The following is a 115,343-nucleotide window of genomic DNA, read 5'->3' on the forward strand; positions in this document are numbered from 1 at the left end:
CTGCCCTTGAAACAGCATTGAAGCAACACGCTATCCGGCACTCTTACAGTAAACGTGGCTATCCGTATGACAATTCTGTGGTGGAATCATTTCATGCCAGTTTCAAGAAAGAGAAGGTTTACCAACGGACTTACAAAGACTACCACGAAGCCGATTTAGCTCAGTTTAGTTATATTGAGGGATTCTATAATTCTCGGCGGATCATTAGTGCCGATGGCTATTTAACTCCAGATGAAAAGGAACAATTAGTCAGTTAGAAATCCTACATAATCGTGTCTAAAATCTTGACTCAGATCCACTTATAACATAGTGTAATCAGAGAAATAATTTTCCCCCTACTTTTTGCCTGTACCACAGCAAATACAGGAGTGAATTAAAGATTGAAAATTGGGGTGGCAAAAAGCGAATCTTGCTTCCATACTACGACTACTAATTTCTAAAAAAGATTTGTATTGTAGATAATACCGTTAATCCAATCACTTCTATTTAATTTTTTTAATAAAATTCGTCCATCGTCTGACAAATGATTTTCTAAAGATAAGTTTTTAAGAGCATTAGTTAATTTGACTATTTCCCGCTCTTGCACAACTTTTGGATTGTTGATATTTTCTGAGGCTTCAACAATGAGCCGCTGCTCAAGCTTATTCAAATTTGGATGTTTTTCTAGAAAGTCTAGTAAATATTTCCCCTTATCTGATTTAAACAATTATTTTGCCTCCTTTCCTAGTCACTACCCACCAGCATATTTACCTTCAATGTCTGTCCGTATCTTTTAACAATAACCCTAATTAATACTTATTGATTGAGATAAGCTGTACATTTTTACTTTTCAACACCCCCAAAAATCTACCTAAATGTGGGTTTTTTAGCAATAATCCTTGTTTCACCTTATTGTCACAAGCTTTTCTTAGTTACATAAGAGATCGTTAGGTATCCTGCTATCGTCAGTAGCAGTCCAGCAATTGCTGTGATTGTCCAAGCAAGACCAATTGAATATGCATCAGATAACCAACCATTGATGCCGAGAGCAATTAGTGTCGCTGCAGCATTTAATGTATTATTTATAGAAATTAAAGTTGTCCTTTTAGCCCCGTTGACTTGTTTATGTAATATAGTATATCTAACAACTTCATCAGATGATGTAAATAATACATGAACCCAGAATAGCATAATCGCTAATATCCTAACTCCAACACTGGAAGCAAATATAATTGTTCCAGCGTTAATAAAGCTAAGCAATGTGAGAAGCATGATCTGTCTTTTCATTTTTAAAAGATAACCAGCAATATATGCTCCCAATACTCCCAGAAAATTTACTCCAATTAAGATCCATCCAGTTTGGACAGTTTTAAGTCCCTGCTGAAAAAATAATTGCCATTGGTTATATGGACCAGTAACGATTAATGTTATTGGTAAAAAAGATAGACTATACAAAAAGAAACTTTTATTATTTCTAATAATGGCTTTTATCGACTTTAAATTAATTATCTCCGCGCTAAGAGACTGTTTAAAATCCTCAATCCTTAATTGAGATCGTTGTTCCAATCCTTTTTCCGACCAAGCAAACGGGATTGGACATAGAAGTAAAATTGCTCCAGCTAATATTGGATATCCTAAATTAATATTTGCGAGAAACTGAGCTCCAATAAATCCACTAATTAACGACACTGCTGTGGAAATAGATGTTGTTAATGAAAATACATTATTAATTTGGTAATTTTTATCAATAAATTTTGCTTTATCAATGAACCATGAATCAAGCGTTCCGGAATACAAAGAGTCTCCCAATGCCGTCAAAATTGCGCTAATAATAAGTGACCATCCATCCCCAGTGTCGAAGAAAAGAAATAATAATCCAATACTTCTCGTTAAACAACTTAAAATAAAAACATTGATTCTTCCAAATTTATCTGCCAAGATTCCTGATGGCAATTCAGAAAAAAAAGTTACAATCCAAAAAACGGACAGAAATACATTTATATCTGCGTATGTATATTGGATATGTCGCATAAATAGATATATCGTGCCACTCCAGATTCCCAATGCTGCATTGTATAAAGATGTAAGTAAAGTAAATTTTATTAATAGTCTCTTTAACTTTTTACTCATCTTTCATCTCCTAACATCGATAGTCCCTGTAATGCCAATTCTGCGACAATCCTTGTTGATCCTAAAATTTTGGCCCATAGTCTGAAGCCGAAATAAACTTGAGACAACTTTTGCAAGAGTGTAAAATTACTTTTTAATAAGAAAGAGTCGTCTCATAATGTCAAAACACTATCTCAACGAATTAAACGATTGGAAGAAGAAAAGCTGATTCTAAAAAAGCGTTTAGGCTGTTGGTAAAAGATTGATCTATTCCACTTTTGAGATAACAAAAACTAGTTTATTTGACTATGCCTTTTGTTTTTAAAATCGCCAGCGGTTTCACTCTGCTATTAATTATTTAACACCCTTTGAATTGGAGATAAAGTTTCTGTTTAATTAGCAACATGTTTTAAATATATTTTTTAAAAAAAGGGGTGAATATAACACGAATTCACGAGTTTATAATACACAAAATATACCTATTTTATTGAATCGGATGATTTCATTAACTGCTCAATACGGATATACAGTTGCTTTAAATATTATATTAGCACAAATTTCAATCAATTCTGTTATGCTTTTGTGGTGTACCAAAATTATTGGAAGCTTTTTGTCAGTTCCTGCGAATACTTGGCTTAATACCATTCAGAATAAGAAGCCCTTATTAATTATTTTAGAATTAGTCAAGTCAGGAATGTTTTTATTATTGCCATTCTTCTTTCATCATTGGATTCTTTTTGCTGGGGTTCTTTTAATTGAAATCATTGGTGATGTTTTTAGTGGAAATTTAGTTGCTCTGATACCTAAGCTGGTTAATAAAAAAGGGTTGAGCCGGTTTAATGCTGCCATTACAAGTGTTGGCTCTATTTCCTATTTTTTAGGGCCAATGTTGGTAGGGTTACTTCAAGGGCAACAACAGGCAATGTTATTCTATTTGTATGGCATAATTACTTTTTTAGGTGGTTTAACATTGTTTGCGTTACCGTCAATTAAACTTAATAATCAACGGCTATCAAAAGAGTTCAAAAGAAATGTGAAATCAGATGTAGTTCACTCTCTAAAAGCTCTTAATGCTGTTAAGGGGTTAGCAGGATTTTATTTGATCTATATACTTTTTGATAATATGGGAACAGGACTTGATTCGTTCGAGGTTATATTTGTCACCAAGATTATCGGCATTAGTTCAGCCCAATATGCTTACTCATTATCTTTTTTAGCAATTGTTTTCTTAATTGTTTCATCAATCTTAGCTTTTGTTAATCTGCAATTTCCTTATCGATTTGTTTTTCAAATTGGGGCTTTAGTTTTTGTGAGTTATGCAATTGTATTAGTTGTAAGTAGAAACTTGGCAACGGTGTTATTTTCATATGTGCTTTTAGCAATTGGGTCAACGATCAGTGGGAATATGTTAGACAATATGATTCAGACCCAAATTGCCGATGAAAGTAGAACTCAAATTTTTGTTGTTGAAGATGTGTTTACTAATATTTTAGCAGCAGCAACGGTTTTTGTGATGGGTTTTGTTCAAAACATTGGCTTGAGTATTACTAGTACTTATGTAAGCCTTATTGGACTCACAATGAGTGCTTATTTAATTATCGAATTTTTTATGGTACGCAAGAGTTAATCATTTGTCCGGTGAAGTTAGTATAAAACTTAAGATAACTTTTGTGAGAGTATAAAATTATTTTCCAATTAAGAAAAAACTGTCTCATAGTGGCAAAACGTTATCCAACCGAATTAAACGATTGGAAAAAGAAAATCTGATTCTAAAAAAACGCTACGACGCTGGTAAGATTCTTAGAAAATTCCTGCAGAAACTAGTTCCATTGAATCAAAATAGTCGATTTAGACAAGATTAATTCTTCTCTCTTAACTAACTAGCTCGAAAATCAAAATATTTAGGGAGTATAAATAAAATAGTTTCTCAAAAATATTGATATAACAACCCCTGCCCTAACATTCACATTATAGATATTAGGACAGGGGGTATTTATTTTTCATTAGTATTAGCAGCCTTTTAAAAATAGGGATAAATTGAATTGTTAATCTTTGATTAGTTGCCTGATAATACCTTAGTCAAAGCATTCGATTGATTCCTTTTCAATTCTAGTAATGGTTGATTGTGGTTTGCCAATTAGACTAGCAAAATTCACGTTAGCTCTACTCTATGGCCTCGACCTCACTATAATATCTTGTTGGAAAATAGTGCTGGTATTAAAAGGAAGTCTGAATCAGTATATGAAACAGCAATTATGCGATCGACCTTAATGCTGAAATGGCATTACTTCACTACTTTAAGTTTGTTCGTTAACAACAAGGTCGGCAAAATAATTACCAGCGCTGCAACTGCAATTACGAGAAAGCCCTGTTGGAAAGCCGCTAACCGGATGGCTTGCAAATGACTTACTGTAAACGACTGCAGATGAGCCGGATTAACGTGATATACACCTGCCTTCAAATGTTGCTTGAACACATTGACTTGGTGCGTAGAATATGCTGTTACAATGGTCGTAATCAATGCGGACCCAAATGCACTCCCAATATTTTGGATGATTCGGGTACCAACCGTTGCTGCGGGAGTCTGCTCTGGGCGCATGCCGGTATATGCATCGGCCATTAATGGCATTAAAATACCACCGGCGCCAATTCCTCGAATAAATAAAATTAATACGATGAGCCAGTATGCTGTATGCTGGCCTAACCAATAAAATGGTAAGGTTCCAATAAAGGTAATCACAACACTTCCTAACACTACATATTTAGCGCCAATTTGATCGGTTAATTTTCCTGTTAATGTTCGTGAAAATAGCATGCCTAACCCTTGAGGCAACAATGCCAAAGCCGCGCTAATCACGCTCATGCCCCGGACATTTTGGAAATAAAGTGGAAACAGTAGCATCGCACCGTTCAAAACCGTACCAGCGATAAACAACCCTAGGCCAGCACCATCAAATGATGGAAATTTAAACAGTCGCAATGGAACCACGGCTCGTTCTTGGCGCCAAGCTGCCCAAGCAATATAACTAATCAAGGCGACTGCACCTAATAGCAACATTTTAATGCTCGTAGCATTATTAAATCGATTCGTATGGGCTACGTTGACTAAACTATAAATTATCGCACTGGAGGCCACGATTAGTAATAGTATACCTGCAAAATCCATTTTGGCTGCTCGATTTTGCGCAGGATAGTGCGGCATTTTCCACATAATCAACGCCAATGAAATCAAGACAACCGGTACATTAATCCAGAAAATCCAGTGCCATGATGCAAATTTGATGATGATACCACCAATGACTGGACCAATCAGCGGTCCAAGAATCATTGGTAAACCAACTGTTGCCATCATTTGTCCCATCACGGCTGCACCCGCCGTTTGCACAAGTAAAGTTGTTAGCAATGGCATAATTAGTCCACTTGCGAAACCTTGAATTAAACGAGCAACGATCAATAGTTGAATATTAGGTGCCAGAGCTGCAAAAATTGAGCCAAGACCGAATAAGATTTCTCCAGCCATAAAGACTGCCTTGCCATCAAATTTGTTTAGTAACCAACTTGAAAACGGTACGGCTACCCCAGTTGCCAATAAATAAGCTGTAACTGTCCACTGTACCGTAGTTATATTGCTATGAAAACTAGTAACCAAGTCGTTAATCGCAATATTGATCATGGTCGAATCTAATAGTGGCGCCATTGCCCCAAATACCACGACCCAGGCAATAGTCATGGTAGATTTTGAAATTTTAGTTTGTGTTTGCATATTCTCCTCCTGATTAAGAAACTTTTAGTATCTTATGCTCATAACTGATATAATACACTATAGAGAGAAAAAATCAATAAGAAACTTTTAGTATCTTAAAAAGAAGGAGGATATTTCATGACCAAAACACGCCGTCGCGGAACCGAACTCGAAGCCGCTATCTATCAAGCTACTCGCGACATTTTAAATCAAGACGGTCTTGAACAATTGACATTCGCCAACGTAGCGGAACGGGCTGGCACGAGTAAACCCGTCATTTATCGACGCTGGCGTTCTCCATTCGAACTCGCAATTGCGGCCATTCGAGATCAAATTATCACAGAAAATCACGGTCAATTAGATGAGGTAGTTTTGACAGGACAGTCGCTTGCTGATGATTTATTTCAAGTATTCGAACGGTTCACCGTCAGTATTGACACCTTTAATCAAGCACTGGTTATTGCTTGGTTTCGACATTCCGACCAGCAAAACAATCCAGAAGTCAAGGATCTGCTTAACTCTGTGAAACAAATTGATGCACATGCAATCGAACGGGTGTGTCAACGCGCACAGAAACGTGGTGAATTGCAAGTTGGAACTTTACCACGTGACTTACAACTGATGCCATTCGACTGGCTCCGTTACCGAGTTTTTGCTAATGAACCGATTACGGATAAAACCTTGCATCTACTCATTGATGACTTTTTGGTACCGGCATATCAACACGCATTGGGATAATGATCACCATAATCAAACAGGAAGTAATTGATTATTTTAATTATCGATCTCTCACACCATCGTACGTATGTTCCCGTATACGACCCACAACGGAATTTTATAGTATTTTCCATGCTAAAAGAGCAAGCAATGATTCACTGCTTGCTCTTTTTAGATACTATTTAAAATATCACGGATTTTAAATTGAGATATGCAAATATCTGAAATTAATTGCCTGTGATACAAAGTTCGATACTTCAAATGTAGCTAATTATTTTCCCCTGCAAAAGCCATTATACAGAAAGATCAAGATGTAAAAAAATCAGCTTACAGGCAAGAAAACTAGAAAAATGTATTTGTATAGTTTAATGTACTTAAATAGTTGATAATGTTCATCGATTACAGCAATAATCATACGTAGACCATATAATAATAAAAAAATAGCGTTATAATAGATAAAAAATCATATGTGTCTTTTCTGTTATGATTGGCAAAAAGGGCTTGTGGAGGACGTTATGAAAAAAGGGTTGTGGATTATCGGTATCGTTATTCTATTTTTTGGTGGAATAGGCGTGAAACACCATATTGATCAAGGCAAACTACTGATGCTTTCGTTAACGGTAGGAATATACACAGGACAAATATTCTTTATCTTTCCTTTAACAACCTATTCCACTCCCTTAGTCGCCGCAATCATGTTTAACTCCCTCAGTCTTCGACCAACCAACAAAATTGTCGATAGGGAAGAAATCGTAGTGATTAATATTGCAGCTACTAACCCAAATGGGTTTAGGACGGGATAATAGATAATTTGATCCGTCGAAAATGTTGTCACATATTTGGCCAAAAACCAAAAGCCAAACGGAACACCAATACATAGACCCAAAATAGTAGTTGATAAGTTCTCGCTAGTGGTTAAAGACCGGATCTCACTTTTTTGAAATCCAAGGATTCTAAAAGTAGCATAATTTCTCGACCGTTCAGTGAAACTTAATGAGCCTAAATTATATAAAATAACCACGGCAAGTATAATCCCAAATACTTGAATCAATAGAAAAATACTGCTTAAGTTATCGACCATCTTTTGGGCATTGTTGCGCTGATCACTAATTGAAACAACTTTACTAATAGCAGGACTTGTTAGAATTCGGTGAGGAATCTTTTTCTTGCCAATTAAGATTTCGTTTGGCCGAAATCTTAACTTCCACTGATCCCATGTCAATCGAGTTAAATATAATCCTTGTGTTGCACTGGAACGTAAGATCCCCTTCACAATAATTTTTTTAGCTTTAGTCGTCAATGATGGAGTTACGCGTATATAATCTCCCGGCTTAACTTTCATCGTATTGGCAAGTCCTTGAGTTACATAGATACCACCATTATGAATCTTTTTTCCGGTAGTCGTCGTCAAATGAACATACTGCCCCCGATCAATCACCGTTAATGGTCGATCAAATTTTCCATGGGGATTTACTGACGCTGAAATTACCGAAAGTGCTTGTCCTTTTGTCTTATGAACCAACTGCTGATTAAGCTTATCAGTATTCTGTTCATTCAAGTCGAGCTGACGATTATAGGTAAATTCATGGCCAAAGGTATTCTTTACTTGATAACTCATTGAATCTTTGGTCCCAAACCCCGTCATAATTAAAGCTAGACCACCAACTACACCAACGATCCCCATTGCTAATCTCACAGGATCACCCAAACTATCACGCCAAGCCCAGCGACGTCCAATTGACAGTTTATTCCAAAGGCGTTTCCAAGTTTCTAAAAAAACTTTTTGGGATTTTTTACCAGGCTTCCCCTTAAGCGCTTCAGCTGGTGATTGCCCACTTTGTCCGCGGGAAGCCCACATAGCTGAAAAGGTACAGATAATGATTACTAAAAGGGCGATCCAAATAGAATTAAGTGTATAACTAACTTGCCAATTGGGTAACGAAAACATTTGCTTTTGGGAAGCTAGTACAAAATTAGAGAGAATCGGTGATCCCAGCCATCCAAGCAACGTTCCAACGATTCCAATTGAGAGACCATAAAGTGAGTAATAAAAAAGCAGTGCTCGTTTTGAATAACCCAACGCACGTAAAACAGCAATATCTCGTTGTTGTGAATCAATTAGTCGTTTAATAGTCGTATACATAGCTAGAATTGAAAGCAAGATAAAAATTGTTGCAAATAAAACGGACAAGTCCTTAATTTGGGAAACCCGACTAATTGCGGTGGCAATTTCAGGGTCAGATTTTCGAGTGCTCATTGTTATGTATTTTGCACCCAATATTTGGCGAACTTGAGATTCTACTTTGAAATTCTTCTTACTTTTTAAGGTTACTTTAGTTGGTAAACCCTTATAACCAAATTTGTGAGCTAATGTCTGCGAGCTGACAATCCCATATCCATAGTTTTGCTTTTGTGGCGATAGGTAGTCGGAAGACCCCGTATAATACATTTTTTCGGGGGAACGTATCATACCTATTACTGGCAATACGATGGTTTTATTTTGATAATGAAATTTAAGGGTATCCCCCTTCTTAAGATGATTAGCATCGGCAAATTCTTTATTTAGATAGATACCCGTTGTCCGTGAATTAATTTTTTTACTGCCAATTAGATCTGGTCTTGAAAGCTTATTATCAGTGGCCGTTGCAAGATTAACGTATCTTGTTTGGTTGTTTAACCTAGCCTTGGTTGAGATTTCGCTGCTTTTAGAGGCCAAGCTGACTAACGGCAATTTTTGGATGCGTTTAAACTCATGGTTGGTAATGCCAGTTGTTTGAATCCAGGCAGTCGCCAAATTTGAGTTTCGTACATACTGATTGATACTTTGACTCATGCCATGCCATGTTCCCTCAAGTCCTGTATAGAATAAAACACTCAGAAAAACCATTAGTAGAACTGAAAAGAACTGAACCCAATTTTTTACGATGGTCCGCATTAATTTACGAATTAAGAATTTCATGACCAATTCACCTCTGACACCGCTATTGGATGAGGGTTATTCGTAATTTCACTGATTTTTCCGTCTTTTATATGAACAACTTTATTCCCAATTGGTGCAACTTCGGAGTTATGGGTCACGATTACCACAGCTGTTTTCGGGCTGCAAGAATCTTTTAATAATTGGAATATCCGTTGCGAAGTTTTTGAATCTAATGCCCCCGTCGGCTCATCGCACAATAATAAAGCGGGCTCTTTAGCCAACGCGCGAGCAATCGCTACTCGCTGCATTTCACCACCTGATAGCTGATCCGGAAAGTTGTCTTGCCGATTTTCCAACCCAACCTTTTGTATTAGTTGATTGACTCTATCCTGATTATTGTTTGTTAACTTTGCTGCAATTTCAATATTTTCTCGAACCGTCAAATTAGAAACTAAATTGTAAAATTGAAAAACGAAACCAACGATTTTCCGTCGATAATCAGTCAACGCCTTATCAGACTCGTTGGAAATCACACGATCGTCGTAAAAAATCTGGCCGCTGGTTGGCCGATCCATACCGCCTAAAATATTCAATGTGGTGCTCTTTCCTGATCCACTTGGTCCCAATATAATAGTGACTTCGTTTGGTTTAATTTTAAAGTCAATATCCTTTAACGCACTAGTTTTGGTCGTACCGTTTTGGTATATCCGACTGATATGTTGAATTTTTATCATCTTTAAAGCTCCCCCTAGTAGTATATAAATTAATCCTTTTAAAAATGTGACATAATTTTTAGCTTTTCTTTAAATAATAAAAAGTAAGCTGTACACGCATATTTTCTACGTTTCCTCGAACAAAATAATGATCCCCTGAATGACTAACGACCCGAAGACAAACATCGACATTGTTAAGCTCAGTTACCGGTGTACTTCCCATAGCTAAGGTAAAGCCACTCAATATCATTTCAGATACTTTAACCTCAGGATATATAGACTTAATTACTTTACTTGAAAAAAGGACTGATGTTACCAAAGCATCAATGCTGCTTAAATGCTGCTTTAGCGATTTACCTTTCTTAACAGACCAATTACGAAGTTGAGAAACCTTAGCTTTCCCACGCCAACCATCATTGCCTTTTTCGAATACTAGTATGCTATGCCTGATTTTTTTATATCCCGTTCCAAAATAACGCTGGTGATAATCACCTAATAGGTCATCAATTTCCTGATCCATAAAGATTCCCCCCACAAAATATTTGATGTGCTAATATTAAGACATTAGCTTTATTAATTAAAGTAGGGTAAAAATATAAACTATTAGCTTGTTATTAAACTTACTTTACAAACGAAAAGTATACCAATTTGATAAGGGAGCCTCTTTTAAATGAAAACATACACTGTAGATAATTGTCCCATTCAACCTGTTGTAGATATCATTAGCGGTAAGTGGACCTCGTTAGTTCTTTGGGAAATATCGCAAAAACATAATCATTATGGTGAGCTAAAACGGCAACTTGGTGGTATTAGTACCCGTACATTAGCAGCTCGCCTTAAGATGCTTGAGAAACAAGGAATTGTAAGTAGAAATGTATTTCCAACGACTCCTCCGACTGTTGAATATGTTTTAACCAAGAAAGGTTTAGACTTAGCTCCTATTTTGTACGCAATGCGTGATTGGTCTGAAAAATATGACAATACCAATTTGTGATTTTAGATGGTTTCACTCACTGCTTTAAGACTAAAATTATTTTGTAATATTCATAGTTGCCCTTAAAATTAGAAAACTATTTAATTTCAAGGACGATTATGGGGTTAATGGAACATCTGCACGAAATAGCAGTATGAATCCAAATAAAAAATCCAAAACGCGGTTAAATCAACGTTTTGGGATTTTTTATTACTGAACTAAGTCATACTTAGCTCGGAATATTTATACGAAATATCTTGGATTATTGTATGGTTTGGCTTTCATCGAGTCCAAACTTGTTTGATAACACTTGCAATTTCTATTTCTTTATTTTGTTTTTGAACTTCAATTAATGTATCTAAGATATGATTAGCATATCTATCACTTTTGGTTATTATTAGAGTTTGCTGTAATATTTCTTTGATAAGAGCCAAAACAAAATTATCTAGATCGGTCAGTGTTTTTTTCTATAAAAGAGAGAGAGTATTTGATATTTCTTCCGGTCATGTGATAAATCACAGCCCTCCAAATTTCTGAATTCGCACCAGATCCTTTAAAATCAAGCCTTTTAAATCTTAGGTCCTATTTTTGACTTTACTTTGACATCTGTGTAAAAAGCTGCCGGTATTGAAAAAATAAGTATCAACATTCCAACATAAAAAGTCTTTTTGAAGGCTTTGGCTAACTGTTCATTTTTATTATCTTTGATTTGATGAGCAACTTGATTGAGTTCTTTTGCTTGAGATTCAAGCATAATTTTTTCGCTGATTTGTTGCTGTTTTTTACTAAGTTGCATAAGATTAGCAGCTGTTTTTAGATCCGTGCTTTTCTTAGCTAGTTTTTTTTCAATTTTTGAAAATTGCTTGCCACTGATGAATAGTTTATATTCACTAGTTCCTTTTTTAGGGCAAGGAAGATTCTGAGGCTTGCTAGCTACTGATTTTAAGGAAGCCATGTTAAAGTTATGGTGTTTTAATTGCCCAGAGTAATAAACTTCACTTTTAATTTTAGCAAGCGCGGATTGTTTTACGACTTTAGAAAGTTGTGCTTGGTTGACACTTATTATTGCATCATGACGAATCGTTTGAGTAGCGGTTTTAAGGTTCCCATTTAATAAACCGACTAATAGGGCTATTCCTAAACATGACCCTAATTGACGACCAGCATTGATAATTCCAGAAGCAAGATTTACTTTTTGTGCAGGAATATGAAGCACTGCAGAAATTTGTGAAAGCCCAGCCAAACCAAATCCCATCCCTAAAATCACCATAGCAAAAATCATATCGAAAAGGGTACTATGATAATTAATGTTTGCTAGCAGTAATAAACTTGTTGTCATTGAGATAGTTCCCAATACAATTGGCCAATGATAACCATTTTGTTGACCAAATTTGTTTCCAATTGGAACTACTACCATAACCATCAAAGAACTAAACATGATGATATAACCAGATTTTAAAGTGGAATAATTTAAAATATCTTCTAAAAAGAAATTAAAAACAACACTTGAACAAATAATTGTAAAACCGCAAGCCATATAGATTAATAAAGAAGCCACAAATGACTTATTCTTGAAAAGAGAAAAATCAAGTAAGGGAGCTTCTTGCTTTGGTTCAATCAATAAAAAGATTGCCAAGGATAAACTTGCTCCTACGATCATTAACAGGATTTTCATTGAACTCCAGCCATAATCAGACGCTTTTAACAAGACAAAAGTTATTAAAAAAAGACCGAAGCTCAATAATGTTATTCCAAAATAATCAATTTTTTTGGAAACACTTAAGTCGTAAGATTCTTTAAAACAACTATTTAGTAAAAATAAGGCTAACAAAACTAAGGGGACATTTATAAAGAAAATCAATCGCCAAGACCAATAATGAATCAGAAGACCACCGATTGCGGGACCACTTGCCGCAGCTAAAGCCGCGGCGGCTCCAATTATTCCAATACTTCCTTGTGCTTTTTGACGATTCCCAAAAAGACTGACTGCCAAAGCCACTGTGACAGGAGAAATAATGGCCCCGCCTAGTCCCTGTATAATACGAGCAACAACTAATAATTTTAATGAGGCAGCTAAACCACTCATTAATGAACCAATACCAAAAGTTAACAAACCAAGTGTAGTTAATTTTTTTCGACCAAATTGATCAGCAAATTTAGCACCGGGAATCATAAAAACAGACAAAGTTAACATATAAACTGTACTGACCCAGTTACTATCGGTTAAAGTACTAGAAAAATCTGAAGTAATTGCTGGTAAGGCAATATTAGTAATAGTAGAATCCAAAGTGACAATAAACATTATTAATATAAGAGCTGTTAATCCGCCTATTTTTAAATAATTATGTTTCATTTAATTAACTCCCCTATTTATGTTTAATTTTGTTTCATTGTGAAACAAAAAGCCAAAAAAATTACTGTCTTTGCTGGATAATATTTTTCAATAGTGTCTTGGTTTGTTTTACACTAATCAATAATTGAGCTAAAAACTCATCTGGTAAAGGATCATATAATGATTTGATTTTTTTATCAATTTCAAAAACATATTCTTGATGTTTTTGTCTAGCTATTTTCCCTTTTTCAGTCAACGTAATTTGAAGCTCTTTATCAGAATTTTGAGCCTTTTGTTTTATTACCATTTGTTTTTTTTCAAGCCGTTGAATCATTTTAGACGCGGTACCGCGAGTCACCCCTTGATAATTAGCTAAAGAAGTTAGGTTACTAAAAGGATACTTACCAATCACATCTATCGTATCTATTTCGGCTGGATGAAGTTCAGTATCAGTTCCAAATTTAAGAGTAGTTTGTTCCAACTGATTATACAAAATAACCAAATCTTTAAAAGATTGAATCAGTTCTTGATTTGTACTTAAAGTCATCATAAATTAGCTCCTTTATTTTATTTCATTATGAAACAAAAATGCATAACATGTCAAGTTATATTTAAAATATATGTGTCTAGCCAATTTGTACTCGTTGTTTATCGAGTTTTGGTGAAACGTCGCCACCATCGTCCTCTAGTTTCCCATTATATTCATCTAGACCAATATTAATTTTAAAACTAATAGAATTTCAGGTCGATTTTTCATGGGCTTGTTAGTTTTTTCCCAGCCACTTATGTGTTATCTAAGTTTATTCATTGCTTCTGCCATAATCCAATGAATGAATTTTAAATTACTGATGAAGAGCACAAACATTATGATCATAACGATAATCCATTCCCATAGTGACGTTTTTGTTAATGTGATTAAGCTGTATAAGTAAATAATTGTTATGGGCAATTCAATAATTGCGGTTATGGCTCCAGGAACATAAGTACGCCTATTAAAGACAAAAATCAAGTGCATAATCAAATGAAAAAGATAAGGAAAAATTGCAGTGGCAACTAGTAAAGGAGTTTTTGTGCCATGTCTCGGACAATGATTATTGAAGAGTCTAAAAATGCTTTTATTGAGGCTTTGTTTCGGCTGCTGAAATGCGAATCTTTTGAAACATATTACGGTCAAACAATTAACGTTAGAATCTGGTTATTCAAAAAGGACCTATTATCGATACTTCAAAACCAAAACAGAAATTCTAGACATAGCATTTTGCAAATATCTAACTGGCTATCATGATTACTTACTAAAGTCTTCCATTACACCTGATACTATTCCTAAACTTTTTCTTGATTTTATTTGGCCTCATCATGACAAAATTGAATTATTAGCTAAAAATGATCTCCTAGTTCCTTTACTAACTAGACATATTCAAACTATTGTAGCACTTCTTTTGAGTGTAAATGTTCCTTGGCGAAAAAATAGCTTAAATGATCAGCATTACGAGTATATACTAACGTACTCAATCGGTGGTTTTGGTGTTCTTCTGGATACTCTTTTTAAGAATCGTTCACCCATATCTCCAGATCAAATTAGCAAGGCGTTAAGTATGGCATTAAAAGAAATTGCTATTCAAGTTAATATGCAATAGCTTAGAATTATTACTAGAGTCTGTAAGCTAATTATAGCCCCTATAAGTAAAACTTACTTCTGCAATATAAATAACAATAAAAAGGATTTATTCACTTGTCAATGTACCTTGATGAAAAAAAATTTGCCAATTACCATTAACTTGTTTTTTCCAGAGCGACGTTCTAAAAGCAGATACATTCGTTCTTTTATCAGTAGTTTTGAAGGAATTCATAATCAGATTTTCCCCTATTTTTTTACTAGAAAAATCAGAAATAGTAAACTTTTTTTCTGACAATACTTGATGACTGTTTACATAATTCATTTCCATCGCTTTATTGTAAATTTTTCCTGATACCCCAATTTCTTTATAGTTTTCATCAAGCAGCTTTTTAAAATCCTCTTTTCGATAAAAAAGCAATAGTTCTTCCAGCTCTTTTAATATATTTTCCATAGATTATACCTCCAAAATTTAATTAATTTTAGTATTAAAAATATATAAGCATAAATCATTTAATTAATAATTAAATATAGCCTATTTCTTTCAAATAGGCCCTGTAATTTGCAGTTTACTTTCTATGCTTAACAAATATTAATATGATAAGTTGTACCAAAACGATAAAAACAAAGAAAATTGCTAGGACGATAAAAGCAGCTAATTTAGTTGCTGGGGTTTGAATTGTTCCATAACCATCAACTTTTCTAATAAAAATCACAAAACTTAATATGCTAAAAACAATTAGCCAAATTAGGTTGCTTAGCCCCCAGCTTTAGTTTCATTTGTTTTAGGTTGCTCCCTCTTTTGGTAGTGGTATGTACTAAATAATTGCCATAATAGAATTATACTGACCAGAAAGGTTGCCGTTTAAAACCAAAAGCTGTTTAAAAGACCGTTTTTGAAGGTGCAACTAAGAAAAATCGTAAGAGTAATTAGTTGTAGTAGAATTTGCACCTTAAGATTTTTGATCTTGGTCAGGTAAAACAAGCAGATACTTAGTAAAATCAACCCGTCCATGATTAATAAGTTTCTTAGGCTTGAAGCAATTATTAGCCGACTAGTCGTTAGTATCGATAGCACCAACAATAGATAAACATATTTTACAGGAATTTTAATATTTTTGGGTTCACTATCATCACGTGCTAATGATTGGAAATGCCTACGCCCATACTTATATGTTCTTATACTAAAAATCTGGACAATTTTTATTCAAGTTGTTCCGCCTAAATTTCATGATGACAATTACCATATCTGAAAAGCAGGCAAAACCAACAGCAAAAATTACTATGTGCTCACTTAAGAAAATCTTTGATTTAATTTATCGGCATAAAAGAGAATAGATTTTTCAAAAGTCTTAATTTCTGGGTCTTTTGATGTAGAAACTAGTAAATTTAAAAGGATTTTCATTGCTTGTTCATGCTTATTCAGGTTAAACAACGTCATGCTGTAAAAGGCTTGTAACGCAGCATTATCTGGGAAACGGTTTATTGCTCTTTGATATACATCATATGATTTATTGTACTCTCCCAACGCTCTATACGTACTTCCTAAACCTAAATATGCTTCTTGTAAATCAGATTTTCTCAATCCTATCTGAATTGCTTTTTCATAAAATGGAATCGCTTCGATTTCTTTCTCTAAAATATCGTAGCTCCATGCAATTTGATAATTTAGATAAGCATCTTCTGGTTTTTTTTGGTACAATTCTACCAGCATTTTATTTGAATCCTTTAATTTCCCATTCTTTCTTAATTCAAGGGCTTCTTTGATTATTTTCTCCATGTAGTCCTCCTATGTTGCATAAATAAATAAAATACAAGAATAGCGAATCCTATTCCAGCTAGAATACCACTGATCAAAGCCTGTTTGGTTAAGAAGAGAAATAGCATCCCCGCTATGAGTAATATTCCACCTATACCTAAACCTAGCTTTCTATTTATTATTAATTTTTTATTTTTTACACCCATTTTTATTTTAAAAGAGCTTAATTGAAACAACACCGCTATCCGGCACTCTTACAGTAAACGTGGCTATCCGTATGACAATTCTGTGGTGGAATCACTTCATGCCAGCTTTAAGAAAGAGGAGGTTTACCAATGGGCTTGCAAAGACTACCACGAAGCCAATTCGGCTCAGTTTAGTTACATTGAGGGATTTTATAATTCTCGGCGGATCATTAGTGCTGATGGCTATTTAACTCCAGATAAAAAGGAACAATTAGTCAGTTAGAAATCCTACATAATCGTGTCTAAAATCTTGACTCAAATCCAGATTTCTCTACGCTTTCCCAAGTATTCCTGCATTCCAGAATCCTCCTTTAGTAAAGTATCTAGTAAAATGTGGTAGTAGTTACCTAATTTAATCAGACTAGAAATTGTTTGTCTAGTAATAAAGAAATCATAGCCACTTATATCTGAGTTAAATCTATTTCTATTCCTGCATTTTTAAGACGATCACCAAATTTCATAAATACCCTCCTGATTTTAAAATAATTGTGCCTATAAAATATGAAAAGAACACCAAAACCACCGATTGAGTACGCTAGTATGTTTTTGAACTGTTGATAATATTAATCAAATTATAGAAATAAGCCGATTTATGCCACATTATAATAATAAATAGCGTTATAATAGATAAAAAATAGTATGTGTTACGTTCTGTTATGATTGGCAAAAATGTCTTGTGGAGGACGTTATGAAAAAAAGGTTGTGGATTATCGGTATCGTTATGCTGGTTATTGGTGGAATAGGAGTGAAACACCATATTGATCAAGTCAAACTACATGATGAGATGATAAAAATTGTTAAGAGTGATAAAGCTAAGAAATTATTTGAAGAAGATTTGCGAACTTTAGACACTAAAGCCCTAACTCCTCAAGGCATCATAAAGACTTACACAATTGACTATAATAGCGTTAAACATAATCCTATGGGAGGGATTATGGTCGTTTTAAAAATAAATAACGATCCCCAATTATATGTTAATGTTGATCTGGATAAAGACACTGGGCAACTAGAAGTCGGTGGTGACGCCATTTCAGTAAAACTTGATAAACGATTAGAAAAATAGGATCATGGAATATTCTGTGTAAAGTGATGAAGATCCATCTTCTTAATACTTAGACGTTAATAACTGATAGATCTTTATGGCCGCTTTATATACTTTACCAAGGACATACTTACCTGAAAATACCTTTTTTAGTGGAACACAGCAGGCTAATATAAACAATCGGAGGAATATCATGCAAGTAACCACAAGAATTACAACCGAAGAATATGAAAATTTCTTGAAATGGGCACAAAAAAGAGGAAAGCGATGGAAGATTAATAAATTTTGCTGGGTGATGGTGGCTGCTATCACTGTTTTAATATTGTTTGCAGAAGTTAAGTCTTTTAATCTTGAAGGCTTGATTGCACCGTGTGTCCTTATCTTCATGACAATTACTCCGTATTTTATGCCTAAATATAAAGCCAGACACTTTTTAAAACGAAATCCTCAAATTACGCAAGTGCAGACATTGATCATTGACGAATCTGGTATCGAGAGTAGTAGTGAGTCTAGGCAAGGAAAATTAAATTGGAGTGCATTTATGGGATATTCTGAGCTCTCAGATATTTTTATTTTGATGACGAGTACAACGACTGCACTGTTAATTCCGAAAAAAGATTTGAGTTTCGAGCAGATAAAGATGATACGTAAACTAATAAGCCAAGCTATGATAACTAAATATTAGCCTGGATCAATGGCATCAACTATATATGAGTACACCAATGAACTCGATTAACTACATGTTACCGACAAATCGCTGCCTGAAACGATCTTTAATACGGCTCATATCAATCATGTTCAAATTTTTGATTAAACGATTCGATTACCATAACTGCAATCTAGGCACTCTTTAGTAAAATTTACACCGGAGCTCTTACTAAAGTTCAATTCTAGAAATGAGGGAGTAAAGGATGCCGAAAACAACAAAAGAAACAATTAGAAATCTACCAATTAATCGATTTTTAGCCATTTATACGTTCGTTTTAGCTGTTCTCGTTCCAGCTATTGTTCTGCCGTCATTTATCATCGGTGGCAACAAATTTGACGTTGCTATCTTGTCTATGATACCGATAGGAATTTTTGGCGTACTTCTCAGTATTATTGCACTGAGGTCTTCTCGCCAACATCACTTGCAGATCACTGGCCATGTGCTGGCGTTAATTGGAACAATTATGGTTTCAACCTGTGCGTTGATGATTCTTTTCTTCATAGTGACGCCAATATTATTATGGGCAAGCTGGATGTTGCTGCGACCTAACAAGGATGACTCGACAGGACAAGGTTACGCCTCAGAAAAAAAGAAACTTCAACAATTGTCAAATAGTAATCTCGAACAGATAAAGTTACCACTTCAATTTTACTTTAATACCGACTTCATTTTAAAACTCATTCCCATTGTTTCTTTGGTCACCATTATTACTTATGGAATCATTATTCTCAATAATCATGGAAAAATGCTGCCGGGATCGATTGCACCAATGCTTTTTTCCATGATTGTAATACTGGTGCTTTTTTCCGTGATTGATCTCGTAATTTGGCTTATTTGGAAACAGCTTGCGCAGCCTATTATAACGTTAGATGAATCCGGGATCACTTACCGGCGACATCATCGTCTCACTTCGGTATCATGGAATGATATCAGTGACTTAGCACTTGTATCCGTGCCAAACGGTCAATATGAAATGATTTGTTTGTTTTTGCTAAAAACCCTGAAAAGTATCTCGGTAATCAACAGAATATTTCATTCAAAAGAGCAAAACTCAAACGTGCTTGGCAGGGAATCCAGCCAGAATACTTTCAAAATGAATTTGAAGGCGTCGTTCAGATCATTCCACTAAATCGTTTGGGAATTGATCCGCAGGCACTTTTACTCCTTGTGACAACGATTAACAAAAAAATGAAAGCTGCTGACAAAGAACATACGCCTAACTGATCTCACGAAGAGGCAGATTGCCAGAATGTTGGGGATTGCGCCTGTAACGTTATATCGAATTGAAAAGTATTATGCAGAGGGAAAATTTAAATATCAAATTTCACCAAAAGATTTATAGACCCCATACTATGACATGAATAACATCTTAAATGTTATTTTTCAAGAGAGTCTTTAATTATTTTAATATAGTTTTTCCTTTGTTCAATTATCGAATCATTGTCATGTTTTTTCTTTCTCTAATTAATTGTTTTTGTTTCAAATACTGAGCTAAGGAACGCAATTCTTTGATGCTAAGCCGATCTAAATCGGGCATTGGATGGTTACTAAAATAATGATCCCACTTTTGTTTATTAAGTTTATACGAGATAATTATATAAACAATTATCGTCCCTAAGCCAACAAAAATTGAGAACCCAGCAATTGAAAAATACGCAATCGTAATAAACTGTGTCGATAAATTACTATATTCATTGAAGTACTCAGCTAAGCTTATTCCTAAGATCAGAGTAACTGCAGTACTAAAAAACAAAATCTTTTTGGTATCAAGAAGTCTCATGAATTTGTCCACCTCTAAATTACATATTAGCAAAGTTTTAAAATGAAAAAAATGACAAGATTGAATTCCGATGGAGACAACCTGCCAGAATACTAAAAATAGTATATTGTTTTCTTTTTGAACTCTATCAATAAAAGTATGCCAATATTATATTACTAAGAAGAAAAACAGCACTTATAATTGTTAACAGCCTTCCACTGATTGCTTCGGTAATCATTTTTTTCGTCCTAACTGTTTTAAATATGGTTAATTCCCAATTATATTTAACTAGTCCCAACAACTGAATGATACAAAAAACCACTAACGCTACCGTAAAAAGTATCAAATAAAGTTGCTTATTATTTAAAAACAGCACTATTCCAACAAATAAAATTCCCATAAGCAAATATAACACCAGTATTAATTTAATAACTACAAGATATGCTGGTTTAACTTTTTTGGCAATTTTGACTAAAGAGCGCCCATCTTTGGGTTCTGCATCCAAACTCATCAATGACTGCTCTCGTTCTTGATGATAAGAGTTTTTAGCAAGCAATTGCCCAATTAAAATTAGTACAACACTTATTATAACTTCCCACATAAACGACCCTATCCATTTCTCAATATATCTACCCTTAATTTAATTGAATATTATTATACCATTTAGTTATTAAACTTACTTTGTTCGTAACTCCTATAAAGTTTAAATTGCAATTAATTATAATAATATACCTTCTATAATATCCACAGCTGTTGCTGCTCCCAACTCCCCTAACCGCCAAAAACGTTATATTTATAAAGAAGCTTGTAAGCTATTAGATCAAAAAAACTGGCAAAACTTATCTCATGAAGAGACAGATTGCCAGAATGTTGGGGATTGTACCTGTTACTTTATGTCGGATTGAAAAATATCATGCAGAGGGAAAAGCAAATTAATCTTTCAACAGCAATTGTCTAATTAATATAAGAAGCTGCTACAGCAATTGCCATTGATAAAAACCCAATTGAGATAATGATGTTACCATAATTTAGAAGTTTTCGTGTATTAGATTCAATTAAAAAAGAAGAGTATTTTAAACTTAAATTGTATTTCAATAAAAAGACTAGTTGATTAACTGCTGCTATTAAAAAAACTATTCCACCTGTCAAAATACATAGCTCATTGTTTTCACAAAAAAGCACTATTGTAGTAACCATTAAAATTAATTCTAGAAAGCAGCCAATTATAAATAAAAATAGAATTTTTTTATACATAACATTTTTCTCATTAGCAATTAGTCCCATTTTTTTGGTATCTGATCTGGTTTTTTCATGCCCAAATTGCTTCATAAAAATTCGATTTTCTTTTTGTCGTCCCCTATAAGTTAAAAATCTACCTCCAAAAATAAGTAGGACTCCTAAAATTAAAAAAAAGTACATGTATTTTCGTCTCCATTTTTATAAAGTATGTTTACACTTTCCTATTGTAAGCTTTTATCAAGAAACAATCTCATAAAGTTCTTCATATAGTAGTAATTGCCGCTGTAGCTATATCGTCAGTAGGACTACAAAATATCACTACACTCATAACTATAGTTATCGCAGCATGGGCTTTCACATAAGCAAAAAATTGTAATTGACTTAATTTATAAAAAGTATGTACTTCTCAGAAGGAATATAACGATGACGCTGCTGTACGAAGTAAAACAGCTGTCTCAAGTTTTATGCTAACTCCAATTTATCTATTTACAGAAAAATAAGTAGCATTGCGACTGGAACAACAAAACAACCTAAAAAGCTGAGAAAAGCTCATTCTTTCTCAGCTTTTTTGGAGGTATACCTGGCATAGGCGAATGTTAGGCGGTGAAAGTCCGCTGTGGAGCATTTGATTCAACAAGCCGTGTCGCAGGTCTTAATCCCATTTTTAAGCAAGTATTATCAGATAGTATTTCGGAGTTTTCAACCAAATCGGAGCGTCACAACGCTATTCAGCAGGTAATTGTTCTCTACAATAAAACCATTATTACGCGATTGATCTTGATTTAAAAGCTAACTTTCATCTGTTTAGTATTATATAGTGACCCTATCTCAATTTTTTTCTGGTTAACCCTATAAAAGAACGCATAGCTTTTGCCTATGACTACACGATATGTTGGTTGATTAAAACCATATCGTGTTGCTACATTTTCGGCTAGGTATGGATATTGTTTCAACGCTTCTGTACTTTTATAAATACTAGAAACAAACTCGCTAATTTTATCATCTGATAGTTCAAGTTTTTGTTGCCAGTATGATATTGTAGCTTCTAATGATTTTTGAAATGATTCTGAATATCTTATTTCATACATTATTTGCCCCAACCATATTTCCCAAACTTTTGTTTCATAGCTTCTTCATTAATCCATTTTCCTTTTTCAAAATCCTCAAAACTTTTTTCAATCATTTCCCGATCGTGTTTGATATTTATAGATTCAAGATCTAAAATTAATTTTTGTCCTTCTTGCTTGTATTCTATTTTATCTCCTTCCTTTAAACCAAGATGTTTAGGAAAAATGCTACCAGTGGAATTTCCAATTTTACGTATTGTTAGTTCAGCCATATTTATGCACCCCTTTCGTTTTAATATTATAACATGTTATAACGCTGCTGCAAAATGATTAAAAACTAATAAATGTACATTTGTGGTGTAAGCTATTAGACCAAAAAAATCGGCAAAGCTGATCTCACGAAGAGACAGATTGCCAGAATGTTGGGGATTGCACCGGTTACTTTATGTCGAATTGAAAAGTATCATGTAGAGGAGTAAAAGTTATTTCTATAAGTTCGATTTATTTGATATACTGAATAAATAAAATAGGAGATGTTTTTATTGAATATTAATCAATTAAACCTATTGTTATTAACCATTTCCATTATTTGTACTATCATTTTTTTTATATTTTTATTTAAGCTTATTAACACGCAAAAGGCCTTAAAAAATAAAATAGCTATTTTTAACCATTTTTTAAATACATACAAAACGAATAATGATATTTCTGCTACAAAGGAATCTACAACAGTTTCATTAAAATTATATAAATCAGCAAAAAAATTGTATAATCCAATGAAACTATTATTACCAATAATTGTTGTGAACATGATTCCAGCAATCATTTTGCTTTTAACGTTTCCTGTTCACGGTCTATTAATAGATGTGCTACTTATTTTCTTTTTTAGTTGTATGATTTGCTTGACTATATATATCTTTTATTTAACAAAACATAAAGATTTTTTTAGTTTAGAAAGAAGCTTTGTAAACAGTAGTTATCAAATAAATAATGATGTTTTTTTGTTAATTCAGAAATTTGACTACTCGATTTCCCCTCTAATTCAAAGAAAAGTCTTTACTATTTTATATGCTTTTGAATTTCTAAATGTTTCCCTGATTTGTTTGATATGGGTCTAAACTATTTTTTACTGCTAACTTGAGCTTTATGTTGTAACTATATTCAATTTCTCAAAACACTTTAAAGTAGCTTTTGCGAATTGTACGGTCTCATCTGTAAGTTCATTATAATCATTTACTGTAGAGCTGGGTACCCCTTCTGGGACAGTCACAATTTTATGGAATATTTCATCAATAATGATTTCATATTCTAACTCAATCTCGTTGCCATTATCAAGAGTGTGATTGAGGGTTGATTTAATATGCAATTCTATGCCGACATTGCCATCTTTGACTACCGGTACAAGGCAGAACTTACCATTTTAATCTCAGAGAATAACTCGGTTAATGCATCCGTAATATCAGCACTTCTTAACACTTGCAATTTTAAATCCGTGGCTATAATTCACTGGGATGTGCAAAAATTTTCAGTGGATTGTCTGGGTGTTCAGCAATATATTGTTTTCTGATTATTTGTCCCTTTTCTATTGATTTTTGCACAAAGAAAACGTACAAAACAGATAATAGCAACAAGATTCCTCCCCAAAGAGCTGCTTACTTCCCAGATTCCTCAAAAAAGCCACGTAAGTTGTATCCTAAAAAGACTAGTAACATCAACAGACAAAATTTTGTAATGTTGAAAGCTGATCTAATAAAAGAACCCTCCATCTGAATTTTAAAATATACTTGTTGCTTTTTATTTTATTCTCAGTTAATTTAGCGGTTTCTTTTGTACGAAAAGTACTAATTTTTTTATTTACCTTACCGAGCTTAATTAACTGTATTACACCGATAACCGTAAAAATAATTGCTGTTATTTCAATTAACAACTGAATAAACATTAAAATTTTCTTTCAAAAAAGGCTGTAAGGTAATTTTAACCCTACAGTCTAACACTGTCGCTAAGGTATACTCTGACAAACAAAAGGCTGGAGCATCTTGGACTCATCGAAATGAGCAAGATACTTCAGTCAATACAAAATACTTAAATTATTGAAACACCGCGGACACAACCGTATATACAAAGAGCTAAATCTTATTATTATACTAGACTAGTGATCAAACAAAAAAGTTGGAATAATACCTAAAAATACATCAATAAGAAAACTAGCTCGAAATTACATTACCAATTTTTCTAGCTAGATTATGTACGAAACAATTGCTATCACACCAGCAACAAAAAATAAGAATGCGCCTTTTTATTTTTCTTTTGATACTGTATAGCGAGTTCATTTGGATAAACAAACAACTTTAAGTCATTTTCAGGATGTCTAGCAATATAATTTTTTCTAATCAATTGTCCATCTGAAAATATTTTCTGATTTAGGAATACAAAGGCGGTCGCAATTAATGACATTACTCCTTCCAAAAGAAATATTGCATCTCCACTGTCTTTTTCAACTAAAACATCATGTAGCGCATACCCTGATACTATCAACAAGATTATCAGTGCAAAAACTGTAATATTCAATCCAAGCCAGTAGATATTATTCGAGTGTAACTTTATATAAGCTTTTTGCTGCTTCAAATTTTCTTGTGTTAATTCAATATTCTTTCTTTGACGAAATTCTCGCATTTGTTTGGATAAATCTCCAGCTGATTTAAATCGGAATGTACCTATTACTATTAAAGCAATTGTTAAACATTCCAAAATAAGTTTAATTACTACCAAAATTTATAACACCTCTTAAAAAAAGACTATAGGATAATATTACTCCTACAGTCAAAAGTTGTCAGTGTAGTTAATAATAATTCTTACTACATTAAAAATTCAACCAAAAAACAGATAATCGCTTATACCATTAAACCTTGCATCAAATGTAATAACTTCAAATAAATTATTATTTCCAAAATAAATTTATAAACTAGTGTACTATGTGCAACTCACTAATTTAATATACCTATACTAAACGATAAAATACTTATGATTATCATTAAACAACTTGTGCGTTTACTCATATCCTTATATCGCATAATTAATTCATCTGGATAAATAAATAATTTCAAAGAATTTTCTGGATTCTCATTAAGATACTGTTTCTTAATTTTTTGACTTTCAATCATTATTTTTTGTGTGAAATATGCGTAAATGACTGCTAATAGTAATAGCGTACCTAATATAAGAAATAGTGGACCCCCATATACTTTTTCAACTATAAATGCTCGAAAAACATATCCCGACATCACTAGTAAAATAACTATGCTAAAAGTTGCTATATTCACTCCAAGTGAGTAGATGCTACCCATATGTTTCTTAATATAAATATTCTGCTTTTTTATTTGGCTCTGTGTTAATTCTACTTTTGATTTTGTTCTAAAGTCACGAATTTTCTTAGTTATTTTACCACCTTTAAAGCATTGTAATATAACCATTACTATAAAAAAAAGCATGATGACTATAAGCACTAGTTGGACAGATTCCAAAATTAACCCCCCTCTTCCCTCAAAAAAAGACTGCAAGATAAATTTAAACCCACACTTAAAAAATGCGTTTTGAACATTACAATTAATTATGAGTTGCTAAAGATCAATTTATTGGTTGATAATAAAAAGCTGTTTTAGAGTCCACTTGTAAATTATGGACGTTCTTTAAGACCGTGTTTTTAAAAATCCAGACAGAATTTTTACCAGGGTGCATATTCCGTGTATATACTAAATAATGTTTTTTATTAACACGTTCATAGAAAATTCCACGTTTTCCGTATAAGTTGAAAAAATATGTTCTGGAAAAACCCAAACTATTATTTTGAGTAGTAAGCACATAATCACTACCATGTATTTTAATCTTAAAGCTTTTTGAATTAAACATTTGAATAGCGTAAACTTCGTGCGTGGAATACCAATTTTCATGTGTATATATAAGCACAGTCCACAAACTAAGCAAAATCATTAAGCACATTAATTTAAAAACCCATTTTGATAGCTTGTTTGAGTAACTATCAAGATAAACTAACCACATAAACAAAAATATAAAAGTTGCAACCGCAATTAGCGTTTTAGGTGTTTGCAACAGCACCTTGTTTGCTAAAAAAGTATAAAAATAAATAAGAACACGAACAAATAAATAATTTTTTTAACCTAGCTTTAGACATCAATCTCACCTCAACTTATATCCCACAGTTACTCACATGCTTCCTAATGAAACAAATTCACACACTAAAAATTAAAGTACAGGATTTAGTATCCCACACTTTACTTTTTACATGCAAGTTGCATAGATATGTAAGCCTTTAAACTATTATATACTTTTTTCTATCAATTTTTGATAAGCCATTGATGAATCCTTAGCATCATCGTTTGTATAATCAGAAATCTGCATTTTAGATTTCTTGAATGCCTTAAGTGCAATACTATATCCCTCCCTGAATGATTTATCATCAATCAAAAGATTATAAGTATTGGTTTGTAACTTGTCATAATCATCATCAAATCATAATATGAACTATTACCAAGTGCATCACTAATACTCGTTAAAACACAGTGCTTTAACTGATATATGATATTTATTTGCCAATTTATCAACAAACTCATCACCACGATACAACGCGTAACAACCAGTTTTTTTGTTCATGTAGTTCACTACCTAGAGATTTTTACTGTATTGTTCTTTATTAAGAACGACATTAGAGTACAGCAACTGTTCTCTAAAAAAAACAATGCTATAATGAAATCAAATCATTGCATAGGTGGTGATTAGATGCGTACCAATACTGAAGTAATTTAGCTGATTATCAAATTAACCCACGAACAAGGTATCTCAATTAGTAAACTTGCTCGGCGAACAGAAATGGCAAAATCAGCTATCTCTAAATATTTCAGTAAGGCCCGAGAATTTCCACTAAATCGTTTAAATCAATTTGCAAAGTCCTTAAAAGTAACTTCAGAAGAACTATTAGGTGTTCCGCAGAATCTGCAACCGGTCATTAGGTAAGGCACTTCGTTATGTCTCCCAGCTCTAAATTAAAGGATGATCGCATGAAAAATATAAAACTGCACTTAACTGATTCAACTCAAACATTTTATTCCGAGAATCGAACCTACTTTATTAAAGCTTATGTTTACCATGACATCATTTCTGATCAATGCTTCGCTGAGATCGTAGATTCAAACATTGAACCAATTAATCACCATGAATTAACTTTCCGTAACAGCAATTCTGCTTTAAAATTCAAGTTCAAGCAGAACTTAATTCAAATTTTTATCGGAAATAACAAATAGATTTAATTAGATAAAATTATCAAAAAAGTGACTAGATGGCTGAAACACATGTGCATGCAGACAGATGCCCATTTACCTCTGATGAGAATAGAAGATTTGCGCGATCAAACTTCACGAAGTTAGTGCATACTAATACTCGTTTTGAAGGAGTCAATACAACCCTTTTAATTGAAATTTAAAATTCTTGTCTTAACTCAATCATTAGATACACAAAAAGCATTACAAAATGCTATATTTATATCCCAAATAAATAATTGATGCTATAATGAAATTATAGAAAAAGGGCAATGCACTGATCATACATTGTCCCTGTCCCCAAGCAGAGCCGTTTAAGACGGTGACTAGCTGAGTTAATTAATAACCGCTAACTGGTCAAAGTTATGGGCGGTTATTTTTTTTGACTAAATTTCAATATTTCAACAACTAATGTAGCAAAACTAATCGCCAACACCAGAGCTTCAAATACTGACACACTAATTCCTTTCTAAGGAATAATGCAGATGATATTTAATCATTGGCATCACCACCTTAAGGGCTTAGCCACCGCCTTAACTTCTCTACTTAAATTAGTATATCATGAATTAAAAATTGTTAATCAATAAAAATAGACCCTAATATTTAAATTAGAGTCCATAAGTGTCGCAGATTGACTAAGATCTGCCTAAAATAAAGCAATGACCATCACGAATTTTTTGATATTTAAATCATAAAAGCAAAAAATCATTCATTACCACTTTTTAAATTCACATAATCCCCACAAATAAAATTTATGGTTCATTTAACGAATCAACCAAAGTTCAAAATACAATTTAACTCATTCAAACAATTATTCAAGTGCTGCGACAATTGCCTTATTGAAGTCAGGCAAATCATCCGGTGTGCGACTAGTGATTAATTGATCGTCAATAACTACCGGCTGATCTTTAACCCGTGCTCCTGCGTAATAAAGATCAGGTTTAACTGTCTTGAAAGCTGTCATTACTCGATCCTTTACTAAGCCTGTTTGAATAAATAATTGTGGTCCATGACAAATCGCAAAGGTTGGTTTATCAGCTAACAAAAATGCTTTTACAAAATCAACAAATTTTTCATCAGCCCGCAATTGATCAGGAGAAAAGCCCCCAGGTATCAATAAAGCATCAAAGTCTTCCGGTTTGACCTCACTAATACCTTGGTTTACCTTAATTTTAGTTCCATGTTTGCCGGTAAGCTCATTTTTCCCATCAAAGCTAATAGTAACCACCTGTTGTCCAGCTTGTTGCAAAGCTTCTACCGGTGAAGTGTATTCAACATCTTCAACTAAATCTGTAACGATTACTGCTACTTTACTCATAAAAAAGCTACCTCCTTCAAATTCAACTACAATTTAATGGTAGCATTCACTAACTAGTTGAACAAATCATTTGTTCAAGCTATCATTGTTGAGTTTCTTGTCAATTCACCATAAATTTAATATTTGCGTAATTAATTACGCACTATCTGCCGAACTTAGTAAATTAAATTCATCTTTTAAAATTTTTACATTTTCATCTTTGCTTATGTCTTGATGTATTTAACACTGTTTTTCCGTAAAATCATTCAATATCAACTTTATATTTAGCAAATATCGATATTATTAAATGGCACTTTTTTGCATCATAATAGACACTAAATAATATGATATAATACTTTTATAATAATATATTAGAGTAAGGGTGGAATACAATGGCAACAGAAAAAGAAAAATTTTTAGCTGGTGAACCATATAATGTTATGGATCCCGAATTAGCCGCAGATGAAACCAAAGCTCGTCGTTTATGCAAACTGCTTAACGAATTAGATGATACCGCTAACACAGAAAAAGAACAGTTAATCCGTCAATTATTCGGCTCAGTTGGAAAAAATCCTTATGTCCAACCATATTTTCACTGCGATTTTGGTTACAACATTCACGTCGGTGATAATTTTTTGTGCAATTACGATAATATCATTTTAGACATTGCTCCTGTTACAATCGGCAATAACTGTATGCTGGCCCCGCATGTTCAGATTTATGCTGCTTATCATCCGTTAGATCCAGCTGCACGAGAAGCATTTATTGGACTTGGAAAACCAGTCACACTTGGTGACGATATCTGGGTCGGCGGCGGATCGGTAATTCTCCCAGGAGTTACATTAGGAAACAATGTCATCGTAGGAGCTAATTCAACTGTTACTAAATCTTTTGGTGACAATCTAATCATTGCTGGAAATCCAGCCCGAGTCCTGCGTAAGAATCCCAACCAGCTAAAAAAATAATTTTTATTTCTGGGGCTGATTGAAATTCAGTTAACCACTTGAGCTTGGCAATCTATCCCTTTTCTAAAATTACACCTTGTACAACGATGAATATCTTAACCTATTTCGTAGGAATTTACCCAATAACTAAACAGCTACACCTTATAAAAAAGCATTTTTCCGACTGAACGTCAAAAAAATGCTTTTTTAATTATGATGCACTAAAATTTATTTTACGCCATTAGCTTGATTATTAGACTTAATATAAGTATTCATCGCATCTTCTGCTTGCTGCAATGAATTTTTGATATTTGAACCGTTATAAATTTGATCCATCGCTGTTTGTGTTAAAGTTCTTTCTTGGATCAAGCCTTGCAAAAAGACACCAGAATTAGTTTCGTCCGGTTTCGTTTTACTTAACTGCTCACTTGGTACTTTGGCTGCCGGAACTTTTTGATAAAGCTCCTGTAACACTTTTTCCTGCTGTGAATCTTTATTCAGTGCCAAATAACCGGTTGCCGCTTGCCATTGAGCTTGATTTTCAGGTTTCATTAAGAACTTGATAAATTCCCATGATCCACGTTGAACCGTTGCCGGCTTGTCATTAGAAATCCAAATAGATGCTCCACCAATTGCCACACCATTGGCTTTTTGACCATCTGGATGCGGATAGTAGGTAATTCCTAACTTATCTTTAGTTCCAGCTGTCAATTGACTGATATCAGCCGATGACTGCAAAAATATCCCTAATTTACCAGACAAAAAGGCTGCCATTTCATTAGCTGAAGCGCTAGAACCTGAACCAAAATTCATTAAAGCACCAGATTTAAGATTTTCTTGAACCCATTTCATCGCCTTAATTGCTCCTGGGGTATCAAAATTAACTTTGGTTGGCGTTCCATTATGACCATCAGCTTGATTAGCCATTGATTCCCCAGAATTTGCCATAAACTGTTCAAATAACCAACCATAGATCTCAACGCTTAATCCCTTAACTTTTTGATGTGAACGCTGATACAGTTGCGTTGCTACGCGGGTAATATCACTATAACTGGGATCTGTCGGTGGTGGTGTAATATGATATTTTTTCAGCAATGTCGCATTATAATATAATACCGGCTGTGAAGTATTAAATGGCATTGATAATAATTTACCTTTTTCTGAATAAAATGCCCGTGCCACTGGTGAAATCTTGTCAATATCATAGTGATCTTGATCAACAAACTTCTGAACTGGGGTCGTATAACCACTGTGATAAATTTGACTAGTTGAGATATCCATTGATTGGAAAACAGCAGGTGAAGCATCCGTCCCATGCGTATTCAAAATTTTTTGAACAGCTTCATTATAATTACCTTCAAATTGTGAAACTACTTGATATTTAGTTTGTGACTGATTGAATTCCTTAACAAATTCATTTAATTTTTGCTGAGCTGGTCCAGTCATTTCATTCCAAAAAACAACTTTTGTCCGCTTAGTTGCCTGTGCCCTAACTTGTGTTGCCCAAACTCCTCCGATTGTCAATATGGCAGCAGCCGTGCCAATAGTTTTTAATAAAGCTTGTCGCATTTTCATCATTTGACTGCCCCTTCATTCAAACCGGATTTGAAATAATGCTGACCGATAAATAAAACCAGTAATGTCGGAATAACAACAATTGCCGCACTGGCTTGAATCATCCCCCAGTTATTGAAGGTTTCTTGAGACTGCAACTGGCGCAACCCATCTTGAACTGGACGAAAGTTATCACTAAACGTTGTCAGCATTGGCCATAGATACTGATTCCAGCTGGCTAAAAAACTGTAAGCAGCCAAGGTCAGCAAGCTAATTCGACTATAAGGCAAAACTACTCGCGCATAAAATTGCCAGTGGGAAAGTCCTTCAACATCGGCTGCTTCTTTAACTTCAGTTGGAATTTGCAAGAAAGCCTGGCGCAGCATGAAAATGCCAAAAGCAGACGTTAAGAACGGCACAACCATAACTGCATAGTGATTTAACAAATTCAAACTGCGGACAGTCGCAAAGTTAGGAATAACTTCTGCTTCAAATGGCAACATCATTGTCGCTAATACTAAGTAAAATAATCCATCCCGTCCTTTAAATTTCAAAAAAACAAATGCATAGGCACTCATTGAGCAAAATAACAGTTGCGCCAGCATAGTCAAAATTGAAACAACCAAGCTATTAAATAAGTAACGGATAATCGGAGTTTGCGTGATTGCCGCAACGTAATTATCCAACGACAGATGGCTGCTCCATAAAGCTCCCTTGGAAATATCAGCTGTTGGTAAAAAGCTGGTCCAAAACCCTAAGATAAAAGGAATTAGAATAAAAATCGTCAAAATCAGCAAAACAGTATATTCCAAGATTTTTTGACGTTTCGAATGTGCTTCAATCATTGGTATGTCACCCGCTTTTCTAAAATTTTAAATTGGAGGAAGGTAAAAATTGCAATAATAATTGCTAGAATTACCGATTCCGTACTGGCTAAACCATAATTTCCATTTAAAAAGGCATCTTGATAAATTCGATATACCAACAAATTGGTTGCATTGTTTGGGCCACCGGCTGTCATTAAATCAATTAAACCGAAACTCTTAAAAGATTCAATCAAAGTAATAATTGAAACAAAAAAGACTGTCGGTGAGATCATTGGTAAAGTAATGTGGAAAAATTGATAACTCTTGCTGACACCTTCAATTTGTGCTGCTTCATATAAATTAACCGGAACTGTCTGCAACGCACCAAAGAAAATCAAAAAAGTAAAGCCGAGATTCATCCAAACTGTACTGATCACGATTGCGGTCATCGCCCACCCAGGTTGCGTCAGCCAATTAATGACTGGCAAATGTAAAACACTGGCAATCTGATCCAGCAGACCAATTGAGGGATTAAACATAAACAACCAAAAAATAGCAGCCACTGAAACTGAAACACCCATTGTTCCAGAAAAAACCGTTCGGAAAAAGTTGCTACCCTTAACTTTAAAAGAAGCGGCCTGTGCTAATAGCAGACCAAAAATCAAAGTTAAGATTGAAACAGCAATTACGTAAACAAAAGTCGCTTGCAAACTGGCCAAATAAGAGCTTGATGTCAAAAGACTCCAATAATTCTGCAAACCGACAAACACAGTTGGTTTACCCAAATTATTTGTCAGAAACAAACTTAAATATAATGTCCGCAGCATTGGATAAAATACAAAAACTGCTAAAACAAGTAATGATGGTCCTAAAAACCAGATTGCATGTAATTTATCACGAGCATTTACATCATAACTGACTGTCTTTAAACTGCTTAAATTTTGTGGCAGTTGCTTAAGCTTCTTGGAGTTGTTGGTTACTTGTTGTTCCAATCTGCTTCCCCCTTTCAGCAAACAAGACTGCTTGCTGCTGTTCATTAAAAACAATAAAATTTTGTTCTGCCGTAACCAGCAACCGTTGATTAATCCCAGCAGTCAACTTACCGTCCACCGTAACGCGAACCAGCTGTCCATTATCCAACTCAGCATGAATTACTGACTGTGTACCCAAATATTCAAGATTACGCAAAGCAGCGTTAGTCTTTTCACTTGCAAAGTCAGCTCGCAAGTCATTAGGCCGAATCCCTAAATAATATTTGCCAGCTGGCAGCGGCTGGTTTAAATTAACCGTCAACGACTCATCAACAACTAATTGCTTAGCCACTGCATGTTGAACCGGTAGCAAGTTAATTCGTGGTGTGCCAAAGAAACCTGCTACGAAAGCATTTTGCGGTCGTTGATAAATTTCAGTCGGAGTGCCGACTTGTTGAATCTGCTGGTCATTTAAAACCATGATCCGATCAGCCATCGTCATTGCCTCAATCTGATCATGTGTAACATAAATTAATGTCAAACCTAACCGCTGCTGTAATTCACGAATTTCCGAACGCATTTTTCCGCGCAGCTGAGCGTCCAAATTAGACAACGGTTCATCCATTAAACAGATTTTGGCATCACTGGCAATTGCCCGAGCTAAAGCAACTCGTTGCCGCTGCCCACCAGAAAGTTCGCGGGGTTTCCGCGCTGCAAATTCACTTAAGTTAACTAATTCCAGCGCTTCTTTAACTCTTTTTTCAACTTTAACCGGCGCTAATTTCCGCGCTTTTAATCCAAAACCAACATTGTCATGAACATTTAAAAAGGGAAAAAGGGCATAATTTTGAAAAACCATTGTTAATTTTCGTTGCTGTGGCGGCAATTGATTAACGACTTGATTGTCAATCTTTAAAATCCCTGCTGAAATCGGGATCAACCCGGCGATCATTCTCAACAAGGTACTTTTGCCGCAACCTGAAGGACCAACGATTGCGAAAAATTCTCCTGTTTGAATTTGAACTGAAATATCCTGCAAAACCAAATTATCTGCATAACTTTTAGCAATTTTTTGCAACTCAATGGACATTTAACCACTCCTTTTTTTAAACAACCTAAGTATAGAAAAAGAATGTAATGAACCAGCTTTGATTCAGTAAGCTTTATGTAACGTTTTAGTACCGATTTGTTTACAAACTGCTGACGAGTCAAAATTTATGCAAAAAAATAACAGGTTAGCCTCCAATAAGCCAACCTGTTTAAAAATTCAATTATTATTTATTTTTTAGTTGTTTCCTGCTGCTGAATCTTTTCCAGTTGCTGATACTGTCCCATCATCCATTGTTTGTAATTCTTACCTTTGGGCATAGTTTCCGTTACTTGCAACACTGGAACATTGTGTTGTTTAGCTAATTCGACCAAATTACCGACTGTTTTATCGGTTGCTTGCGTATTTTGAACAAAGAAGGCAATTTTATGCTGTTTAATATCGTTCTGCATTCCCTTGACATCTTTAGGTGCTGGATCAGTTCCATCTTCAACTGATTTAGCAAAACCTGTGTTGTTTTCCTTATAACCTAATTCCTGCAAGGAATAATCAAACACCGGTTCACTAACATCAACTAATTTATTGTCACTATTCTTGCTCAATTGCTGAACCTTAGCTGAAAGCGGTGCTAAACTTTTATTGAACTTTTTCGCATTCTTTTTGAAATAAGCACTGTTTTTCGGCTGCAATTTACTAAATTTGGCCGCCAAGCGATTAGCAACAGCTGGCATTGTTTGTGTACGATACCACAAATGCGGGTTATCGCCAGTTTTTTTATGTAGCACATCTTCACCAACTCTAATAACTGTTGCTGAACTATTGTTTTTAGCTAATTTTGTCATCCAGCTATCATATCCAATACCGTTATATAAAATTACGTTCGCAGCACTGACTTCTTTAGCTACTTTACTAGTTGGCTGATAATCGTGCGGATCGATACTTGGTTCATTAATCACTGATGTGACTGTTCCCTTATTGCCTAAAACTGCTTTAGCTGCTTCACCATAAAAATCAACTGAAGCAACAACTTTAATTTTTTTATTGCTATTATTTTTTTGACTACTATTGGAACAAGCAGCCAGCCCCCCAGCAACAAACATTAAAGCCAAGATTGATAACAATAAACTCCACTTTTTTTTGAACATTTGATCTCTCCTTCATAACTAATAGTAATTATTACTGTTTTCAGTATAACAAACTTAATCAGTTTGTAAAGAGTAATCGTTACGTTTTAATTATTTTTAAGAAAATAACTACTTTATTTCAGCAATTCTTTTGGTTGTACAAAAGCCTGCACAAAAGCAGTTGCCAACACTAAAACGATTCCGCTGATCTCAGCTGAATTTAATTCAACTCCTAAAAAAGCTACTGCCAGAATAGTTGCTGTTAAGGGCTCAAAGGAACTCAACATCCCGGTAATTGCTGGTTGTAAAAAATGTAAACTGTGAAGATAAAATAAGTAGGCAAACATCGTTCCGCCGATCACTACATAGACTACGGCGGTTAAAACGGTGGTACTCAAAGTTATCCGTGTTTGCAATAGTAATGGTGCAAAAGGCAGACTGCCAATTAGCATTGCCCACCCCACAATTAAACTGGTATCAAATTCCTTTAATAAACGTCGGGGTAATAAAGTATACGCTGCTTGACCGATGGCAGCTGCCAATCCCCAAATAAGACCAGCGGCTCCAAGTGAAAGATTAGTTAAGTTCCCTCGTGTTACCAGTAAAAAAACTCCTGCAAAAGCAATGATGATACAAAACAAATCACTGCGTCGCGGCCAAACTAACTGACTGATTGCTAAATAAATTACAATTAACAATGGGCCTAAAAACTGAATAACTGTTGCAGTTGCAGCATTTCCATAATGAATTGCTTCAAAATATGCAAATTGTGATGGTACCACTCCCAAAAAGGCAAATCTAATTAACTGCCAGCGGCTCCATTTCTGTTGCCAAACTTGCTTGATCGCCTGATGCCGTCCAAATTTCAAAAACAGCAATAATAATGTACCCGAAAAAAACAATCGAATTCCAGTCAACCAAATTGGTTTGATTGCAGTTGCACTGAAAAGATATTGAGCAACGGTCCCAGAGGCCCCCCATAAAACACCGCTGCTAATCGCATAAAATAGACCTTTTGTTTGATAACTTTTCATTTTTCTCCCCCTCGTATTATAAATTCTTCATTAAAACTATGTATTTGCAAATACCGCACAGTAATTTTCAAGCATTTTTTTCAACACCAACCAATCTTATTTTCAAAAAAGGGCTGCAACAAAAACTAAATCTTTGTGCATCCCTTTTACCAATCATTAATAAAATTTTTAAATGAATATTGCTAATCGTAAAATTATCAGCTATTCATAATTTGTACTAATCCCTAAACAGCCGCGACTTTTTTAAACAGCTGCTGCGCCCCACTTCAAGGTTTCAAAATTTCGGCCGTCAAAAGTTTGCATAATTGTCACACTAGCAGTCGGAATCAAACCATCTTGACGGAAATCATCCAACGGGACTTTTTGCAGTGATTTGAGCAAAGCCGTCAACAACAAGCCATGGCTTACTACCAGTAAATTAGCCGTTGCCAACTGGCGTTGATTAGCAAAAATAATTTTTTTCAAAGCCAATTGTCCCCGCCGGACTAAAGCTGAATAACTTTCAGCACCGATTTTTTCAGCAGCAAACTGGGCGGGATGATGATAATAATTAAAAAAAACTGCTTCATGCTGATGCTGGCTAACGGGAGTACCATCCCACTGTCCTAAATCCATCTCACGCAATTGTGGAATAATTGTTAATTGTGGTGATACTGTTGCGGTGTTTTGTTCCATCACTAATTTGGCAGTTGTTAATGCCCGCTGCTGCGGTGAACTGTAGCAATGAGCAAATTCAATTTGCTGCAATTCTTCCCCTAAAGCTGCAGCTGCTTGCTTACCGTCAGCTGTTAATGGTGAGTCGGAACGACTGCCATTAAAACAAGCTGCCTGATTAATTTTAGTTGATCCATGCCGCACAAAATACAATTTCATTTTCTTAACCTCTCACTTAAATGTTTGCAAATAAAACTCTGCTATTCGTCTTTTTATTCTATACCTTTTTTATTTTTTATGAAATTCTACCAATTGATTCGATACAAACATTCAGTGAGATTTCAATTTTCCTCCGAATAATAATATCTTTACTAATACTAAAAAATAAATCGGCTTACCGAACCGACTTACTAAAAATGTTATCTACATTAGCTTCAATCTTTCATATTGTACTGTAAATGGTATTAATAAAATTCACTAAAAAGAGGGCTAATTAAAGCCCCCTTTTATGCAGTTGACGATACCAAGGAATGTGGAAAGTGATTAACTTCCCGCAATATTAACGTAGCATATAATAAACTCATTTTCAATATAAAATGAATAAGATTCACTTTTAAATATTTTTATGCTCGTTTAATACACAAAAATTTGTTTAGTACCTATTTAATATCACGGTCAATTATCCCTACTTATTTTGTGCTTCTTCAACTAAGGTAGTTATCAGTTGTTGTTGAATTGACCCTAAACGATAATTTTTTCGATAAGCCAAAGAAATTAAAAAATGCGGCTGTTGCGGATCGGTCAACGCTAAAGAAACTAATTCTTCATTTGCCGGCACAGCGATTTCGGTCAAAAAAGCTATTCCGACATTTTCTTTAACCATCGCCTTTAAGACATGGACATCACTAGTTTGATAGACAATATTCGGTTTAAAATCATATTGCTGACAAAATTGTTTAAAAGCCGTGTTATGAATAAAACCTTCATCTAAAACAATAAAATGTTCTGCAACTAAATCTTTAAATGATACTTCCTTTTGCCGAGCTAATGGATGCTGCGGACTGACAATAATTTTAAAATTGTAGTTTCTAAATAGTTGAGCTGTAATTTGATGCTGTTCGATCGGTTGCAATGAGGCGATCAATGCCAAATCCAGTGAACCTTTTAATAATAACTGCAACATATCTTTTGAACCAGTTTCAAAGGTCTCCAAATGCTTCATCAACCCCTGTCGCAACAAAGCTGGAGTGATCGATGGAAAATAGTACGTTCCAATAATCGGTGGTAAACCAAACAAAACTTTGGTGCTGTTGATTCTTTTCAATTCTTTTTGCGCCGTTGCCAATTCATTCAAAACCTGCTGCACATGCTCATCCAGTTGATAACCGCTGGCTGTTACCTGTAATTCATGGTGCGATTGATCCCGAATAAAGAGCCGGCTGTTGAACTGTTTTTCAATTCGTTTGATTGCCATCGTAATTGTCGGTTGACTAACAGAAAAATCAGCTGCTACTTTTGAAAAATTTTTATATTTTACAAGCTGATGAAAATATTTTAGATCTTTAATATTCATAAACTCCTCCATTACAATCTTTTATTTTATCATATAAATTTTATTAATAGTAAAACTAATTTTTGACTATACATTTTTTTCTGTGATATACCTACAGCCATAGACTTTAAATTTATTTTAAAGCGAAACGGATATAAGGAGGAATTTCATTGAACAATGCACAAGCTATTTTAAAAAACCCCTTCATTAACAAAGGAACTGCTTTCAGTTTAGCAGAAAGACAGCAATTAAATTTAATTGGTGCCTTGCCGACAGCTGTTCAAACCATTGAAGAACAGGCTAAACAGGCTTATGGTCAATTTCAAAGCAAAGAACAGCCATTAGAAAAAAGAATCTTTTTAATGAACTTGTTTAACACTAATCGAACCTTATTTTACTATCTGATGGGACAGCATATTGTCGAATTTATGCCGATCGTTTATGATCCAGTCGTTGCTGAATCAATTGAACAATACAACGAATTATTCATGCAGTCACAAGAAGCGGCCTTCATTTCAATCGATGATCCTGATAACGTCGAAGCTTCACTCAAAAATGCTGCCAGCGGACGTGATATTCGCTTAGTTGTTGTAACCGATGCTGAGGGAATTCTTGGTATGGGCGATTGGGGCGTTAACGGCGTTGATATTGCTATTGGCAAATTAATGGTTTATACAGCTGCAGCTGGTGTCGATCCAGCTCAGGTACTGCCAGTTTCAATTGATGCCGGGACCAACAATCAAAAACTCTTGGATGATCCGCTTTATCTTGGAAATCGTCATCAGCGCATTTATGGAAAGCGCTACTATGAATTAATTGATAAATTCGTCGCAGCGGTTGAAAAACTATTCCCTGAAAGTCTGCTGCATTTCGAAGATTTTGGCCGTTCCAATGCTGCTAATATCTTAGAAAAATACCAAGACAAAATTTTGACTTTTAACGATGATATCCAAGGAACCGGGATCGTGGTATTAGCCGGTGTTTTAGGTGCCCTGAATATTTCTCATGAAAAAATTACAGATCAGAAATTTTTGACTTTTGGAGCCGGAACTGCCGGAGTCGGTATCGCGCAACAGCTAATGGACGAATTGATGCGCCAAGGCTTAAGTGCAGCCGAAGCTCGGCAACACTTTTATCTGGTCGACAAACAAGGATTGTTATTTGAAGACACTCCTGATTTAACACCTGGACAAAAATTATTTGCTCGTTCACGCAGCGAATTTGCTGCTAGCGAAACGCTAACCGACTTAGCTGCTGCAGTCAAAGCAGTCCAGCCAACTGTGATGATTGGGACCTCGACTCAGCCAGGTGCTTTCACTGAAGCAATTATCAAAGAAATGGCAGCTCATGCTAAACGCCCGGTAATCTTCCCCTTATCAAATCCTACCCGGTTAGCTGAAGCCAAAGCAGAAGACCTAATTAAATGGACGGCTGGTCGTGCTTTGGTCGCAACTGGAATTCCGGCGGCAGATGTTGAATATAATGGCGTTGTTTATCAAATTGGTCAAGCTAATAACGCTTTGATGTACCCAGGAGTTGGTTTTGGAGCAATTGCCGCTGCAGGTAAAGTTATTAACGGTGAAACCTTATCGGCTGCCAGTCATGCCTTAGGCGGCATTGTTGATGCGACTTTGCCGGGAGCAGCTGTTTTACCACCAGTTGCTAAAATTCAAGAATTTTCACAAACAATTGCTGAAGTAGTAGCTCAAAGTATTATCGAGCAAGGTTTGAGTAAAGAACATCTTACCGATGCCAAAGCAGCTGTTGCCAAAGCAAAATGGGTTCCAAAATACTAATTAAAATTATCACGTAAGGAGAAAAACATGAAAGTCTTTTTAACTTCAGTCTCAAGTGTTGCTGTCATTGTCTTAATCATGGCACTGGGATATATTTTACGTAAAAAGCACTGGTTTTCAGATGATTTTGGAAAAAATATTTCTTCACTGATCACTAAAATTGCTTTACCGGCCTCGATTTTTATGGCCGTTATGAAAAATTTAACGCGTGGCAAGCTGCTTAGTTTGTCAACTGGTTTATTATTTCCGGCTTTAGCAGTCATTATCGGTTACTTGATTGCTTGGCTAACGGTTAAAGTTTTAAAAATCAAACCCGGTCGTCGGGGAATTTTTATGAACGCCGTAGTCAATGCCAATACAATTTTTATCGGTATGCCATTAAATAATGCCTTATTTGGTGATAAGGCAACAACTTATTTTCTGATTTATTATATTATTAATACTGTCTCAACTTGGGCCTTTGGTGTTTTCTTGATTTCCAATGATGATCCAACAGTTGATAAAAATGCCCAAAAGAAACACGAAATCAATTGGAAAAAGATTTTACCAATGCCATTAGTCGGCTTTATTGTAGCCATTTTTTGGATGTTGCTTAATTTGCCAGTACCAAACTTTGCTGGTCAAACCTTAAATTACGTTGGTTCATTGGTAACTCCGCTATCATTAATTTATATTGGGATCGTCTTGGCTGATGCCGGTTTGACCAATATGAAGCTTGATCGTGATACTGTCTTAGCACTGCTTGGTCGTTTCGTCCTTTCACCAGTTGTTTTGATTTTATTGATTAAATTCGGAGCTGGTTTTGGTTTGAATCTGCCGACTTTAATGCGTCAGACACTTGTAGTCCAATCAGCAACTCCAATGCTGGCTGTGCTGCCGATCTTAGCTAATGAAGCTCACGGAGACGTTAAATATGCCACTAATATTGTGACTATCAGTACTGTTCTCTTTATCTTAGTTGTGCCAATCTTAATGGGAATCTTGCAATTTATCTAATATATTCATAATTTGCTGAGATTGGGCAATCGTTATCTAATTATAATTACCGTATTAAATAAAATTTCAAAAAAGCGAAATCAATTTTTAGGTTGATTTCGCTTTTTTATTTAGATAATTTATCGTTTAAAACTCCTTTATTGCTTGTTTTAAAGCCATCCCAGTCCGTGAACGAGGCTGTTTCAGTGACGCTTGCGGAGAACCGGCAAAACATAGCTGACCACCATATTTACCAGCATCCGGTCCCAGATCAATTAAATAATCAGCCTGACTAATTACACGTAAATTGTGTTCAATCAATATTAAAGTGTTGCCTTGATCAACCAATTGATTGAATAAGTCAATTAATTTTTCTGTATCTTTTAGATGCAAGCCAGTAGTTGGTTCATCCAAAAAATAAAATTTTCCTTGATGATTTAATTCCAACGCTAAGCGCAAACGCTGGATTTCACCGCCGGACAAGGTAGTCATTGCTTGGCTTAAGTCCAAATAACCTAACCCGACTTTTAGCAAATAATCCAATTTTTGACAAATTTCTGCTTGATCAGCAAAAAAAGCAATCGCTGCCGTAATCGGCAAACTCAGTACTTGGTGAATATTTTTTCCATGGTACTGATAACGTAAAACTTCTGGATTATAACGATGCCCGTGGCATAACTCACAAGTTTGAACTACCGGGTCCATAAAAGCCATATTGGTAATAGTCACACCTTTACCTTTGCAGCGCGGGCAAGCTCCTTTACCATTATAACTGAACAATTGCATCGATACATGATTAGCTTCAGCAAATAACTTGCGAATTGAATCCATAATTTTTAAATAAGTTGCTGGAGTTGAACGAATATTAATTCCGGCACTAGTTTGATCAAGATCAATATAAGGAACCGTAATTTGTTGCTTGATGGCATTTACCAGTGTGCTCTTACCCGAACCGGCTGGACCTGAGACAACTGTCAAAACACCTTGGGGAAACTTAACGTTAAGCTGCTTAAGATTATGCTGCCGAAGATTTTGGACTTCCAACCATTTAGCAGGCTGGCGCGGTGTCTTAAAGTGTAATGGTCGGCGCAGCATCTTGCCGGTAATCGTCTGCGAATGCAGCAATTGTTGGTAAGTGCCGCTAAAGGTAACCTTTCCGCCTTGCATTCCGGCTTGCGGCCCCATCTCAACTACCCAATCAGCAAGTGAAATAATCGCTGGATTATGGTCAACTAAGATAACCGTGTTACCTTGATCTTTTAACCGCAGTAAAGCTTTTCTTATTAGTTGAATATCATGCGGATGCAAACCGACACTTGGTTCATCTAATATGTAGACCAAATCAGACAGTGAACTAGTCAGGTACTTTGCCAACTTGATCCGTTGTGTTTCACCTCCAGACAGTGTATCGGTACTGCGATCCAATGATAAATAACCTAACCCGATCTCAATCAAAGCCTGAATCTTGGTTAATAACTCGCGAATGACGCCGGCTGCCAATGGTTCCTTGATTTTTTGCAAGAACGCGGCCGCTTGAATAAGATCTAAAGCTCCTACCTCAGCAATATTTAGACCATTAATTTTACAAGCCAATGATTTTGCCTGCAAGCGCTCACCGTGGCAAAGTGGGCACACTTGCCGACTAACAACTTGTTTGATTGCTGCTTGGTGATGTTTTCCTTCAGCACTATGCACAATTGAGCGCATAATTCGCGGAACCAATCCTTCGTACAGCTGAGTTTTCCCCCACCATGCCGGCGGATCTTTCAATTTTTGCTGTGGTGCATGCAACAATAATTCCATCTCTGCTGGTGAATAATCTTTAAGTTTCTTAGCTGGATCAAATAGCCCCGTTTTGGCATAACGTTTCCAACGCCAAGTACCTGGCCGAAAACTGACAAAAGTAATAGCTCCATCATTTAACGATTTATTCAAATCTATAATTTTATCTTCATCCAATTGATCAACGTAACCTAAGCCTTGACATTTAGGACACATTCCTTGCGGCAAATTAAATGAAAAATGCTCTGAATAACCAACCCAAGGCTGACCGATCCGTGAAAACAACAAGCGCAGCAACGAATAAATCCCAGTATATGTTGCCAACGTTGAACGCGCATTTTTACCAATTGGTTTTTGTTCGACCACGATCGCCACTGGAAGATGTTCGATCTTGTCAACTTGTGGCTGGCCAAATTTAGGAAGATATTGCTGCGTAAAACTAGGAAATGTCTCATTTAGTTCGCGCCTAGAAGTTGCTGCCAAAGTATCAAAAACTAATGATGATTTACCTGAACCGGATAAACCGGTAAAAACCGTTAATTGATACTTAGGAATCTTTAAATCGACATGCTGAAGATTATTTTCAGCAGCATTTTTTATTTCAATAAAACCTTGCTGATAGATTTTGTCCACGATAATTCCTTCTTTTAACTAATCATTAATTCCTGCAAGCGTTGTCGCAAAGCCGGATCTGTCGCATATATCCCCAGACCATAACGACCCCGTTTTAATAAGATATTAACTACATTTTTAATTAACTGACTTCTAGCGGCTGTCAGATCTGCTAAATCTGCTTGATGACGTTTTTGCAAAGCTGTTTGATCTTCAAATTTTTCTGGATGAATCACAATGCTATCTGCTTGAAAATCATACGTTAAGCTGGGGCCCAAGATTACTCCGGCATAGTTCAAATCAAAACCTTGAATTGTATAAATTGAGCCGACTTCGTATAAAGTCTGTGATTGGCTGGCCCAAGGACGATCTTGATAATTAAACCGATCCCATGGCAATTTGAGCGTTCCAGCAGTCACATACCACGGTTCTTTACTGAAGACCCGAAATGGAAAATCAGTTGTTGCCAACATCCGCGACAAACCGACTTGCTGATCTTTTTGCTTAATCCAATCAAATAAGGGCTGCCCATCTGTGAAAATTTTTAATTCATAATCAGCAGTACGCGGTGGCGGCAATAGTTTTCCCGCAACCAGCTGATCAATCCAGTCTGCCACCGCTGGTGATTTGAGTCGCAATTGCTGTTGCAAGCGAACAATTTTAACATGATAACCGGCTAAATGCTGCTGCAACATTTTTTCAGACCAATAACTTTTCAGCTTGACAACTTGTTTAAAATCCAGCACCAAAACTAAAACGTGAGTACATTTCAATAATTCATCCAGTTGATTATCAGCTTGAAAATGATTAAAATGATCTGCTTGACTCAATAATAATTGCGCTTCATCAACAAAAACAATATCTGCTGATTGCTGTGTCTTTTGACAATGATTAATAAACGGTGTCGGTTTTTGAAAATTCTTTTTATACAAAAAAGGCTGTTGCTGAGCTATTTCCCAGTAAATTTTCAACATCTCGTTATGATTGACCAACAAATAATTTTTAGTTCCCGCTAAGGGCGATGTCGGCTGTTGCGCCTGCTGCTGCAGTGAACTAAAAACAGTACTTAAAACGGCACTTTTACCTGAACCGGCATCCCCGGTAAGTACAAAAACTGCTGGTTGCTGATCATGCCGGTGTTCTTGCGCAAATTTTAAAATCTGCCGTTTAATCTGCTGTTGCTGGATCGTCAATTCTGCTTGATCCGGTAAAATAAAAGTTGAAGCTGCTAATGACAAATTGATTCCTCATTTCTAACCATGCGACAAAATCAAACTAAACCAACAAGTTAGGTTGGTCAGCAAATTTTTTTATATACTCTGCCTGCAAACTGACCCCTAAACCCGTTTGTTGCGGCAGTTTGATCTGACCATTTTTCAAAATAAAACGTTCATTAATTAAATCGGTTTGATAATAGCGTTCGCTAGCTGAAAGATCTCCCGGATAATCAAAAACTGGCAAACTGGCTAAAGCCAAGCTGGCTGCACGACCGATTCCTCCTTCCAGCATACCACCGCACCAAAGCTTTAGCTGCTGTTGCTGACAATATTTAATGATCTGCAAAGCAACGGTAAAGCCGCCAACCCGCGAAGCCTTTAAATTGATTGCCCGACAACTACCCAATGCTACTGCTGTTTTAACATCATCTAAGCTTAGAATGTTTTCATCCAAACATATAGCCAGTGACAGTTTTTGCTGCAGCTGTGCATGTTCAACCAAGTCGGTTGTCCGCAATGGTTGCTCAACCAGCAGCAGATTCGGTAAAGCTGCCAATTTTTGCAATTGTGGTAATTGCTGATAAGACAAACATGAATTAGCATCCAACATAAATTTAGCTTGCGGGAACTTTTGCAATAATTTAATTGCCTGCATTAATTCGGTTGCATTACGCAATTTTAATTTAATCCGTTGATAACCGGCAACTAAAGCTTGTTGAATGATTTGCTGCTGGACCGCAAATTCCGCTTGAGCTCCCAAACTAATCCCAACTGCTATTTCAGTTCGTGGTTTAACAGAAATGAACTGTCCCAAATATTCTGCCAGACTAAGCTGATGCTGCTGAGCAAATATATCCCAAATCGCCATTTCTACCGCTGCTTTGGCTGCTTGATTCCCCTGAATGTCAGCTGTCAACATGCTAAAGTCTTGCGGCTGCCATAAGTTTTTCCCTCGCAATCGGGGAATGATTTGCGTTTGTATTATCCAGCGCGCTGTTAATTGTGTTTCCGCTAAATAAGTCGGTTCAGCAAATGCTTCAAGTTCACCATAACCATGAAGCCCGTTTTCAGCAACTGCCTCTATTAAAGTCAGCGGCCGACTGCTGGTATTGCCATGACTGGTTGCAAACGGTTGTTTTAATTGCAGTTTAACCGGTAATAAAGCTAGTCTGCTTAATTTCACAATAGTCCCTCCCGCATAAAGAGCTGCCGAATTGCCGGCCAATTTTCTAAATGGATATTATGACCAGCGGCTGGAACAACATAGCGTTTGACTTGCGGCAGATCAGCAGCCATTTTAGCTGTTAACTTCTGAAATTTAAAATCCAGTGCTCCGGTCAGCAGTAACACTGGGCAATGAAGTTGTGACAGGGCCGGCCAGTAATTTGGCATACTGCCGGTGCCCATCGCCAGCAAACTTTTCGCCAGTCCTTCAGGATCTTGCTGCAGCCGCTGTTGCCGAATAAATTGTTGCTGCGCTGCCGGTAATTTCTTTTGTGAAGTAAATAATGGCAGCTCTTCCCATTTATTAACAAAAGATTCCAAACCGCAGTGTCGTAACTGCCAAACCAACTGAGCATCGTGGTTCCGGCGGAGCAACCTTTGCTGGGAGTCATTTATTCCAGCTGTACTGCTTTCTAAAATCAAATATTTAATCAGTTTTGGATGGCGGAGAGCTAAAGTCAAAGCTAATCGACCGCCCATTGAATAACCCCAGACAATCAAAGGAGCCCTTAAATGCTGCTGAATCAGTGCTGCCAGCTGATCTGCCTGCTGCTCAATTGTAAAATCAGCTACCGGAAGTGCACTGGTTGTTTTTCCATGTCCCAATAAATCTGGTGCTGCAACTGCTCCAGGCAATTCTGGAATCAACGGTTCAAAATCAGCATGACTACCCATAAAGCCATGCAGCAGTAACCAACCGGGAGCAGGTCCTGATTTTTGATAAAGCTGATATTCTGCTTGTTTGATCTTAATTTTCATTAAATCATTTCTTTCATGAAAGCTGTTTGAATTTGGTGATTTAACCGGTGATGTGCTTGCAAATTGACCGTTCGCTCAGTTCGAACTTCAATTATTTCTAAGTTATGCAGCGGCTGTTGCAGTAGTTTTTGAAAATCAGCTGGATCAACAGCTAACTGATAATCTGCTTGGTAAAAGGCTGCCAGATGTTGTAAATCAAGATTTTGCGGTGTTCCAAAGACTTGTTCAAACCCAAGTTTACCTGCTTGCGGCAAAAAAGAAAAAATTCCCCCGCCATTATTGTTATTGACAACAACTCTTAACTTCAAATTATAGTTGCGCGCCATTTGCAAACCAGTCAAATCATGAAAAAAAGCCAGATCACCAGTCAATAAAAAGTTTTTATCCAAGGGTTGTTGTGCGGCCATCCCCAATGCGGTTGAATTGATGCCATCAATTCCATTGGCCCCACGATTACAAAAAAGTTGAGCTTGCGGTCGCAGCCAGAAATTTTCAACATCACGAATTGGCATTGAATTACTAATAAATGCATTTCCGTGTTGCAAATTAGTCCCCAAAAAATAAGCAGCAGTAATTTCATTTAATTCCGTTTGTTGATCAAAGTACGCCGCCAATTGATTTTGAATCAAATGTTGCGCTTGCTGCCAAGTTTGCAGCCAAGTTATTGGTGCTGGCTTGATTGTCAAATTAGGTAAAAATTCAGCTGCTGTCATTGGAAAGTAGTAATCAGCTTGTAAAGTTGTTTCAACATTGCGATGATGCTGATCTAAATAATAAACTGGGACTGATAATTTTTTCAGCCAATTACTGATTGCAGCTGAAACCAGTGTTGCCCCAGTTTGGATCACTACTTCCGGTTGATAAGCTGTTAACTTGTCCATTGGCATTCGACACAAAAAATCGGCTGTACTGATCAGATTTGACTGCTTAACTGCTCGCAGATTACTCAAGGGATCAGCAATAATCGGCCAATTAACAGCTTGCGACCATTCCAATAAACACTGGTTATTAATTTGAGCTGTTTTTTTGCCCTGCGGTCCGGCAATAATTATCCCCCGCTTACCAGTCAACTGTTCTTTAAGCTGTTGCAACTGATCAACGCTCAACTGCTGATGAAGTGTCGGAAAATTCAATGGTTGCACATTTGCCGATAAGTTAAACGGCAGCTTGGGCACTAACGGTTTACGCAACGGCCAATTCAAATGAATTGGTCCGGTTGGTTCTTGACACGCTAGTGCTACACTGCGCTGCACCGTTTGTCTCAGGTAATTTAATGCATCAGTTGACGGTTCCGGTAGAGGTAACTGCCAAAAATGCTTAACATGATCGCCATACAGTTTTTGCTGATCAATTGTTTGCGGAGCGCCAATGTCTTGTAATTCTGGAGGACGATCGGCTGTTAAGATCAGCAACGGTAAATGAGAAATTTGCGCTTCACAAACTGCTGGAAAATAATTTGCAGCTGCTGTTCCAGAAGTACAAACTATCAAGACCGGCTCGGCGCTGGCTTTAATCAATCCTAAAGCAAAAAATGCCGCTGAACGCTCATCAACATCAACGTAAAGTTCAATTCGCCGTTCTTGAGCTAATTGAGCTGCCGCTAAAGCAATCGGAGTTGAACGTGAACCGGGTGACAGGACAACTTTTTTTACTTTTTGTGCCAATAATCCTTGCCAAAAACAACTAATATACTCTTGCAATCCTTCAGTTTCATTCATATTTATTCTTACCTTTCAACAAATTAAGCATCGGCTGCATTTTATTCTGCGTCTCGACCGTTTCTTGATGATAATCAGATGCGGCAACAATTCCGGCTCCAGCAAATAAATGCGCTCGCTGACCGTCTAAAAGGGCTGACCGAATTGCCACTACAAACTTCCCCTTGCCGGCAAAATCAAGCCAACCGGTAGGACCACCGAATAAACCGCGCTCCCATCCCTCATACTTGCGAATAAATTCTAAGGCAGCCTGCTGCGGCTGACCACCTAAAGCCGGTGTCGGATGCAGTCGTGCTAAAATATTCAACGGATCAAACTTGCCTTTAGCTGTAATCGGGGTATATAAATGCTGCACGCTGCCAGTTACTAAGATCTGTGGCTCAGTTGGATGTTTAACTGCCAGCTTGAGCTGTGTCAACCGATTAGTTATTGCCGAAACCACAATTTGATGCTCCTGCCGGTTTTTAGTACTCTGTAGCAATTGTTGCCCTAACAACTGCGTCTGTTCTTTTTGGGTCCCGCGCTCAATTGTTCCAGCAAGTGCATCAAGTCGTATTTGTTCAGGTTGAAATTCAACTAATTTTTCTGGAGTCAGACTAATAAAAATTTGTTCCCGGTATTTTAATAAAAATTGATAATTCTGTTGTTTAATCGGTGCCAACCGCTGCCAAATTTCAGCCGCCGTTAATCGTGTAGTTAACCCAGCCGTAATCATCCGCGCCAGCACTACTTTTTCCAATTGCTTAGTTTGAATAGCGGTAATTGCGGTTTGGACCGCCCGCTGCCAAGCAGCAATTTGCGTTTCCGTCACATTAATTAATCCGACCGATTCAGTAGTGGTAACCGCCGAGCCTAACAACTGCTGTAATTGTAAGAGCTGCTGCTGACAAGTTACTGAATCTGATGCACAACTTACCGCCACTGTTTGTTCGGCTGTTTGATAGATTGTCAATTGCGGTAAAAAAAAGTAACCACGTGCCAATTTACTCCAAGTTGCACTTTTATTTTGCAAAGGATCGAACAAAAAACTACCGACAACCAATGGTACTGGTCCGCTATTTTTTAGTTTCAATTGTTGTTTTAATTCTTGATACCATTTTTCCACCGTTACAAATTGATTCTGCCTTTGACTCGCAGCTGGAAAGCACTCAGCCACTGCCCCCAAACATAATTTTAAGGTTGCATTTTCCCAATCATAAAAAACAAACGCTGGATCAAAATGATCAAGCAACCATCCAATTTGAGTTACATTTAATTTAGGTAACACTTGGATTTGATAATTCAAAATTGTTTTCAAAATATCACCTTTGATTTTACTGATTCAATTAAAATACTATCATTCTACTCTATTCATATGCTTTTGCCGTTGATTATAATTTTCGCCCCACTGCGCCATAGCTTGAATCACAGGTGCCAACGTTTGACCCCAAGCAGTTAACCGATACTCCGTCTTAGGCGGGTTAGCCGCAAAAACAGTTTTAGTAATAATTTTATCCTGTTCTAATTCTTTGAGTTGCAACGCCAGCATTCGCCGCGAACAATGCCCTAAATCACGCTGCAAACTGCCAAAATGACAAACTTCATCCTGTAGCAAATGATACAAGATCACACTCTTCCATTTGCCGGAAATTATTTGCAAAGTACTCTCAACTGGACAGCCAGCTTGACAATCATAAATTTGGCGCTTCATTAATTATCACCTCTCAATAACTATCAACTACGGAAAAAATTGTTACTAGTTACATAAATTTCACGATTGTATTCGTTAAAAATAATTTTATCATTGAAACAGTAGAGAAACAAAAAGGAGAGATTTTCTTGAAAAAAATGCAAGCAATTGGATTTCAACAACATTTACCGATTACTGCTGCTAACAGTTTATTTACTTTTGAAACATTGATACCAGCTCCCAAAGATCACGATCTTTTAGTTGAAGTCAACGCCGTGGCAGTCAACCCGGTTGATGTCGGTGTTCGTCAAAGTGGTCACACAACTTTGAAAAAACCGAAAATTCTTGGTTGGGATGCCGTGGGTATTGTTAAAAAAGTCGGTAAGGATGTAACTTTATTTAAACCCGGCGAACGTGTATTTTATGCTGGATCATTTAAGCGCCCTGGTTGCAACAGCCAATATCAATTAGTTGATGAACGGATCGTCGGTCATGCTCCGCAAAAATTGTTGAATGCGCAAGCGGCTGCCATCCCGTTGACTGCTCTAACTGCTTGGGAAGCCTTATTTGAACAATTAGCCATTAAACCGCAAAATCCGCAAAATAATGCAGCTGTTATTTTAATCATTAATGGTGCCGGTGGAGTAGGCTCGATGGCTACTCAATTGGCTCATTGGGCTGGCTTAAAGGTCATTGCCAGTGCATCTCGTCCGGAAACTATCTCTTGGACGATCAAACATGGAGCTGATTTAACCGTAAATCATCACCGGAATTTAGTAACCGAAGTGCATGATCTCGGATATAAATACGTTGATTATTTGCTAGAACTGAATGATCTTGATGGTCATTGGAATGAAATGGCAGAATTAATTAAGCCAACTGGGCAAATTGTTTCTATTACCGAGAATCGACAACCCATTGACCTAAAAAAATTAACTAAGAAACGGGCAAAATTTGCTTGGGAGTGGATGTTTAGCAAATCATACTATCAAACAGCGGATTTACTTACTCAACATCAAATTTTAGAAAAAGTGGCTGACTTATTGAATCAAGGTAAATTGCAAAGTACTTTGACTAAAGAATTATCACCAATCAATGTTGCTAATCTAAAAAAGGCCCACCAACTGGTCGAAACCAATAAAATGATCGGCAAAGTAGTTGTCAGCAATGATGATCACTAAAAAGCTAACTATCAAAAAAGAGAATCAACAATCGATTCTCTTTTTTGATGGTTACAATTTTTTAAAACTGGCAATATTGTTTTAATATAACAATAAGCAAATCCAAATTGGTCCTAAACCTCAGCTACTCAGTTCAGCTGCTTTAGATATTTGCAAGCCTGCTGACCAGCTTGCCGGCCAAAAACAACTGTTTCAGCAATTGAGTTACCGCCAAGACGATTGTTGCCATGCAGGCCGCCAGTAACTTCTCCACCGGCAAACAATCCAAGCAGCGGTGTGCCATTTTCTTTTAGAACTTGCGCTTGGTGATTGATTCGGACTCCACCCATCGTATAATGAACAGCTGGAGCAATATGAATTGCCAAAAACGGTCCAACAGAAATATCTCGTTCCATTCCAGTTGTTCGACCAAAATCCGAATCTTGCTGATCAGCAACTTGTTGATTCCAAGCAATTACTGTTGCAACTAAATTCTTGGGCGCAATTTTAATTTCAGCTGCTAATTGAGCTAATGTCGCCCCATGCTTAACCAAACCAATTTGATCATAAAAATCAACTGCCTTAACATGCTGTCGAATACGTGAATCAAAAATCAAGTAGGCACTTTTAGTTGGCAATTGGTTAATTGCATTAGTAACATTTTTGCGGGTATCCAGTTCATTAACAAATCGTTTGCCATCAGCAGCAACTAAAATTGCGCCTTCACCTCGAACTGCTTCACCAATTAAATAAGCATGATCAGTCTCTTGTTGAACAGTTGGATGTACCTGAACTTGATCCATATCAATTAAACCACCGCCGACTGCTTGAGCTAATGAAATTCCATCACCCGTTGCTCCGGGTTGATTAGTTGTTGGATAATCCGCTAAATCCGGTCGAAATTTTTGCAACAACTGGTGACTGGCGCCAAACCCACCAGTTGCTAAAATCACTGCTGATGCACTAATTTTTTTATTTGTTCCAGTTGGCAGCATAACAGTTACCCCATTAACCGTTCCGTTAGCAGCTTGCAATAATCGATTAACTTGCACATTTGTAAACAATGGGATTTTGTTTTCAGCTAGTTTTTTTAACAGGCCGGTTACTAAATATCCACCAATCGGAGCCCTACTACTAGGGCGATGCGTACGTTTCAAGCTCATCCCACCAGTGATCGTTAAATCATTAAGAACGATCCCTTTGCCGGCTAACCAATCAATAGCAAGAGCTGCATGCGACGTAAAGTAGCGCAGTAGTTCTTGGTTATTCAATTGTCCGCCACCACGATAAGTGTCTTGATAAAATGCTTGATAACTGTCAATAATGCCCTGTTGCAGCTGAATATCAGTTTCAGCCGCATTCATTCCAGAAGAAGCTCGGGTTGTATTTCCTCCGATTTTATTCATTTTTTCCAAAATTGCAACATTGGCTCCTAATTCCTTAGCCTGCAATGCCGCGGCTAAGCCGGTTCCACCAGAACCAATTACTAGTAGATCATAATGATCAGCTAATTTAGACAGCGGTGTTGACTGAAAAATAAATTTTTTTGTCATCGTGTAATTCTCCTTTGCCATTAATGGCAGTCTAATCAATATTCGTCATTTTCAAGGGATCCACCCACTCGTCAAACTGGGCAGCAGTCACTTTACCCGATTTAATTGCTGCTGCTCGCAGTGTACTGCCGGCTTTATCTGCTGCTTGAGCAATCTTAGCACTGTCATGATAACCAATATGTGGTGATAAAGCCGTAACAATCATTAATGAATTGTCAACCAATGACTGCATCCGCTCAGCATTAACTGTCAAGCCGTGAATCATCTTATCAGCAAAACCAATTATTGTGCCCGTCAGTAAAGCTGCTGATTCTAAGAAAGCATCAATTAGGACAGGTTTGTAGACATTCATTTCAAAATTTCCTTGAGATGAAGCCAAGTCAACAACGACATCATTACCCATAACACGAACAGCAGCCATAGTAAGTGCTTCTGCCTGCGTTGGGTTGACCTTTCCCGGCATGATTGAAGAACCCGGCTCATTGGCTGGAATGTTCAATTCAGCATAACCAGCCCGCGGACCGCTAGCCAAAAAGCGGACATCATTAGCAATTTTCAGCAGATCGGCGGCTAAGGCTTTAAAGACGCCGTGAACTGCATTCAAACCTGAATGTGCTGCCAAGCCAGCAAACTTATTTGTTTTTGCGGTAAATTTCACACCGTAAACTTGACTCATCTTAACAGCAATGTCCTCTGCAAAATGTGGAACAGCATTCAATCCAGTTCCCACAGCTGTTCCGCCAATTGCTAATTCCAGTAAAGTTCCTTCTAATTGTTTCAAATAATGCAGATCATGCTCTAACATACTGACCCAGCCACTAATTTCTTGGCCAAATGTCAATGGGGTTGCATCCTGTAAATGCGTTCGACCAATTTTTACTGTTTGCCAATATTTAGCCTGTTTAGCTTTTAATTCAGCGATTAAGTGAGCCACTGCTTTTTTCAATTCACCAACTGCTTGGCTAGCGGTAATATTCATCGCTGTTGGGAAAATATCATTAGAACTTTGCCCGCGATTAACATCATCATTGGCTAAAATTTCGATTTGATCATTGATTTGAGCAGCTTTATGAGCTACAACTTCATTAACATTCATATTAGTTTGCGTACCCGAACCCGTTTGATAAACTTTCAATGGAAAATCTTTTCTTAATTCTATATCTGGTAATGCCAGCAATTGATCAATCGCTGTTACAATCAACTCGCTTTTAGCTTGTTCTAAATTTCCTTCTGCTAAATTTGCTTGAGCAGCTGCCTTTTTTAACTGCAGTAACGCTTTAATAATCGGCAATGGCATATAGTTACCAGTCGGAAAATTATTTCGACTGCGCTCAGTCTGAGGCCCCCACAAAGCTGCTGCAGGAATTTCAACTTCACCCAGTGTATCTGATTCAATCCTAAAATCTTTTGCTGCCATAATATTGCCTCCTCATATTATATAAATCAATTGTTAAATTAATCACAATTAATAATATCCTCAAATTCGGTTCATAGTCAACTTTTATCTAGAAACTCGTTACTTTAGCAACGAGTAGTTCACAACCAAAATGTCTATGTTTGTAATAATTGACAATTTTGCAACAGTAATCATTTTAGGGTTAGTATTCGGGTATGTATTTTACAAAATAAAAAATTTATGGACAAGTATTATATTGCACGCCGTATGAGATAGCATGATTTTTTTCTTTTTGATATAAGGTAATCGAAAGATGTTCGGTTCACTTTTACGATCTGCCAGATTAACTAATTTAAATGCTGTTTTTTGGAACTCACATGTGCATAGCTAATTTTTCTACCTGCCAATCCTTTCTTTTGACGACTTTTAATCTATTTGAGAAAGTCCTTTATTAATTCAGCATTTTCAATGACTAGCGTTCTTGTATAAACTTTAGGCTGATCTGAATTTCTTATTACTTTCCAAATTATTGCCGCTACTTTCATTGGTGAATAATAATTTTTTGAAATTGGATCTTTTCTAAAGGCTCGCACAAAACTGTTCCACTGATATGTCTTTTCTTCATCATTATCAAAAGAAATCAATTGAGGATTCTTTAAAACTTTAACCAAGTCAGCTACAGTAGCGTTTATATCAGCGTTCTTTTCAACCTCTCTCATTTTTGTTCCCATTACTTTACGAAAGGTAAAGTGTTCAACGCCAAAATAATTAGCAAAAAATATTCTAGCTTCTCGATTAAGAGAAAATCCAGAATCAAGTAACTTGGTATCTAATGAAATGCTATCAGAAGTTAGCTGTGAAGCTACTTTTCTTCTTGAGTTTCTGATCGGTTTTATTTTTGCAGCAGCCTTACCATTTAAAAACGCAATAATATATTTAGTTAGTTCCGCTTTAGTACCATATGTAGGCAATCCATATTGGCTACATATATTTTGCAACTCCTTTTTATACCAATAAAAATTAGAGAATGTCTTGCTATTCATATTTCTACTAAATTTTGGACGCGATGTCATATCTATTCACTCTCCTTTTTTACATATTGCCAGAAAAATATTTGATAGCTCCATTTGGACAGTTCTAATGAACATTTATCAGTCCTAGCATAACACGAAAACCAGAACAGCCATTAGGGGGATACTTCACAGAAGCAACTTGTGTTTTATTTTTCGCAAAAATAAGGCTGACACCATGCAGCATCAGCTCAAGTATGAACTTTCAAATTTTAGTTACTATAATAAAATAGCTACTAGTTTAATCAGTAGTTTCCCTGTACAATTGAATATTGTAGAGAAGTTAAGGCGGTGGCTATTTCCGATTGGAGGTGGTGCTTATGGTGTTAAACCTTTAAAGCCCATCAATCCTAACGAAAGGAGTAGCCTAAGTGTCCATTGCGGACGCTTTACAATTAATGCTGGCTTTCGGTACTTTTATCGTGGCCTTGATCGCATTAGTTGTTGAGCTGATCAAAAGTCAGCAAAAAAAATAGCCGCCTTAGCTTGACAGAGCTAGCGGTTATTTAATAACGTTAAATTATGTCACCGTCTTAAACGGCTCTACATTGGAAGTCCTGTTCCAGCGGGACTTCCTTTTTCTTACTCATATTATAGCATGAGTATAAGTGACTTTCGACTATTTAAAATCAAATTCCTAATAATTCTAATTGTTTAAGCCAAATTTGTCGATTTTCACTGATTAATTTAAAGGATTTCTTTATGATCTACAGACTAAAAATTATAGTAGATCAGTTAACAATCCAAAAAAAATCGTAACAATTAGTAAATCAGCCGTACCACCTAGACTTAAATTTTTCTGTTTAAAATAAGCAAGTATTTGATTAAAAGTTGAACGCCCTGATGCCGTTTTTTCAGCACCAAATTCAAAATATTCATTAATCAATTGATGTGCTTTATTAATTGTTTCTTTACTATAATTAGCTCGCTTGATTAAATTGCTATCAACAGTATGAAGTGCTAATTGCAATAAAACATTTAACAAACGTTGGTTTAAATCTTGATTTAAAGACACTTTATTTAAATATGGTAATCCCCATTTTACAATAGTCGGAAAACCTTGCTGAACTTCACCGCGGATTCCTGTCAAACCAAAATCTAAATATTGCTTCTGACCTGCTGTTAAATTTTCAACAGGAAGCTGACGTAAATTTTTGAAATCATTTTCAACTAAATCATGACACATATCTCTAACAATTTTTAAAATATTATCAACGTCATCATTATTATTTTGATGATAAACATAAGCTGTCGCTGTGACAACAATCCCTAGGGAAAAAATAGCACCTTTATGTGTATTTACACCATTAGTTGCTGTAAACATTTTTTTCTCTGCCGCTACTCCTAAAGGCCTAATCTCTTTAAAAAGCTCTTGAAGATCTTTTTTTGCAAAATTCCAACCAGCATCAAAACAACTACAAAAATAAGGTCTTAAACTTAAAGAACTATCAATAAATGTGAAAATATCCATATCTGGATGCGAATCATGGTTATGTGGATCTACCAACCCCGGTTTAGGATTAACTGTCACTTCATACAATAGGCTTTTTTGAGCTAAATCTATTATTTTATCCCGATAGTCACTGTTCTCAGTGATTTGTTGAAAAGTATACCATTTTGATTCAATTGTCTGCTTTAAATCATCAAGGGTATGTCGTCTCGAACGTGCACATTCTTTAGCGGGGCGCTCACAAATTAAACATCTGCGAACCGGTAGATTTAACTGTTTCCGCGAAATTGTCCCCTTTCTTGTTAAAACATCAACATCAAATAACCTTCCCAATTTATATGTTTCTTCAAAATTAACACTAAGCAGTTTCAAATCATTACCATTACTATTGACAACAATGAATGCCGTTTCCCCTGCTGGATGGCGCCAAACAAATTCATCTGCGAGAAAAAATTTATTTTTGAATAAACTTTTTTTTAATTCATTATAGCCGACCGTAAATAGATGATCGATGCTATTATTATATTTAATTTCGCCAGGAATATTCAATTTTACGACTAACAATGCTGCCGTGGGATATTTTTTTAAAAGCATTTGCTGAAAAGCGACACGTTTATCCTTATCCTGCAAAACATCAGCAATTGATTGTGGCTGACCAGTAGAAAATAACATCCTAAAGTCTCCTTAATTTTTCATATGTATATAAAAAGCAAAATCAATAAATGACCTTGCTTTTCAATTGTTAATCTTTGATTTGTTTAACTTGATCAATAATACTACCATCACGATACTCAATTAGCGCTACAACCTTATCATGATATTCAAGCTTCTTAGAAGTACCAACTTGTTTTTCAGCTAATTGTTGTAATTCTTCAATTGAGTAAAGTGGCAATCCCTTAACTTTACTCAAAATAGAAACCAAATCTTTTCGTTTTGGATTAACGGCAATTCCAACTTCAGTGACTAAAACATCAACCGAATCACCAGGCGTTACCACTGTAGTCACATCCGGTGTTACCGTTGCAATTCTGCCCCTGACTAACGGTGCACAGATAATTGTTAATTTAGCTGTTGCAGCATCTTGATGTCCTCCGATAGCCCCACGAATAATACCATCTGATCCAGTCATAACATTAACGTTAAATTTTGTGTCAATTTCAAGTGCACTTAAAATGACAACATCCAATTGGTCAACCATAGCTCCTTTATTATCAGCATCTGCATACCAAGAAGCATCAATTTCCTGTTGGTTTGGATTGGAATGCATTGAATCTGCTGCACCCTTATCAAAATCCTGCACATCCATTACACGTCTAACCAAACCTTCTTTTAATAGATCAGTCGTTGGTTTAGTAATTCCACCCAAAGCAAATGATGCCTTAACTCCTGCATCAATCATTGATTGACGTAAATAACGTGTTACTGCTAAAGCTGCACCACCAGAACCTGTTTGGAAAGAAAAATCATTTTTAAAATAAGGTGAATTAACAATAACTTTATTAACCATTTCAGCAATTTTTAGTTCTTTAGGATCTTTAGTAAAGCGAGTAGCTCCTGAACCAATTTTATCAGGATCACCAACTTGATCAATTTTTACAACATAATCAACCTGTGTTTGTTTGATTGATGCTGGAGTATTTGGATATGGAACAACATTATCGGTAATCAAGACTACTTGATCAGCATATTGTGCATCCATCAAGGCATAACCCAATGAACCAAAAACTGCATCACCAAACCGACCGTTAGCATTTCCCAACCGGTCGGCATTAGGAACACCTAGAAAAGCAACATCAATTTTAATTTCTCCATTTTCAATTGCACGAGCACGTCCACCGTGAGATCGAAAGATAACTGGATTTTCCAAATTACCATGTGAAATAAAATCACCTAATGAGCCACGCATCCCAGAACTAGTAATATTAGTAATTGTTCCTTTTTTTATTCCTTCAATGACTAATTCGTTCATAACCCCAGTTAAAGATGATGGAGCTAATGTTAAACCTTTAATCCCTAGATCAATAATTATTCTCATCACTTTGTTGAAAACAAAATCACCATTACGAAAATGATGATGGAAGGAAATTGTCATACCATCCTTCACTGTTTTTTTCACTACATCTTCCAGTGAATCAACCAACTTATCATTGCCAGTTGAAATTCTCACTTTAGGTGCCACACGCTGTTTAATTGGATTTCCGATATCTGTTCCCTGAAAAGGTTGATACCCCAACTTATTCATTAAATTTTCATCTAATTGACGATTTACATTATTTTTCAATGTAGTTTCCCTCCTCATCAAGCAAATTAGATGCCTCAGCTAGTTTGATCACTCGCTGAGCTCTCAAAGCCACTGGTCGATCAACCATTTGACCATTAAGAGAAATAACACCAGATCCCTTTACCTTAGCTTCTTTAATTGCATTAATTACCTCTACTGCTTGATTAATTTCTTTCTCACTTGGTTCATAAACTTGATTAACCATTGCAATTTGACGTGGATTAACTAATGATTTACCATCAAATCCTAACTGATGAATATGTTTTGTTTCACGATAAAAACCTTCTGTATCGTTCATATCAGTAAAGACGGTATCAAAAGCAGCAATTCCGGCTGCACGAGCAGCATGTAAAACCATATTTCTGGCAAACTCCAACTCAGTACCATCTGGATAACGATGCGTTTTCATATCTGTTGTATAATCTTCAGCAGAAAGTGCAATTCCAATCATTCGATTAGATGCAGCTGCAATTTCAGGAGCATTTAAAACACCTTTAGCACTTTCAATTGCGGCCATTAAATGAATTGAACCTGGCGCAACATTAAATTCTTTTTCAGCTACTGAAACCAACTCTTCCAATTCTTTCATCATAGCTGCTGATTCTACTTTAGGCAGTCGAATAACATCAACTTTTGCTTTAACCATGGCTTTAATATCTTCTTGATAAAATGGTGTGTCCAATCCATTAATTCGAACTACTTTTTCTGCTTTACCATAATCAACATGTGTTAATGCCTCATAAACTAAAATTCTAGCAGCATCTTTTTCAGTTAAAGAAACAGCGTCTTCAAGATCGAACATAATTGAATCAGCTCCATAAATTCCAGCATCCTTTAGCATTGCTGGATTATTTCCAGGAACAAACATCATTGTCCGACGCAAACGTTCATTATCAATTGCTTGTGTCACTTAAATCGCCCTCCAATCTAATTCTTCAGAAGCATTGGTTGCCCGCTGAATAGCAGCAATTGTTCTTGCTTTAATTACACAGTCCAAAGCACCTTTATCAACTGCTTTGATTTTAGCTTGTGAAATACCAAAGCCCTTTAAAGTTTCTGAAATAGCCTGACATATTTGATCACCAAATTGTTTCTTTACATCTGACTCAAGTTCAATTTCAATTCCTTTAGTTCCCTTAGTAATTAAAATTTGAATATCTGATGACTCTAAAGTACCCGCTAAGGCTGTTTTCTTAATTTCCACGAATTTTCATTCCTTTCTTAATTCTCAATTTTAAAATTGCTGCATTTTCTCTTATAAATTTAAGAGTCGTCTCAGGCACTAATTCGTTTAATTCATTCAATTTATTTTGCGCAATTTTTTTTCTAACATTTGAAGCTGAAATTACTTCACCATTCAAAAGTTGACGCCGATTTATAATTTTAACACTAATTTCCGGTGTTAAAACTTTTTTAAGAATTTTATTGTAAATACTAGTTGTACGCGATAATGGCTCACTTCCTAAATAACGGGTATTAATATGCAGATAGTTTGCAATCCAATTTTTAAATACTAAAGCATCCAACGTTGTTTGATATTCAATCAAATCATTAGGCGAATCAAGAAAATAGGCTGGAAAAGTAGCATAACTAACCATATACGAACCGCCACTAACAACTTTAACATTACTTAAATGTTGTGTTCCTTGTTTTACCAACTTTAATCTCTCATCCGTAGCAAATAACCCTGCATTGGTTGCAACCACAAAAACATATACTAGATCATTTTCCTGAGAGGCCTGTTCAACCAAAAATTTGTGTCCTAAAGTAAAGGGATTAGCATTCATAACGATTGCAGCCGTTTTTTTCACTGGATTTTCTGTTTGTTTAATATCAGCTAAGTAAGTCGATATATCAGGAAAACCTCGTTCCAAAACTGCTCCAAACTCAGTTACTGCTAATTTTTTAAAGCCCAAATGTTGGAAACTTGTAACATATTTAGGTTTAGTAAACACAAAAGTATGAAAAATTCCTTTAAGAGCTAATTTTCCAATTAATTCAGACACAATTAAATTAAAATTTGATCCAGTTCCAATTGAATCTGCTGAAACAGCAATATATTTTAAAATATTTCCTGCTAATGAACCAGTTGCTAACAATTTTTGTTTATCAAAAATTCCAATTGTTAAATCAACTTGGTTAACTTCTTCTTCACTAAAATTGTTAATACCAACATTTTCTAGAAAATTTTTCCATAGAGCAAAATCTTCGTTATTCTTCAAATTAAGTTCTTTAGCTTTTCTTACCATTACGCCAACTCTCTATCTATATACTTTGAAGCACCATAATAACCGGAACAACAACTATAAACAAAGTTGAAGTTGCTACTACAACATTAGTTGCAAATTTAACATCGCTGTGATAATTACTTGCCAAAATTGGTAAGACAGCGAGTGTAGGTGTTGCCGCCTGAATTATCAATGTTTTATGAAAAATTCCATTCATTTGGATTCCCATTTTCAAGCCTGCAAAAACTATCACCGCCATAATTACCGGTGAAATAATAAATCTACCAATTAAAGTCAAAATTAAATGGAAGTCAATTTTTATACTAGAAATACCAAATTGCTTCAGTATTATTCCGATATAAATCAAAGAAAGAGGTGTTACCAATCCACCAATATCGGTCAATGTCATCGACACAAAATTAACCAGTAAGTGAGTTTTTAGCCATGGGATGTAAATAAATGGCAGAGCTACAATAAATCCCCATAACGGAGCTGGAATAAGGTGGCTTAAATCGAATTTAACCTTTTGTCCTTTTTTCTTATCAATTGTAGGATCATCTGCAGCAATAACCCAAACACCTAATGTCCAAATAATTATAGTGTTAACAATATAATATACCAATAAGTAAGGAACAGATATTTGACCAAACAAAGCAATGTTTTAAGGCATACCAATAAATACTGTATTAGCCCCATTAATTGCTGTCATCATTAATCCACGTCGGCCGCGAGGAACTTTAAAAGCTTTCATTTCTAACCAAGAAACTACGTATCCAACCAAAATAGAGATAATTGTATAAACTAACCCGCTTGATAATTTAGCTAGCTGATCTGGTTTAAAATACTTCATCATTGCCATAAAAATTGAAGCTGGTAAAGCTACCTTCATTATTAGCTTTGAAATTGATCCTGAAAATTTTTCATCAAACCAACCAAGCCCTTGCGTAAAATAACCGATCGCTATCATGATTAAAATAGCAAGAACACTCTGAATCGAAGTAACAAAAACATTCATTTGTCATACCTCCTAGAGGCACAAGACAAAATTATATTGTTTTCTTAAAGACAATCATTTCGTCTTAAACCTGCTAATTCTTTTTATAATTTTCAACTGCATTAGATACTTTCGTAGCAACATCTAAATCAAAAACACCTGGAATAATATCATTAGCAGTCGGATTAGGAACTAAATCAGCTAAGGATTGTGCAACCACCTTCTCTAATTTGGTATCAACGTTATTTAAGCCGCTTTGTAATAAGCCTCTAAATAGTCCGGGAAATACTAAAATATTATTAATTTGATTTGGATATTGACTTGAACCAGTTGCTATCACTTTTGCTCCACCTTTTATTGCTAATTCCGGTAAAATTTCTGGTACAGGATTAGCTAGAGCAAAAACAATTGGATTTTTAGCCATTTTTTGAACGTCAGTAGTTGTTAAGACATTTGCATCGGATAATCCAATGAAAACATCTTGATCAGTAATCACTTCATTTAGTTTTAAATCTTTTCCGCTTTGTCCAACTTTTTTTGCTAAAGAACGTTGATAAGAATTGTATCGGGAATCATCCGGATCAATCAGGCCATACTTGTCTACCAATGTTAATTTTTTTACTCCACATTCAAATAATAATTCGGCCGTTGCTACTCCAGCTGCACCAATTCCGTTAATTAAGATTTTCAAGTCTTCCAATGGTTTATTAACCACCTTAGCTGAATTTAATAATCCAGCTAAAACAACAATTGCCGTTCCTTCTTGATCATCATGATAAACGGGAATATTCAATTCTGATTTCAATTGTTCTTCAATTTCAAAACAACGTGGAGCCGCAATATCCTCTAAGTGTATTCCAGAAAATGACTTAGAAATATTTTTAATTGTGGTAACAATTTCTTGCGGTTTAACTTGAGTAAGACATAGCGGTAAAGCTGTCACTCCTGCCAACTGCTTATAAAGTAATGCCTTACCTTCTACAACTGGTAATCCAGCTTCTGGACCAACATTACCTAAACCAAGCACAGCAGTCCCATCTGTTATTACAGCCACCAATTTACCGCTGACTGTATATTTTTTCTTCAAATCAGGATTCTTAGTAATCAACTTAGAAATTTCTGCCACACCAGGTGTATAGGCTTCTCCTAATTCTTTTCGATTATCAACTGGGAGTAGTCCTTTTATCTCTAGAACTCCAGTATTTTTTGAATGAAGTAACTCTATATTTTCTGCCATCCACTGACAATCCTTTCTTAATGCCTAAATTGCTGTTAATTATGTTAAACGCGTTTTAACTCTTTAACACTGTTACTATATACCTGTTTTTCATTTTTGTAAATATATCGCTTACATTTAATAAAATTAAATTATTATTAAGCGTCTATTTACATCATGATAAATAATTAGCTCATATTTTATAAATAACAAAAAGGTTATATAAACATAGAAAATATAGGCTGTGCTATACTTTAAAATTAGGGGGGAAGATTATGCAAGACAACAATTATAAACATCAAGAAAGTCTGGCAGCAATTGCACAAGATTTTTATTTATCTCGTCTAACAATTTCCGAACTTTCAGCAAAATATTCTCTAAGCCGTTATTTAATTAAAAAAAATCTCGATGAGGCAATCTCATCGGGATTAGTAACTGTTAGTATAAACTCACCATTAGCCAGAAACTTCACAATTGAAATGCAGTTCAAAAAAAAATTTGGTATCAAGAATGTTTATATAATTAAAAATTCAAGTAATCCTGAAGAAGATCAAATGAAAATTATCGAATACGCAGCAGAGCAACTACAGTTATTAATTGAAAAAAGTAAAGTTGTCGGTTTAACTTGGGGAGGAGCCGTCTATAATGTCATTGACCATTTCAACCACCATGTTAAAGATGATTTAATTTTCACCCAATTTATTGGTGAGAATATGAAATACCATTCTCAAGCTGGTTCTACTCGAATGGTTGAAAAAGCTGCCAACAAATTTAGTACTTCTTTTACTACACTCGCTGGTCCTCTTTACATTGTGAACAAAAAATTAAAAGATGAACTATGGCAAGAACCTGCGTTTAAACAAACTTTTATTTATGCCTCACGGATGGATTTAATTTTTATGGGCTTAGGAACTTTAGCTTCGATTGATTCAATTCCATGTTGGAAACAAAACAAAAAGGCTATCTTTCCTGACATTAATCAAGAAAAAATAGCCGGTATCTTATATGGTCGTCCTTATGATATAAATGGAAATTTTTTGGTTTCTAATGAAAAAGATACGGTCTTCGGTGCTGATATTGACACAATTTTAGCCGTACCCCATCGACTTGCAATTGTAAAAAGTAAATTCAAGGCTAAAGCTGCCCTTGGAGCACTCAGAGGTCATTTAATTACTGATTTAGTAATTGATGAAGCTATTGCAAATCGAATTTTACTTGAAGCAGCTAACAGCTAATTTTTATTTACCCTTTATAGAACTGATCCAATTCAGTGCACTCAATAAAGTTTTATTAAAAAGCTCTGGTTGCTCAGCCATTACAATATGACCAGCGTTAGAAACGCTTGTACAATCAGCATTCTTAGCAATTGCCACCATTGCTGAAGCAAACCGGTGATCAAAGTACGGTGAATATTCTCCAGTTATAAAGTAAAATGGGCACTCTGATTCGGCAATCACATCACGCCAATCTTGAAAAGCATTATCTATCAACAATGCTTGATTAGCGGTGGGACTGTACGGATTCTTTTTTTTAATTTTAGTTAATACTTCTTTTATATCTGTTCTAATTCCATGCCAAGTCGGTGATGGTAAAGGTAGTTTCAGTAATTCTGGGAAAGTTTCCCAATTTAAATTCTTCAAACCATATTTCCAATTCTCATCATTAATCATCTTAGGTGATTGATCAACATCAACAACTGCGGTAATATTTGTTGACCCATACAGGGCAAGATAAGCAAAAGATACAGCAGCTCCCATCGAATGTCCAATCATTATTGGCCTATTTATTTTTAAATAATTTATTAATTCATGAACATCAGATGCAAGTTGAAAAATTCTTTGACCACGGTAAGTCCGTTGCGACTCACCTTGATTACGAAAATCAACATTTAAAACACCAAAATTTTGAGATTTTAATAATTCTAATTGTTTAAGCCAAATTTGTCGATTTTCACTGATGCCTGGCAATAAAATCACTACTGAATCTCCAGCAAAAAAGTCATAACATATTTTAACTTTATCTCTTGTCACAAAGTACATGATATTACCTCTAAAAAATTAAGTTTTTGATCATTTAATCGAATTTTTAATTTCCTTTAAATAAACCTTTTTCAGTTTCCGCCGTTTTAAAAATAACGGAACCCGTTCAGTACGTACATCACTGAATTCCAATCCAAACCATTGAATCGGTGTTGAACTATGATTCTGTAAAAATATTCGAGCCGAGATCAGCCAATGTTTCCAAGCAGGTAACGCCGTATCACTTGATAATAGTTCTCTAATCATAATAAAGCAAAAATCACCGATCCGTCTTCCTGCCAATGTGGTATATTTTTGCGGTTGTTCATCAATCGCACCTTTTTTTATCAGATCATTAACCACTTGCCGCAAATATCCGCCGACTTGATGACTAGTCTTAAAGCCTAGATAGAGTTGAAGGTTAACGATATTTCTAGTCCCCATCATATCCGCTGTATAGTAACTCGTATCCGGTTCATCAGTTGTATTAACCGTTACAAACCAATAAACCTTTGCTCGCTTGGGCTGTTTGTCTAAAATTGAATAAAGAACTTCTCGTTTGACACTATAATCCGGCTTAACCTTCGCCAACATTACCACATTATTCATAAACAATGGAATTGAGTCATCTTGTGACAATTCAATCAGCTGCTTGCGGTACTTGAATAACGAAACCTTTTCCGATTCATCCATCAAATCATCCCGCATATGGTTGCCAAAATACCAGATCACCATAATAGCCAAAATCAATAGAGTCAACAATAAGGTAACATAGCCACCATGCATGATCTTAGTTAGACTGGCCAGTAAGAACAGAATTTCAATTAACCCAAAAACAACCAAAAATAAAGTTGCCCAATATTGTTTAACTTTCTTTTGCAAATAATTATGCAACAGCAAGGTCGTCATCAGCATGGTCAGAGTAATTGCCAATCCGTAGGCTGCTTCCATGTGATCTGAGGTCTGAAAATACAACACAATCAATAAAGTGCAAGCACACAGTAACCAATTAACTTTACTAATATAAACCTGGCCACGTTCTAAACTTGGATAAGTCATTTTCAAATGCGGCAATAACTTTAGACCCATTGCTTCTTCAACCAAAGTAAACGAGCCGGTGATTAAAGCTTGTGAAGCAATAATAGCTGCCAAAGTAGCTAAAACAATGCCGAAAAAGCGAAAATTATCCGGCAGCATCTGATAAAACGGATTCGTCATTGAATGCTGTGCAGCAGCATGTTTTAAGATCCAAGCACCTTGACCAAAGTAATTTAAAATCAAAGAAAGATAAACTAATGGCCAAGTGGCATAAACATTGCTGCGGCCAACATGTCCCATATCAGAATAAAGCGCCTCGGCTCCAGTAGTTGCTAGAAAAATACTTCCTAAAATAAAAATTTTTAATGGATTAACTGGTGAAAATAATAATTTTATACCATATACTGGCGACAAAGCTCGCAAAATTCCCCAGTTTTCACTAAGATTGATTACCCCAAAAACTGCTAAAAATCCAAACCATAAAACCATAATCGGACCAAATGCTTTACCGATCGTGGCAGTTCCAAAATTCTGAATAACAAACAATATAGTCAAGATAACGATCGTTCCGATCACAACGTCAGTTTGATTATTGACAAACACTTGACCATTAATTGCTAGCCCTTTCAAACCTTCTAAGGCGCTGGTTACCGTAACAGCAGGTGTCAAAGTCCCATCTGCCAACAAAGCTGCCCCGCCAACCAATGCTGGCAGCAGCAGCCACTTGGTATTTTTACGGACCAAAGCATACAGAGCAAAGATACCACCTTCGCCCTTATTAGACGCGCTCATCGCAATTAAAACATATTTGACTGTTGTAATCAGCATTAATGTCCAAAAAATCAATGACAAACAACCTAAAACATATTCCGTTGTTAACCGCTGATTTCCAAGATCATCCAGCAAAGCATTCATGACATATAAAGGGGAGGTCCCAATATCTCCATAAACCACTCCCAAAGTTATTAAACATCCAATTAAAGAAAAACGTCCTTTTTGCCCCATTTTAATCACTCTCTATTCTCACTTACTAAAAATCACTTTCAAACAATAGCCTACTACCTAAAGAGTATATCCAGCAATTATTTCTGAACTAAAAACCAGCAGTGATTTATTCCAAAATTCCAAAAATCAGCTTGCAGATAACTAATATCAATAGTTTCTACTTAATTCTGAATAAAACTATAGCCCACACCAATATGCGTTTTAATAAATTTAGGCGATTGCTGCTCAGGTTCTAGTTCTTTTCGCAAAGCTGCGATTGCTACCCTTAAAGAGGTTGTATCATTCAGCGGCTTATCCGGCCAAAGTGTCCGCATTAAAAATCCATGAGTCAATACTTTAGCTGTATTGTCGGCAAACAGACACAATAGATTGTAAGTAGTTTCAGTTAAATTAAGTTGCCTTTTAGCTAAATAAGCAGTTCGGCTAAAAAAATCAATTTTCAAAGAGCCATTACGATATACACGCTGCTCATCATGTGTATTTTCCAAATAGGCTTTTCTCCTTAAAGCAACCCTAACGCGAGCCAACATTTCATTAATTGAAAACGGCTTGATCAAGTAATCATCTGCGCCCTTATCTAAAGCGGTGATCTTATCCGTCTCATCGCTGCGAGCCGAAATAACAATAATTGGCGTCAACTGTTCTTGGCGAATTTTTTCAATCACTTCAACGCCATCAAAATCCGGTAAACCTAAATCCAATAAAATAACTGCCGGTTGAAAAAGCTGTTGATTATCTAAAGCTTCTTGTCCTGTTTTAGCCCACTCGAATTGATATTGATTAGCCTTCAGTGTCATTGCAATCAAGCGACCAACCTCTTGATCATCTTCAACCAGCAATATTCGCGTTTTGCTCATTATTTTTTTCCCTCCATAATGGTAAAGTGAACCAAAATTCTACTCCACGCGGCTGGACATTGTTAGCCCCAATTTTACCACCGCAAATCGTTACAATGGCCTGACAAAGGGCTAGACCGATTCCCAAACCTCTGCGGCCGGAGTAAGCATTTGGCTGGCTATAAAAAAGCGTAAAAATCTGTTTTAAACGTTCCGGTTCGAGCTGTGGACCATTATTATAGACGGTAATTTTGGCAAATCGATCATCTAATTTATCAGCCGTTAAAGTAATCTGAGCCGTCGCTGGGGTATATTTGATTGCGTTGTTAAGCAGATTAACAATCACCTGTACGATCAGCTGGCCATCAGTAGCAACCAGCAACCCGGAATCTGGTAAATTAGTTTTTAACTGCCGCTGCTCCGTTTCTGAAATGCTGTGACTAAGTGCCGCTTCAAAGATATCAGCCAGTAATTCCGGACTGCGTTTTGCTTTCAGGCGACCGTTATCGACCTTAGTCATAGCCAGAAGATTCTCTACTAAATCAATTAACCAAGCTGCGTCATGATTAATTGAACGATACAATTCCTGTCTTTGAGCGGCTGTTAATGAATACTCTGCGTGCAGCAAAACATCTGCATTTCCATAAATAGCGGTTAACGGCGTCCGTAAATCATGTGATATCCCCCGTAAAAGATCTGAGCGCAGCTTTTCTTGCTTAACTTGTGCTTCAATTTTCGTTTGCCGTTGTAAATTCAAGTTTCGTTTAATCGCTTGTTCAGATTCCTCACAAATTGAAATTGCTAAATTAAAACCCAACATATCATTGAAACTTTGTCGATTTATTGCAATCGCAATTACAGCTACTGTCTGCTGCTGTGTATTAAGCGGTAAATAAATAAAATTACTCTGTGATTCAATTTTTGTTCCCCAACCCGCGCGCTGGTGATTGGCAAAAGACCATTTTAGCGCCTGTTGTTCCCGTGAATGCTGCAATTGTTCAAAATTTTCTGCAATATTTTTACCAAATTGCAAAGGAGCAGTGTCATCTGCTGATTGTAAAATAAAAAGATTGCAATTTAAAAGCTGACTTAATTGTCGACCGGTTACGTCTAAAATTTCCATTAATTGTTCACACTGCTGCAATAAACGATTAGTTTTTAATAAAATTTCAGTCCGATAAGCTCGCCGAGCATCTAAAATTGCCTGTGCTTGAATCTTTGATGTCCACGAACTACTGATTCCAGCAACAATCAACAAAATTGCAAAAGTAAAGAGGTTATTCGGATTACTTCGAAATGAACCAAAGGGAGCCGTAAAAAAATAATCATACACTATTGGGATCAGTAATGAATACAGTAGTGAATAACTGCGCTGCTGCGTAATCATTGCTGTAAACATTACTCCTAAAATATAGAGCAACACTACATCTAACGCATCAAATCCCCATGATTTCAGCAGTAAGCCTAAAATTGTTGTTACAACTAAAATTGCGAGAGTTTGCAGTAATTTTTGCCAATTAAAATTTCGTTTCAATAAAACGGTGAATTTAAAATGCTGGCGATTTGATGATGGCAAAGCACGATTTTTATTAAAAACGACCACCTGATCAATATCAGGAAGCAAACGATGAAGTTGTTTTATTAAATCAATTTGACCGACCTTCTGCCATCCCTGTCGCTGATCGCTTCCCAAAATGATTTTAGTAATGCCCTTTTCCTTAGCATATTCAGCAATCAAACGCGCCTTAGCAGTCCCATAAAGAGTAGTAACCTTAATTCCTAAACTGGCTGCTAAATGAAAATTCTTGTTCAATTGCTGATCATCCATTTCAGTTAGCGTTTGACTAATATAAATTCCGACCAAACTTGTCTGCTCGCTTCCAGCCAATTTTGCTGCTGTTTGAATAACTGCCGCATTACTACTCGCTCCCGAAATACAGACCAAAAATTGTTGCGGTCGCTCATTGCGCTGCCTAGCCATCCCCATCTTTCACCTGCCTTTTTTTCTTGTTCGCAATCGACTATAACAAAATCTTTGTTAAGATGGTGTTAATTTATCTTTTTTAAGCAGAAATTAAGAAAAAAACTATGTTCTATTTTAACCAGCTAAATACTAATTTCAAAACGGCTGCTTTGGCGTTCAGTTAAATTTTAGATGTTCACCAAATAAAAAACAGAATCAGAAGCAATTTGGCTTCTAACTCTGCCTAAATTATTTAATCATTATTTCTATCAATTAACTAATCTGCTGAACTAATTTTAATTAACTTTTGATAATCTGTACCACGTATTCTATAGGTGCCGCCACCAACGATGGGTATTCCAGAAACTACTATATAGTGACCGGGTGTATAGGCTGTTAATTTAATGATCACTTTCGGATTCGTTTGCACTAATTTATAACTCTCTTTTGGAGTAGAATTTGCAGGTAAATGTGTTTTTTTGCCGCGATCACCGCTGCCTAAGTCGCCTGTCAACTCTGACAAAAATGCTACCGATTTCTTATTTGAAGATTTTAAATGCTTATGCTGCTTAGCATCATAGCTAATTACATAGCTATGCTGTTTCTGAGAATGAACGTTACTTGCTGTTTTTTGCGAACTCATCGCTGCTGTAGCTTTAGTTCCCAAAACAAAAAAGACAACCCCCAAAAATAAAAATAACCCCACTTTTTTGAACATTTTGCTTAGCTCCCCCTGCTGAAATTACGTTATCAGCATACCATCTGTGCTTGGTCATGTCCAAGTAATTATTGGTTTGTAGAGTCTTATGATCTTCGCCAAATATTTTTTATATTACACTCCTAACTTCAAAGTCGCTAATTGTGCTTTAATTTGTGCATCTTGATATTTGCCGCAAGCAATTATCTTGCCTGCTTGCAAGACGATAATCTGATCCGCTTTTTGAAAAGCTTCCAAATTAAAACTATGTGTAATCAGCAAAAATCCAGTCTCGGTTTCCATAGAAAAAAGATCATGTAATAAAGCTGCTGCGATCTGTGGATCTAATCCCGTTGTCAATTCATCAAAGATATAAAAACGATAATCACGCAAAAATAATCGTGCCAAAGCTAATCGCTGCCGTTCTCCTCCTGAAAGCAAAGAACTTTGATTGCTGACAATTGTATCTAAAGAGTGCCCATCTAGCCATGAAGCCAGTCCAGCTCGTTTTAAAGCTGCGATCAATTTAGTTTCCGAGAACGGATTATCAAATAAATTTAAATTATCACGGACTGTACCCGAAAAAATATGCCCCTGTTGTTGCAGCAAACCAATTTGTTGATAAATTATTTGCCGCTTTAACAGCTCAACAGATTGCCCCGCCAAAGTTGCTGAACCTGAACTTGGGGCGATTTCTCCCAACAACAACTTGGTCAATGTTGTTTTACCGCTTCCACTGGAACCAACTAACAAATATTTACAATTCAAATTAAGTTCCAAATTCAATTTTTTTAAAATTAATTGTTGATCAGCTTCAAAGTTAACCGCTTGAAGTTTAAATGAAGTTGTTGGCTGAAAAGTCGTTGTTGTTAAAAATGGTGTTGCTGATGCAGTTTGATCATACTGCAAAAAATCAGCGAGTTTAACGGCGGCTTGATGTCCACCAATAATCAACGGTATTACCCGAGTAATCTCCAGCAAAGGATAACTCAAATAACCGCTTAATGTGCTAAACACTACCATTTGTCCTAGATTCATTCGACCTTGCTGAACCATTACTGCTCCCAAAATCCATGTTGAAATATAAGTTATATCACTTAGCAATAACGAAATTCCCATGCTGAAACTTGACCAACGAGAATTTTCTTGTTGTTTAACCAATAATTTTTGATTGCTGATTCGATGACGATTAACCGCGGCCTTCCCGGCCAATGCAAACTTCAAAGTAGTAAAACCACTTAACAAATCTGTTACCCGGGCGGTATAGCGATCAATTTGTTTAACCACTTCGGCAGAACTAGTTGTTAATTTTTTCTTTAATAAAAACGGGAAAAACATTGCCGGCAAGCTCAAAATAATTACCACTAATGTAATTGTTGGATTAATTGTGATCGTTGCAATCATTGCCATGCTAATTTGAAAGGTGTAACTCAGCAACAGTAGCAATTGACCATAATAATTATCAATCACATTATCCGTTTGTTTCGTAACCTTTGCCACCAATTTACCAATTCCAAATTTATCGTAAGCCTGTGGTGTCAAACGATAGATCCGTTGAATCAGAGCTTGACGCAACCTTTGAGCAGTATGCAGTTTAAGCAGTGAACCTAAATAATTATCCAATCCACCGAAACCATCCATAATTATCATGAAAAGCAAAATACCACTTCCTAAAAGCAGTAAATTAAGCTGTTGTTTCCCTAAAGCAACATTGATAATCACTTGAAAAATAAAGGCCCAGCAGACATACATTGCTTGCGTAAACAACCTAACCAGCAACATACTCCAAAATTCTTTTCTATCAGATATTAAAAACCGTAACATTAATGATCCCTCCATTACGGTCCTAAACTCTTAACTGATCTATTAATAATTTTTTGCATACAAAAAGACTGGTTAATCCCAGTCTCTTTCGTCATGGAAGAAACAGTGAAAAAATTTAGGATCGTACAAATAAACTCACCTTAAGCGAGCATATATCTTATTTGCTAATTCCTAAATTCTTAATTTCACCGTTAACTCCCCCTCATTTAAGTTAACGTCAGTATACTGCACTTAAATTGATTAAACAAGCTACTTTGAAATTAATTTCATTATTTAAATTTACTCCAGCTTAAAACTTAAATAATGAAATTTTTAAATACTGGCAGCTTTGAATTAAAAATGATTAATCCACTTCCATTAACAAATTAAATTATAAATCACGTGTTTGATCAAAAATGCCGAACAGCTTGACTTTTAACTGTCTATCGTGTGATACTAGTAACGGTGCCAAACCACGATAAAGGTAAGCGATCGGCGCATTTGCGTTCAGAAGGTTGCTGCACTTTATCACAAACATCCTTATGCTTTGCGTAGGGATGTTTTTTTATCAGCAGTTTAAAATTTTTGTTAGGAAAAACAAAGATTTCATAATTCTTTGTTAAATCTCATAGACAAATTGACTTGATTTTAGACAATGGTTTAAAATTAAGACTTAGTTAATCCAGAAGGGATGGGTCTTTTTAATGCAAAAAATCAAGGCGTGGCTCAGTACACGCTGGGGCTTTTTCGGATTGCTAGTTTTTCTTTTCTGGTTAAAGACGATTGCCGTCTATTTGATTGATTTCCGCTTAGGTGTTAGCGGTGTCATTCAATATGCCATTTTATTTTTTAATCCGTTAGCCACTACCTTATTATTGCTGGGAGCTGCGCTTTACATTAAACGCACTATTCCAGCATATTTAACAATTATGATCATTTACATAGCCAATACTGCTTTACTTTTGTTTAATGTCATTTATTACCGCGAATTTACCGATTTTATGACATTTAATGTTATTTTTGGCTATTCCAGTGTTTCTGAAGGCTTGAGCTCCAGTTCCGCAGCTCTGCTGAAACCACAGGATATCGTGATCTTTATTGACTTTTTAATTATCCTCATCGGTTTTTTGACAAAAATTATCAAATTGGATCACCGGCCGATACCTTCACGCCAAGCAATTGCAATGACATCTTTTGCAATTTTTTTAATCTTTTTTAATGTTACTTTGGGTGAAGCCGAACGACCGCAATTACTGACGCGCACTTTTGACCGCAGTTATCTGGTTAAATATTTGGGCTTGGACGCCTTTACTTTTTATGACGGTATCAAAACGGCTAAAAATAACCAAGTTCGGAGTGAAGCATCAAGTACTGATTTGAATAAAGTCTTGGACTTCACTCAAAAACACTATGCTGCAGCTAATCCGGCAACTTACGGTATTGCCAAAGGCAAAAATGTTATTGTTATTCATTTGGAAAGCTTTCAACAGTTTTTGATCAACTATAAGCTTAATGGTCAAGAAGTCACGCCATTTCTTAATAGTTTATACAATGGTAAATCAACTTACAGTTTCAGTAATTTCTTTAATCAGGTTGGACAAGGGAAAACTTCTGATGCCGAAAATATGCTGGAAAACAGTGTCTATGGTTTACCGCAAGGATCACTTTTCTCTGCCTTAGGAACTGACAATACTTTTCAGGCTGCTCCCGCTATTTTAAACCAACGGGCTGGTTATTCGAGTGCTGTTTTCCATGGAAATAAGGGTTCTTTTTGGAATCGAGATAACGTCTACAAAAATTTGGGCTATCAATACTTCTTTGATGCCAGTTATTACAATACAAATGCCAACAACCTAACTGAATATGGTCTGAAGGACAAGCTGCTTTTCCATGACTCAATCAAGTACCTTGAAAGGATGCAGCAGCCATTTTATGTCAAGTACATCACAGTCACTAATCACTTCCCGTATGCGCTTGATAAAAAGAACACTTCTTTCCCGGCTGCCAATACAGACGATACTTCAGTTAACGATTATTTTGTTACTGCTCATTACTTGGATCAAGCTGTTAAAGAATTTTTTGATTATTTGAAAAAGTCCGGTTTATACGATAAATCAATCGTCGTAATTTATGGCGATCATTATGGCATTTCAGATTCACGAAATTTAAAATTAGCTTCGTTATTAGGTAAATCAGCGGATACTTGGAATGATTTTGATAACATGCAGTTACAACGAGTTCCGTTTATGATCCATATACCTGGGCTAAAAAATGGTGGCGTGCAAACAACTTATGGTGGTGAAATTGATGTACTACCAACATTGCTACATTTGTTGGGAATTTCTTCCAAGCGCTACATCCAATTTGGAACCGATCTTTTTTCCAAGAAACATGATCAAACTGTTGCATTTCGAAATGGTAATTTTACTACTCCAAACTATTCATATATTGACGGTTCAATTTATGATAACCAAACTGGAGAAGAAATCACCCATCCTTCGAGCAAACTAGCTGCAAAAGTCAAACGCGAAAATCAACAGGTTAATACCGAACTTTCTTTGTCTGATTCATTAAATAATAAAAACTTGCTGCGTTATTATGTTCCTAAAGACTTTACGCCAATTAATCCTAAAAATTATAATTATAAAGATGACTTTGGTCAGTTGTTGCAACAGCAAAAACTACTGCAACATAAATCGACTAGTTTATGGGCTGAAAATGGTGATCATACAACCATTTCTGATTACACTTCCGATGCTCCGGAATTGAAAACAACTGACAAAAATAGTTCCAATGTCAGCCAAGCTTATTCAAACGTAAAAGAACAAGCAAAGACGAATCTCAATTCCAGTTCAAGTTCCGGCTCCAGTAGTTCAGCTGCTAAAACTGCTAAATAAAATAATGCACCATCGATAAGTAGCAAATCCAATATTAACTAGTTTCCCCCACTTAATGATTAATTCTTGTAATCGTTAAGTTCGAATTTCACTAATTATCTTGGTGTAATCATAAATAAACCGATCTCCAAACTAGGGCAAAACCTAAGCTTGGGAGATCGGTATTTTTATGGTTACATATAAATTATAAAGCTTGCAAAACACTAAAAGACAAACAGATATTGTTAAAAAAATAGCCCTTTCAGGCTATGAAATCCTATTCTGATTTACCCACAAGCAATTTAGTGCCAAATCAGGGTTAAAGTCAAACAAGTTTTTATTTAATTATTTTTTATCTGGAAAAATTAGGGTGAATGTTGATCCCTTATCAGGTTGACTAATTACCTCGACCTTACCTTGATGAAGCTGCATTAACTGCTGCACGATCGGCAAACCCAATCCAGATTCACCATATTTAGTATTCTTACGCGAAGCATCAGCTTTATAATATCTTTCCCAAATATTTTTCAATTGTTCTTTAGACATACCGATCCCCGTGTCGCTAATTCGAAAAATACTGCTCTGAAATCCCCGTTCAGCAGATATCCGAATATTTCCATTCTTAGTAAACTGAATTGCATTTTGCGTAATATTAAAAATTACCTGAACAAAGCGATCATAATCTGCATACACTTCCAGCTTCTGTGGACCCTCAATCTCTAATTGATCACCAGCGGCCGCAGCTTTTTTATTGAGTTGCGTCTTAATATTTTTTAAAACATGCATTGCTTCAAAATTCTGACAGTTAAGAATAATCTGCCCGCTGCGAATTTTTTCGTAATCAAGATTTTCATTGACCAGCCTAATCAAGCGTTTGGTTTCATTGCGCATCAATTCAATACTTTTGGCTTTACTTTCCTCTGGAATTGCATTGTAAGCCATACCTTCTAACAATCCATTAATTGTCGTCAATGGTGTCCGCATTTCATGAGCAGCATCAGCCATAAACTGACGACGGCGTTCTTCTTGTCGCTTAATCTCAGCTTCTGACTTGCTTAACGATGCTGCCATCTGGTTGAAGTCATTAGCCAGATCATCAATCTCATCATGTTGCTTATTTGGTAACTGTACATCAAAGTTACCAGCAGCTACTTGTCTTGTCGCCTTTTGTAACCGGCTGATCCGTTTAGTTATATAATGTGCCAAAATATAGCTAAAGATTGCTCCAATAACAGCCGCAATCAACAGCATATAAAATAAATTACGTTGAACTCGGGCAAAGCTTACCTGTAAACTTGAAACTTTAGCTCCAACGGAAATAACAGCCACCAAATTGCCTTTACTGTCAAAACACGGTGCTAAAATATCAGTCATTTTTTGCTGTCGACGTCCGTTATTCTTAAAAGTTCCTGATTTACGCAACCAACTGAGATCATTTTTCCGTCGTAAAACATCACCCTTCTTAAGTTTTGCCCATTCTTTTTTAGAAATTTCTGATTGAAAACCCAATGTTTCGGGATAAAGAACCTGTTTGCGGCTAGTATAAATCGTAAAGTGAACTGCCTGATTTTGCAGCAACATTTCATAATTACGCAATTTTCGTGTATCCAAAGCAAAAACTGTCTTACCATTAGTAACTCGCTCGACACTCATGGCTTCAGTTTTCAAACTATAAGCATATCCTTCTAGTTGATCCCAAGTATTATGGTAGACAAGTTCTTTGGTTAAATGAAAGGAAAAAGTCCCAATTAGAACCAGCAGTAAAAGAATAATCGAAAAGAAAGCCAGCATTTGCTGATAAACTAACTTCATAAGTTAAACTCCTATTTCAGAATCATCGAATTTATAACCGACTCCCCAAACTGTTTGAATTACTTGCGGACCAACTTCTTCAATCTTTTGACGTAACTTTTTGATGTGTGCATCAACTGTCCGTTCATCACCATAAAACTCATAATGCCAAACCAACTGCAGCAATTGATCGCGCGAAAAAACCTGACGCGGCTTTTGTGCCAAGGTTTTCAATAAATCAAATTCCTTAGGGGTCAAGTCAGGAATTAATTTAGATTGTAAATAAGCTTCACGTGTTTTAGTGTTCATTTTAAAATGCTCAGTCACTACATCAAATTGCTGATCCTCAGCAACTGCCGTAGCAGACTCCATTCGACTACCCAATTCTGCGCGGCGGTGCAAGGCTTTTATCCTAGCAATTAAAGTAATTGGGCTAAACGGTTTGACAACATAATCATCAGCTCCCATCTCCAGTCCTAATACCTGATCACTTTCTGAATCACGGGCAGTTAGGATAATGATTGGAACCGTAGTTGAAATTGCACGAATCTCAGCATTAACTTCCATCCCGTCCTTGCCGGGTAAATTCAAATCTAATGTAATCATGTCCCAACCATTTGGATCTTCTTTAAATTTTTCTAAAGCTTCAATTCCATCATATGCATAGACAACATTCCATTTTTCTTTTTGAAAAAACATTGACATCATCTCAGCTACCGACTTATTATCTTCAACCATTAATAATTTCATCTTTCCACATCCCTCAAAACTTTTTACAGCTACAACCCTGATTTATTTCATCATACCCCTAAAAACCGATCTTTTTGTGAAATTTTTGTAAAAGGGCTTTAATTATATTTAGATTATTGTAACGCAACTACTTTCAACTTGTAAAAAAAGAGCCCTGCAAAATCAATGATTTCACAGAACTCTCATCTAGTAATGGAGATGGCGGGGCTCGAACCCGCGTCCAAGCATATTGCCATTCGAATTTCTACGTCCATAGTCATGCTATTTAAAATTCGCTATTGACTACGCCGCACAACCAGGCTAGCATCAATAGCTAACCTATTTTCCTCTTTCAGTTGCCTCAGGTGGCAACAACTGACGCAAGTCCACTTATTTAAGACCCGGCTCTAATACATGGACGATACTAGACGGATCTACGCTGCTGCGCTTAGGCAGCTAAAGCGTAAGAATTGTTATTATTTTTTGCAGTTATATTTAACTGAGCGTCTTTTCGTCACGCAACTACGAGACGCAATTCGAACTCAACCTATACCTGTCGAATCCAAAACATCCCCATAGCTGTATTTTACCATAAATCACCTGAATTGTAAGCAAAAAGCTTAGTAGACGATTACCGGTTCTCCTTGAGATAAGTTATTATAAATATTAGCCATCTTATCGCTGGGCGTATTAGCACAACCACCGGAACCATTATTCAAATAAGCTGTTTTATCCCAATTAGTTCGCCAACTAGCATCATGAAAACCGCAACCACTACTAGTAAATTGCGCCCAATAATTAACCTTAACACTGTAATTAGCATTCCCCGCTTCGCTACCCTTTAAAACCGAAGGCGACTGTTTATACATAATATACCAGACTCCCTTAGGTGTATCTTCACCCGTGCTGTGTTTTCCAGTAACTATATTGCTAGTTGCAACTTGCTGACCATCCTTATACAACCAAACCTGCTGCGCCGCAATTGACACTTCGGCATAGGTATTGCCAATACCGTCATTTGTCAAATTATCATAGCCTAATCCATAGGTCAAATAACCCTTGCCATAAATATCCGCTTTAGCATTCAAACTGTTGTTATTAGTCAACCAAGCTTTTTCGATATGGTCGGTAGCTTGGTTGGTATTCAATGACCAGCCATAAGTACCACCGCTTGGCACCTGAACAGTTTTTCCATCATTAGTCTTAAAATTAATTTGTTTGCCTAAAGTTGCTTGCTTCTGATTTATTTGGTTAATTTTATCATTCAGGTTAGTTTCCACAAAATAGTACTTACCATTTTGATAAACCGCTTTTTTTAGTAAATCCTTAGTTGATAAGTTATATTTCGTTTGCTGAACTTGATAAGTGACCATTCGTGGCTTTAATTCAAGCAGTTTTTGCTTTTCCTTTTGAACTTGTGAACTACTTGCTTTTAAAGGTTGAAGATACTTGACAGCTAACTTGACTTTCGGTAAATACTGCTGTTTTTCATACTGCTTGAGCAACTGAGCAACATCATACTGATTACCATTTTTGGGAGCTGTTATGCTAACTTTTCCATAACTAAATATCGCCTGGGCATCAACGGGAGCTTGGCGTTTCTGATTAAGTTGGCTTAAATGGGTTTTAAGTTCAGCCTGAACTGATTTAGTCTGTTGATCTCCGTTCGCGGTCGGCTCTAACAAAAATTGCCGATCTTTAGCTGAAGGTAAAAAAGTTCGTTGTTTTTTTTCCAATTGCTTGATCTTGGCTAGATCCTGACTGGAAAAACCTGAACTTGAACGTTGATGATGCTCAAGAACTTCTCCTTTCAAATAAACTGTTTGAGAAACATGATAATTTTTAAGCTTATTCAGTGCCTGAGCAGCTGTTAACCCACCAACATTTAATCCATTAATTGAAACCTGTCGATTAAAATGCGTTAACCGAAAATAACTGTAGCCACCGAAAAAAGCTACAATGACTACAACTGCTGCACTGATAATAAATTTTCGCTTGATAAAACTCACCTCATTGAAAAATTCTTGCAACTATTCCGTTTTAGGATAACACATTTCATAAAAAAGTTTAACTGCAAAAAGAAAATAAACTCTTAATAATTTTTAAAAAATCAATTATGCTCGAATTACCATAACAGAGCAGGGAGCATTTTGAGCTAAATAGCTGGCCTGCGAGCCAATAAAAATCTTTTTGGCACTGCTAACGGGTTTAGTCTTTGAACCACATAACAAGACATCCGGCTTAAACACTGGAATCACTTCGTTAATAATTGCGGCGGCCGGTTTTCCCTCACGTACAAATGATTGAACATCATAAATTCCGTTTTCTTTAGCTTCTTTAACATAGCGGTCCAAATCATCGGCTAATCTTCCCCGTAATTGATTCCGTTTTTCTGGACTAAGGGTTTCAAAAACATTCAAATCTTCTAATTCTAAAACCGATACGATTCCTAAAGCAGCTAAGTTAGGTTTAGCCAAGGAAAGTGCATATTGAAAAGCAGCCAGCGAAGATCTCGAATCATCCTCATCGACTGCTATCAAGATTCTTTCAAACGGCTTTACGATTGTCTTAAAATTTAAATCAACATCTTTTTTGTTCAATTATGCTCAACTCCAATCGAAAATTAATTACCAATTGGCCGGCTGCCACAATCGTCCGTCCAATTCACCTTGAGCTTGTTCCAAACGCCGCTGCTGCTGTTTTACCATTTCAGCCAGAGCAGCATAAAAAGCTCGATCTTGGTATGCCGTCGCCGTTTTGCTCAATGTTGCTAATTGATCCAATAACCATTTTTCATCTTCCATGAGCCTCATCATCTTCCTTAACCGGATGCAAAACAGCCTGCAGATCAGCCAGATCAGCTGTCCGCGCCAGTAATTGTTGCTCAATCAATTCCAATTGCTGTTGCTGTTGACCCGTTGCTTGCAATTTCTTTTCTTTAAGTTTTGCCAAAAACCAATCTTCACGTTGGGCAAAAGTTGCTGGCTGCGGCAATTCTAGAAATTGTTGGTAGGCAACCAGCAAATGTTGCCGTTGTTCCTGTGTTTGATATCCAAAACGATCAATTACAAATAACGGCAGCAAACGCATTTGAAAATGTTTGGCCATAGCTGCCAGGGGGCTTAAAAGTGCAGATAGTGAAAAACCAACTGAACCACCAAGTTGAAAATCTCTAGCGGCCTTGCCTAAATTAACCACAATTCCCAACTCTTTACCTGCTAATTTGGCTTGTAAGGTTTCCGTTAAAACTTGATCTTGCCACCTTTTTAAAATATTTGGTATATTATACCAGTAAAGTGGAAATTGTAAAACAATTCGCGAACTTTTTTGTAAAAGCAACTGCTCTTGCTGTTGATCAAAATGATTTTTAACATCAGCTAATTCATGCCAATTTATTTCCCGCAAATCCTGCACTGCTGCTTTTAAAAATTGTTGTGTTGCCGAAGCAGCTGGAGTCGGATGACCAACAATGATCAGTGTTTGCATGAACCTGTCGCCTCCATCTTGTCCATTGTCTGATTCAATAACCGATCAACAAAAATATTTCCCTGATCTTTTGCATGCCCTTTCGTCCATTGCAAATGCAGCTGCGGAAATTCTGGTAAAATTAAAGCCAACTGCTGCCAAAGTTCTTGGTTGGCAACTGGCTGATTACTAGCTGTTTTCCAATTACGTCGTTGCCAATTTTTTAACCAGCCTAACTGTAAGGCATGTAAAACGTACTGCGAATCTAACACTGCTTGAATTGGTTTTTGATTTAATTTTTGTTGTTGCAAATACTGTAATGCTCGCAATAAAGCCATAATTTCCATTCGATTATTAGTTGCACCAAATTCCCCAGCTGAAGCTGACTGCTGCCGACCAGCGAATTTGATCAAAAAAGCCCACGCTGCCGGATCAGTTTGTTTGACATGCTGACCACGACGATTGCCATGATTACGTGAACCACCATCAGTCCAAATCCAAATAGAGTTGCTGGTAACAGAATAAGCCGGTTGAGCCGCAACTGTTTTTTTAGTAGTCTTTTTGCTCAAAACTGGCTGTTGCAGCCAGTTTTGAGCCGCTTTCAATTCATTGAATCCCTTATATCGTGCTTGGGGATATCCTTTTACTTGATGTAAGCAATCATTCCAATTTTGATAAATTCCTGTTTGGCGGCCACGAGCAACCACATAGTAACGATATGCGATAGCAATTCTCCTCCATTCGCTTAATGTATCTCAATTTTAACCAATTTAACTACATTCAGCAAATTACAAATAAAAATAAACCGAGAAAAACATCAAAATCGTACCTGCCAAAACAATCAAATGCCAGTATACATGAGAATATTTCAAATTACGAAAGCTGTAAATTACAGCTCCAAAAGTAAAACATAACCCTCCGCCTAAAAGCAGTAAAAAACCATTCATTCCTAATGAAGCCCACAATTGACGGAAACCCAATAAACAGAGCCAACCTAAAATGACATAAATTGTAGTTTCAATCCATTGAAGTTTTGCTGGTAAAAACTGATGCAAAATGATTCCCAGTAAACAAAGCCCCCAAATTGCAAGCAGCAATTTAAAACCAAAACTGCGTCCCATACCCAACAAACAAAATGGCGTGTAGGTTCCAGCAATCAAAATAAAAATATTCGTATGATCAATCAGTTGCAATACACGACGAGCTTTAGTGAAATACAACGAGTGAAAAAGTGTCGAAGCTAAGTAAAGCGTTACTAATGAAATACCATAAATAATCATCGCTGCTAATTCAACTTGATCATGTGAATGAATTCCTTTAATAATCAATAAAACTAAAGCTGCAACACTTAAAAGCACTCCAAATCCATGCGTAATACTGCTCCAAATTTCATTAATAATCTGCTGTCGTTTGTTCATCAATTGCAACTACCCCTTTTCACTTTTAATTGTTATTAAATACACTATAACATAGTTTTGATGTCTAGATGATGTATTTATCAAATTTATAACTTCTTAATAGTTTTTATCTCAGCATTATTTTTATGCTATACTTTTATAGTAGAAATAACTTTAATCTATCAAGGTGAGGTCTTGCTTTTTGAAAAATACTACTCTCGAATCTCAATTACAAACATTAGGTAACAGCCGGCTGCCTCTTTGGAATGAATTCCCTGATTTTGAACTTTATATGGATCAACTGGTTAGCTTGGGCAATCGTTATTTAAAAAACCTGCAGGAATCTGAAATTACAGCCTCAATGGTTAATAGCTACGTCAAAAAGGGCTTAATGCACCGTCCGGATAAGAAAAAATATGATACGACCAATGTTGCTGAGCTAGTCGTTATCAGTTTGCTTAAATCAATTTATTCTTTAGAAACGATAAAGAAATGTCTGCAAGCTGTTACTAAGGACACGCAGACTGAACAATCCTATAACTATTTTGCACAATTATTTAACAAAACTTTAGCAGAAATCAGTAACAATTCTTTTTCGTTTGATTTTAATTATCAAGACGATTTGATTACCTCAACTGAAAAATTTGCTGTTCATGCCGTTATTTATAAAATTATTGGTGAAAAAGCTATTAATTTGAAAGCACCAAACTGATCAAACTGTTTATTCATTGGATCTGGATTAAACTAAAATTCATTTCGAGACGAATTTGAATTGTTTTTTAATTTTAAGTTGACAATTACTTCGCTTTTTAGTATTATTTAATAGTCGGTTGTTTAATTAAAGCAATTAAACATTGGGCATTCGCCAAATTGGTAAGGCAGCGGACTCTGAATCCGCAATGTACTGGTTCGAGCCCAGTATGCCCAATATAAAACTTTTAGATGCTGTTGTAAGACGTGAAAAACGTTGTTACAACAGTCTTTTTTTATCTTCATTCCATTTAGGTTCCATTTTAGGACTCAATAGGATTGAGACTTGCATTGAGACCCAGAAAAATAAGCCAACTTACGGATCAACTTATTCAAAAAACTACGCTGTATGTATTCCAAATAATATTTCACATTATGCCATAAACGAAAAATTCAACTAACAAAAAAGAAGACTAACTAAAGTCCTCTTCTTTGTTCGCTGGTCTTTGTTGCTATAGGCGTGAAAATTGTGGGCTTTCACGTAGCTATTGTATCATATAGTAGCCTTATTTCCAATAATAAACTGATAAATTTTACAATAATATATATTTCAATTTTAATAATCACCTATTTTGGCAACATCTCTAACTCTCAAACTAGATTGGTTAGTTATCTTACAACCTTTACCATGTGTATGCAATATCATACTTTCTAAAAATTGCTATGAAAGTTGGGTTTGGTATTTTATGTTTAATGTGAGTACATATTTGATTTGTAAACAAAAAGACAAGTTCTACCTGCTAATGAACAGACAGAACTTATCTACACATGGAAACTTAGGGGTAAATAAATTGTTAGCTTTGACGATTAAACAGTATCATATAGTATACTTATTTTCAATATAAAATGAATAAGATTCATGATTAAACACTTTCATGTTCAATTAATACATCATTTAATTTTTTATCCACAATAAAATAAGCCTCACTCAACTAAGAGCGAGGATATTTGAAAGCGTTCGGAGGATTTATTAGTTACCATCCTTTATCATTATAGAAATGATATTTATGTTTTGTCAAAGGTTTTGCACAATGTACTTTGCATATCTAACGCATGAATAGTAAATGCCATTAAAAATGTTGTTACAGCAGTACTTTTATGCCTTCATTCCATTTAAGTTTCAGTAAGTCAAGTTCCTCAGCCTTGAAAGGATTACTGATTTATTCAAATTATTAAGTGCCTCAACTGACATTTTTATTGATGTTGCTATTTATAGAAATGATATAAAAAAATTAAAGACTCACTAGTATCACTTTTCAACTAAAAATATTTGTTTTTATAAAAAAGCAATTTCACTTTTACACAAACATTTGAGTACTCCCGAAATCCCAATATTTGTTTACTAGTTTAATATAATAAAAAAGAGGACTTAATTTTAACTAGCCCTCTTCCGCTGTTTTTATCATAAAGGTGTGGGGGAAACTATAATGGTTTCCGACGACATTATAGTATCACATAATACACTATTTTTCAATAAATATTAAAAGTATATCTAATCTAATTTTTTGAGTATTCGTTTAGTGCACTGTGATTAATATACTAGGATTACGGATTGGTTTAAGAAAATTGTATCTTTTCCCACCAAAAAGAGGTAGCACTAAACTACCTCTTCGCTAGATGTTTTAATCGTAAAAGGCAATGGAAAAACAATATCTTTTACAACTTAATTGTATCACAAATTACACTATTTTCAATGTAATTTGTTAATTTTTTCTTTTTTTATATTATTTTGCTTGATTATTCTACTTTTTGATAATATCTCTGCTTTTCTCTTCATTAACAAACATACAGTTACAATTACAAATTTGATTTATTGCATATTATCAAAATAGATCAGTTTAATCAGCTATGTAAAATCATCAATAAAGCTATTCACATTCAGCTAACATAAAAAAAGCCTACCGATAAAAAACTCGGTAGACTTTATCTATGCTTTGAAAGGCAGAAGAATTATATGATGACTTTTACAGCTATATTGTATCATATAATAGACTGATTTCAACATAAATTAAAAAGAAACTTAAAAATACACTTAGCAGGAAATGCCTTTCGATTTTCAACAAAACTTTTACGCATACTTCAATTAACGCTTGAGCAAGTATCTTAAAACAAATCGAAACTAGTGTTCAATATGTAATTGAAAATTATAGCAGTTATTTTCTTTATTAACCAATATTGCTAACAATTTTTCTCCTAATTGTTCACAATTTAATCCCCTTTATTATCGATTCAATTGTCAATCAACGGAATGATTCACAAAAATTGCATAATAAACGCATATATTTTTCGGGGATATTATGATAATATTAGTTAGGGCAAAACGAATCAAATAGTAGCATAAAGAGGAGATAGCTTATGGCAAAAAAATATTCCTGCAAACATTTAAGAACAAAACATACATACCAACTTTATAAAAAAAGACCGGCTAATCCTAAACGAAGAAAAGACCTCTTAGTTGAAAAATCAAAAAGAAGAAGATTATTACTAGTTCTGATGCTAGCAGCCACCTCAATAATCTATTTTTTATGGTTTTTTATCAAAAGAAATGCTATCAATAAAAAAAATCATTTTCCACAAAAAAAGTTTCTAATTTAATAAACAAATTTTCTAAAAAAGTTAGTATTCAAAAAACAACTAATTCAAATGAAAATATTGAAATTTTAAAAAGTTTCTTATAAAACGGATTTAAGATTGTTTCCGTTTTATATAATGGAGAAAGAATCGACAAAACAATTGATGAGAATCAAGCTGCACAAAACGTTATTCACAACGATTTATCAATCGGTTATCTAAAAAATAATTTAGTCGTGGAAAAATCGTCAATCAGCTCGACTGATAGCAAAAACCTCCCCAAGCAACGTATTCGATTTCATTTTTTCTACTCATATTAAGGAAAACAACCATTTGAAAAGTAAAAGAGGCTGTCGAAAATTTAAAACGCTTTTCGATAGCCTCTCTCATTTGAAGTTTACAAGCCTAGTTATTTACTTCAAACCTAGCTCAGTTTCTACTAGTTTGAGCATAAAATTTTAAATGACTTTTAAGATATCGTAATAACTCCGTTTCATTGTGAAACTCATGTGGACTCTTTTGACCATGAAGTCTTAAAGAAATCTTATTGATTTTGATTCTTCCTGTCCAAGTATAGGTATGCTCAACAATGAAACGATTATTAAGATGTCCCTTGCCAAATTTCAGCACGTAGACCTTTTCGGGAACGATTAACGGGTTGACGTGCTCTTTTTTATAATTAATCTTATTTGCCTGTAAAAAGTTTTTTGTTTTCCGCAGCATGTCATGTCCCTCCTTAATCTTCATCATCTCATGCTATAATCAAATATCTATTATCAACATTATAGACACTCTGCCTTGATCTAGCAATCCTTTTAAGCTGAAAAACAAAAAAAGTCCATCAGCACGATGGACAATTTCACAGCTATCATCACCCGTACGGGAATCGAACCCGTAACTCCGCCTTGAGAGGGCGACGTCTTAACCAATTTGACCAACGGGCAAAATACTCTTTTAATTATACAGCAAAACAGATTCTTGTCAATTGTTTTTTGATTTTTACTTCATCAACAATAGTCCTTAAATAAAAATAGCTGCATAAAATTATCCATCGTGCCGCATCTTACCACAATCGTTTTAATTAGCCTCATGTCAATTTTCAAATTTTCCATTCAATTCTGAAATTGCTTGAAAATCATGATTATAATATTGAACTTTTATTATTTCATTATTAACACTAATTATCGCAAAAGTTCCTCCTAAGCGGGCATATTCCCCCCGCGGTAAGCTGATACTTCCTGGATTCAAAAACAAGCAATGCTCATTCATTTCAAACCCTAACCGATGAGTATGACCAAAAAAGCAAAAATCAGCTCGTTGTTGCTGCGATGCTAATTTTAAATTTTCCATACTAAAATTAACTTGGTAAAGGTGTCCGTGTGTCAGCCAAATGCGCTTTTTTTCAAATGTAATCAGCTGATCATTTTTAAACGCTGGATCATAGTCACAATTTCCAGCGACAACATGATATGTTTTAAATAGTTCATCATTGGCTGGTAATTCTGAATCACCACAATGAATAAACAAATCAATATCCGATTGATAGTGTTCCAGCAATCGCACCAAAATATCACGGTCACCATGACTATCACTAACTACCAACATTTTGAAATTAGTGTTCACCCGCTTGCCACCACCCATCAAATTTTTGGTTCAATGCTTGAATTGCTTTACCGCGATGACTCACTTGATTTTTTTCTGCTGAAGTCAATTCAGCAAAAGTCTTGCCTAATTCCGGCAAATAAAACAACGGATCATAGCCAAAACCATCCTTTCCACGTGGTCCAGTCAAAATAGTGCCCTTAACTTCGCTACTGACTGTCAACGGTTGACGCTTAGGTCGTGTTACAACTAACGAGGTATGAAAAACAGCATCACGTTGTGAAATTCCTGCTAACTCACGCAATAATTTCGCATTATTAGCTGCATCATCATGATCGCCTGCATATCGTGCTGAATGAATCCCTGGTCTGCCATCCAAAGCCGCAACCATTAAACCGGAATCGTCGGCCAGTGTCACTGTTCCCAGCAAATCAGTCAGTGTTTGGGCTTTAATCATTGCGTTCTCGGTAAATGAAGCCCCATTTTCAACAATTGGCGGTACCTCATCTAAGTCATTCAAGGTCAAAACCTCAAAAGCACGCGGTTCAAAAAAAGCGCGGAATTCTCGTGCTTTACCTTTATTCTGAGTTGCAATTAAAATTCTCTTCAATATTTTTCTCCTGTCGGATATATTCTATCTAAATTATACGCAAATCAAGTACAAAATTTCAAGCGATTAAAAACTTTAGCGATTCTTTTACCCGTCTTTAACAACTTCAAGGTATAATAGTTTTATAGACCATATTAGAGGAGAGTCGTCATGGACGAAAACAAATACCAAGAACTGGTGGAGAATAAGGAATTAGCTACCTTATTAGGCTACGAAGCCTTACGTGATATGTTGCTGCCGGATTTATTAGGAAGTAATTCAAATATCTTGTATTGGGCAGGCAAACGCTTAGCCCGTAAATTCAATCTTGCTAAAGATGAAGATCTGCCGCTTTTTTTTACCGCCAGTAACTGGGGTAAATTAGAACGAATTAAAGCTAAACGGCAACAACAGTTATTCAAGTTATCCGGTCCAATCGTAGCCTTACGTTTGAAACAAAAAACCCCCGAGTTTCAACTTGAAGCTGGTTTCTTAGCTGAAACAATTCAAAATCAAGTTGGTTTTTTGACCGAAGCGATTATTCAGAGTCAAGATGTGCGTCATGGTAGTGTCAGCATCTTAGCCCAACTGGATTTGTCTGATCCAATTGATCCAGCAATGATGCCAACCGTCAAACCTTTACAATTAAATTCAAAATCAAATTCTGAACAATAGCTATGTTGAAAAAACGGCGAAAGCAATCGATTGAATGTTTTCGCCGTTTTTTAAGTTCTGGTGTCTTAAAATTTCTATATATATTGTTCTAATTTACTTTTAATTTGTTCTTTTGGATGATAGCCGACTAATGTATCAACTACCTGACCATCTTTTTTGATTAACAGAGTCGGAATACTCATAATTCCAAATTCACTGGCCACTTGTTTATTCTGATCAACATCAACTTTGCCAAATGAAACCTTATCATTCATTTCTTCATCAAGTTCTTCAACAACTGGACTTTGCATCCGGCATGGACCACACCAAGTTGCCCAAAAATCTGTTAAAGTCACGCCTGTTTTAGTTGCTTCTTCAAAAGTTGTATCAGTTAATTCTTTTACCATTTTTGTATTCCTCCTGCTTATTCTTTGTAAATAAATCATATCAGATATTTTTTTAAACTCAATAAATTTGCTTAGCATTATTTCAGTTCAACAATCGTTGCTCCACTGCCACCAGCATTTGGTGGAGCGGCTTTAAAGCTTTTTACTCGTCGATTTTGCTGTAGATACTTAGTTATCCCTGAACGTAAAGCACCGGTGCCTTTTCCATGGACGATCGTCACTGACTCATATCCGGCCAACAAAGCAGCATCCAAATAGCGATCAACTTTTGTCATTGCAGCTTCATAGCGTTCTCCACGCAAATCCAATGTTGGAGAAACATGAACTTGGCTGGCCGATTTAAATGACGAGCGGGCTTTCCCTGTTTGCGTAGGTAGCTTAACCTTTTCCAGATTAGCTTCATCAATCCGCATTTTTAAACTGCCAAGCTGAACTTCCCATTGATGCTTTCCGGTTTTTTCTAACAAAACCCCAGCTTGCTCATAAGGTTTGACCATTACATCATCCCCCACTTGCAATTGCTGCGCCAATTTAGCTCGCCTTAAGATTCGATTGTGCGGTAAAGTAACTGGCTGATGCAACTGATCAAGTTTCGTTTTAGCTGAAATTAATTGGTCTTCTTTAACCCCTTGGCCAGCCGTTAACCGCAGCTGCCGCAACTGACTGATAATTTTATCAGCTTTTTCAGTAGCCTGATCGACTAATTCGTTAGCTTTAGTTTTGGCTTGCTGCAGCATTTGTTCCCGCTGCTGATTAAATTGATCAAAATTTTGGCTCAACTCCTGGTGTAGTTTAGCAGCTTCATCTAAATGCTGTTGAAGCTGTATCTTTTCTTCCTCGGCTTGCTGTCTTTTTTGTACTAAATCTTGAATCATTTGATTAAGATCTTGATCTTGTTGCGTTGTTAAGCTGCGTGCAGCCGCCACAATTTTGAGCGGTAGACCCAACCGTTGTGAAATCTCAAAAGCATTACTTTGACCAGGAACTCCCACCAGCAAACGGTAAGTTGGTTCCAAAGTCTGACTATTAAATTCCATGCTGGCATTGATAGTTGCTGGCCGTTCAAAAGCATAAGCCTTCAATTCAGGATAATGTGTCGTAGCAACAACTTCTGCCCCCGAGGCAGCTAAAGCATCCAAGATGGCAATTGCTAATGCCGCACCTTCTTGCGGATCTGTTCCAGCTCCCAACTCATCCAATAAAACCAAAGACTGATGATTGCTATCCTTTAAAATACTGACAATATTTGTCATGTGTGAAGAAAAAGTACTCAAACTTTGTTCAATGGATTGCTCGTCACCAATATCTGCAAAAATTTCTGCAAAAATTCCTAAGCGACTGCCTTCATATGCTGGAATAAACAATCCCGACTGCCCCATTAATTGAATCAGTCCTAAAGTTTTCAACGTGATCGTTTTCCCGCCCGTATTCGGACCTGTAATTACGATCGTTTGATAATCCTGACCGAGCATAATATCATTGCGAACAGCCTGTTGCTGATCTAGCAATGGATGCCAAGCTTGCCGTAAATAAAGTTGATTTTTCTGAGAAATTCTTGGTTCTGTTGCCCTAAGTTGTTGAGCATAGCGCGCCTTTGCACTTGCAAAATCAAATTCTCCCAGTAAACGATAATTCTCAGCTATTTCAGTAATATATGGTGCCAATGCTGCTGAAAGTTCCCGCAAAATTCGTTGAATTTCTTCGCGTTCATTTGCTTGGTGTTCTCTCAGACGATTATTTAATTCAACCACTACTGCCGGTTCAATGAACAAGGTTTGTCCTGAAGCACTCTGATCGTGAACAACTCCACCGAAACGAGTTCGATATTCTTGTTTGACTGGAATAACATAGCGCTCATCGCGAATCGTAATTACCGGCTCACTTAAATATTTAGCATTTTTGCCGCGAATTAATGAATTCAACTGACTGCGCAAATGCAATTCTGTTTGCCGAATTGAACGACGAATTGCTGCTAATTTAGTTGAGGCATCATCAGTTACATGACCATCACTTTCAAGTGAACGCAATAACGTTTTAGTCAATTGTGGCAAAGTTTCTAACTGCTGTGCCAATTGATCAAGTGACTGCAGCTCCACTTCTTCCTCCGTTAATTGAGCAAAAAAGCGCTGAATCCTTCCGGCCGCACGTAAAACTTTGGTAATTGCCGCTAGTTCTTTTCCATTGAGCACCGCTCCAATTTTCAAACGTTTTAATTGCGGACGAATATCACTTAATTTAGGTAATGGAAAATCAGTCTTTAACCGCCAAATATCCAAAGCATCCTTGGTCCGTGCCAAAGCTGTTCGAATTACAGTTTCATCTGCTGAAGGAGCTAGCTGGTCAAGCAACTGCCGTCCTCTAGGTGTCACCAAATACACGGAAATCTGCTGCTTAATTTTATCATATTCTAATGTCTGCAGCACTTTTTGATTCACTGAACTTCCCCCTAATTTCTATCTTATACTAATTAAAAAAACTGCTGGTCAGCTCCGGCAGCCGTTGCAAAATCAATTGAGCAACCGATGAATTATTAATTGCTTGATGCAAGGAAACGTTTGGCCAAGCTGTTAGTAACTTCAGTCCAATAAAAATCAATACAATAGTAAAAATAACTGCCAATATTCCGCCTGAGATGGCATTCAATCCATGAATTATCGGCAATTTAGTCACTCGTGTAAAAATTGAAAAAATTCGAAACAGCCGACTGACGATCATACCGCCAATCAACAAAATCAAAACATATGCCAACCAATATCCCAATTGGTTTGTTAACGGAAAATCAGTTTTAGTGAAAATACTTGTTAAAAATGGCTGAAGTAATTTTCCCAATACCGGTGCCAACCAGCTTGCTAACCAAATCAGCACAGCTCCGGACAACAGATCTAATATCATCTGAATCAATCCGCGAGCAGCTCCTCTAAAATAAGCGATTACCAAAATAGCTGCAATTAAAATCGAAATCAGCATTGACTCACCTACTCTGTTTTGTTCGAATGTTCATTTTCCTGCTTGGTTTCTTTTAATTCTGCTGCTTTATATAATTGATCAGAAACTGCGTTGACTGCCAACAAAATGGCTGCCCTTTCATCACTGATCGTTGGCAGCATTTCTTTAATTTCATCTAGTTGCTGATTAACCAACTTAACAACTGCCTTCATATGCTCCGGAGTACTGTCACCGACAATCACGTAATTTTTACCGTTGATGCGGGCCTTAAAGCGTTTCTTCCCTTCCGCCATTAAGATCTCTCTCCTTTCATATTAACCAATTTTAGCATAATCTGCTATTATTTGAGTCAAAGTATCATAAATTTTAATAAAAAAGCTGGGAATCATCCCAGCTTTAATCAAAATTGTCGAATCATTTATTGCAATTTTTCATCATTTAGGAAAGTATCAAGTACACCTTCGACCATATCCCATTCATCATCATTTTCAATATCATGTAGTTGAGCCTCATTGGCTGAGCCTTCATCAGGGTCATATGAAAATGCCAGAACATCTACTTGTTCTTCTGGTTGCGAGTCAGCCGGTATCAATAAAATATAGGATTTTCCATAGTCATCCGACTCAAAAGTAAATAAGATTTGGTAAAGTGTTTCGTTGCCTTGATCATCAACCAAAGTAATTAAATCATCTGTTTCTTTCATAAATAGTCCTCACTTTTTTATTGTAGCAGACGTCCATGACGATCCAAATAACTCTGTAGGATCAATCCAGCGGCTACTTTATCAATCACTTTTTTGCGTTTTCGGCGTGAAGTATCTGCCTGTTCAACCAGCATTCGTTCAGCTTCCACAGTTGTCAATCGCTCATCTTGATAATCAATCGGTAAATGAAACTGCTTTTCCAACAGCTCGCCATAATTCTTAGCTGCTGCCACCCGTGGACCTGAAGTGTTATTCATATTTTTAGGCAATCCCAATACAAAGCCGCCAACTTGGTACCGTTCTACCAGTTCAGCCACTCGATCTATTCCAAATTGGCCTGCATCCTCATTGATCGGAATAATTTCAACTCCTTGAGCAGTCCAACCCAGCAAATCACTCACAGCGATTCCAACCGTTTTAGAACCGACATCTAGCCCCATCAATCGGTTCACTTGTTTTCCTCCTTATTCAAATAGTACCGCACTAATTCTTCCACAATCTCATCACGTTCGTGTTTCCGAATCAAGTTCCGGGCATCATTTAATCTTGGAATATAAGCCGGGTCGCCTGAAAGCAAGTAGCCAACTATTTGATTAATGGGATTATATCCTTTTTCTTCCAATGCATGGTAGACCGTTTCCAGCGTATCACGAATATCTTTTCGATCACCATCTTCAAAAGAAAAATACATTGTCTTATCTAACGAACTCATCGCAAGCACCTCCGCTTTGCATCACAACTCCTATGGTTCATTCTACTAGAGAAAAAAGAACGTCACAATCAAAAAACATGCTTGTAACCTATCCGTAACAGAATTGTTAAAACAATTACACCAAAATTCCGCTATTTTCACTCTGATAGTAAAATACGCAATTTCATTCAAGTTAATAATACTTATCGGATTCAATTAATTAATTTTTAATCATTAATTAATAAAATACGGATCAGCTTTGAAAATTCTTGACCCGTATTGATAATTTTAAATTTTAACGTTCTGCCAGCCATTGTTTAGCTGCTGCTAAAGCAGCTTGAATACCAGCTGGATTTTTGCCACCAGCTTGTGCTAAATCAGGTCGACCGCCGCCACCGCCACCAACTAATGGAGCGATTGTCTTAATTAAATCGCCAGCCTTAATACCAGCCTTAATGCCAGCTGGTGAAACTGCCGCAATCAAATTAACTTTATTTTCAGCCGGTTTAGCTGCCAAAACTAAAACATCTGATGAATTTTGGACTTTCCATTGGTCAGCTAATGCTCGCAACTGCTGCATTCCGGCAACCTCGACTTGAGCTGCTACCAGCGTATGCTGGTTAACAGTTACCGGCTGATGAAAGATATCAGCAGTTTGTTGTTGTGCTAATTTTCCTTCTAATGCTGCCGCTTTTTGTTTCAAATCACGAATTTCATCAGTCATTTGAGCTATTCGATGTGGCAATTCTTTCAACTGTGTCAATTTTAATTGTTGAGCTGTCTGCTGCAGCAACTGATTATGCTGATCCAAATACTCAAACGCTTCTTTGGAGGTTACTGCTTCAATCCGCCGAACGCCGGCACCAACTCCTGACTCAGAGGTAATCTTAAATAAACCTAGTTCACTGGTATTGTCAACATGATTGCCACCGCAAAATTCTGTCGAATAATCGCCAACTTTAACCACGCGAACAACTTTGCCATATTTTTCAGTAAACAGTGCAATTGCTCCCATTTTTTTGGCCGCTTCAATATCTGTAATCACCGTTTTAACCGGTAATGCCTGCCAAATTTTATCATTAACAATTTTTTCGACTTTTTTGAGATCATCAGCTGTAACTGAACCAAGATTCGTAAAATCAAATCGTAAATAATCTGGTTCAACTAATGATCCAGCTTGATGTGTATGGCTGCCCAATACATCTCGCAAAGCCTGATCCAGTAAATGAGTTGCTGTATGATTTTTGCGAACTTTATTATGAAAATCCTGATCAACCGCTAATTCATACGTAGTTGCAGTTGTTAATGGTGCTAATACTTCAACCGTATGCAAATTTTGACCATTAGGTGCATGTTGGACATCAATTACTTGAGCAACGACTTTACCTTGATCGTCTTTAATGACACCACGATCAGCTACTTGTCCACCCATTTCGGCATAAAATGGCGTTTGATCAAAAATTAATTCAGCCTTGCCGCTAGCTACTTGATCGACCTGCTTTTCACTTGCCACAATGTTTTTCAAAACAGCTGTTACCGTCAATTTTTCATAACCAACATACTTGCTGGGTGTTTTAATGTCTACCAACAAACTCTTTTGTACACCCATTGATTTAGCATTACTGCGTGCTGAACGGGCCCGTTCTTTTTGTTGCTTCATTTCTAAATCAAATCCGGTCTGATCAATTTCCAAGCCTTGGTCTGTCGCAATTTCCTTAGTCAATTCCAATGGGAAACCATAAGTGTCGTATAACTTGAAAACCGATTTGCCAGTTAATTGTTTGGCATCATCTTGTTTCGCTTTTTTAATATTTTCGTTCAATAACTGCAAGCCATCTTGCAAAGTTTCGTTGAAACGATCTTCTTCCATTCGCACAACTTTGGCAATATAATCCGCTTGTTCCAAGACTTCCGGATAATAAGATTCCATAATCTTGCCAACAACTGGAACTAGTTGATATAAGAAAGCATGGTCAATTCCCAGTTGTCGTCCATGCATTACTGCTCGCCGAATCAAACGACGAATAACATAGCCACGTCCTTCATTTGAAGGCAAAGCACCATCACCAATAGCAAACGTTACAGCTCGAATATGGTCAGCAATAACTTTAAAACTAACATCTGTCTCGGTTGAATCACCATAATGATGCTGTCCACTCTTCTTTTCAGTAGCCTTGATCAGAGGTAAGAACAAATCCGTTTCAAAATTAGTTTTAGCATGTTGGAAAACAGAAACGACCCGCTCTAAGCCCATGCCGGTATCAATGTTTTTATGCGGCAATGGTTCATACGTATCGTCTGGTTTATGATTAAATTCAGAAAAGACGATATTCCAAATTTCCAAATAGCGTTCATTTTCCCCACCAGGATAATTTTCTGGGTCATCATCTGCCAAATTATTAAATTCTTGACCACGATCATAAAAAATCTCTGAATCCGGTCCGCTTGGTCCTTGACCTATATCCCAAAAGTTGTCTTCAACTTCAACAATATGATCCAATGCTAAGCCGGCTTCTTCATGCCAAATTCGTTTTGCTTCAGTATCTTTGGGATAAACTGTAACATATAAGCGTTCCGGATCCATCCCAAACCATTTCGGGCTGGTTAGTAACTCCCAAGCCCAAGTAATTGCTTCTTCTTTAAAATAGTCGCCAACTGAAAAGTTCCCCAACATCTCAAACAAGGTATGGTGACGGGCTGTATGACCGACATTTTCAATATCATTAGTCCGAATACTTTTTTGTGAACTGGTAATTCGTGGATTCTTGGGAACAACACTCCCATCAAAAAACTTCTTCATGGTTGCTACACCGGAGTTGATCCATAATAGTGTTGGATCATCATGGGGAATCAATGAAGCGCTTGGCATTACTTCATGCCCTTTGCTTTTGAAAAAATCCAGATACATTTGCCGAATTTGACTACTGGTAAGTTCCTTCATTACTGATATCTCTCCTTTTTAAACATAAAAACACCGCTGCCAGCAAGGACGCAATCTGCGCGGTACCACCTTGTTTGCAACGATGTTTGTTTCGTTAACCTCTTTAAAATTGCCCGATAACGCAAAGCAGCGTTCATAATCAGGGAGCACTGCTAAACAGATCCTGCGCCTTTTTCACCAACCGGCTTCTCTAAAACAGTCTTTATCTAACAGCATATCCTGATATAATTAAGCTCTTTTGTTTTAATCCTCAGTTAGTATACCACACTATTTCTTGGATAACTATAATCTTTTTTAACTGTTTAAGGTTAATGGTGCCGCTTATGATCCAACTTGCGTTTGCGTTGTTCTTCTTGGACAATTGCTCGCTGAATTTTTTTACGATAACCAGGTTTACGCTTTTTCTGTTCTTTTTTTACTAAGCCACGCAATTTAGGATCCAACGATTCTCGCCGTTTCTGACGCCGAACACGACGATCACGCTGATAGGTATCTACTAATTCACCATCACGAAAAGCTTTAGGCTGAAAAGCAATTCCCATTTTTTCAAGTTCTGTAATTTGCGCATCATCAGCTGGTGAATACAGCGTGATTGCCGTTCCGCTTAAACCATTACGGCCCGTCCGGCCAACTCGATGGATAAAGAATTCAAGTTCTCGTGGGATTTCATCGTTAATAACTAGTGAAATTCCCTTTATATCAATTCCCCGAGCAGCTAAATCAGTAGCTACTACAAATTGATAATCCAAATTCTGAATTGCCCGCATGGTTTGCTTTCTTTCCCGTGGTGTTAAATCACCATGCAACTTAGCTACGCGCAAACCTTGACTGCGCAAAAAATCAGTTAACTCATCAACTCGTGCCTTAGTGTTAGCAAAAACCAAGGCTAAATACGGTTCACCAATCGTCAACAATTTATAAATCAATTCATTGCGACTTTTTCCTTTGGTTGAAACCAGCCAGTTAGCAATTGTCGGACTAATAACTGTTCCATTTGAAATTTTTACGATTTCCGGTGAACTAAGATACTTGCGTAAAAAAGGCTGTAATTTAGCTGGTATAGTTGCCGAAAAAACCATTAGCTGCAATTCTTCTGGCATTGCCGAAGCGATTGCATCAACATCTTTTAAGAAACCCATATCAAGCGTCATGTCAGCTTCATCAACAACAAAATGACGCACCCGGTGCAAATCAAGTGCATGTTCTTTAATCAGATCATGAACTCTCCCTGGAGTCCCGATCACCAGCTGCGGCTGATGATGCTCTAATTTTTCAATTTGCCGCTGCTTATCAGTTCCGCCAACATAATTGTGTACCTTTAAATCCGGCTGCAATTCCAATAATTGACGTGCAGCTTCATAAATTTGATAGGCTAATTCACGACTAGGTGTCGTTATTACTGCTTGAACTGCTTTTAATTTCGAATCCAGCACATTGACGATCGGTAACAAAAAAGCATGTGTTTTACCGCTACCGGTTTCAGCTTGCCCAACTACGTTTTTTCCCTTGATAATCAACGGGATCAACCGCTGCTGAACAGGTGTTGGTTGTTTAAAATCAATTTTTTTTAATGCCGTTTGAATAAACGGTTGGAAATTATACTGTGTAAAGCTTTCAGTCATTCTCTTCTCCTGTATAACCTGCTGCAATTGCATCAAGTTTCTTAATATAAGCGGGAATTTCGCTTTCATCAGCCATTACAGCCCCACTGGCTAAAGGATGACCACCACCATGATATTCCTTAGCCAATTCATTAATAATTGGCCCTTTAGAACGAATCCGCAAACGAAAACTATGATCTTTTTGTTGGACAATTATTGTCCAGCATTTAATTCCAATAATTTTCCCCGGTAATGGCACAATTGGTGCAGTTCCCGCATCTTTTAAAGCAAACTTTTCCATGGTTTCCCGCTTCAAAACAATATATGCCGCGTGATGATCGGTAATCTGCAAATTTTGATAAACATAGGCAGCTAACCGAGCAACCGGCAAAGAAATATTATCCATCTTTCGATTAACAGCCGCTTGATCAAAATCGTATTCCATTAGTTGCGCTGTTACCCGCATTGTATGCGGAGTAGTCGCATCGTACATAAAACGACCGGTATCACCGATAATTCCAGCATATAACATTCTAGCTGCTGCTGCCGTTAGCTGTAGTTCTTGAATCGCATTTACAAAATCCACAATCATCTCTGAACAGCTTGAAGCATTAGCGTTGACCCAGCATAAATCACCATACGGATCTTCATTCGGATGATGATCAATTTTAATCAAAAATTTTCCTTCATTGAAGTGTTTTCCATCGATTCGTGGTTGGTTAGCAGTGTCCGTCACAATTACCAATGCATTTTGGTAAAGCTTCGAATCAATTTCAACTGGCTGATTGATCCAGCTTAAACCATGAATATTTTCTCCGACTGCATAAATCTTTTTTTCAGGAAAAGCTGTCTGCAAAATTTCTGCCAAGCCACCTTGGGATCCATAAGCATCCGGATCCGGTCGTTGATGACGATGGATAATAATTGTTGAAAATTCTGCAATCTTTTTAAAAATTTCTTGTTCAATAGCCAATCTGATTGCTCCTTAAAATTCAAAAGTTTCTCCAGCCTTGACATCCAAGCCGGAATTTGCGGGTAATTGCTGTAAAAAGGCATGTACATCTTGCTTAATTTGCGGGAAAGTATTAAAATGCGTCGGCAATACCTGCTTAGCTTTCACGAACTCCGCTGCCAGCAGTGCATCTTGCGGTCCCATCGTAAAGTGACCACCAATTGGCAAACAAGCCAAATCAACACCATGTCCGTAATTAATTAATTTCATATCAGAGAACAAGCAAGTATCACCAGCCACGTAAACTACTTTATGATCTAAATGTAATTCAAATCCTGCAGCAGCTCCAAGTGGTAACGCACTTCCATCTGACTGTGGCAAAGCTGATGTATGCCATGCCGGCACCATTTTGAAACTACCAAAATCAGTCGCCACGCTTCCACCGTAATTGATACCGATCGTTTTTAATCCCTGCTGTTGCAAATAACTGGCCAACTCAACAATTGCAACTACCACAGCCTGACTTTGCTGTGCAATCTTAATTGTATCTCCAACATGATCAGCGTGAGCATGAGTCAATAAGATATAATCTGGATGACAATCCGCAACCGCTAAATCAGTTGTTGGATTACCAGTAATAAATGGATCCACTAAAATTTTTTTACCATTTTCTGTAATAAACTCTAATACTGCATGTCCGTGCCAAATTCCTTTCATTAATGCACCTACTCTCTAGATTACTTATATAGTCTAGTATACTGATGTTTGTAACTAATTACAAAAAGAAGTGTACTGAAAAAAAAGAAGCTGCGATTAAAGAGTCGCAGTTTCTGCTAATATTATTTATAAATCCAATGCCGATGATCCTTGGTTAATAATTCATCAGCTTGTTTAGGACCCATCGATCCACAAGGATATTCGGCTAATGGTTGCTGACTTTGATCCCAAGCCTGCCGAATTGCGTCAACAAATTTCCACGAATAAGCAACTTCTTCCCAGTGGGTAAAGTTTGTTGCATCCCCCATCAAGGCATCCAGTAGCAATTTTTCATATGCTTCCGGAATCTGTTCACCGTTTCGATTTTCTGGTGACAAATCCAATTGTTGTTCCTGCAACTGGTAACCCTGACCGATTTTTTTAACATTAAGTTGCAAACTAACTTTACCTTCAGGCTCAACCTCAATTGTCAAAATATTATCAGCCAAGTCCTGTTTAGCAAAGATATCCCCTGGGACTGTTTTAAAGACAACATCAATTCGCGTCGCTTTTTGTCGCAAACGTTTACCAGTACGAATGTAAATTGGAACACCGGCAAAGTTTTCACTAGCAACTAGTAACTTTCCTGCCACAAATGTTTCTGTTTGCGAATCAGGTGCAATCTGATCTTCTTGACGATATCCCTTTAAACCAGCTGCTGCTTGATACTGAGCTCGAACAAAATTTGTTGCAACTTCTTGCGGTTGATAAACTTTAAGTGACTTAAGAGCACAAATTTTTTCACGACGAATATCAGTTTCACTGTAAGTTGTCGGCATTTTCATTGTTAGTAAAGAAACGATCTGCAAAATATGATTTTGGACCATATCACGCAAAGCACCAGCCGTTTCATAGTAGCCAGCTCGCTCCTCTACTCCTAAAGACTCACTCAGTGTAATCTGTAAATTATCAATATAACGATTATTCCAAAGAGAATTAAAAATATTATTGCCAAATCTAATTGCTAAAATGTTTTGAACCATTTCTTTACCTAAATAATGATCAATTCGAAAAACATCGTCTTCACTAAAATATTTACTGATTGACTGATTCAACTCAGCTGCACTTGCGTAATCATGTCCAAAAGGTTTTTCAATAATTACCCGATTATAACCGTCAGCCGTCACAATTGCTTGTGATTTCAAATGCTGTGCGATCGTTCCGAAAAAGCGTGGTGACATTGCTAAGTAAAATAAGCGATTTCCACCAATTTGATATTTTTCATCTAAATTTTGCGCTAATTTCTTAAGTGTCACATAATGTTCTGTATCGTTTACGTTATGTGATTGATAGTAGAAATGTGCAGCAAATTTCTTTGCCACAGCTGCTTTAGCATCCGGCAATGACTCTTGGACAACCGCTTGAAAATGCTGGTCTGTCCATGGACGCCGCGCAGTACCTATTACGGCAAAATGTTCATTTATAATACCTTTTTGATAGAGGGCAAATAAAGCCGGATAGAGCTTCCGCTTAGCTAAATCCCCAGTTCCTCCAAAGATAATAAAGAGTGCTTGTTGTTTTGTACTCATCTTTAGCTGCACCACTTTCATTTATTCTCTTAATTGTTTGCTAATACTAACTCTAAGTTTACTTGTATCAGCAACAATTAACAAGTATCATGAATAAAATTATTAGCCGGTCAACACTAGATCAAATGAACTCCCTTATCAACATAAATCGTGTCGCCAACCACGCCCGATGCTAAATCACTAACTAAAAAGGCAGCTGTGTTACCGATTTCTTTAGTTGTAACTGACTTGCCGTCAACTGTCCGTTCCTCAGACATTCTCAATAATTCGCCATGGCCTTTAACACCAGTAACCGCCAAAGTTTTTACTGCTCCAGCTGAAATTGCATTTACCCGAACACCATATTTAGCCATATCACGTGCCAAATAACGTACATTAGCTTCCAAAGCCGCTTTGGCTACTCCCATAACATTGTAGTTAGGAATTGCTCGTTCTGAACCAAAATATGTCAAAGTAACGATGCTGGCTGGATTATTTAAAAGCGGTTGTGCATATTTAGCAACTGCCAATAAAGAATACGCAGAAATATCTTGTGCCAAAGAATAACCGGCACGTGAGGTATTCATAATATCTCCTGCAAGTTCTTCTTTTTTAGCAAAAGCAATTGCATGAACCAAGCCATCAATTTTTCCAAACCGTTCACCAATTGTTGTGAAAGCTGTCTGCAAACTTTCGTCACTGGCAACATCACATTCAATCAGGTGTTCTTCATCGTCGACTAATCTTTTAATGCTTTTTTTCATTCTTTCGTTCTGATAAGTATAAATTACTTCAGCACCATTAGCGGCCATTGCCTGGGCACATCCCCAAGCAATACTGCGCTTATTAGCAACCCCCATAACCAAAATCTTTTTATTTTTAAGTAAATCACTACTCATTTATTGTCAATCCTCCATCAAAATCAAAACTTGCGAAAACGTAAATGCCGTTGTTCTAGTAATTCTGCTGGTTTTAGCCGTTGCAGTTGTTCCATTTCTGCGATAATCACTTTCCTGATTGCCCGGCAAAGGCGACGCTGTGAGTGGCTTTCAGGAATAATTCCTTCAATTACTTTCTGCTGCAATAATTTTTCTGGTGTCAATTGCAATACTTCAGCGGCTTCGGCAGCCCGCGAGCTATCTTTCCATAAAATTGCTGCAAATCCTTCTGGAGAAAGAACTGAATAAGTGCTGTTTTCCAGCATCCAGATCCGATCACCACAAGCTAGAGCCAAAGCACCGCCACTGCCACCTTCACCATAAATTATTGAAATGATTGGTGTCGGCAATGTACTCAGCTCCAACAAATTACGGGCGATCGCTTCTCCCTGACCATTTTCTTCGGCTGATTTTCCGGGATAAGCCCCTGCTGTGTTGACCAAACAAATTACCGGACGGTTGAATTTTGCCGCTTGTTTGGCTAACCGTAAAGCCTTGCGGTAGCCTGCCGGTTCAGGACAACCAAAGTGTGTCTGCATTTTTTCTTCGGTAGTCTGGCCTTTATTAGTTGCAATCACCGTTACCGGTTGCTCAGCCAAATAAGCCAAGCCGCCGATGATAGCTGAGTCGTCAGCTCCCTCTTGGTCACCATGAAGTTCCGTAAAATCGGTAAAAATTCCCTTCAGCAAAGCTGACGCCGCAATTTTTTCATCGCTGCGGGCCAGAGCGACTACCTGTGCTGCTGTTTTTTTACGATCTAATAAACTAGCCATGAGTTACCTCCTTGACCTGATGAAATTTAAGCAGCCAAGCTAATTTTTCCTTTAAATCTTCCCGCGGTACGATCTGATCAACGAAGCCGTGGTGTTGAACTGATTCAGCATCTTGGAGATCATCAGGAATCCGCTGAAAAGTAGTCTGTTCTATTACTCTTTTCCCAGCAAAACCAATCAAAGCACGCGGTTCAGCCAAAGTAATATCTGCTTGCATTGCAAAACTAGCTGTTACTCCGCCAGTTGTGGGGTCTGTCAAAACAGCAATATATAATAAACCCGCATCAGCATGGCGTTTGACTGCGGCTGAAACCTTGGCCATTTGCATTAAAGAAAAAATTCCTTCTTGCATCCGCGCTCCACCAGAAGCAGTACATAAAATCACTGGTAATTTTTCCTTCAAAGCTTTTTCGAATAATCGGGTTAATTTTTCTCCAGTAATTGTACCCAATGAGCCCATAATGAAATACGGATCCATAATTCCCAGCATTACCGGCTGTTCATTGATCAATGCTTTCCCAGTCAAAACCGAATCATTCAATTTGGTTAAATGCCGTGCTTTTTCAAGCTTTTTCCCATAATTAGGAAAATTCAACGGATCAGTTGTTGCTAGATCACTATCCATTTCTTCAAAATGATCAGTCAGCCAACCAAGTCGTTCACGGGCAGTAATTCGAAAACCATAATGGCAATTAGGACATGTCTTATACTGTCCCAAATCTTTATAATAAAAAGATTGGTGACATTTAGGACAAGCCTGCCATAGACCGGATGGAACTTTTTGGCTGGCCTTTTTATCAGCTTTAATGTGTTTTTGACCTAGCGTTTTCAACTCATCAAATAACTGCATTTTAGTCAGTCTCCTTTTTCCACTGCGGTAAAAATTTCTTTTCAAGATAATCGGTTGTAAAATCACCAGCAATAAATGTTGGATCATTCAACAACGCCAAATGAAAATCTTGGTTAGTTTGAATACCGTTAATAATCATTTCATTTAAAAGTCGTTTAATTTTTTGAATTGCAGCCGTTCGATTTTCACCTAATGCGATCACTTTAGCTATCATTGAATCATAAAATGGCGAGATCTTTGCTCCAGCATACAACGCTGAATCAATCCTCATTCCTAAATTACCAACCGGAAAGTACAAATAATTTACTGTGCCAACGGCTGGGCGAAAATCGTGTGCTGGATCTTCGGCATTAATTCGGCACTCAATTGCATGACCATGGCAAATAACATCTTTTTGTTGATATTTCAGTGGTTCCCCAGCAGCAATTCTGACTTGCTGCTTTACAATATCAATTCCAGTAACCATCTCGGAAACAGTGTGTTCAACCTGAATTCGTGTGTTCATCTCCATGAAATAGAAATGATGCTGGCGATCCATTAAAAATTCTAAAGTCCCAGTATTAACATAATCAATTGCATCTGCTGCTTTTTTAGCAACTTCTCCCAAAAACTGTCGTTGCTTGGCTGTGATCATCTCACATGGACTTTCTTCAATCACTTTTTGCTTGCCACGCTGTAAAGAACAATCACGTTCTGGAAAATAAATAGTATTTCCTTGGTGGTCGCGTAAAATCTGCACTTCAATATGCTTAACATTTTCCATAACTTTTTCTACATACATTCGACCATCGCCAAAAGCATTTTGTGCTTCTCGTTGTGCTTCACCAAAAGCCTTTTCCAATTGATCAGGTTGATCAACACGCCGAATTCCTTTACCACCGCCACCAGCTGACGCTTTCAATAAAATTGGAAAGCCAATCTTTTCAGCAACTGTTTTTGCAACTGCCACATCAGCGACAAAACCGTCACTTCCGGGAATTACCGGCACTCCGCTCGCTTGCATTTGTGAACGAGCATGGGCTTTGTTTCCCATCAAATCGATAGTTTCTGAGCGCGGTCCAATAAAAGTAATCCCACAGTCTTCACACATTTCAACAAATCGGCTATTTTCAGATAAAAACCCAAAGCCAGGATGAATCGCCTGAGCCCCAGTTCCAACCGCTGCGCTGAGAATATTGCGCATATTTAAATAAGAATCTTGCGGTTTAGCCGGTCCAACACAAACAGCCTCATCAGCCAACTGAACATGAAGACTTTCTTGGTCTTCTTGTGAATAAATAGCTACTGTCTTGATTCCCAATTCTTTTAAAGAACGGATAATCCGAACTGCAATTTCACCTCGATTAGCTACGAGGACTTTGTTAAACAATTAAACCACCTTACCTTAATCGATCATAAAAGTTAGCTCTGCGCTACAAGCTTTTTTGCCATCAACGGTTGCAACGGCTTTCCCTAATCCAACATGATTGCGGATTTTTTCTAATTCAACGGTCAATATCAACGTGTCGCCAGGCCGAACTACTTTACGAAATTTAGCATTTTTAATTCCACCAAAATAAGCAGTTTCCCCTTTAAATTCTGGCATCGACAATAACGCAACTGCGCCAGTCTGCGCTAAAGCTTCGATGATCAAAACCCCTGGCATAACCGGATTTCCCGGGAAATGACCATTAAAAACTTCTTCATGAGCAGTCACATTTCGTAAACCAACTGCCCGTTGACCAGGCTCCAGTTCAGTAATGCGATCGATCAACAGCATCGGATAACGATGCGGAATAATTTTTTGAATCTGCGTAACATCCAGTTCCATTATTATGCCTCCAACTCAAACAAAGGCTGACCATATTCAATCAACTCTTCATTTTTAACCAATACCCGGCTAATCACACCTGCTTGTTTGCTTTTGATTTCTGTCATTACTTTCATCGCTTCAATGACACAAACCACATCTCCTACAGCTACCTGACTGCCAACTTTGACATATGGTTCCTTGCCAGGTGCTGGTTGTAAAAAGACACTGCCAACCATTGGTGCTTTAATAACATTTTTTTTAGCCGTTTCATCTTTAGTCTGCTCTACATTTTTAACAGCAGTCGTTGCCTGTTTGGCGTTTACTTCAGATTGTTTAGCCATTTGTACAGGTTGTTGCTGCAATTGCTGCAGCAATTTACCTGAAAACTCATTTTTGCTTAAACGTAATTGAAAATCTGCCATTTTGATCTCAAGTTCACGACTTGGCGATTCATTAAAATCAGCAATTAGTTTTTCGATATCTTTTAAATCCAAATTACTCACTCCATTTTTTAAAGGCCAATACTGCATTATGTCCGCCAAAACCTAAGGAATTACTAATTGCGTACTCAACTTGAGCCGGCTCTCCATGATCAGCCCGAACTAATTGTACTTGGCAATCAGGATCCTGTTGGGTTAAACCAACATTAGGCGGCAGCTCCTGTTTCTCCAATGCAGCAGCAGTAATAACCGCTTCAATGGCTCCAGCAGCTCCTAGTAGATGACCAGTCATACTCTTAGTGCTGCTGACTTTTACTGAACTGTCAGCTCCAAATACTAAATTAATAGCCTTTGCTTCACCAGCATCATTTGCATGAGTAGCTGTTCCATGAGCATTGATATAACCAACTTGAGCTGGTTCAATTCCTGCTTCAGCAATGGCTTGCTGCATTGCGCGTGCAGCACCTTCACCACTAGGATCAGGAGCAGTAATGTGATAAGCATCACATGTACTGCCGTAACCAACAATTTCACCAAGGATTTTGGCCCCACGCTTTTGTGCATGTTCCCAACTTTCAAGTACTAAGGTAGCTGCTCCTTCACCCATAACAAAACCTGAGCGCTCTTGGTCAAACGGTAATGAAGCACGTGCTGGATCGCTTTCTTTGGAAAGAGCCGTCAAAGCAGCAAAACCTGCAATTCCGATCTCGTTGACTGAAGCCTCAGCCCCGCCAGTCAGCATCACTTGAGCACGATTTTCTTTAATTTGACGGTAAGCTTCTCCAATCGCATTAGTTCCAGAAGAACAAGCTGTAACGATTGCCGTACAAATATTTTTAGCTTTGAAACGCATCGCAATATTACCAGCTGCCATATTGACAATTGAAGTTGGCACAAACATCGGTGATACCCGTTCCGGTCCTTTAGTGTACATTTTAATAACTTGGTTTTGAATTGTTGTCAAACCACCAATTCCAGAACCATAAATCACACCTAAATCATATGAATCCGTATTGTCTGCATTAATGCCCGCCTGTTCCACCGCAGCAACAGCAGAATCAACCGCATACTGAGAAAATAAATCCATCCGACGAGCAGCTTTTTTGCCAACTCTTTTTTGAACATCAAAATCTTTAACTTCTGCAGCAACAGTTATTCCAGTTTCACTGGCATCAAACTTAGTAATTGGTGCAATCCCAATTTTTCCTGCAAAAATATTGTTCAAAAAACTATCTGTGTCATTTCCAACCGGAGTGACTGCACCCATTCCGGTAATTACTACTCTACTCATTAAAAGCCCCCTAAATCGTCATTCCACCATCAATTGTCAAAACATCACCCGTAATATAGTCATTCTGGGCTAAAAAAACCGCTGCTTGAGCAACTTCTTCTGGTAAGCCGAAACGTCCCAATGGAATCTGGTTAATCATTTGTTCTTTAACCTTGTCACTTAAAACATCCGTCATTGAGCTTTTAATCATTCCTGGAGCAATTGCATTACAACGAACATGCCGTAAAGCCCCTTCATGTGCAATTGTTTTAGTCAAACCGATCACACCTGCTTTGCTGGCAGCATAATTAGCTTGACCAATATTGCCATGAATGCCAACAATGCTGGCTAAATTAATAATTACGCCGCTTTTTTGGCGATACATTCGTTTCAAAACACCCCGTGTTAAATTAAAAGTCCCAATTAAATTGGTATCAATTACTTGACGAAAGTCTTCGTCCTTCATGCCAATCATCAACTTGTCCTTAGTAATTCCAGCATTATTAACTAAGACATCAATTTTATTTGCTTTTTCTTTTAGTTCGGTCAACATATTTTTAATGGTCGCATTATCAGAAATATCACCTAAAATTACTTGGCAATCTACTTGGTTTGCCTTAATCTGCTCAATTAGTTCTGTTGGAATTTCATGACGCGCGTTTAAAATAACATTACTACCGGCTTTAGCAAAAGCCAATGCAATTTGAGCTCCAATACCGCGGGAACTCCCAGTTACCAAAACCGTCTTGCCTGCTAGATCCATAATTACATCCTCATTTCATTTGTTCAATAAACTGCTGATATTGTTGCCAATTTTCAACTGAAACAGCCGGAATTTCAGCTGTAGTCTGTTTAGCAAAACGCGTCAAAGTCTTCCCTGGTCCTAACTCGACCAGTAGATCCGGCTGATAATTATGACAAAGATAAGTTAGCCCTTCAGCAAAGTGCGTTGGTTTAATCACTTGTTGTGCCAAAGTATTTTTCAAATCAGCTGCAGTAAACGGCACACCAGTAGTATTACTGATTACTGGTATTTTCCAAGGCAAAATCGACATTGGCTGCAAATGCTGTGCTAATTTTTGACTAGTTGGTTTAAAAAGTGGTGTATGAAAAGCCCCATTGACTTTTAACGTCATCACACGTTTAATTCCTTTTTCCTGCAAAAGTGCAACTGCACGATCAACTGCCGTTTTTTCTCCACCGATCACCAACTGTTTAGGCGAATTATAATTAGCAATTCCAACAAATTGCTCCGGTGTTGAAGCCTGACGGCAAATTGCTGCTACTTCCTGCTCATCGGCTTTCATAACTGCCGCCATCGCCCCTGGAATTCGATCTGCGTCCTGTTGCATATAATCAGCTCGGGCTTGTAAAAGCTGCATACCGGCTTCGGTATCAAAAGCTTGTGCTGCCAGCAAGGCCGAGTATTCACCAAGACTTAAACCGATCATACCGGCAACTTCAATTGTCGGAACATCATGTTGCAATAAACGAAATAAAGCTAAACTCATAGCAACAATCGCTGGTTGAACATTGCTTGTCTGATTCAATTCTTGATTTTTATTTTGAAAAAGTTTGATTAAATCATGACCAGAAAATTGACTTAATTGTTCAATCTGCGAACGATAAAATTCACTTTTTTGGCAGAAATCAATGCCCATTCCACTGAATTGTGCACCCTGCCCACTAAATAGAATTCCGATTTTCATCTTGTTTTACCCGCAATCTTATTTAGCATCTAATTCTTTCTTAACGTAGTTGACAACATCTTCAATAGTTTGAACGTTTTCGTCAGCTTCCAATTTGATATCAAGATCATCTTCTAATTCATTCATAATTTCAAAAACATCCAGACTATCTGCTTCTAAATCATCTTTAATGTTTGCATTCATCGTTACTTTTTCTTGGTCAACATCCAATTGTTCTGCTACAATTTCTTTTACTTTTGTTAAAATTTCTTCTTTTGTCATGATAGATTCTCTCCTAAATTATAATCTTATTTTTAATATTTAATTACTTGGGTTCCAACAGTTAAGCCACCGCCGAATCCGCTTAAAACAATTATTTGTCCAGCTTTAATCTGGCCGGCTTCTGCTAATTCATCAAACAATAATGGAACACTGGCTCCAGAAGTATTACCATATTCAGCAATATTCATTGGAAATTTTGCTAGCGGTTGTTTCAATCGTTTAGCAATCTGAGAAATAATTCTCGAATTTGCTTGGTGTAAAATAAACCAGTCAACTTGTTCAAGTTCCAAACCACTTCTTTTAACCGCCGTTTCGATTGATAACGGAACCTTGTGCGTTGCAAATGTATAAACATCCCGACCATTCATCTTAAAAGCTTCAAAATGATGTGGAGAATTTGCTGGGAACTTTTGCAACGGAGCAGTTGAACCTGCTTGCAACCGATCAGCCAAGTCGCCATAAGTTTCCAAGTCTTCGCTCAAAAACTTGCTGCTTGTCGTCTCGGAATTTTCAAGCACTACCCCGGCAGCACCATCGCCGAATAAAACAGCTGTTGTTCGATCAGTCCAATCAATTACTTTTGAAAGCACCTCACCGCCAATTACCATCACTCGTTGATAACTAGGCAAACCCATCATTGCCTTAGCGGTCGTTAAAGCATAAACAAAGCCGGAACAAGCCGCACTAACGTCAAATGCTGCTGCATTCACTGCCTGAATATTTCCCTGTACAATTGCCGCTGTAGCCGGTGTATAACAATCAGGTGACATCGTAGCGACAATGATCAAATCAAGCTGATCTGCTGTCAAACGACTTTTTTTCAATAATTCTTGTGCGACCTTGGTACATAAGTCCGCTGTATTTTCTCCGCAACTGATATGTCGTTGATGAATTCCCGTACGACTGGAAATCCATTCATCAGAAGTGTCCATTAATTGACTTAAGTCGTCATTAGTCACTTTTTTTTCTGGAACGTAATGAGCACTTGCTGCAATTTTTATAGCTGCCAAAACAAATCCCCTTCAATCATGAATGTTTACGCAAAAAGCTTTCCAAGTTTTGCAATGCTTTTTCGATTGTTTTAACTTCCTCTGGATCCAAATCCTTCAAAAAACTGCGAACCATCATGCGATGAAATGCATCATGTGCTCGATACATCAAACGGCCCTTTTGTGTCAAACCCAATCGAATCACGCGCCGATCATGCTTACTGCGAATTCGTTTAACATAGTTCTTTTTTACCAAACGATCAATTGTTGCCGTCAAAGTTCCAGGTGTCAAATGCAACTCTTTGGCAACTTGCGAAGCAGTTTTTTGCTCATACATCGTAATCACATTGATGGCATGCATTTCTTTAATTGATAAATCACTGAATTGACTTTTCCGTAATTCATTTTCTTCGATCCATAAAATACCGGTATAAATTCTAATCAATGAGTTATTAATTGTTTTTACTTGGTTTTCCATTGCGTAACGTCCATCCTTTTTATCCTTATAATCCAATTATCAAAGTATTTACGCAAAAAACAAATTTTCTCTAGATTTTTTCTTTACGTTCCGCAACAACAAACATCAATTCAGCTGCGCAAGCAATTTTTCCAGACACAATTGCTTTAGTTGCAACAATTCCCATGTTTTCTCTTTTTTTAATTAATTTGATATTCAGCTTAAGTACATCACCCGGACGGACAACGCGACGAAACTTAGCTTGATGAATTGCACCCAGATAAGCTGTCTTTCCTAAAAATTCAGTTGATTTCAAAATCAAGATGGAAGCTGCCTGAGCCAAGGCCTCAATGATCAATACACCAGGCATAACTGGGTTTCCCGGAAAATGTCCTCGAAAGAATGATTCATTAATTGTGACATTCTTAGTTGCTGTAATTTCTTCACCGGCAATTAATTCATCTACATAATCGATATAACAAATTGGATAACGGTTAGGTATTAAATCCATAATTTCCTGTGCATCCATAACTGCCACTTCGATCACCTCACTTAAATTTATTTCGAATATCAAAATATTCGATGATTGAATAATATTACAATCAAACTAAATTGTCAAACTCAGGCTTTAAAAGCTAATAAAATTCACATTAATATCGATTTTTATTTTTTATTTTTAAACTTATTTTCGATTAGCATTGCCATTCTAGCTTATTAAAACAGCAACAAAAATAAGAGCAGCAGAATTAGCTTCTGACTGCTCTTTCTAATTGATTAAAATATTAACACAATAATTCTAATTTAATTAATCGTTATTTTTATCTTCTTTATCTGACTTTTCATCAACTGATTTCTCAACCGGCTTTTCGACTGCTGACTCTTTGCTGACAGTTGTAGTTGATTTCGGGGTTTGACTAACGATTTGCGCAATCGCTGATTGTTCAAAAGTCAAAAAGATTCCATCACAATCCAAAGTGATCGTATGATCTTCAGTGTTAATAGTATCAATTACTCCATGCAATCGGCCTAAAGTAATAACTTCATCGCCTTTTTTCATATTACTGAGCATATCTTGACGTTTCTGCTGCTGCTTTTTTTGCGGTCTGATCATCATAAAATACATTAAGCCGATTAACACAACAAACATTAAAATTGTTGAAACTGCACTACTATTCATTTTATTCACTCCTAATTTATAATCTGACAAGTATAACTCTAACAAAGATTTCCTACAAGTACCAGTTTTTTTACTGAAACAATTAAAAATTACGGGGATTTTTTTGATTAAATCCGTAATTTTCAAAAAATTCTGCACGAAAATCCAATAAATTGTCATCTTCAATTGCCTGACGAATCTGTTTCATTAGATTTAACAAAAAGTACAAATTATGATAACTTGCCAAGCGCAGTCCCAAAATCTCATCTGCTTTAAACAAATGACGCAAATAAGCCCGGGTATAATTCTGACAAACATAGCAGTCGCAGTTATCATCCAGTGGTGTAAAATCATGAGCATACGTAGCATTCTTAACAACTAAACGACCGTGTGAAGTCATACAAGTCCCATTTCGAGCAATTCTCGTCGGCAAAACACAATCAAACATATCAACCCCACGGATGACGCCATCAATCAAAGCATCTGGTGATCCAACTCCCATTAAATAACGTGGTTTATTTTCCGGTAGCAATGGTGTTGTGTTTTCCAAGACATGATTCATTTCTGCCTTACTTTCACCTACCGACAATCCGCCAATTGAATAGCCCGGGAAATCCAACGAAACTAAGTCACGAGCACTTTGCTGGCGCAAATCAAGATGACCGCCACCTTGAACGATTCCAAAGAGACCTTGTCTTTCAGGATGCTGATGAGCTTTTAATCCACGTTCCGCCCAACGAGTAGTTCTTTCGATCGAGCGTTTAATATAGTCATAGCTTTCAAAAAATGGTGGGCATTCATCAAAACTCATCATAATATCCGAACCCAATGCATTCTGAATCTGAATTGCTTTTTCCGGTGATAAAAATAATTTTTCACCACTTAAATGGCTGCGAAAATGCACTCCTTCTTCAGTGATATCTCTAATTTTGGCTAAAGAAAAAACTTGAAAACCACCGGAATCTGTTAAGATTCCTCTCTTCCAATTCATAAAATGATGCAGCCCGCCAGCTTCTTCAACGATTTTTTCTCCCGGCCGCAGCCATAAGTGATAAGTATTTGATAAAATTACCCCAGCCCCCATTGATTCCAGCTCTTCTGGGGTCAGTGTTTTAACTGTTGCTTGCGTTCCAACCGGCATAAACATTGGCGTTGGGTAAGTTCCATGTGGCGTCTGCAATTTGCCCAAACGAGCAGCTGTATGAGCTTCTTTTTTAAGCAAATGGTATTTGATTGCTGGTTCAGTCATGTAAAATCTCCTATCTGAATTACTTATTTAATAAACATGGCATCGCCGAAACTGAAGAAACGATACTTTTCTTTAACGGCATGGCGATAAGCATTTAAAATATTGTCACGACCGGTAAATGATGCTACCAACATAACCAGCGTTGATTTAGGTAAATGGAAATTAGTAATGAATGCCTGCACTACTTTCCACTGATAACCTGGATAAATGAAAATGTCTGTCCAGCCGCTATCTGCTCGAATTTCACCATTAAATTTGGTTCCAATCGTTTCTAGAGTTCGAATCGAGGTAGTTCCGGTAGCTACAATTTTACCACCGTTTTGACGGACATCATTTAAAACCTGGGCAGCATCTTCACTTAAACGATAGAATTCACTATGCATATGATGTTCTTTAATGTTAGTCACACTAACTGGTCGGAAAGTTCCCAGTCCGACGTGCAAGGTTAAATAAACTAAATGAACCCCTTTGTCAGCAATTTTCTGCAATAATTCTTTTGTAAAGTGCAATCCAGCAGTTGGTGCCGCCGCTGAACCAATTTCTCGGGAATAAACTGTTTGATACATTTCAGGATCATCAAGTTTTTGTTTAATGTATGGTGGTAATGGCATCTCACCAAGTCGATCTAAAATTTCCATAAAGATACCTTGGTATTCAAAATGAATCATTCGGCCACCATGTTCAAGTTCCTTAGTAACTACAGCACTTAATTTTCCATCGCCAAAAACAATTTTGGTACCAACTTTAGCGCGACGTGCTGGTTTGATCAAAGTCTCCCAATCATCGCCTTCAGTATTATTAAGCAGCAGCACTTCCAAATGACCACCAGTATCCGG

General features: G+C 36.6%; 112 protein-coding genes, 2 tRNA genes, 1 other RNA gene and 5 pseudogenes (1 of these 120 cut by a window edge). 28 read left to right on the forward strand and 92 right to left on the reverse strand.

Features of this window, described 5'->3' with window-relative positions; translation table 11 throughout:
* On the forward strand, positions 1 to 257 hold a 257-nt coding region (locus FC89_RS04190; RefSeq protein WP_162258266.1), incomplete at its 5' end, for an integrase core domain-containing protein.
* A gap of 179 nt (positions 258 to 436) precedes the next feature.
* On the opposite strand, the gene FC89_RS04195 is transcribed toward FC89_RS04190, so the two are convergent.
* Complete coding sequence (locus FC89_RS04195; RefSeq protein ID WP_057871301.1) at positions 437 to 706, reverse strand: hypothetical protein; 270 nt, start codon at positions 704 to 706, stop codon at positions 437 to 439.
* A gap of 188 nt (positions 707 to 894) precedes the next feature.
* A complete protein-coding gene (locus tag FC89_RS04200; RefSeq protein WP_057871302.1) occupies positions 895 to 2,109 on the reverse strand; it encodes an MFS transporter in 1,215 nt (404 codons plus the stop codon).
* 475 nt (positions 2,110 to 2,584) lie between these two features.
* Here FC89_RS04200 and FC89_RS04205 point away from each other — a divergent pair, with 475 nt between their 5' ends.
* Positions 2,585 to 3,715: an MFS transporter gene (locus FC89_RS04205; RefSeq protein WP_235804385.1), complete on the forward strand. Its 1,131-nt coding sequence runs from the start codon at positions 2,585 to 2,587 to the stop codon at positions 3,713 to 3,715.
* Between the two features lie 657 nt (positions 3,716 to 4,372).
* Here the strand turns inward: FC89_RS04205 and FC89_RS04210 are convergent.
* The gene (locus FC89_RS04210; protein WP_057871304.1) at positions 4,373 to 5,851 is read right to left on the reverse strand and encodes a DHA2 family efflux MFS transporter permease subunit; all 1,479 of its coding nucleotides are present in this window, start codon (positions 5,849 to 5,851) and stop codon (positions 4,373 to 4,375) included.
* Positions 5,852 to 5,968: 117 nt separating this feature from the next.
* Here FC89_RS04210 and FC89_RS04215 point away from each other — a divergent pair, with 117 nt between their 5' ends.
* Positions 5,969 to 6,568: a TetR/AcrR family transcriptional regulator gene (locus FC89_RS04215; protein WP_057871305.1), complete on the forward strand. Its 600-nt coding sequence runs from the start codon at positions 5,969 to 5,971 to the stop codon at positions 6,566 to 6,568.
* Positions 6,569 to 7,214: 646 nt separating this feature from the next.
* Here the strand turns inward: FC89_RS04215 and FC89_RS04220 are convergent.
* Genes FC89_RS04220 through FC89_RS04230 form a run of 3 tightly spaced genes read right to left on the reverse strand, consistent with a single transcriptional unit; the run spans position 7,215 to position 10,700 of the window.
* Positions 7,215 to 9,506: an ABC transporter permease gene (locus FC89_RS04220; RefSeq protein ID WP_057871306.1), complete on the reverse strand. Its 2,292-nt coding sequence runs from the start codon at positions 9,504 to 9,506 to the stop codon at positions 7,215 to 7,217.
* Positions 9,503 to 10,201, reverse strand: coding sequence for an ABC transporter ATP-binding protein (locus tag FC89_RS04225; protein WP_057871307.1), 699 nt, complete (start codon positions 10,199 to 10,201; stop codon positions 9,503 to 9,505). The genes FC89_RS04220 and FC89_RS04225 overlap by 4 nt, the downstream gene beginning before the upstream one ends.
* Before the next feature lie 58 nt (positions 10,202 to 10,259).
* Positions 10,260 to 10,700 (reverse strand): AvrD family protein, encoded by a 441-nt coding sequence (locus FC89_RS04230; RefSeq protein WP_057871308.1) that lies wholly within the window; start codon positions 10,698 to 10,700, stop codon positions 10,260 to 10,262.
* Between the two features lie 150 nt (positions 10,701 to 10,850).
* On the opposite strand from FC89_RS04230, the gene FC89_RS04235 reads away from it, so the two are divergent.
* On the forward strand, positions 10,851 to 11,174 hold the full coding sequence (locus FC89_RS04235; protein WP_057871309.1) for a winged helix-turn-helix transcriptional regulator: 324 nt from the start codon (positions 10,851 to 10,853) through the stop codon (positions 11,172 to 11,174).
* A gap of 547 nt (positions 11,175 to 11,721) precedes the next feature.
* On the opposite strand, the gene FC89_RS04240 is transcribed toward FC89_RS04235, so the two are convergent.
* The 3 genes from FC89_RS04240 to FC89_RS12315 form a co-directional block, all read right to left on the reverse strand.
* On the reverse strand, positions 11,722 to 13,506 hold the full coding sequence (locus tag FC89_RS04240; protein WP_057871310.1) for an MFS transporter: 1,785 nt from the start codon (positions 13,504 to 13,506) through the stop codon (positions 11,722 to 11,724).
* A 61-nt stretch (positions 13,507 to 13,567) separates the two neighbouring features.
* Positions 13,568 to 14,035 (reverse strand): MarR family winged helix-turn-helix transcriptional regulator, encoded by a 468-nt coding sequence (locus FC89_RS04245; protein WP_057871311.1) that lies wholly within the window; start codon positions 14,033 to 14,035, stop codon positions 13,568 to 13,570.
* Between the two features lie 240 nt (positions 14,036 to 14,275).
* Complete coding sequence (locus tag FC89_RS12315) at positions 14,276 to 14,659, reverse strand: HXXEE domain-containing protein (RefSeq protein WP_235804378.1); 384 nt, start codon at positions 14,657 to 14,659, stop codon at positions 14,276 to 14,278.
* Here FC89_RS12315 and FC89_RS04250 point away from each other — a divergent pair.
* Entirely contained in the window at positions 14,640 to 15,122 is a 483-nt protein-coding gene (locus FC89_RS04250; protein ID WP_235804379.1) for a TetR/AcrR family transcriptional regulator, read from the forward strand. The genes FC89_RS12315 and FC89_RS04250 overlap by 20 nt on opposite strands.
* An 87-nt stretch (positions 15,123 to 15,209) precedes the next feature.
* Here FC89_RS04250 and FC89_RS04255 read toward each other — a convergent pair whose 3' ends face one another.
* From FC89_RS04255 to FC89_RS04260, 3 genes are all read right to left on the reverse strand, one after another.
* Positions 15,210 to 15,554, reverse strand: a complete 345-nt coding sequence (locus FC89_RS04255) for a DUF4440 domain-containing protein (RefSeq protein ID WP_057871312.1) — start codon at positions 15,552 to 15,554, stop codon at positions 15,210 to 15,212.
* 115 nt (positions 15,555 to 15,669) lie between these two features.
* Positions 15,670 to 15,816, reverse strand: a complete 147-nt coding sequence (locus FC89_RS12320) for a DUF3923 family protein (protein WP_235804380.1) — start codon at positions 15,814 to 15,816, stop codon at positions 15,670 to 15,672.
* 578 nt (positions 15,817 to 16,394) lie between these two features.
* Positions 16,395 to 16,880, reverse strand: a complete 486-nt coding sequence (locus FC89_RS04260) for a tetratricopeptide repeat protein (RefSeq protein ID WP_057871313.1) — start codon at positions 16,878 to 16,880, stop codon at positions 16,395 to 16,397.
* Positions 16,881 to 17,102: 222 nt separating this feature from the next.
* Between FC89_RS04260 and FC89_RS13005 the strand changes: the two genes are divergently transcribed.
* The 5 genes and pseudogenes from FC89_RS13005 to FC89_RS12335 all read left to right on the forward strand — a co-directional run.
* Positions 17,103 to 17,327, forward strand: coding sequence for an integrase core domain-containing protein (locus tag FC89_RS13005; RefSeq protein WP_083485405.1), 225 nt, complete (start codon positions 17,103 to 17,105; stop codon positions 17,325 to 17,327).
* Positions 17,328 to 17,792: 465 nt separating this feature from the next.
* Complete coding sequence (locus tag FC89_RS04270; RefSeq protein ID WP_057871315.1) at positions 17,793 to 18,167, forward strand: DUF1310 family protein; 375 nt, start codon at positions 17,793 to 17,795, stop codon at positions 18,165 to 18,167.
* A gap of 172 nt (positions 18,168 to 18,339) precedes the next feature.
* Positions 18,340 to 18,831, forward strand: coding sequence for a YcxB family protein (locus FC89_RS04275; RefSeq protein WP_057871316.1), 492 nt, complete (start codon positions 18,340 to 18,342; stop codon positions 18,829 to 18,831).
* Between the two features lie 226 nt (positions 18,832 to 19,057).
* A complete protein-coding gene (locus FC89_RS04280; RefSeq protein ID WP_057871317.1) occupies positions 19,058 to 19,984 on the forward strand; it encodes a hypothetical protein in 927 nt (308 codons plus the stop codon).
* Between the two features lie 96 nt (positions 19,985 to 20,080).
* Positions 20,081 to 20,197 (forward strand): annotated as a pseudogene (locus tag FC89_RS12335) (recombinase family protein); the annotation flags it as partial.
* Positions 20,198 to 20,284: 87 nt separating this feature from the next.
* On the opposite strand, the gene FC89_RS04285 reads toward FC89_RS12335, so the two are convergent.
* On the reverse strand, positions 20,285 to 20,635 hold the full coding sequence (locus tag FC89_RS04285) for a hypothetical protein (protein ID WP_057871318.1): 351 nt from the start codon (positions 20,633 to 20,635) through the stop codon (positions 20,285 to 20,287).
* Positions 20,636 to 20,762: 127 nt separating this feature from the next.
* On the reverse strand, positions 20,763 to 21,215 hold the full coding sequence (locus FC89_RS04290; RefSeq protein ID WP_057871319.1) for a hypothetical protein: 453 nt from the start codon (positions 21,213 to 21,215) through the stop codon (positions 20,763 to 20,765).
* Positions 21,216 to 21,375: 160 nt separating this feature from the next.
* Between FC89_RS04290 and FC89_RS12340 the strand changes: the two are divergent.
* A pseudogene (locus tag FC89_RS12340) lies at positions 21,376 to 21,550 on the forward strand (recombinase family protein); the annotation flags it as partial.
* 18 nt (positions 21,551 to 21,568) lie between these two features.
* Here FC89_RS12340 and FC89_RS04295 read toward each other — a convergent pair.
* From FC89_RS04295 to FC89_RS04310, 3 genes are all read right to left on the reverse strand, one after another.
* Positions 21,569 to 22,033: a hypothetical protein gene (locus tag FC89_RS04295; RefSeq protein WP_057871320.1), complete on the reverse strand. Its 465-nt coding sequence runs from the start codon at positions 22,031 to 22,033 to the stop codon at positions 21,569 to 21,571.
* Positions 22,034 to 22,635: 602 nt separating this feature from the next.
* Positions 22,636 to 22,941, reverse strand: coding sequence for a type II toxin-antitoxin system RelE/ParE family toxin (locus FC89_RS04305; protein ID WP_057871322.1), 306 nt, complete (start codon positions 22,939 to 22,941; stop codon positions 22,636 to 22,638).
* A complete protein-coding gene (locus FC89_RS04310) occupies positions 22,941 to 23,192 on the reverse strand; it encodes an AbrB/MazE/SpoVT family DNA-binding domain-containing protein (protein ID WP_057871323.1) in 252 nt (83 codons plus the stop codon). The genes FC89_RS04305 and FC89_RS04310 overlap by 1 nt, the downstream gene beginning before the upstream one ends.
* A 102-nt stretch (positions 23,193 to 23,294) precedes the next feature.
* Between FC89_RS04310 and FC89_RS12345 the strand changes: the two are divergent.
* Positions 23,295 to 23,399, forward strand: a pseudogene (locus FC89_RS12345) (recombinase family protein); the annotation flags it as partial.
* Positions 23,400 to 23,462: 63 nt separating this feature from the next.
* Complete coding sequence (locus FC89_RS04315; RefSeq protein ID WP_057871324.1) at positions 23,463 to 24,038, forward strand: hypothetical protein; 576 nt, start codon at positions 23,463 to 23,465, stop codon at positions 24,036 to 24,038.
* 1,144 nt (positions 24,039 to 25,182) lie between these two features.
* Here the strand turns inward: FC89_RS04315 and FC89_RS04325 are convergent.
* Together FC89_RS04325 and FC89_RS04330 are read right to left on the reverse strand one after the other, a co-directional pair.
* Positions 25,183 to 25,689, reverse strand: a complete 507-nt coding sequence (locus tag FC89_RS04325; protein WP_057871326.1) for a hypothetical protein — start codon at positions 25,687 to 25,689, stop codon at positions 25,183 to 25,185.
* A gap of 215 nt (positions 25,690 to 25,904) precedes the next feature.
* Positions 25,905 to 26,441 carry a hypothetical protein gene (locus FC89_RS04330; RefSeq protein WP_057871327.1) on the reverse strand — a complete coding sequence of 179 codons (537 nt, stop codon included), beginning with the start codon at positions 26,439 to 26,441 and terminating at the stop codon, positions 25,905 to 25,907.
* 1,306 nt (positions 26,442 to 27,747) lie between these two features.
* Here FC89_RS04330 and FC89_RS13010 point away from each other — a divergent pair.
* From FC89_RS13010 to FC89_RS12825, 3 genes and pseudogenes are all read left to right on the forward strand, one after another.
* A complete protein-coding gene (locus FC89_RS13010) occupies positions 27,748 to 27,948 on the forward strand; it encodes a helix-turn-helix domain-containing protein (RefSeq protein ID WP_420865001.1) in 201 nt (66 codons plus the stop codon).
* Between the two features lie 44 nt (positions 27,949 to 27,992).
* A complete protein-coding gene (locus tag FC89_RS04340; protein ID WP_057871329.1) occupies positions 27,993 to 28,235 on the forward strand; it encodes a hypothetical protein in 243 nt (80 codons plus the stop codon).
* 35 nt (positions 28,236 to 28,270) lie between these two features.
* Positions 28,271 to 28,399: pseudogene (locus tag FC89_RS12825) on the forward strand (filamentation induced by cAMP protein fic); the annotation flags it as partial.
* Positions 28,400 to 29,061: 662 nt separating this feature from the next.
* Here the strand turns inward: FC89_RS12825 and FC89_RS04345 are convergent.
* Positions 29,062 to 29,568, reverse strand: a complete 507-nt coding sequence (locus FC89_RS04345) for a type 1 glutamine amidotransferase domain-containing protein (RefSeq protein WP_057871330.1) — start codon at positions 29,566 to 29,568, stop codon at positions 29,062 to 29,064.
* A 371-nt stretch (positions 29,569 to 29,939) separates the two neighbouring features.
* Here FC89_RS04345 and FC89_RS04350 point away from each other — a divergent pair, with 371 nt between their 5' ends.
* Positions 29,940 to 30,512: a sugar O-acetyltransferase gene (locus FC89_RS04350; RefSeq protein ID WP_057871331.1), complete on the forward strand. Its 573-nt coding sequence runs from the start codon at positions 29,940 to 29,942 to the stop codon at positions 30,510 to 30,512.
* Between the two features lie 207 nt (positions 30,513 to 30,719).
* Here FC89_RS04350 and FC89_RS04355 read toward each other — a convergent pair whose 3' ends face one another.
* The 8 genes from FC89_RS04355 to FC89_RS04390 form a co-directional block, all read right to left on the reverse strand.
* Positions 30,720 to 32,066, reverse strand: a complete 1,347-nt coding sequence (locus FC89_RS04355; RefSeq protein ID WP_057871539.1) for an ABC transporter substrate-binding protein — start codon at positions 32,064 to 32,066, stop codon at positions 30,720 to 30,722.
* Entirely contained in the window at positions 32,066 to 32,890 is an 825-nt protein-coding gene (locus tag FC89_RS04360) for a carbohydrate ABC transporter permease (protein ID WP_057871332.1), read from the reverse strand. Before FC89_RS04360 ends, FC89_RS04355 begins: the two co-directional genes overlap by 1 nt.
* The gene (locus FC89_RS04365) at positions 32,887 to 33,801 is read right to left on the reverse strand and encodes a carbohydrate ABC transporter permease (protein WP_057871540.1); all 915 of its coding nucleotides are present in this window, start codon (positions 33,799 to 33,801) and stop codon (positions 32,887 to 32,889) included. The genes FC89_RS04360 and FC89_RS04365 overlap by 4 nt, the downstream gene beginning before the upstream one ends.
* A gap of 4 nt (positions 33,802 to 33,805) precedes the next feature.
* Positions 33,806 to 34,912, reverse strand: a complete 1,107-nt coding sequence (locus tag FC89_RS04370; protein WP_057871333.1) for an ABC transporter ATP-binding protein — start codon at positions 34,910 to 34,912, stop codon at positions 33,806 to 33,808.
* Between the two features lie 188 nt (positions 34,913 to 35,100).
* A complete protein-coding gene (locus tag FC89_RS04375; protein ID WP_057871334.1) occupies positions 35,101 to 36,015 on the reverse strand; it encodes a metal ABC transporter solute-binding protein in 915 nt (304 codons plus the stop codon).
* A 113-nt stretch (positions 36,016 to 36,128) separates the two neighbouring features.
* Positions 36,129 to 37,028: an EamA family transporter gene (locus FC89_RS04380; RefSeq protein WP_057871335.1), complete on the reverse strand. Its 900-nt coding sequence runs from the start codon at positions 37,026 to 37,028 to the stop codon at positions 36,129 to 36,131.
* 243 nt (positions 37,029 to 37,271) lie between these two features.
* Positions 37,272 to 37,901: a histidine phosphatase family protein gene (locus tag FC89_RS04385; protein WP_057871336.1), complete on the reverse strand. Its 630-nt coding sequence runs from the start codon at positions 37,899 to 37,901 to the stop codon at positions 37,272 to 37,274.
* A gap of 466 nt (positions 37,902 to 38,367) precedes the next feature.
* Entirely contained in the window at positions 38,368 to 39,255 is an 888-nt protein-coding gene (locus FC89_RS04390) for a LysR family transcriptional regulator (RefSeq protein ID WP_057871337.1), read from the reverse strand.
* Positions 39,256 to 39,404: 149 nt separating this feature from the next.
* Here FC89_RS04390 and FC89_RS04395 point away from each other — a divergent pair, with 149 nt between their 5' ends.
* Together FC89_RS04395 and FC89_RS04400 are read left to right on the forward strand one after the other, a co-directional pair.
* Positions 39,405 to 41,030 carry a malolactic enzyme gene (locus FC89_RS04395; protein WP_057871338.1) on the forward strand — a complete coding sequence of 542 codons (1,626 nt, stop codon included), beginning with the start codon at positions 39,405 to 39,407 and terminating at the stop codon, positions 41,028 to 41,030.
* A 27-nt stretch (positions 41,031 to 41,057) separates the two neighbouring features.
* The gene (locus FC89_RS04400) at positions 41,058 to 42,026 is read left to right on the forward strand and encodes an AEC family transporter (RefSeq protein ID WP_057871339.1); all 969 of its coding nucleotides are present in this window, start codon (positions 41,058 to 41,060) and stop codon (positions 42,024 to 42,026) included.
* Between the two features lie 126 nt (positions 42,027 to 42,152).
* On the opposite strand, the gene FC89_RS04405 is transcribed toward FC89_RS04400, so the two are convergent.
* From FC89_RS04405 to FC89_RS04435, 7 genes are read right to left on the reverse strand one after another with little or no spacing between them, the layout of a single operon-like run.
* Positions 42,153 to 44,420, reverse strand: coding sequence for an ATP-binding cassette domain-containing protein (locus FC89_RS04405; protein ID WP_057871340.1), 2,268 nt, complete (start codon positions 44,418 to 44,420; stop codon positions 42,153 to 42,155).
* 14 nt (positions 44,421 to 44,434) lie between these two features.
* Positions 44,435 to 45,643 (reverse strand): DUF2075 domain-containing protein, encoded by a 1,209-nt coding sequence (locus FC89_RS04410; protein ID WP_057871341.1) that lies wholly within the window; start codon positions 45,641 to 45,643, stop codon positions 44,435 to 44,437.
* Positions 45,644 to 45,674: 31 nt separating this feature from the next.
* Positions 45,675 to 46,799, reverse strand: coding sequence for an o-succinylbenzoate synthase (gene menC / locus FC89_RS04415; RefSeq protein ID WP_057871342.1), 1,125 nt, complete (start codon positions 46,797 to 46,799; stop codon positions 45,675 to 45,677).
* On the reverse strand, positions 46,796 to 47,599 hold the full coding sequence (menH, locus tag FC89_RS04420) for a 2-succinyl-6-hydroxy-2,4-cyclohexadiene-1-carboxylate synthase (RefSeq protein ID WP_057871343.1): 804 nt from the start codon (positions 47,597 to 47,599) through the stop codon (positions 46,796 to 46,798). The genes menC and menH overlap by 4 nt, the downstream gene beginning before the upstream one ends.
* Positions 47,599 to 49,317, reverse strand: coding sequence for a 2-succinyl-5-enolpyruvyl-6-hydroxy-3-cyclohexene-1-carboxylic-acid synthase (menD, locus tag FC89_RS04425; protein WP_057871344.1), 1,719 nt, complete (start codon positions 49,315 to 49,317; stop codon positions 47,599 to 47,601). Before menD ends, menH begins: the two co-directional genes overlap by 1 nt.
* Complete coding sequence (locus tag FC89_RS04430) at positions 49,310 to 50,614, reverse strand: isochorismate synthase (protein WP_057871345.1); 1,305 nt, start codon at positions 50,612 to 50,614, stop codon at positions 49,310 to 49,312. Before FC89_RS04430 ends, menD begins: the two co-directional genes overlap by 8 nt.
* Before the next feature lie 39 nt (positions 50,615 to 50,653).
* A complete protein-coding gene (locus FC89_RS04435; protein ID WP_057871346.1) occupies positions 50,654 to 51,007 on the reverse strand; it encodes a winged helix-turn-helix transcriptional regulator in 354 nt (117 codons plus the stop codon).
* A 137-nt stretch (positions 51,008 to 51,144) separates the two neighbouring features.
* On the opposite strand from FC89_RS04435, the gene FC89_RS04440 reads away from it, so the two are divergent.
* Positions 51,145 to 52,167: a zinc-binding alcohol dehydrogenase family protein gene (locus FC89_RS04440; protein ID WP_057871541.1), complete on the forward strand. Its 1,023-nt coding sequence runs from the start codon at positions 51,145 to 51,147 to the stop codon at positions 52,165 to 52,167.
* 128 nt (positions 52,168 to 52,295) lie between these two features.
* Here the strand turns inward: FC89_RS04440 and FC89_RS04445 are convergent, their stop codons facing one another.
* Positions 52,296 to 53,699: a flavocytochrome c gene (locus FC89_RS04445; protein ID WP_057871347.1), complete on the reverse strand. Its 1,404-nt coding sequence runs from the start codon at positions 53,697 to 53,699 to the stop codon at positions 52,296 to 52,298.
* 31 nt (positions 53,700 to 53,730) lie between these two features.
* Positions 53,731 to 55,116, reverse strand: coding sequence for a class II fumarate hydratase (locus FC89_RS04450; protein ID WP_057871348.1), 1,386 nt, complete (start codon positions 55,114 to 55,116; stop codon positions 53,731 to 53,733).
* 136 nt (positions 55,117 to 55,252) lie between these two features.
* Here FC89_RS04450 and FC89_RS13015 point away from each other — a divergent pair, with 136 nt between their 5' ends.
* Complete coding sequence (locus FC89_RS13015) at positions 55,253 to 55,366, forward strand: CPBP family glutamic-type intramembrane protease (protein ID WP_415590489.1); 114 nt, start codon at positions 55,253 to 55,255, stop codon at positions 55,364 to 55,366.
* Between the two features lie 160 nt (positions 55,367 to 55,526).
* Here FC89_RS13015 and FC89_RS04455 read toward each other — a convergent pair whose 3' ends face one another.
* On the reverse strand, positions 55,527 to 56,168 hold the full coding sequence (locus FC89_RS04455) for an SAP domain-containing protein (RefSeq protein ID WP_057871349.1): 642 nt from the start codon (positions 56,166 to 56,168) through the stop codon (positions 55,527 to 55,529).
* A gap of 368 nt (positions 56,169 to 56,536) precedes the next feature.
* Here FC89_RS04455 and FC89_RS04460 point away from each other — a divergent pair, with 368 nt between their 5' ends.
* Positions 56,537 to 56,641, forward strand: coding sequence for a putative holin-like toxin (locus FC89_RS04460; protein WP_057871350.1), 105 nt, complete (start codon positions 56,537 to 56,539; stop codon positions 56,639 to 56,641).
* 245 nt (positions 56,642 to 56,886) lie between these two features.
* Here FC89_RS04460 and citG read toward each other — a convergent pair whose 3' ends face one another.
* From citG to FC89_RS04495, 7 genes and pseudogenes are all read right to left on the reverse strand, one after another.
* Positions 56,887 to 58,287 carry a triphosphoribosyl-dephospho-CoA synthase CitG gene (citG, locus tag FC89_RS04465; RefSeq protein WP_057871351.1) on the reverse strand — a complete coding sequence of 467 codons (1,401 nt, stop codon included), beginning with the start codon at positions 58,285 to 58,287 and terminating at the stop codon, positions 56,887 to 56,889.
* Between the two features lie 70 nt (positions 58,288 to 58,357).
* Positions 58,358 to 59,896 (reverse strand): citrate lyase subunit alpha, encoded by a 1,539-nt coding sequence (gene citF, locus FC89_RS04470; RefSeq protein ID WP_057871352.1) that lies wholly within the window; start codon positions 59,894 to 59,896, stop codon positions 58,358 to 58,360.
* Positions 59,886 to 60,806 carry a citrate (pro-3S)-lyase subunit beta gene (gene citE, locus FC89_RS04475; protein ID WP_415590498.1) on the reverse strand — a complete coding sequence of 307 codons (921 nt, stop codon included), beginning with the start codon at positions 60,804 to 60,806 and terminating at the stop codon, positions 59,886 to 59,888. The genes citF and citE overlap by 11 nt, the downstream gene beginning before the upstream one ends.
* Complete coding sequence (gene citD / locus FC89_RS04480) at positions 60,807 to 61,100, reverse strand: citrate lyase acyl carrier protein (RefSeq protein ID WP_057871353.1); 294 nt, start codon at positions 61,098 to 61,100, stop codon at positions 60,807 to 60,809. It lies immediately after the preceding gene.
* The gene (citC, locus tag FC89_RS04485; RefSeq protein ID WP_057871354.1) at positions 61,090 to 62,145 is read right to left on the reverse strand and encodes a [citrate (pro-3S)-lyase] ligase; all 1,056 of its coding nucleotides are present in this window, start codon (positions 62,143 to 62,145) and stop codon (positions 61,090 to 61,092) included. Before citC ends, citD begins: the two co-directional genes overlap by 11 nt.
* A 16-nt stretch (positions 62,146 to 62,161) precedes the next feature.
* Positions 62,162 to 63,139: pseudogene (locus FC89_RS04490) on the reverse strand (AEC family transporter).
* Positions 63,140 to 63,212: 73 nt separating this feature from the next.
* Positions 63,213 to 64,355 carry an NAD(P)-dependent malic enzyme gene (locus tag FC89_RS04495; protein ID WP_057871355.1) on the reverse strand — a complete coding sequence of 381 codons (1,143 nt, stop codon included), beginning with the start codon at positions 64,353 to 64,355 and terminating at the stop codon, positions 63,213 to 63,215.
* A 251-nt stretch (positions 64,356 to 64,606) separates the two neighbouring features.
* On the opposite strand from FC89_RS04495, the gene FC89_RS04500 reads away from it, so the two are divergent.
* Positions 64,607 to 65,569 (forward strand): sugar-binding transcriptional regulator, encoded by a 963-nt coding sequence (locus FC89_RS04500; protein WP_162258268.1) that lies wholly within the window; start codon positions 64,607 to 64,609, stop codon positions 65,567 to 65,569.
* A 3-nt stretch (positions 65,570 to 65,572) separates the two neighbouring features.
* On the opposite strand, the gene FC89_RS04505 is transcribed toward FC89_RS04500, so the two are convergent.
* The 6 genes from FC89_RS04505 to FC89_RS04530 form a co-directional block, all read right to left on the reverse strand.
* Positions 65,573 to 66,373 (reverse strand): alpha/beta fold hydrolase, encoded by an 801-nt coding sequence (locus tag FC89_RS04505; RefSeq protein WP_057871357.1) that lies wholly within the window; start codon positions 66,371 to 66,373, stop codon positions 65,573 to 65,575.
* Between the two features lie 30 nt (positions 66,374 to 66,403).
* Complete coding sequence (locus FC89_RS04510) at positions 66,404 to 68,395, reverse strand: KUP/HAK/KT family potassium transporter (protein WP_162258267.1); 1,992 nt, start codon at positions 68,393 to 68,395, stop codon at positions 66,404 to 66,406.
* A gap of 161 nt (positions 68,396 to 68,556) precedes the next feature.
* The gene (locus FC89_RS04515) at positions 68,557 to 69,252 is read right to left on the reverse strand and encodes a response regulator transcription factor (RefSeq protein ID WP_057871358.1); all 696 of its coding nucleotides are present in this window, start codon (positions 69,250 to 69,252) and stop codon (positions 68,557 to 68,559) included.
* Positions 69,224 to 71,218, reverse strand: coding sequence for an ATP-binding protein (locus tag FC89_RS04520; RefSeq protein WP_083485411.1), 1,995 nt, complete (start codon positions 71,216 to 71,218; stop codon positions 69,224 to 69,226). The genes FC89_RS04515 and FC89_RS04520 overlap by 29 nt, the downstream gene beginning before the upstream one ends.
* A 253-nt stretch (positions 71,219 to 71,471) precedes the next feature.
* Complete coding sequence (locus FC89_RS04525) at positions 71,472 to 71,912, reverse strand: hypothetical protein (protein WP_057871360.1); 441 nt, start codon at positions 71,910 to 71,912, stop codon at positions 71,472 to 71,474.
* 114 nt (positions 71,913 to 72,026) lie between these two features.
* A complete protein-coding gene (locus FC89_RS04530; RefSeq protein WP_057871361.1) occupies positions 72,027 to 73,715 on the reverse strand; it encodes an ABC transporter transmembrane domain-containing protein in 1,689 nt (562 codons plus the stop codon).
* A gap of 683 nt (positions 73,716 to 74,398) precedes the next feature.
* Here FC89_RS04530 and FC89_RS04535 point away from each other — a divergent pair.
* On the forward strand, positions 74,399 to 76,591 hold the full coding sequence (locus FC89_RS04535; RefSeq protein ID WP_057871362.1) for an LTA synthase family protein: 2,193 nt from the start codon (positions 74,399 to 74,401) through the stop codon (positions 76,589 to 76,591).
* A 324-nt stretch (positions 76,592 to 76,915) separates the two neighbouring features.
* On the opposite strand, the gene FC89_RS04540 is transcribed toward FC89_RS04535, so the two are convergent.
* The 9 genes from FC89_RS04540 to trhA all read right to left on the reverse strand — a co-directional run bounded on the left by FC89_RS04540 (position 76,916) and on the right by trhA (position 83,973).
* Positions 76,916 to 78,382: a sensor histidine kinase gene (locus FC89_RS04540; protein WP_057871363.1), complete on the reverse strand. Its 1,467-nt coding sequence runs from the start codon at positions 78,380 to 78,382 to the stop codon at positions 76,916 to 76,918.
* A gap of 3 nt (positions 78,383 to 78,385) precedes the next feature.
* A complete protein-coding gene (locus FC89_RS04545; protein WP_057871364.1) occupies positions 78,386 to 79,111 on the reverse strand; it encodes a response regulator transcription factor in 726 nt (241 codons plus the stop codon).
* A 190-nt stretch (positions 79,112 to 79,301) separates the two neighbouring features.
* Positions 79,302 to 79,665, reverse strand: a transfer-messenger RNA (tmRNA) gene (ssrA, locus tag FC89_RS12365).
* A 45-nt stretch (positions 79,666 to 79,710) separates the two neighbouring features.
* Complete coding sequence (locus FC89_RS04550) at positions 79,711 to 81,099, reverse strand: L,D-transpeptidase (RefSeq protein WP_157060656.1); 1,389 nt, start codon at positions 81,097 to 81,099, stop codon at positions 79,711 to 79,713.
* Positions 81,100 to 81,204: 105 nt separating this feature from the next.
* A complete protein-coding gene (locus FC89_RS04555) occupies positions 81,205 to 81,690 on the reverse strand; it encodes a universal stress protein (protein WP_057871365.1) in 486 nt (161 codons plus the stop codon).
* A gap of 27 nt (positions 81,691 to 81,717) precedes the next feature.
* Positions 81,718 to 81,894 (reverse strand): hypothetical protein, encoded by a 177-nt coding sequence (locus tag FC89_RS12740; RefSeq protein WP_169790210.1) that lies wholly within the window; start codon positions 81,892 to 81,894, stop codon positions 81,718 to 81,720.
* Positions 81,884 to 82,576, reverse strand: coding sequence for an NAD(P)H-dependent oxidoreductase (locus tag FC89_RS04560; protein ID WP_057871366.1), 693 nt, complete (start codon positions 82,574 to 82,576; stop codon positions 81,884 to 81,886). Before FC89_RS04560 ends, FC89_RS12740 begins: the two co-directional genes overlap by 11 nt.
* Positions 82,564 to 83,280, reverse strand: coding sequence for a ribonuclease H family protein (locus FC89_RS04565; RefSeq protein ID WP_157060657.1), 717 nt, complete (start codon positions 83,278 to 83,280; stop codon positions 82,564 to 82,566). Before FC89_RS04565 ends, FC89_RS04560 begins: the two co-directional genes overlap by 13 nt.
* A gap of 63 nt (positions 83,281 to 83,343) precedes the next feature.
* On the reverse strand, positions 83,344 to 83,973 hold the full coding sequence (trhA, locus tag FC89_RS04570) for a PAQR family membrane homeostasis protein TrhA (RefSeq protein WP_057871368.1): 630 nt from the start codon (positions 83,971 to 83,973) through the stop codon (positions 83,344 to 83,346).
* 181 nt (positions 83,974 to 84,154) lie between these two features.
* Between trhA and FC89_RS04575 the strand changes: the two genes are divergently transcribed.
* The 3 genes from FC89_RS04575 (at position 84,155) to FC89_RS04585 (ending at position 87,297) form a co-directional block, all read left to right on the forward strand.
* A complete protein-coding gene (locus FC89_RS04575) occupies positions 84,155 to 84,664 on the forward strand; it encodes a DUF1836 domain-containing protein (protein WP_057871369.1) in 510 nt (169 codons plus the stop codon).
* A gap of 143 nt (positions 84,665 to 84,807) precedes the next feature.
* Positions 84,808 to 84,880: transfer RNA gene (locus tag FC89_RS04580), tRNA-Gln, on the forward strand.
* A 2,177-nt stretch (positions 84,881 to 87,057) separates the two neighbouring features.
* Positions 87,058 to 87,297, forward strand: a complete 240-nt coding sequence (locus FC89_RS04585) for a hypothetical protein (RefSeq protein WP_057871370.1) — start codon at positions 87,058 to 87,060, stop codon at positions 87,295 to 87,297.
* 405 nt (positions 87,298 to 87,702) lie between these two features.
* Here FC89_RS04585 and FC89_RS04590 read toward each other — a convergent pair whose 3' ends face one another.
* From FC89_RS04590 to FC89_RS04605, 4 genes are all read right to left on the reverse strand, one after another.
* A complete protein-coding gene (locus FC89_RS04590; RefSeq protein ID WP_057871371.1) occupies positions 87,703 to 87,996 on the reverse strand; it encodes a hypothetical protein in 294 nt (97 codons plus the stop codon).
* Positions 87,997 to 88,144: 148 nt separating this feature from the next.
* Positions 88,145 to 88,217: transfer RNA gene (locus tag FC89_RS04595), tRNA-Glu, on the reverse strand.
* 148 nt (positions 88,218 to 88,365) lie between these two features.
* On the reverse strand, positions 88,366 to 88,896 hold the full coding sequence (locus tag FC89_RS04600) for a metallophosphoesterase (RefSeq protein ID WP_235804381.1): 531 nt from the start codon (positions 88,894 to 88,896) through the stop codon (positions 88,366 to 88,368).
* A complete protein-coding gene (locus tag FC89_RS04605; RefSeq protein WP_057871373.1) occupies positions 88,886 to 89,485 on the reverse strand; it encodes an XTP/dITP diphosphatase in 600 nt (199 codons plus the stop codon). Before FC89_RS04605 ends, FC89_RS04600 begins: the two co-directional genes overlap by 11 nt.
* Before the next feature lie 150 nt (positions 89,486 to 89,635).
* Here FC89_RS04605 and FC89_RS04610 point away from each other — a divergent pair, with 150 nt between their 5' ends.
* Positions 89,636 to 90,139, forward strand: coding sequence for a YslB family protein (locus FC89_RS04610; protein WP_057871374.1), 504 nt, complete (start codon positions 89,636 to 89,638; stop codon positions 90,137 to 90,139).
* 74 nt (positions 90,140 to 90,213) lie between these two features.
* Here the strand turns inward: FC89_RS04610 and trxA are convergent, their stop codons facing one another.
* The 28 genes from trxA to queA form a co-directional block, all read right to left on the reverse strand.
* A complete protein-coding gene (gene trxA, locus FC89_RS04615) occupies positions 90,214 to 90,525 on the reverse strand; it encodes a thioredoxin (RefSeq protein ID WP_057871375.1) in 312 nt (103 codons plus the stop codon).
* A gap of 77 nt (positions 90,526 to 90,602) precedes the next feature.
* Positions 90,603 to 92,960, reverse strand: a complete 2,358-nt coding sequence (locus tag FC89_RS04620; RefSeq protein ID WP_057871376.1) for an endonuclease MutS2 — start codon at positions 92,958 to 92,960, stop codon at positions 90,603 to 90,605.
* Between the two features lie 28 nt (positions 92,961 to 92,988).
* Complete coding sequence (locus FC89_RS04625; protein WP_057871377.1) at positions 92,989 to 93,492, reverse strand: CvpA family protein; 504 nt, start codon at positions 93,490 to 93,492, stop codon at positions 92,989 to 92,991.
* A gap of 8 nt (positions 93,493 to 93,500) precedes the next feature.
* Positions 93,501 to 93,764: a cell division protein ZapA gene (locus FC89_RS04630; RefSeq protein ID WP_057871378.1), complete on the reverse strand. Its 264-nt coding sequence runs from the start codon at positions 93,762 to 93,764 to the stop codon at positions 93,501 to 93,503.
* A gap of 125 nt (positions 93,765 to 93,889) precedes the next feature.
* The gene (locus tag FC89_RS04635) at positions 93,890 to 94,174 is read right to left on the reverse strand and encodes a DUF1292 domain-containing protein (RefSeq protein WP_057871379.1); all 285 of its coding nucleotides are present in this window, start codon (positions 94,172 to 94,174) and stop codon (positions 93,890 to 93,892) included.
* A 17-nt stretch (positions 94,175 to 94,191) separates the two neighbouring features.
* The gene (gene ruvX, locus FC89_RS04640) at positions 94,192 to 94,626 is read right to left on the reverse strand and encodes a Holliday junction resolvase RuvX (protein ID WP_057871380.1); all 435 of its coding nucleotides are present in this window, start codon (positions 94,624 to 94,626) and stop codon (positions 94,192 to 94,194) included.
* Positions 94,623 to 94,886 (reverse strand): IreB family regulatory phosphoprotein, encoded by a 264-nt coding sequence (locus tag FC89_RS04645; protein WP_057871381.1) that lies wholly within the window; start codon positions 94,884 to 94,886, stop codon positions 94,623 to 94,625. The genes ruvX and FC89_RS04645 overlap by 4 nt, the downstream gene beginning before the upstream one ends.
* A 274-nt stretch (positions 94,887 to 95,160) precedes the next feature.
* Complete coding sequence (gene alaS / locus FC89_RS04650; protein ID WP_057871382.1) at positions 95,161 to 97,806, reverse strand: alanine--tRNA ligase; 2,646 nt, start codon at positions 97,804 to 97,806, stop codon at positions 95,161 to 95,163.
* Positions 97,807 to 98,114: 308 nt separating this feature from the next.
* The gene (locus FC89_RS04655) at positions 98,115 to 99,428 is read right to left on the reverse strand and encodes a DEAD/DEAH box helicase (protein WP_057871383.1); all 1,314 of its coding nucleotides are present in this window, start codon (positions 99,426 to 99,428) and stop codon (positions 98,115 to 98,117) included.
* Positions 99,421 to 100,380, reverse strand: coding sequence for a DHH family phosphoesterase (locus tag FC89_RS04660; RefSeq protein WP_057871384.1), 960 nt, complete (start codon positions 100,378 to 100,380; stop codon positions 99,421 to 99,423). The genes FC89_RS04655 and FC89_RS04660 overlap by 8 nt, the downstream gene beginning before the upstream one ends.
* Before the next feature lie 12 nt (positions 100,381 to 100,392).
* Complete coding sequence (locus FC89_RS04665) at positions 100,393 to 101,076, reverse strand: metal-dependent hydrolase (RefSeq protein ID WP_057871385.1); 684 nt, start codon at positions 101,074 to 101,076, stop codon at positions 100,393 to 100,395.
* A 122-nt stretch (positions 101,077 to 101,198) separates the two neighbouring features.
* Positions 101,199 to 102,644, reverse strand: a complete 1,446-nt coding sequence (gene zwf / locus FC89_RS04670) for a glucose-6-phosphate dehydrogenase (RefSeq protein ID WP_057871386.1) — start codon at positions 102,642 to 102,644, stop codon at positions 101,199 to 101,201.
* Positions 102,645 to 102,760: 116 nt separating this feature from the next.
* Positions 102,761 to 103,522, reverse strand: a complete 762-nt coding sequence (gene fabI / locus FC89_RS04675; protein ID WP_057871387.1) for an enoyl-ACP reductase FabI — start codon at positions 103,520 to 103,522, stop codon at positions 102,761 to 102,763.
* Between the two features lie 23 nt (positions 103,523 to 103,545).
* Positions 103,546 to 104,334, reverse strand: a complete 789-nt coding sequence (gene accA / locus FC89_RS04680) for a carboxyltransferase subunit alpha (protein ID WP_057871388.1) — start codon at positions 104,332 to 104,334, stop codon at positions 103,546 to 103,548.
* Positions 104,327 to 105,184, reverse strand: coding sequence for an acetyl-CoA carboxylase, carboxyltransferase subunit beta (gene accD / locus FC89_RS04685; RefSeq protein WP_057871389.1), 858 nt, complete (start codon positions 105,182 to 105,184; stop codon positions 104,327 to 104,329). The genes accA and accD overlap by 8 nt, the downstream gene beginning before the upstream one ends.
* A 1-nt stretch (position 105,185) precedes the next feature.
* Positions 105,186 to 106,553 carry an acetyl-CoA carboxylase biotin carboxylase subunit gene (gene accC, locus FC89_RS04690; RefSeq protein WP_057871390.1) on the reverse strand — a complete coding sequence of 456 codons (1,368 nt, stop codon included), beginning with the start codon at positions 106,551 to 106,553 and terminating at the stop codon, positions 105,186 to 105,188.
* A gap of 15 nt (positions 106,554 to 106,568) precedes the next feature.
* The gene (fabZ, locus tag FC89_RS04695) at positions 106,569 to 106,994 is read right to left on the reverse strand and encodes a 3-hydroxyacyl-ACP dehydratase FabZ (protein WP_057871391.1); all 426 of its coding nucleotides are present in this window, start codon (positions 106,992 to 106,994) and stop codon (positions 106,569 to 106,571) included.
* A gap of 2 nt (positions 106,995 to 106,996) precedes the next feature.
* Positions 106,997 to 107,470 (reverse strand): acetyl-CoA carboxylase biotin carboxyl carrier protein, encoded by a 474-nt coding sequence (accB, locus tag FC89_RS04700; RefSeq protein ID WP_057871392.1) that lies wholly within the window; start codon positions 107,468 to 107,470, stop codon positions 106,997 to 106,999.
* Between the two features lies 1 nt (position 107,471).
* Positions 107,472 to 108,707 (reverse strand): beta-ketoacyl-ACP synthase II, encoded by a 1,236-nt coding sequence (gene fabF, locus FC89_RS04705; protein WP_057871393.1) that lies wholly within the window; start codon positions 108,705 to 108,707, stop codon positions 107,472 to 107,474.
* A 10-nt stretch (positions 108,708 to 108,717) separates the two neighbouring features.
* Complete coding sequence (fabG, locus tag FC89_RS04710) at positions 108,718 to 109,449, reverse strand: 3-oxoacyl-[acyl-carrier-protein] reductase (protein WP_057871394.1); 732 nt, start codon at positions 109,447 to 109,449, stop codon at positions 108,718 to 108,720.
* Positions 109,450 to 109,459: 10 nt separating this feature from the next.
* On the reverse strand, positions 109,460 to 110,395 hold the full coding sequence (locus tag FC89_RS04715; protein WP_057871395.1) for an ACP S-malonyltransferase: 936 nt from the start codon (positions 110,393 to 110,395) through the stop codon (positions 109,460 to 109,462).
* An 18-nt stretch (positions 110,396 to 110,413) separates the two neighbouring features.
* Positions 110,414 to 110,656, reverse strand: coding sequence for an acyl carrier protein (locus tag FC89_RS04720; RefSeq protein WP_057871396.1), 243 nt, complete (start codon positions 110,654 to 110,656; stop codon positions 110,414 to 110,416).
* Between the two features lie 32 nt (positions 110,657 to 110,688).
* A complete protein-coding gene (locus FC89_RS04725) occupies positions 110,689 to 111,666 on the reverse strand; it encodes a beta-ketoacyl-ACP synthase III (RefSeq protein ID WP_157060658.1) in 978 nt (325 codons plus the stop codon).
* A 16-nt stretch (positions 111,667 to 111,682) separates the two neighbouring features.
* The gene (locus FC89_RS04730; protein ID WP_057871397.1) at positions 111,683 to 112,123 is read right to left on the reverse strand and encodes a MarR family winged helix-turn-helix transcriptional regulator; all 441 of its coding nucleotides are present in this window, start codon (positions 112,121 to 112,123) and stop codon (positions 111,683 to 111,685) included.
* Between the two features lie 70 nt (positions 112,124 to 112,193).
* Positions 112,194 to 112,640: a 3-hydroxyacyl-ACP dehydratase FabZ gene (fabZ, locus tag FC89_RS04735; protein ID WP_057871398.1), complete on the reverse strand. Its 447-nt coding sequence runs from the start codon at positions 112,638 to 112,640 to the stop codon at positions 112,194 to 112,196.
* A 267-nt stretch (positions 112,641 to 112,907) separates the two neighbouring features.
* The gene (yajC, locus tag FC89_RS04740) at positions 112,908 to 113,279 is read right to left on the reverse strand and encodes a preprotein translocase subunit YajC (protein ID WP_057871399.1); all 372 of its coding nucleotides are present in this window, start codon (positions 113,277 to 113,279) and stop codon (positions 112,908 to 112,910) included.
* Between the two features lie 82 nt (positions 113,280 to 113,361).
* Positions 113,362 to 114,507, reverse strand: a complete 1,146-nt coding sequence (tgt, locus tag FC89_RS04745) for a tRNA guanosine(34) transglycosylase Tgt (protein ID WP_057871400.1) — start codon at positions 114,505 to 114,507, stop codon at positions 113,362 to 113,364.
* Positions 114,508 to 114,530: 23 nt separating this feature from the next.
* Positions 114,531 to 115,343: the 3' portion of a tRNA preQ1(34) S-adenosylmethionine ribosyltransferase-isomerase QueA gene (gene queA / locus FC89_RS04750; protein WP_057871401.1), read on the reverse strand. 231 nt of this gene lie beyond the right edge of the window; the window shows 813 of its 1,044 coding nt (coding positions 232-1,044); its start codon lies off the right edge, out of view; it ends in the stop codon at positions 114,531 to 114,533.

It is taken from the genome of Liquorilactobacillus ghanensis DSM 18630 (genome assembly GCF_001435235.1).
In the GTDB taxonomy this organism is placed as follows: domain Bacteria; phylum Bacillota; class Bacilli; order Lactobacillales; family Lactobacillaceae; genus Liquorilactobacillus; species Liquorilactobacillus ghanensis.

Bases quoted from the DNA above. Each gene is read 5' to 3' on its own strand.
- FC89_RS04665 (WP_057871385.1), bottom strand. From the start codon at position 101,076: ATGAAAGGAATTTGGCACGGACATGCAGTATTAGAGTTTATTACAGAA.
- trxA (WP_057871375.1), bottom strand. From the start codon at position 90,525: ATGGTAAAAGAATTAACTGATACAACTTTTGAAGAAGCAACTAAAACA.
- FC89_RS04215 (WP_057871305.1), top strand. From the start codon at position 5,969: ATGACCAAAACACGCCGTCGCGGAACCGAACTCGAAGCCGCTATCTAT.
- FC89_RS04290 (WP_057871319.1), bottom strand. From the start codon at position 21,215: ATGTGGGAAGTTATAATAAGTGTTGTACTAATTTTAATTGGGCAATTG.
- FC89_RS04655 (WP_057871383.1), bottom strand. From the start codon at position 99,428: ATGACTGAAAGCTTTACACAGTATAATTTCCAACCGTTTATTCAAACG.
- FC89_RS04435 (WP_057871346.1), bottom strand. From the start codon at position 51,007: ATGAAGCGCCAAATTTATGATTGTCAAGCTGGCTGTCCAGTTGAGAGT.
- FC89_RS04440 (WP_057871541.1), top strand. From the start codon at position 51,145: ATGCAAGCAATTGGATTTCAACAACATTTACCGATTACTGCTGCTAAC.
- FC89_RS04585 (WP_057871370.1), top strand. From the start codon at position 87,058: ATGGCAAAAAAATATTCCTGCAAACATTTAAGAACAAAACATACATAC.
- accA (WP_057871388.1), bottom strand. From the start codon at position 104,334: ATGGCTAGTTTATTAGATCGTAAAAAAACAGCAGCACAGGTAGTCGCT.
- FC89_RS13015 (WP_415590489.1), top strand. From the start codon at position 55,253: ATGTTTGTAATAATTGACAATTTTGCAACAGTAATCATTTTAGGGTTA.
- fabF (WP_057871393.1), bottom strand. From the start codon at position 108,707: ATGAGTAGAGTAGTAATTACCGGAATGGGTGCAGTCACTCCGGTTGGA.
- FC89_RS04260 (WP_057871313.1), bottom strand. From the start codon at position 16,880: ATGGAGAAAATAATCAAAGAAGCCCTTGAATTAAGAAAGAATGGGAAA.
- tgt (WP_057871400.1), bottom strand. From the start codon at position 114,507: ATGACTGAACCAGCAATCAAATACCATTTGCTTAAAAAAGAAGCTCAT.
- citG (WP_057871351.1), bottom strand. From the start codon at position 58,287: ATGTTATTTTCTACTGGTCAGCCACAATCAATTGCTGATGTTTTGCAG.
- citC (WP_057871354.1), bottom strand. From the start codon at position 62,145: ATGGTAAGAAAAGCTAAAGAACTTAATTTGAAGAATAACGAAGATTTT.
- FC89_RS04560 (WP_057871366.1), bottom strand. From the start codon at position 82,576: ATGCAAACACTGATCATTGTTGGTCATCCGACTCCAGCTGCTTCGGCA.
- FC89_RS04340 (WP_057871329.1), top strand. From the start codon at position 27,993: ATGAAAAATATAAAACTGCACTTAACTGATTCAACTCAAACATTTTAT.
- FC89_RS04505 (WP_057871357.1), bottom strand. From the start codon at position 66,373: ATGTACTTTGTGACAAGAGATAAAGTTAAAATATGTTATGACTTTTTT.
- FC89_RS04525 (WP_057871360.1), bottom strand. From the start codon at position 71,912: ATGTTCAAAAAAGTGGGGTTATTTTTATTTTTGGGGGTTGTCTTTTTT.
- FC89_RS04210 (WP_057871304.1), bottom strand. From the start codon at position 5,851: ATGCAAACACAAACTAAAATTTCAAAATCTACCATGACTATTGCCTGG.
- FC89_RS04235 (WP_057871309.1), top strand. From the start codon at position 10,851: ATGAAAACATACACTGTAGATAATTGTCCCATTCAACCTGTTGTAGAT.
- yajC (WP_057871399.1), bottom strand. From the start codon at position 113,279: ATGAATAGTAGTGCAGTTTCAACAATTTTAATGTTTGTTGTGTTAATC.
- FC89_RS04445 (WP_057871347.1), bottom strand. From the start codon at position 53,699: ATGACAAAAAAATTTATTTTTCAGTCAACACCGCTGTCTAAATTAGCT.
- FC89_RS04220 (WP_057871306.1), bottom strand. From the start codon at position 9,506: ATGAAATTCTTAATTCGTAAATTAATGCGGACCATCGTAAAAAATTGG.
- alaS (WP_057871382.1), bottom strand. From the start codon at position 97,806: ATGAAGGAACTTACCAGTAGTCAAATTCGGCAAATGTATCTGGATTTT.
- trhA (WP_057871368.1), bottom strand. From the start codon at position 83,973: ATGAACAAACGACAGCAGATTATTAATGAAATTTGGAGCAGTATTACG.
- FC89_RS04495 (WP_057871355.1), bottom strand. From the start codon at position 64,355: ATGGCAGAAAATATAGAGTTACTTCATTCAAAAAATACTGGAGTTCTA.
- FC89_RS04275 (WP_057871316.1), top strand. From the start codon at position 18,340: ATGCAAGTAACCACAAGAATTACAACCGAAGAATATGAAAATTTCTTG.
- FC89_RS04540 (WP_057871363.1), bottom strand. From the start codon at position 78,382: ATGAAGTTAGTTTATCAGCAAATGCTGGCTTTCTTTTCGATTATTCTT.
- FC89_RS04355 (WP_057871539.1), bottom strand. From the start codon at position 32,066: ATGAAAATGCGACAAGCTTTATTAAAAACTATTGGCACGGCTGCTGCC.
- FC89_RS04375 (WP_057871334.1), bottom strand. From the start codon at position 36,015: ATGTTCAAAAAAAAGTGGAGTTTATTGTTATCAATCTTGGCTTTAATG.
- FC89_RS04530 (WP_057871361.1), bottom strand. From the start codon at position 73,715: ATGTTACGGTTTTTAATATCTGATAGAAAAGAATTTTGGAGTATGTTG.
- FC89_RS04390 (WP_057871337.1), bottom strand. From the start codon at position 39,255: ATGAATATTAAAGATCTAAAATATTTTCATCAGCTTGTAAAATATAAA.
- FC89_RS04610 (WP_057871374.1), top strand. From the start codon at position 89,636: ATGGACGAAAACAAATACCAAGAACTGGTGGAGAATAAGGAATTAGCT.
- fabG (WP_057871394.1), bottom strand. From the start codon at position 109,449: ATGGATCTAGCAGGCAAGACGGTTTTGGTAACTGGGAGTTCCCGCGGT.
- FC89_RS04715 (WP_057871395.1), bottom strand. From the start codon at position 110,395: ATGAAAATCGGAATTCTATTTAGTGGGCAGGGTGCACAATTCAGTGGA.
- FC89_RS04370 (WP_057871333.1), bottom strand. From the start codon at position 34,912: ATGTCCATTGAGTTGCAAAAAATTGCTAAAAGTTATGCAGATAATTTG.
- FC89_RS04630 (WP_057871378.1), bottom strand. From the start codon at position 93,764: ATGGCGGAAGGGAAGAAACGCTTTAAGGCCCGCATCAACGGTAAAAAT.
- FC89_RS04310 (WP_057871323.1), bottom strand. From the start codon at position 23,192: ATGGCTGAACTAACAATACGTAAAATTGGAAATTCCACTGGTAGCATT.
- FC89_RS04455 (WP_057871349.1), bottom strand. From the start codon at position 56,168: ATGACATCGCGTCCAAAATTTAGTAGAAATATGAATAGCAAGACATTC.
- FC89_RS04305 (WP_057871322.1), bottom strand. From the start codon at position 22,941: ATGTATGAAATAAGATATTCAGAATCATTTCAAAAATCATTAGAAGCT.
- FC89_RS04590 (WP_057871371.1), bottom strand. From the start codon at position 87,996: ATGCTGCGGAAAACAAAAAACTTTTTACAGGCAAATAAGATTAATTAT.
- FC89_RS12740 (WP_169790210.1), bottom strand. From the start codon at position 81,894: ATGGAAGATGAAAAATGGTTATTGGATCAATTAGCAACATTGAGCAAA.
- FC89_RS04730 (WP_057871397.1), bottom strand. From the start codon at position 112,123: ATGGAAAACCAAGTAAAAACAATTAATAACTCATTGATTAGAATTTAT.
- FC89_RS04285 (WP_057871318.1), bottom strand. From the start codon at position 20,635: ATGAGACTTCTTGATACCAAAAAGATTTTGTTTTTTAGTACTGCAGTT.
- FC89_RS04510 (WP_162258267.1), bottom strand. From the start codon at position 68,395: ATGGGGCAAAAAGGACGTTTTTCTTTAATTGGATGTTTAATAACTTTG.
- FC89_RS04385 (WP_057871336.1), bottom strand. From the start codon at position 37,901: ATGAAATTGTATTTTGTGCGGCATGGATCAACTAAAATTAATCAGGCA.
- FC89_RS04240 (WP_057871310.1), bottom strand. From the start codon at position 13,506: ATGAAACATAATTATTTAAAAATAGGCGGATTAACAGCTCTTATATTA.
- FC89_RS04360 (WP_057871332.1), bottom strand. From the start codon at position 32,890: ATGATTGAAGCACATTCGAAACGTCAAAAAATCTTGGAATATACTGTT.
- FC89_RS04520 (WP_083485411.1), bottom strand. From the start codon at position 71,218: ATGGGGATGGCTAGGCAGCGCAATGAGCGACCGCAACAATTTTTGGTC.
- FC89_RS04345 (WP_057871330.1), bottom strand. From the start codon at position 29,568: ATGAGTAAAGTAGCAGTAATCGTTACAGATTTAGTTGAAGATGTTGAA.
- FC89_RS04280 (WP_057871317.1), top strand. From the start codon at position 19,058: ATGCCGAAAACAACAAAAGAAACAATTAGAAATCTACCAATTAATCGA.
- FC89_RS04625 (WP_057871377.1), bottom strand. From the start codon at position 93,492: ATGCTGATTTCGATTTTAATTGCAGCTATTTTGGTAATCGCTTATTTT.
- menH (WP_057871343.1), bottom strand. From the start codon at position 47,599: ATGAAAATTAAGATCAAACAAGCAGAATATCAGCTTTATCAAAAATCA.
- menD (WP_057871344.1), bottom strand. From the start codon at position 49,317: ATGAATGAAACTGAAGGATTGCAAGAGTATATTAGTTGTTTTTGGCAA.
- FC89_RS04400 (WP_057871339.1), top strand. From the start codon at position 41,058: ATGAAAGTCTTTTTAACTTCAGTCTCAAGTGTTGCTGTCATTGTCTTA.
- zwf (WP_057871386.1), bottom strand. From the start codon at position 102,644: ATGAGTACAAAACAACAAGCACTCTTTATTATCTTTGGAGGAACTGGG.
- FC89_RS04380 (WP_057871335.1), bottom strand. From the start codon at position 37,028: ATGAAAAGTTATCAAACAAAAGGTCTATTTTATGCGATTAGCAGCGGT.
- FC89_RS04245 (WP_057871311.1), bottom strand. From the start codon at position 14,035: ATGATGACTTTAAGTACAAATCAAGAACTGATTCAATCTTTTAAAGAT.
- FC89_RS04350 (WP_057871331.1), top strand. From the start codon at position 29,940: ATGGCAACAGAAAAAGAAAAATTTTTAGCTGGTGAACCATATAATGTT.
- FC89_RS04200 (WP_057871302.1), bottom strand. From the start codon at position 2,109: ATGAGTAAAAAGTTAAAGAGACTATTAATAAAATTTACTTTACTTACA.
- FC89_RS04270 (WP_057871315.1), top strand. From the start codon at position 17,793: ATGAAAAAAAGGTTGTGGATTATCGGTATCGTTATGCTGGTTATTGGT.
- accD (WP_057871389.1), bottom strand. From the start codon at position 105,184: ATGCAGTTATTTGATGAGTTGAAAACGCTAGGTCAAAAACACATTAAA.
- fabI (WP_057871387.1), bottom strand. From the start codon at position 103,522: ATGAGTAGTGATTTACTTAAAAATAAAAAGATTTTGGTTATGGGGGTT.
- FC89_RS04450 (WP_057871348.1), bottom strand. From the start codon at position 55,116: ATGGCAGCAAAAGATTTTAGGATTGAATCAGATACACTGGGTGAAGTT.
- FC89_RS04515 (WP_057871358.1), bottom strand. From the start codon at position 69,252: ATGAGCAAAACGCGAATATTGCTGGTTGAAGATGATCAAGAGGTTGGT.
- FC89_RS04205 (WP_235804385.1), top strand. From the start codon at position 2,585: ATGATTTCATTAACTGCTCAATACGGATATACAGTTGCTTTAAATATT.
- FC89_RS04720 (WP_057871396.1), bottom strand. From the start codon at position 110,656: ATGACAAAAGAAGAAATTTTAACAAAAGTAAAAGAAATTGTAGCAGAA.
- FC89_RS04535 (WP_057871362.1), top strand. From the start codon at position 74,399: ATGCAAAAAATCAAGGCGTGGCTCAGTACACGCTGGGGCTTTTTCGGA.
- FC89_RS04225 (WP_057871307.1), bottom strand. From the start codon at position 10,201: ATGATAAAAATTCAACATATCAGTCGGATATACCAAAACGGTACGACC.
- FC89_RS04295 (WP_057871320.1), bottom strand. From the start codon at position 22,033: ATGTACTTTTTTTTAATTTTAGGAGTCCTACTTATTTTTGGAGGTAGA.
- FC89_RS04645 (WP_057871381.1), bottom strand. From the start codon at position 94,886: ATGAGTTCGTTAGATAAGACAATGTATTTTTCTTTTGAAGATGGTGAT.
- FC89_RS04635 (WP_057871379.1), bottom strand. From the start codon at position 94,174: ATGAAAGAAACAGATGATTTAATTACTTTGGTTGATGATCAAGGCAAC.
- FC89_RS04230 (WP_057871308.1), bottom strand. From the start codon at position 10,700: ATGGATCAGGAAATTGATGACCTATTAGGTGATTATCACCAGCGTTAT.
- FC89_RS04545 (WP_057871364.1), bottom strand. From the start codon at position 79,111: ATGAAATTATTAATGGTTGAAGATAATAAGTCGGTAGCTGAGATGATG.
- fabZ (WP_057871391.1), bottom strand. From the start codon at position 106,994: ATGGAACTGGATGTTACGCAGATTCAAAAAATTATTCCGCATCGTTAT.
- FC89_RS04255 (WP_057871312.1), bottom strand. From the start codon at position 15,554: ATGGAAAATATATTAAAAGAGCTGGAAGAACTATTGCTTTTTTATCGA.